The 115,343-nt window shown below is 69.1% G+C and carries 105 protein-coding genes (2 of these 105 running past the window's edge); 62 read left to right on the top strand and 43 right to left on the bottom strand.

The annotated features are described in order from the left end of the window. From gap to FDZ84_RS02345, 9 genes are all read left to right on the top strand, one after another. Positions 1–606, top strand: the 3' portion of a protein-coding gene (gap, locus tag FDZ84_RS02385; protein WP_168584517.1) for a type I glyceraldehyde-3-phosphate dehydrogenase. It extends 405 nt beyond the left edge of the window; 606 of the gene's 1,011 nt are visible here — the last part of the coding sequence; the start codon falls outside the window, past its left edge; it ends in the stop codon at positions 604–606. Positions 607–942: 336 nt separating this feature from the next. Then, a complete protein-coding gene (gene pgk / locus FDZ84_RS02380) occupies positions 943–2,145 on the top strand; it encodes a phosphoglycerate kinase (protein ID WP_246868740.1) in 1,203 nt (400 codons plus the stop codon). Positions 2,146–2,147: 2 nt separating this feature from the next. Next, positions 2,148–2,933 carry a triose-phosphate isomerase gene (gene tpiA / locus FDZ84_RS02375; protein ID WP_168584515.1) on the top strand — a complete coding sequence of 262 codons (786 nt, stop codon included), beginning with the start codon at positions 2,148–2,150 and terminating at the stop codon, positions 2,931–2,933. 202 nt (positions 2,934–3,135) lie between these two features. Next, positions 3,136–3,369, top strand: a complete 234-nt coding sequence (gene secG / locus FDZ84_RS02370; protein WP_010310736.1) for a preprotein translocase subunit SecG — start codon at positions 3,136–3,138, stop codon at positions 3,367–3,369. Positions 3,370–3,424: 55 nt separating this feature from the next. Then, on the top strand, positions 3,425–3,769 hold the full coding sequence (locus FDZ84_RS02365; RefSeq protein ID WP_168584514.1) for an RNA polymerase-binding protein RbpA: 345 nt from the start codon (positions 3,425–3,427) through the stop codon (positions 3,767–3,769). Positions 3,770–3,942: 173 nt separating this feature from the next. Then, complete coding sequence (rraA, locus tag FDZ84_RS02360) at positions 3,943–4,416, top strand: ribonuclease E activity regulator RraA (RefSeq protein WP_168584513.1); 474 nt, start codon at positions 3,943–3,945, stop codon at positions 4,414–4,416. 505 nt (positions 4,417–4,921) lie between these two features. Then, on the top strand, positions 4,922–5,782 hold the full coding sequence (locus tag FDZ84_RS02355) for an oxaloacetate decarboxylase (RefSeq protein WP_168584512.1): 861 nt from the start codon (positions 4,922–4,924) through the stop codon (positions 5,780–5,782). A gap of 90 nt (positions 5,783–5,872) precedes the next feature. After that, positions 5,873–6,859, top strand: coding sequence for a bile acid:sodium symporter family protein (locus tag FDZ84_RS02350; RefSeq protein ID WP_168584511.1), 987 nt, complete (start codon positions 5,873–5,875; stop codon positions 6,857–6,859). Between the two features lie 39 nt (positions 6,860–6,898). Then, complete coding sequence (locus FDZ84_RS02345; RefSeq protein WP_168584510.1) at positions 6,899–7,126, top strand: hypothetical protein; 228 nt, start codon at positions 6,899–6,901, stop codon at positions 7,124–7,126. Between the two features lie 38 nt (positions 7,127–7,164). Here the strand turns inward: FDZ84_RS02345 and FDZ84_RS02340 are convergent, their stop codons facing one another. The 7 genes from FDZ84_RS02340 to tkt form a co-directional block, all read right to left on the bottom strand. Continuing rightward, positions 7,165–8,379: a glycoside hydrolase family 10 protein gene (locus FDZ84_RS02340; RefSeq protein ID WP_168584509.1), complete on the bottom strand. Its 1,215-nt coding sequence runs from the start codon at positions 8,377–8,379 to the stop codon at positions 7,165–7,167. A gap of 201 nt (positions 8,380–8,580) precedes the next feature. Then, positions 8,581–9,345, bottom strand: a complete 765-nt coding sequence (gene pgl / locus FDZ84_RS02335; protein WP_168584508.1) for a 6-phosphogluconolactonase — start codon at positions 9,343–9,345, stop codon at positions 8,581–8,583. Next, positions 9,342–10,307 (bottom strand): glucose-6-phosphate dehydrogenase assembly protein OpcA, encoded by a 966-nt coding sequence (opcA, locus tag FDZ84_RS02330; RefSeq protein ID WP_168584507.1) that lies wholly within the window; start codon positions 10,305–10,307, stop codon positions 9,342–9,344. The genes pgl and opcA overlap by 4 nt, the downstream gene beginning before the upstream one ends. Further along, entirely contained in the window at positions 10,304–11,839 is a 1,536-nt protein-coding gene (gene zwf / locus FDZ84_RS02325) for a glucose-6-phosphate dehydrogenase (protein WP_168584506.1), read from the bottom strand. The genes opcA and zwf overlap by 4 nt, the downstream gene beginning before the upstream one ends. After that, complete coding sequence (locus FDZ84_RS02320; RefSeq protein ID WP_168584505.1) at positions 11,836–13,470, bottom strand: glucose-6-phosphate isomerase; 1,635 nt, start codon at positions 13,468–13,470, stop codon at positions 11,836–11,838. Before FDZ84_RS02320 ends, zwf begins: the two co-directional genes overlap by 4 nt. Before the next feature lie 165 nt (positions 13,471–13,635). After that, positions 13,636–14,742 carry a transaldolase gene (tal, locus tag FDZ84_RS02315; RefSeq protein WP_168584504.1) on the bottom strand — a complete coding sequence of 369 codons (1,107 nt, stop codon included), beginning with the start codon at positions 14,740–14,742 and terminating at the stop codon, positions 13,636–13,638. 242 nt (positions 14,743–14,984) lie between these two features. Further along, positions 14,985–17,072, bottom strand: a complete 2,088-nt coding sequence (gene tkt / locus FDZ84_RS02310) for a transketolase (RefSeq protein WP_210435398.1) — start codon at positions 17,070–17,072, stop codon at positions 14,985–14,987. Between the two features lie 499 nt (positions 17,073–17,571). Here tkt and FDZ84_RS02305 point away from each other — a divergent pair, with 499 nt between their 5' ends. After that, on the top strand, positions 17,572–18,507 hold the full coding sequence (locus FDZ84_RS02305; RefSeq protein ID WP_168584503.1) for a heme o synthase: 936 nt from the start codon (positions 17,572–17,574) through the stop codon (positions 18,505–18,507). A 361-nt stretch (positions 18,508–18,868) separates the two neighbouring features. Then, positions 18,869–19,072 (top strand): hypothetical protein, encoded by a 204-nt coding sequence (locus FDZ84_RS02300; RefSeq protein WP_168584502.1) that lies wholly within the window; start codon positions 18,869–18,871, stop codon positions 19,070–19,072. A gap of 425 nt (positions 19,073–19,497) precedes the next feature. Here the strand turns inward: FDZ84_RS02300 and FDZ84_RS02295 are convergent, their stop codons facing one another. The 6 genes from FDZ84_RS02295 to FDZ84_RS02270 form a co-directional block, all read right to left on the bottom strand. Next, on the bottom strand, positions 19,498–20,727 hold the full coding sequence (locus tag FDZ84_RS02295; protein ID WP_168584501.1) for a cytochrome P450: 1,230 nt from the start codon (positions 20,725–20,727) through the stop codon (positions 19,498–19,500). 60 nt (positions 20,728–20,787) lie between these two features. Next, positions 20,788–23,253 (bottom strand): SDR family NAD(P)-dependent oxidoreductase, encoded by a 2,466-nt coding sequence (locus FDZ84_RS02290; RefSeq protein WP_246869113.1) that lies wholly within the window; start codon positions 23,251–23,253, stop codon positions 20,788–20,790. Positions 23,254–23,273: 20 nt separating this feature from the next. Beyond that, on the bottom strand, positions 23,274–25,382 hold the full coding sequence (locus FDZ84_RS02285; protein ID WP_371812758.1) for a beta-ketoacyl synthase N-terminal-like domain-containing protein: 2,109 nt from the start codon (positions 25,380–25,382) through the stop codon (positions 23,274–23,276). A 202-nt stretch (positions 25,383–25,584) separates the two neighbouring features. Next, positions 25,585–25,851, bottom strand: a complete 267-nt coding sequence (locus FDZ84_RS02280; protein ID WP_168584498.1) for a phosphopantetheine-binding protein — start codon at positions 25,849–25,851, stop codon at positions 25,585–25,587. After that, positions 25,848–26,807 carry an acyltransferase domain-containing protein gene (locus FDZ84_RS02275; RefSeq protein ID WP_168584497.1) on the bottom strand — a complete coding sequence of 320 codons (960 nt, stop codon included), beginning with the start codon at positions 26,805–26,807 and terminating at the stop codon, positions 25,848–25,850. Before FDZ84_RS02275 ends, FDZ84_RS02280 begins: the two co-directional genes overlap by 4 nt. A gap of 456 nt (positions 26,808–27,263) precedes the next feature. Then, positions 27,264–28,232, bottom strand: coding sequence for a quinone oxidoreductase (locus FDZ84_RS02270; protein ID WP_168584496.1), 969 nt, complete (start codon positions 28,230–28,232; stop codon positions 27,264–27,266). Between the two features lie 174 nt (positions 28,233–28,406). Here FDZ84_RS02270 and FDZ84_RS02265 point away from each other — a divergent pair, with 174 nt between their 5' ends. Continuing rightward, positions 28,407–28,727 (top strand): hypothetical protein, encoded by a 321-nt coding sequence (locus FDZ84_RS02265; RefSeq protein ID WP_168584495.1) that lies wholly within the window; start codon positions 28,407–28,409, stop codon positions 28,725–28,727. A gap of 113 nt (positions 28,728–28,840) precedes the next feature. Further along, positions 28,841–29,335: a GbsR/MarR family transcriptional regulator gene (locus FDZ84_RS02260; RefSeq protein WP_168584494.1), complete on the top strand. Its 495-nt coding sequence runs from the start codon at positions 28,841–28,843 to the stop codon at positions 29,333–29,335. Positions 29,336–29,437: 102 nt separating this feature from the next. On the opposite strand, the gene FDZ84_RS02255 is transcribed toward FDZ84_RS02260, so the two are convergent. The 4 genes from FDZ84_RS02255 to mptB all read right to left on the bottom strand — a co-directional run bounded on the left by FDZ84_RS02255 (position 29,438) and on the right by mptB (position 33,797). Then, positions 29,438–30,400: a heme A synthase gene (locus FDZ84_RS02255; protein WP_246868739.1), complete on the bottom strand. Its 963-nt coding sequence runs from the start codon at positions 30,398–30,400 to the stop codon at positions 29,438–29,440. Positions 30,401–30,475: 75 nt separating this feature from the next. After that, entirely contained in the window at positions 30,476–31,192 is a 717-nt protein-coding gene (locus tag FDZ84_RS02250; RefSeq protein WP_246869111.1) for an ABC transporter permease, read from the bottom strand. Positions 31,193–31,281: 89 nt separating this feature from the next. Beyond that, entirely contained in the window at positions 31,282–32,217 is a 936-nt protein-coding gene (locus tag FDZ84_RS02245; protein WP_168584492.1) for an ABC transporter ATP-binding protein, read from the bottom strand. Between the two features lie 11 nt (positions 32,218–32,228). Further along, positions 32,229–33,797 carry a polyprenol phosphomannose-dependent alpha 1,6 mannosyltransferase MptB gene (mptB, locus tag FDZ84_RS02240; RefSeq protein ID WP_168584491.1) on the bottom strand — a complete coding sequence of 523 codons (1,569 nt, stop codon included), beginning with the start codon at positions 33,795–33,797 and terminating at the stop codon, positions 32,229–32,231. 121 nt (positions 33,798–33,918) lie between these two features. On the opposite strand from mptB, the gene FDZ84_RS02235 reads away from it, so the two are divergent. From FDZ84_RS02235 to FDZ84_RS02200, 8 genes are all read left to right on the top strand, one after another. Further along, entirely contained in the window at positions 33,919–34,716 is a 798-nt protein-coding gene (locus FDZ84_RS02235) for a metalloregulator ArsR/SmtB family transcription factor (RefSeq protein ID WP_168584490.1), read from the top strand. Further along, positions 34,713–36,176, top strand: coding sequence for a Fe-S cluster assembly protein SufB (gene sufB / locus FDZ84_RS02230; RefSeq protein ID WP_168584489.1), 1,464 nt, complete (start codon positions 34,713–34,715; stop codon positions 36,174–36,176). The genes FDZ84_RS02235 and sufB overlap by 4 nt, the downstream gene beginning before the upstream one ends. 1 nt (position 36,177) lies before the next feature. Further along, positions 36,178–37,377: a Fe-S cluster assembly protein SufD gene (sufD, locus tag FDZ84_RS02225; protein ID WP_246868738.1), complete on the top strand. Its 1,200-nt coding sequence runs from the start codon at positions 36,178–36,180 to the stop codon at positions 37,375–37,377. 38 nt (positions 37,378–37,415) lie between these two features. Beyond that, entirely contained in the window at positions 37,416–38,189 is a 774-nt protein-coding gene (sufC, locus tag FDZ84_RS02220; RefSeq protein WP_168584488.1) for a Fe-S cluster assembly ATPase SufC, read from the top strand. After that, complete coding sequence (locus FDZ84_RS02215) at positions 38,186–39,493, top strand: cysteine desulfurase (protein WP_168584487.1); 1,308 nt, start codon at positions 38,186–38,188, stop codon at positions 39,491–39,493. Before sufC ends, FDZ84_RS02215 begins: the two co-directional genes overlap by 4 nt. A gap of 24 nt (positions 39,494–39,517) precedes the next feature. After that, entirely contained in the window at positions 39,518–39,976 is a 459-nt protein-coding gene (gene sufU / locus FDZ84_RS02210) for a Fe-S cluster assembly sulfur transfer protein SufU (RefSeq protein ID WP_168584486.1), read from the top strand. A 79-nt stretch (positions 39,977–40,055) separates the two neighbouring features. Continuing rightward, the gene (locus FDZ84_RS02205) at positions 40,056–40,463 is read left to right on the top strand and encodes a metal-sulfur cluster assembly factor (protein ID WP_168584485.1); all 408 of its coding nucleotides are present in this window, start codon (positions 40,056–40,058) and stop codon (positions 40,461–40,463) included. A 737-nt stretch (positions 40,464–41,200) separates the two neighbouring features. Beyond that, positions 41,201–42,553 carry an HNH endonuclease signature motif containing protein gene (locus FDZ84_RS02200; protein WP_168584484.1) on the top strand — a complete coding sequence of 451 codons (1,353 nt, stop codon included), beginning with the start codon at positions 41,201–41,203 and terminating at the stop codon, positions 42,551–42,553. 31 nt (positions 42,554–42,584) lie between these two features. Here the strand turns inward: FDZ84_RS02200 and FDZ84_RS02195 are convergent, their stop codons facing one another. Both FDZ84_RS02195 and FDZ84_RS02190 read right to left on the bottom strand, forming a co-directional pair. Then, positions 42,585–44,339, bottom strand: a complete 1,755-nt coding sequence (locus tag FDZ84_RS02195) for a GGDEF domain-containing protein (RefSeq protein ID WP_168584483.1) — start codon at positions 44,337–44,339, stop codon at positions 42,585–42,587. Positions 44,340–44,539: 200 nt separating this feature from the next. Continuing rightward, positions 44,540–45,739, bottom strand: a complete 1,200-nt coding sequence (locus FDZ84_RS02190; RefSeq protein WP_210435397.1) for a lycopene cyclase family protein — start codon at positions 45,737–45,739, stop codon at positions 44,540–44,542. 114 nt (positions 45,740–45,853) lie between these two features. On the opposite strand from FDZ84_RS02190, the gene FDZ84_RS02185 reads away from it, so the two are divergent. The 4 genes from FDZ84_RS02185 (at position 45,854) to FDZ84_RS02170 (ending at position 50,580) form a co-directional block, all read left to right on the top strand. After that, on the top strand, positions 45,854–47,425 hold the full coding sequence (locus FDZ84_RS02185) for a deoxyguanosinetriphosphate triphosphohydrolase family protein (protein ID WP_168584482.1): 1,572 nt from the start codon (positions 45,854–45,856) through the stop codon (positions 47,423–47,425). Positions 47,426–47,666: 241 nt separating this feature from the next. Further along, positions 47,667–49,295 (top strand): ABC-F family ATP-binding cassette domain-containing protein, encoded by a 1,629-nt coding sequence (locus FDZ84_RS02180; protein ID WP_168584481.1) that lies wholly within the window; start codon positions 47,667–47,669, stop codon positions 49,293–49,295. Between the two features lie 188 nt (positions 49,296–49,483). After that, on the top strand, positions 49,484–49,693 hold the full coding sequence (locus FDZ84_RS02175) for a helix-turn-helix domain-containing protein (protein ID WP_010310662.1): 210 nt from the start codon (positions 49,484–49,486) through the stop codon (positions 49,691–49,693). A gap of 65 nt (positions 49,694–49,758) precedes the next feature. After that, positions 49,759–50,580: an enoyl-CoA hydratase/isomerase family protein gene (locus FDZ84_RS02170; RefSeq protein ID WP_168584480.1), complete on the top strand. Its 822-nt coding sequence runs from the start codon at positions 49,759–49,761 to the stop codon at positions 50,578–50,580. A gap of 1 nt (position 50,581) precedes the next feature. Here the strand turns inward: FDZ84_RS02170 and FDZ84_RS02165 are convergent, their stop codons facing one another. Further along, on the bottom strand, positions 50,582–51,316 hold the full coding sequence (locus FDZ84_RS02165) for a sugar isomerase domain-containing protein (RefSeq protein WP_168584479.1): 735 nt from the start codon (positions 51,314–51,316) through the stop codon (positions 50,582–50,584). A gap of 153 nt (positions 51,317–51,469) precedes the next feature. On the opposite strand from FDZ84_RS02165, the gene FDZ84_RS02160 reads away from it, so the two are divergent. Both FDZ84_RS02160 and FDZ84_RS02155 read left to right on the top strand, forming a co-directional pair. Continuing rightward, positions 51,470–52,096 (top strand): TetR/AcrR family transcriptional regulator, encoded by a 627-nt coding sequence (locus FDZ84_RS02160; protein ID WP_168584478.1) that lies wholly within the window; start codon positions 51,470–51,472, stop codon positions 52,094–52,096. 74 nt (positions 52,097–52,170) lie between these two features. Beyond that, complete coding sequence (locus FDZ84_RS02155; protein WP_246868737.1) at positions 52,171–52,908, top strand: Imm1 family immunity protein; 738 nt, start codon at positions 52,171–52,173, stop codon at positions 52,906–52,908. 18 nt (positions 52,909–52,926) lie between these two features. Here the strand turns inward: FDZ84_RS02155 and FDZ84_RS02150 are convergent, their stop codons facing one another. Continuing rightward, positions 52,927–53,754, bottom strand: a complete 828-nt coding sequence (locus tag FDZ84_RS02150; RefSeq protein WP_168584477.1) for a M55 family metallopeptidase — start codon at positions 53,752–53,754, stop codon at positions 52,927–52,929. Between the two features lie 169 nt (positions 53,755–53,923). Between FDZ84_RS02150 and FDZ84_RS02145 the strand changes: the two genes are divergently transcribed. From FDZ84_RS02145 to FDZ84_RS02130, 4 genes are all read left to right on the top strand, one after another. Further along, entirely contained in the window at positions 53,924–55,714 is a 1,791-nt protein-coding gene (locus FDZ84_RS02145; protein WP_168584476.1) for an ABC transporter substrate-binding protein, read from the top strand. 63 nt (positions 55,715–55,777) lie between these two features. Then, positions 55,778–56,755: an ABC transporter permease gene (locus FDZ84_RS02140; protein WP_168589735.1), complete on the top strand. Its 978-nt coding sequence runs from the start codon at positions 55,778–55,780 to the stop codon at positions 56,753–56,755. Next, positions 56,752–57,648, top strand: coding sequence for an ABC transporter permease (locus tag FDZ84_RS02135; protein WP_168584475.1), 897 nt, complete (start codon positions 56,752–56,754; stop codon positions 57,646–57,648). The genes FDZ84_RS02140 and FDZ84_RS02135 overlap by 4 nt, the downstream gene beginning before the upstream one ends. After that, positions 57,645–59,243, top strand: a complete 1,599-nt coding sequence (locus FDZ84_RS02130) for an ABC transporter ATP-binding protein (protein WP_168584474.1) — start codon at positions 57,645–57,647, stop codon at positions 59,241–59,243. Before FDZ84_RS02135 ends, FDZ84_RS02130 begins: the two co-directional genes overlap by 4 nt. Before the next feature lie 3 nt (positions 59,244–59,246). On the opposite strand, the gene FDZ84_RS02125 is transcribed toward FDZ84_RS02130, so the two are convergent. Then, on the bottom strand, positions 59,247–59,567 hold the full coding sequence (locus tag FDZ84_RS02125) for a type II toxin-antitoxin system PemK/MazF family toxin (RefSeq protein ID WP_168584473.1): 321 nt from the start codon (positions 59,565–59,567) through the stop codon (positions 59,247–59,249). Beyond that, positions 59,564–59,788, bottom strand: a complete 225-nt coding sequence (locus FDZ84_RS02120) for a hypothetical protein (RefSeq protein WP_246868736.1) — start codon at positions 59,786–59,788, stop codon at positions 59,564–59,566. The genes FDZ84_RS02125 and FDZ84_RS02120 overlap by 4 nt, the downstream gene beginning before the upstream one ends. A gap of 83 nt (positions 59,789–59,871) precedes the next feature. Here FDZ84_RS02120 and FDZ84_RS02115 point away from each other — a divergent pair, with 83 nt between their 5' ends. Further along, positions 59,872–60,195 (top strand): antibiotic biosynthesis monooxygenase, encoded by a 324-nt coding sequence (locus FDZ84_RS02115; RefSeq protein ID WP_168584472.1) that lies wholly within the window; start codon positions 59,872–59,874, stop codon positions 60,193–60,195. 19 nt (positions 60,196–60,214) lie between these two features. Here the strand turns inward: FDZ84_RS02115 and FDZ84_RS02110 are convergent, their stop codons facing one another. Continuing rightward, entirely contained in the window at positions 60,215–60,844 is a 630-nt protein-coding gene (locus FDZ84_RS02110) for a uridine kinase (protein WP_168584471.1), read from the bottom strand. A gap of 126 nt (positions 60,845–60,970) precedes the next feature. Then, positions 60,971–61,903, bottom strand: coding sequence for an LD-carboxypeptidase (locus FDZ84_RS02105; protein ID WP_168584470.1), 933 nt, complete (start codon positions 61,901–61,903; stop codon positions 60,971–60,973). A gap of 371 nt (positions 61,904–62,274) precedes the next feature. Between FDZ84_RS02105 and FDZ84_RS02100 the strand changes: the two genes are divergently transcribed. From FDZ84_RS02100 to FDZ84_RS02090, 3 genes are all read left to right on the top strand, one after another. After that, a complete protein-coding gene (locus FDZ84_RS02100) occupies positions 62,275–62,841 on the top strand; it encodes a DUF3090 domain-containing protein (RefSeq protein ID WP_168584469.1) in 567 nt (188 codons plus the stop codon). 5 nt (positions 62,842–62,846) lie between these two features. Further along, entirely contained in the window at positions 62,847–63,641 is a 795-nt protein-coding gene (locus FDZ84_RS02095) for an SCO1664 family protein (RefSeq protein WP_168584468.1), read from the top strand. 68 nt (positions 63,642–63,709) lie between these two features. Further along, positions 63,710–64,630 carry an MBL fold metallo-hydrolase gene (locus FDZ84_RS02090; RefSeq protein WP_246868735.1) on the top strand — a complete coding sequence of 307 codons (921 nt, stop codon included), beginning with the start codon at positions 63,710–63,712 and terminating at the stop codon, positions 64,628–64,630. Positions 64,631–64,722: 92 nt separating this feature from the next. Here FDZ84_RS02090 and FDZ84_RS02085 read toward each other — a convergent pair whose 3' ends face one another. Beyond that, positions 64,723–65,961, bottom strand: coding sequence for a serine hydrolase (locus FDZ84_RS02085; RefSeq protein WP_168584466.1), 1,239 nt, complete (start codon positions 65,959–65,961; stop codon positions 64,723–64,725). Between the two features lie 118 nt (positions 65,962–66,079). On the opposite strand from FDZ84_RS02085, the gene FDZ84_RS02080 reads away from it, so the two are divergent. Beyond that, positions 66,080–67,480: an ATP-binding protein gene (locus FDZ84_RS02080; protein WP_168584465.1), complete on the top strand. Its 1,401-nt coding sequence runs from the start codon at positions 66,080–66,082 to the stop codon at positions 67,478–67,480. Next, positions 67,480–69,438 (top strand): VWA domain-containing protein, encoded by a 1,959-nt coding sequence (locus FDZ84_RS02075; RefSeq protein WP_168584464.1) that lies wholly within the window; start codon positions 67,480–67,482, stop codon positions 69,436–69,438. Before FDZ84_RS02080 ends, FDZ84_RS02075 begins: the two co-directional genes overlap by 1 nt. Positions 69,439–69,513: 75 nt before the next feature. Here FDZ84_RS02075 and FDZ84_RS38480 read toward each other — a convergent pair whose 3' ends face one another. Both FDZ84_RS38480 and FDZ84_RS39910 read right to left on the bottom strand, forming a co-directional pair. After that, the gene (locus FDZ84_RS38480; protein ID WP_246868734.1) at positions 69,514–69,654 is read right to left on the bottom strand and encodes a hypothetical protein; all 141 of its coding nucleotides are present in this window, start codon (positions 69,652–69,654) and stop codon (positions 69,514–69,516) included. Positions 69,655–69,665: 11 nt separating this feature from the next. Then, the gene (locus tag FDZ84_RS39910; RefSeq protein WP_256413651.1) at positions 69,666–69,797 is read right to left on the bottom strand and encodes a hypothetical protein; all 132 of its coding nucleotides are present in this window, start codon (positions 69,795–69,797) and stop codon (positions 69,666–69,668) included. Between the two features lie 147 nt (positions 69,798–69,944). On the opposite strand from FDZ84_RS39910, the gene FDZ84_RS02065 reads away from it, so the two are divergent. The 3 genes from FDZ84_RS02065 to FDZ84_RS37605 are packed head-to-tail and all read left to right on the top strand — an operon-like array spanning position 69,945 to position 71,292. Beyond that, entirely contained in the window at positions 69,945–70,793 is an 849-nt protein-coding gene (locus FDZ84_RS02065; RefSeq protein WP_168584463.1) for a helix-turn-helix transcriptional regulator, read from the top strand. A gap of 13 nt (positions 70,794–70,806) precedes the next feature. Continuing rightward, positions 70,807–71,073: a DUF397 domain-containing protein gene (locus FDZ84_RS02060; protein ID WP_168584462.1), complete on the top strand. Its 267-nt coding sequence runs from the start codon at positions 70,807–70,809 to the stop codon at positions 71,071–71,073. A gap of 3 nt (positions 71,074–71,076) precedes the next feature. Beyond that, complete coding sequence (locus FDZ84_RS37605) at positions 71,077–71,292, top strand: hypothetical protein (protein WP_210435396.1); 216 nt, start codon at positions 71,077–71,079, stop codon at positions 71,290–71,292. A 56-nt stretch (positions 71,293–71,348) separates the two neighbouring features. Here the strand turns inward: FDZ84_RS37605 and FDZ84_RS02050 are convergent, their stop codons facing one another. Genes FDZ84_RS02050 through FDZ84_RS02040 form a run of 3 tightly spaced genes read right to left on the bottom strand, consistent with a single transcriptional unit; the run spans position 71,349 to position 74,219 of the window. Beyond that, on the bottom strand, positions 71,349–72,248 hold the full coding sequence (locus FDZ84_RS02050) for a glycine betaine ABC transporter substrate-binding protein (protein WP_168584461.1): 900 nt from the start codon (positions 72,246–72,248) through the stop codon (positions 71,349–71,351). Positions 72,249–72,274: 26 nt separating this feature from the next. Next, positions 72,275–73,171 carry a proline/glycine betaine ABC transporter permease gene (locus FDZ84_RS02045; protein WP_168589733.1) on the bottom strand — a complete coding sequence of 299 codons (897 nt, stop codon included), beginning with the start codon at positions 73,169–73,171 and terminating at the stop codon, positions 72,275–72,277. Then, positions 73,164–74,219: a glycine betaine/L-proline ABC transporter ATP-binding protein gene (locus FDZ84_RS02040; protein ID WP_168589732.1), complete on the bottom strand. Its 1,056-nt coding sequence runs from the start codon at positions 74,217–74,219 to the stop codon at positions 73,164–73,166. The genes FDZ84_RS02045 and FDZ84_RS02040 overlap by 8 nt, the downstream gene beginning before the upstream one ends. 553 nt (positions 74,220–74,772) lie before the next feature. On the opposite strand from FDZ84_RS02040, the gene mshC reads away from it, so the two are divergent. Further along, positions 74,773–76,008: a cysteine--1-D-myo-inosityl 2-amino-2-deoxy-alpha-D-glucopyranoside ligase gene (gene mshC, locus FDZ84_RS02035; RefSeq protein WP_168584460.1), complete on the top strand. Its 1,236-nt coding sequence runs from the start codon at positions 74,773–74,775 to the stop codon at positions 76,006–76,008. Between the two features lie 86 nt (positions 76,009–76,094). Here mshC and FDZ84_RS02030 read toward each other — a convergent pair whose 3' ends face one another. Continuing rightward, positions 76,095–76,982, bottom strand: a complete 888-nt coding sequence (locus FDZ84_RS02030; RefSeq protein ID WP_168584459.1) for a PAC2 family protein — start codon at positions 76,980–76,982, stop codon at positions 76,095–76,097. 312 nt (positions 76,983–77,294) lie between these two features. On the opposite strand from FDZ84_RS02030, the gene FDZ84_RS02025 reads away from it, so the two are divergent. The 5 genes from FDZ84_RS02025 (at position 77,295) to hisG (ending at position 85,485) form a co-directional block, all read left to right on the top strand. Beyond that, complete coding sequence (locus FDZ84_RS02025) at positions 77,295–79,664, top strand: lysylphosphatidylglycerol synthase domain-containing protein (protein WP_168584458.1); 2,370 nt, start codon at positions 77,295–77,297, stop codon at positions 79,662–79,664. 61 nt (positions 79,665–79,725) lie between these two features. Next, entirely contained in the window at positions 79,726–83,271 is a 3,546-nt protein-coding gene (gene metH / locus FDZ84_RS02020; RefSeq protein ID WP_168584457.1) for a methionine synthase, read from the top strand. Between the two features lie 102 nt (positions 83,272–83,373). After that, positions 83,374–84,063: an HAD family phosphatase gene (locus FDZ84_RS02015; protein ID WP_256413649.1), complete on the top strand. Its 690-nt coding sequence runs from the start codon at positions 83,374–83,376 to the stop codon at positions 84,061–84,063. Positions 84,064–84,337: 274 nt separating this feature from the next. Then, positions 84,338–84,601: a phosphoribosyl-ATP diphosphatase gene (locus FDZ84_RS02010; protein ID WP_168584456.1), complete on the top strand. Its 264-nt coding sequence runs from the start codon at positions 84,338–84,340 to the stop codon at positions 84,599–84,601. A gap of 35 nt (positions 84,602–84,636) precedes the next feature. Beyond that, complete coding sequence (gene hisG, locus FDZ84_RS02005; RefSeq protein WP_168584455.1) at positions 84,637–85,485, top strand: ATP phosphoribosyltransferase; 849 nt, start codon at positions 84,637–84,639, stop codon at positions 85,483–85,485. A 258-nt stretch (positions 85,486–85,743) separates the two neighbouring features. On the opposite strand, the gene FDZ84_RS02000 is transcribed toward hisG, so the two are convergent. Then, on the bottom strand, positions 85,744–86,634 hold the full coding sequence (locus tag FDZ84_RS02000) for a RecB family exonuclease (RefSeq protein ID WP_168584454.1): 891 nt from the start codon (positions 86,632–86,634) through the stop codon (positions 85,744–85,746). Between the two features lie 89 nt (positions 86,635–86,723). On the opposite strand from FDZ84_RS02000, the gene FDZ84_RS01995 reads away from it, so the two are divergent. Further along, positions 86,724–87,863 carry a site-2 protease family protein gene (locus FDZ84_RS01995; RefSeq protein WP_168584453.1) on the top strand — a complete coding sequence of 380 codons (1,140 nt, stop codon included), beginning with the start codon at positions 86,724–86,726 and terminating at the stop codon, positions 87,861–87,863. A gap of 133 nt (positions 87,864–87,996) precedes the next feature. Beyond that, a complete protein-coding gene (locus FDZ84_RS01990; RefSeq protein WP_246868733.1) occupies positions 87,997–88,830 on the top strand; it encodes a tRNA (adenine-N1)-methyltransferase in 834 nt (277 codons plus the stop codon). A 69-nt stretch (positions 88,831–88,899) separates the two neighbouring features. Here FDZ84_RS01990 and FDZ84_RS38475 read toward each other — a convergent pair whose 3' ends face one another. Both FDZ84_RS38475 and FDZ84_RS01980 read right to left on the bottom strand, forming a co-directional pair. Further along, positions 88,900–89,652 carry a hypothetical protein gene (locus FDZ84_RS38475; RefSeq protein WP_168584451.1) on the bottom strand — a complete coding sequence of 251 codons (753 nt, stop codon included), beginning with the start codon at positions 89,650–89,652 and terminating at the stop codon, positions 88,900–88,902. A gap of 37 nt (positions 89,653–89,689) precedes the next feature. Further along, positions 89,690–90,340, bottom strand: coding sequence for a hypothetical protein (locus tag FDZ84_RS01980; RefSeq protein ID WP_168584450.1), 651 nt, complete (start codon positions 90,338–90,340; stop codon positions 89,690–89,692). A 523-nt stretch (positions 90,341–90,863) separates the two neighbouring features. On the opposite strand from FDZ84_RS01980, the gene arc reads away from it, so the two are divergent. The 6 genes from arc to prcA all read left to right on the top strand — a co-directional run bounded on the left by arc (position 90,864) and on the right by prcA (position 97,732). Continuing rightward, entirely contained in the window at positions 90,864–92,651 is a 1,788-nt protein-coding gene (gene arc / locus FDZ84_RS01975; RefSeq protein ID WP_168589730.1) for a proteasome ATPase, read from the top strand. 255 nt (positions 92,652–92,906) lie between these two features. Next, on the top strand, positions 92,907–93,857 hold the full coding sequence (locus FDZ84_RS01970) for an aldo/keto reductase (RefSeq protein WP_168584449.1): 951 nt from the start codon (positions 92,907–92,909) through the stop codon (positions 93,855–93,857). A 218-nt stretch (positions 93,858–94,075) separates the two neighbouring features. Further along, positions 94,076–95,575: a depupylase/deamidase Dop gene (gene dop, locus FDZ84_RS01965; RefSeq protein ID WP_168584448.1), complete on the top strand. Its 1,500-nt coding sequence runs from the start codon at positions 94,076–94,078 to the stop codon at positions 95,573–95,575. A 161-nt stretch (positions 95,576–95,736) separates the two neighbouring features. Further along, positions 95,737–95,928, top strand: coding sequence for a ubiquitin-like protein Pup (locus FDZ84_RS01960; protein WP_010310552.1), 192 nt, complete (start codon positions 95,737–95,739; stop codon positions 95,926–95,928). Positions 95,929–96,067: 139 nt separating this feature from the next. Beyond that, on the top strand, positions 96,068–96,913 hold the full coding sequence (gene prcB / locus FDZ84_RS01955; RefSeq protein ID WP_168584447.1) for a proteasome subunit beta: 846 nt from the start codon (positions 96,068–96,070) through the stop codon (positions 96,911–96,913). Positions 96,914–96,970: 57 nt separating this feature from the next. Beyond that, positions 96,971–97,732: a proteasome subunit alpha gene (gene prcA / locus FDZ84_RS01950; RefSeq protein WP_168584446.1), complete on the top strand. Its 762-nt coding sequence runs from the start codon at positions 96,971–96,973 to the stop codon at positions 97,730–97,732. A 139-nt stretch (positions 97,733–97,871) separates the two neighbouring features. On the opposite strand, the gene FDZ84_RS01945 is transcribed toward prcA, so the two are convergent. Both FDZ84_RS01945 and FDZ84_RS01940 read right to left on the bottom strand, forming a co-directional pair. Next, positions 97,872–98,084: a DUF397 domain-containing protein gene (locus FDZ84_RS01945; protein ID WP_168584445.1), complete on the bottom strand. Its 213-nt coding sequence runs from the start codon at positions 98,082–98,084 to the stop codon at positions 97,872–97,874. A 20-nt stretch (positions 98,085–98,104) separates the two neighbouring features. Beyond that, positions 98,105–98,962: a helix-turn-helix transcriptional regulator gene (locus tag FDZ84_RS01940; protein ID WP_168584444.1), complete on the bottom strand. Its 858-nt coding sequence runs from the start codon at positions 98,960–98,962 to the stop codon at positions 98,105–98,107. Positions 98,963–99,133: 171 nt separating this feature from the next. On the opposite strand from FDZ84_RS01940, the gene FDZ84_RS01935 reads away from it, so the two are divergent. Together FDZ84_RS01935 and FDZ84_RS01930 are read left to right on the top strand one after the other, a co-directional pair. Then, complete coding sequence (locus FDZ84_RS01935; protein WP_168584443.1) at positions 99,134–99,346, top strand: zinc finger protein; 213 nt, start codon at positions 99,134–99,136, stop codon at positions 99,344–99,346. A 43-nt stretch (positions 99,347–99,389) separates the two neighbouring features. Beyond that, complete coding sequence (locus FDZ84_RS01930) at positions 99,390–99,680, top strand: hypothetical protein (RefSeq protein ID WP_168584442.1); 291 nt, start codon at positions 99,390–99,392, stop codon at positions 99,678–99,680. A gap of 294 nt (positions 99,681–99,974) precedes the next feature. Here the strand turns inward: FDZ84_RS01930 and FDZ84_RS01925 are convergent, their stop codons facing one another. Both FDZ84_RS01925 and FDZ84_RS01920 read right to left on the bottom strand, forming a co-directional pair. Then, positions 99,975–100,511, bottom strand: coding sequence for a DUF3558 domain-containing protein (locus FDZ84_RS01925; RefSeq protein WP_168584441.1), 537 nt, complete (start codon positions 100,509–100,511; stop codon positions 99,975–99,977). After that, positions 100,508–100,921 carry a hypothetical protein gene (locus FDZ84_RS01920; protein ID WP_168584440.1) on the bottom strand — a complete coding sequence of 138 codons (414 nt, stop codon included), beginning with the start codon at positions 100,919–100,921 and terminating at the stop codon, positions 100,508–100,510. The genes FDZ84_RS01925 and FDZ84_RS01920 overlap by 4 nt, the downstream gene beginning before the upstream one ends. 650 nt (positions 100,922–101,571) lie before the next feature. Between FDZ84_RS01920 and FDZ84_RS37595 the strand changes: the two genes are divergently transcribed. The 3 genes from FDZ84_RS37595 (at position 101,572) to drmB (ending at position 106,580) form a co-directional block, all read left to right on the top strand. Further along, a complete protein-coding gene (locus FDZ84_RS37595) occupies positions 101,572–102,126 on the top strand; it encodes a hypothetical protein (RefSeq protein WP_210435395.1) in 555 nt (184 codons plus the stop codon). A gap of 126 nt (positions 102,127–102,252) precedes the next feature. After that, positions 102,253–104,709 carry a DISARM system helicase DrmA gene (gene drmA / locus FDZ84_RS01915; RefSeq protein WP_210435394.1) on the top strand — a complete coding sequence of 819 codons (2,457 nt, stop codon included), beginning with the start codon at positions 102,253–102,255 and terminating at the stop codon, positions 104,707–104,709. Next, on the top strand, positions 104,706–106,580 hold the full coding sequence (gene drmB / locus FDZ84_RS01910) for a DUF1998 domain-containing protein (RefSeq protein ID WP_210435393.1): 1,875 nt from the start codon (positions 104,706–104,708) through the stop codon (positions 106,578–106,580). The genes drmA and drmB overlap by 4 nt, the downstream gene beginning before the upstream one ends. Here the strand turns inward: drmB and FDZ84_RS01905 are convergent. The 3 genes from FDZ84_RS01905 to FDZ84_RS01895 all read right to left on the bottom strand — a co-directional run bounded on the left by FDZ84_RS01905 (position 106,552) and on the right by FDZ84_RS01895 (position 109,987). Further along, positions 106,552–107,631 carry a hypothetical protein gene (locus FDZ84_RS01905; protein ID WP_210435392.1) on the bottom strand — a complete coding sequence of 360 codons (1,080 nt, stop codon included), beginning with the start codon at positions 107,629–107,631 and terminating at the stop codon, positions 106,552–106,554. The genes drmB and FDZ84_RS01905 overlap by 29 nt on opposite strands. Positions 107,632–107,663: 32 nt before the next feature. Next, a complete protein-coding gene (locus FDZ84_RS01900) occupies positions 107,664–108,182 on the bottom strand; it encodes a DUF4365 domain-containing protein (RefSeq protein WP_246869109.1) in 519 nt (172 codons plus the stop codon). Positions 108,183–108,508: 326 nt separating this feature from the next. After that, entirely contained in the window at positions 108,509–109,987 is a 1,479-nt protein-coding gene (locus tag FDZ84_RS01895) for a bifunctional phosphatase PAP2/diacylglycerol kinase family protein (protein WP_168584437.1), read from the bottom strand. 194 nt (positions 109,988–110,181) lie between these two features. Between FDZ84_RS01895 and pafA the strand changes: the two genes are divergently transcribed. Then, positions 110,182–111,540 carry a Pup--protein ligase gene (gene pafA / locus FDZ84_RS01890; protein ID WP_168584436.1) on the top strand — a complete coding sequence of 453 codons (1,359 nt, stop codon included), beginning with the start codon at positions 110,182–110,184 and terminating at the stop codon, positions 111,538–111,540. 26 nt (positions 111,541–111,566) lie between these two features. On the opposite strand, the gene FDZ84_RS01885 is transcribed toward pafA, so the two are convergent. After that, entirely contained in the window at positions 111,567–113,204 is a 1,638-nt protein-coding gene (locus FDZ84_RS01885) for an SMI1/KNR4 family protein (RefSeq protein WP_168584435.1), read from the bottom strand. A 341-nt stretch (positions 113,205–113,545) separates the two neighbouring features. On the opposite strand from FDZ84_RS01885, the gene FDZ84_RS01880 reads away from it, so the two are divergent. Continuing rightward, complete coding sequence (locus FDZ84_RS01880; protein WP_168584434.1) at positions 113,546–114,541, top strand: YafY family protein; 996 nt, start codon at positions 113,546–113,548, stop codon at positions 114,539–114,541. Continuing rightward, positions 114,538–115,343 carry the 5' portion of a YafY family protein gene (locus tag FDZ84_RS01875; RefSeq protein WP_168584433.1) on the top strand. 166 nt of this gene lie beyond the right edge of the window, so only the first 806 of its 972 coding nucleotides appear in the window; the start codon lies at positions 114,538–114,540; its stop codon lies beyond the right edge, outside the window. The genes FDZ84_RS01880 and FDZ84_RS01875 overlap by 4 nt, the downstream gene beginning before the upstream one ends.

The raw sequence follows: 115,343 nt of genomic DNA, 5'->3' as shown, positions 1-115,343 counted from the left end.
GTCAACGACGACAAGTACGACGGCTCGCAGACCATCATCTCCAACGCCTCCTGCACCACCAACTGCCTCGCCCCGATGGTGAAGGTGCTCAACGACACCTTCGGAATCGAGCAGGGCCTGATGACCACCGTCCACGCCTACACCGCGGACCAGAACCTGCAGGACGGCCCGCACAAGGACCTGCGTCGCGCCCGCGCCGCCGCGGTCAACGTGGTGCCGACCAGCACCGGTGCGGCCAAGGCCATCGGCCTGGTGCTGCCGGAGCTCAACGGCAAGCTGGACGGCTACGCGATGCGCGTGCCGGTGCCGACCGGTTCGGTCACCGACCTGACCGCGACCGTGCGACAGGACGTCTCGGCCGACTCGGTCAACGAGGCGTTCAAGACGGCTGCCGCCGACGGCAAGCTCAAGGGCATCCTCAAGTACAACGAGGACCCGATCGTCTCCAGCGACATCGTCACCGACCCGCACTCGACGATCTTCGACGCACCGCTGACCAAGGTCATTGGCAACCAGGTCAAGATCGTCGGCTGGTACGACAACGAGTGGGGCTACTCCAACCGCCTCGCCGACCTCGTCGACCTGGTCGCCAAGAAGCTGGCTTGATCGTGTTCCAGACGCAACTTGCGTGACGGTGCGGGTAGCGGAACCTCAGAAGCTTTCTCGACTGCGGGATCCCAGACTTGAGTATGACCAATACGCGGCGTCTGGGCTGTCCTCGCGAGAAAGCTTCTGAGAACCCGCGGCGGTGCAAGTTGCGAGGGTGGGCCAAGCGGCTGCGCCGCTTGCGGCGGCTTTCGACGATGCTGCTTCGAGCGTCGCGGCGGCGGTTTACCGCTGGAAGCGGCTTCGCCGCTTGGAAACCAGTCTTTTCGGACCCGCACGAGCCGTTGGAACAATCCGGCTCGTGCGGGTCTTCCCGTAGCTATGCGAGGAGCAGACGTGAAGAACCTCGACGATCTGCTGTCCGAGGGCGTTCGGGGTCGGCGTGTTCTGGTGCGCGCCGACCTGAACGTGCCGCTGGACGGCGAGAAGATCACCGACGACGGCCGGGTGCGCGCCTCCCTGCCGACCGTCCGGAAGTTGACCGAGGCCGGTGCCCAGGTGGTGCTCACCGCGCACCTCGGGCGCCCGAAGGGCGAGCCGGACCCCAAGTTCTCCCTGGCCCCGGTCGCGCGGCGGCTCGGCGAGCTGCTCGGGGCCGACGTCGCGCTGGCCACCGACCTGGTGGGCGACTCGGCGAAGTCCGTGGTCGCGGGCCTGACCGACGGGTCGGTCGCGCTGCTGGAGAACGTCCGTTTCGATGCCCGCGAGACCAGCAAGGACGACGCCGAGCGCGGCGCGCTGGCCGATGAGCTGGCCGCACTGGTCGGCCCGGACGCCGCCTTCGTCTCCGACGGCTTCGGCGTGGTGCACCGCAAGCAGGCGTCGGTCTACGACGTCGCCAAGCGGCTGCCCGCCTACGCCGGTGGCCTGGTGCTCGCCGAGGTCGAGGTGCTGCGCACCCTGACCGGCGACGCCAAGCGCCCGTACGTCGTGGTGCTCGGCGGCTCGAAGGTCTCCGACAAGCTCGCCGTCATCAAGGCGCTGCTGCCGAAGGTCGACAAGCTGCTCATCGGCGGCGGCATGGCATACACGTTCCTGGCCGCGCAGGGCCACAACGTCGGCAACTCGCTGCTGCAGGAGGACCAGATCGAGTCCACCAAGCAGCTGCTCGCCGACCACGGCGACAAGCTGGTTCTGCCGGTGGACGTGGTGGCCGCCGACCGCTTCGCCGCGGATGCCGAGAAGCAGGTCGTGGCCGCCGACGCGATCCCGGCCGACTGGATGGGCCTGGACATCGGGCCGCGCAGCGTCGAGCTGTTCGCCGGGATCCTCCGCGACACCGCCACGGTGTTCTGGAACGGCCCGGCCGGGGTGTTCGAGTTCCCGGCGTTCGCCGACGGCACCCGTGGTGTCGCGCAGGCCATCGTGGACTCCGATGCGTTCAGCGTCGTCGGCGGCGGCGACTCGGCCGCCGCGGTGCGAACCCTCGGACTGCCCGAGGACGGCTTCTCGCACATCTCCACCGGCGGCGGCGCGTCGCTGGAATACCTGGAAGGCAAGGAACTGCCCGGAGTGGCCGTCCTGGAAGGTGAGCGCTGAACATGGCCAGGCAGCCACTGATCGCCGGCAACTGGAAGATGAACCTGAACCACCTGGAGGCGATCGCCCTGGTGCAGAAGGTCGCCTTCGCGTTGCCGGAGAAGTACTTCGCCAAGGTCGAGGTGGCGGTGCTCCCGCCGTTCACCGACATCCGCAGCGTGCAGACCCTCATCGACGGCGACAGGCTGCTGCTCAAGCACGGCGCGCAGGACATCTCCGAGCACGAGTCCGGGGCCTACACCGGTGACGTGTCCGGGCCGATGCTGGCCAAGCTGGGTTGCAGCTACGTGGTGGTCGGCCACTCGGAGCGCCGCGAGTACCACGGCGAGACCGACGAACTGGTCGGCAAGAAGGTGCGCGCCACCCTCAAGCACGGCATGTCGCCGATCCTGTGCGTCGGCGAGCAGCTGGAGGTGCGCGAGTCCGGCGGCCACGTCGAGCATTGCGCCACGCAGCTGATCAACGCGCTCAAGGGCCTCAAGGCCGAGCAGGTGCGCCAGGTCGTGGTGGCCTACGAGCCGGTGTGGGCGATCGGCACCGGCAAGGTCGCCACCGCCGCGGACGCGCAGGAGGTCTGCGGATCGCTGCGGGCGGCGTTGGCGGAGAAGTACGGCAAGGAGATCGCCGACGAGGTCCGGGTGCTCTACGGCGGCTCGGTGAAGTCGAGCAACATCGGCGACCTGATCGGCCAGGCGGACGTGGACGGCGCACTGGTCGGTGGCGCGAGCCTCAACGGCGACGAGTTCGCCAAGCTCTCCGCGATGGCGGCCGGCGGCCCGCTGCCGTGACGGGTTTGCCGCAATTTCAATGGAAATCGAAGCTCTGATTTCCATTGAAATTGCGGTCCCACGGCCACTTCCCACCCCCCTCGGGATCCGCCAGACGGAGCAGTGTGAGACGGTCCTGGCAGCAAAATGGGTGGACAGTGGTCAACTCGCTGTTGGTGGCCCGGTACGCTTGGTTGCGGACCGCTGTGCGAACGAGGACGTGATGACTCTTTTCCTGCAGATCATGTTGATCGTGACGAGTGTGCTGCTGGTGCTGCTGGTGCTGCTGCACCGGGCCAAGGGCGGCGGTCTCTCCTCGCTGTTCGGCGGCGGTATGCAGTCCAACCTGGCCGGTTCCAGTGTGGCGGAGAAGAACCTCGACCGGATGACGTTGTTCGTCATGGCGCTGTGGGTCATCTCCATCATCGGGGTCGGCCTGTTGATCAAGATCGGTTGATCGACCCGGCTCCCAGCCGGTCGACGACCTCGGGCCGCTTGGTGGGTGAGGATGGATGACTGGTGGTAACGCCATTCGCGGCACTCGTGTGGGCTCGGGCCCCGCGGTAGGCGAGTCGGAGCGGGGAGAAGCCGCGCCGCGCAAACGGGTCGACTACTGGTGCGCCAACGGGCACCACAGCCGGCCGTCGTTCGCGATGGACGCCGAGGTGCCGGAGCAATGGGACTGCCCGCGCTGCGGACTGCCGGCGGGCTTGGACCAGGAAAATCCGCCCGAGGCGCGGCGAAACGAGCCGTACAAGAGCCACCTGGCGTACGTGAAGGAGCGGCGCAGCGATGCCGACGGGATGGCCATCCTGGAGGAAGCGCTGATCAAGCTCCGCGAACGCAAGGGCCGCTGAATCAACTGACCGGGCCGGGTGGGCGAGAAATCGCCCGCCCGGCCCGGTTGCTGTTCGGGGTCAGTCGACGTCGATCTCACCGCCGACGGGGTGTGGCGTTCATCGCGGCGCGGGCGAGGTCCGGCTACTGGTGGGTACGCTCGCCGTCCACGTAGCGGTGACCGGGAGGACTCATGGCTCAGGCGACGGCTGATCTGGCGGACCGGGAAGGCCCGGAGGTGCGCAGCTGCGACGTGCAGTTCCGCAACTTCGGCGGGCGCGCGGCGTTCGAAGGCCGGATCCGCACGGTCACCTGCTTCCAGGACAACGCCCTGCTCAAGAAGGTCCTGTCCGAACCGGGCGACGGCCAGGTGCTGGTGATCGACGGCCGCGGCTCGTTGCACACCGCGCTGATCGGCGACGTGATCGCCGGGATCGGCCGATCCAGCGGTTGGAGCGGGGTCATCATCAACGGCGCGGTGCGAGACTCGGCGGTGCTGGCCGGGATGGACTTCGGCGTCAAGGCGTTGGGCACCAACCCACGCAAGAGCACCAAGACCGGTGAGGGCACCGTCGACGAGGTGGTCGAGCTCGGCGGAGTCCGGTTCGTCGCCGGCGAGTACGTGGTGGCCGATCAGGACGGCGTCGTAGTTATCACCGAGCCGTAGCGCCTGCCGGGGGCGCGAGTCGGGACGGTCGGGGCGATCGCGGCGGCTGGGCGCTAAGTCCGCTCCGACCGGTTGATGACGGTGTGTCACGCGATGCCCGATTGGGTTAGTTGGCGTAAATCGGCGCCGCGTCGCGCGTGGCGTCGCGGGCTACCAGGTCTGCGTGGCCCGGTGTCCCAGGCGCGCGGTGCCCTCGTCGGGTTCACCCGTCGATTTATCGCATCGTTATTTCGGCGAGGTTCGCGCGTTACGATCATTCCCGAAATTTGTTCCGGAAAATGATTTGGCATCGGTTGCCTGCTCCCATCGGGCTAATGTCCGGTTGCACCCATTTGTGATTTGTTTTCCAGCGTTCCGTTATAATAATCTCCGTAGCGAGATGGCGGGGGCGTCTGAGCTGGGAAGGGGAAGCAATACTGCACCGGACGCGGGTCTTTCGCACCGGTCTTCCGGCTGCTCCCGTCGTCCGCCGCAGAATGTTTCAGGGATACAAACGGGAGAAGAGTTGAACTACGGAACCGCGCTTCGCGGGGAAATCCTGTCCGACCAGATCACTCCGCTAATCGGTGTCTACGACATGTTCTCGGCCTCGATTTCCGCCAAGCACTATTCCGGGATGTTCATTTCCGGTTTCGGCTTCGCCGCTTCGCATTACGGATTGCCCGACATCGGATTCATCGCGTGGCCGGACATCGTCGGTTTCGTGCAGCGCCTGCGGCTCGCCTTCCCGCGGCAGCACCTCCTGGTCGACATCGACGACGGTTACGTCGACCCCGAGGTGGCCTGCCACGTGATCGAGCAACTGGAACTGATCGGCGCCTCCGGCGTGATCCTTGAGGACCAGAAGCGGCCCCGCCGGTGCGGCCACGTCGACGGCAAGCAGGTGCTCCCGCTGGAGGAGTACCTCGACAAGCTCGAACTCGTCCTCGCCACCAGGCGTGACCTCGTGGTGGTCGCCCGCACCGACGCCACCGAGGAGAAGGAGATCCTGCGGCGCGCCGAGGCCCTCTCCGAGACCGACGCGGACGTGCTGCTGGTGGACGGGGTGCGCAGCATCGAGTGGATCGAGAAGGTCCGCAAGGTCATCGGCGACAAGCCGTTGCTGTTCAACCAGATCGCGGGCGGGAAGTCGCCGCGCCTGTCGCTGCCGGAATTGCAGGACCTCGGGGTCGACGTCGCGATCTACAGCACCCCGTGCCTGTTCGCCGCGCAGCAGGCGATCGACGAGGCGCTCAGCGAACTGCGCCGGCAGGACGGGCGGTTGCCGGAGGTGCGGGACGGCCGGGGCGGCATCGCGGCCGCGCAGGGCCTGTTGGAGCAGAACATCAGCCGGCATCACTCGAAGCCCGTCCCGCTGGGCGTGTGATCGGGAGGTGGACATCCGCGTCCACCGGCCGGCCGCGGCATCCGGCGCGGCCGGCCGGTGGTCGCTCACGACTGGAGAGGTGAACTCTCGATGACCAGGATTCTCGCCCGAGTACGCCCGGATCCGTATGTGGTCGCACTGCTGCTGGTGGCGATGACAGCCGTGCTGGTGCCCGTTCGCGGCGAGCCGGCCCTCGTCCTGGACCAGGCGGTCAAGCTGGCGATCGGGTTCCTGTTCTTCCTTTACGGGGCCCGGTTGTCGACCGCCGCGGCCTGGGACGGGCTGCGGAACTGGAAGCTGCACGGGGCCGCCTTGACGACCACGTTCGTCCTCTTCCCGCTGCTCGGCATGGCCGCTTCGGTGCTGGTGCCTGCGGTGCTGCCGCACTCGCTGTACCTCGGGGTGCTGTTCCTGTGCCTGCTGCCGTCGACGGTGCAGTCGGCGATCACCTTTACCTCGTTGGCGGGCGGGAACGTGGCCGCGGCGATCTGCGGATCGTCGTTCTCCAACCTGCTCGGCGTGCTGTTCACCCCGTTGCTGGTGGGGCTGCTGATGACCAGCGGCACCGGCGGTTTCACCGTGCAGGGGGTGCGCGACATCGTCCTGCTGCTGCTCGTGCCCTTCTGCATCGGACAGGTGCTGCGGCCCTTGGCCGGGGAGTGGATCCGCCGCCGCGCCAAGGTGCTCGGGTTCCTGGACCGTGGCGTCATCCTTGCCGTGGTGTACCTGGCGTTCAGCGAGGGAACGGTTTCCGGTGTCTGGCAGCAGCTCAGCCCGGCGGGATTCGGCGTGCTCATCGTCGTCGGCGGCGCGCTGCTCGCCGCGGCGCTCGTCGGGACCGCGCTGCTCGCGCGGTGGTTCGGGTTCTCCCGCGGCGACCGGATCGTGCTGGTCTTCTGCGGTTCCAACAAGAGCCTGGCCAGCGGGCTGCCGATGGCCTCGGTGCTGTTCGGGAGCGCGGAGCTGGGGTTGATGGTGCTGCCGCTGATGGTCTACCACCAGATGCAGCTGATCGGGTGCGCCTGGCTGGCCCGCCGCTTCGCCAAGCAGGCGGCCGAACCCGTCGTCGTCGGCTGACGCCTCGACCGAGATCGTTTACTGGAAAGGAGTTCTGCAATGCGGGTTTTCGGCCGTACGGCCGGTCTCACGACGATGTCCGGGGTCCTGCTGGCCGCCGCTGCCGGGACGGCGCACGCCGGGCCCAGCAGCGACGGGCACAGCGACACGAGGGGCGTCGCGCTCGTCCAGTTCAGCAACAACGGCGACAGCCTGATCGAAGTCGACCGGACGCTCAACTTCAACTCCGGCGATGGCAGCGCCGGATCCGACAACGACAACGACTGACCGACCGTCCACACCGGACTCGCGTCCGGTGTGGACCGCTAATGGTCCGCGTAGTGCTCGCGAACCACCCGGGCCATGGCCTCGGCGGCGTTGGTGTTCAGGGACTTGGCGCTGAAGTAGATGTCGCCTCTGACGCCGCGGTGCCTGCTGTTGAGGCTCAGGTGAGCGGAAAGCTCCCCGGGATCGGTCCATCCCTCGTTGCCGACCCGGTACGCCGCCTGGCCGATGTAGAGGTCCACGCCGGTGCCCGAGACGGTCTTGGACCACCACGGGATCAGGGCGGCGTAGTCGGCGGCCGGGTGGCCGATCTGCCAGTAGACCTGCGGGGCGATGTAGTCGACCCAGCCCTCGCGCACCCACTTACGGGTGTCGGCGTAGATCGCCGAATACGACTCCAGGCCCTTGGTGTCCGAGCCAGCCGGGTCGCTGGCGGCGTTGCGCCAGATCCCGAACGGGCTGACGCCGAACGCCGCGTCCGGCTTGGCCTGGTGCACCCGGGCGTCCAGGCCGGACACCAGCTGGTCGACGTTGTGCCGCCGCCAGTCCGCGATGTCGGCGAAGCCCTTGCCGTGCTCGGCGAAGGTCCTCTCGTCCGGGATCTGCTGGCCCTTGACCGGGTACGGGTAGAAGTAGTCGTCGAGGTGCACGCCGTCGACGTCGTAGTTCTCGACCGCGTTCATGATCGCGTCGGTCACGAACGCCCGGGCCTGCGGCACACCGGGGTCGTAGTACAGCTTGCCGCCGTAGGCGAACGTCCACTCCGGGTGCTTGCGCGCCGGGTGTTCCGGGACGAGGGCCTGCGGATCGTCCGTCATGCTGATCCGGTACGGGTTGAACCAGGCGTGGAACTGCAGGCCCCGCTTGTGCGTCTCGTCGATCACGAACCGCAGCGGGTCGTAACCCGGGTCCTGGCCCTGCCGGCCGGTCAACCAGTGCGACCACGGCTCGAGCGGCGACGGCCAGAACGCGTCGGCCGTCGGTCGCACCTGGACGAACACGGCGTTGAGCCTGTTCGCGACGGCCTGGTCGAGCAGCTTGCGGTACTCGTCCTGCTGCGCAGCGGCGGATAGCCCCGGCTTGCTCGGCCAGTCGATGTTCTTGACACCCGCGATCCACATCCCGCGCATCGCGGTGCTCGGCGCCTTCGCCGCGGCCCCGGTGGTGCCGAGGACCCCGAGGAGGATCGCCACCAATCCCAGCGCCAAGCCCAACACGTCCGCCCGGAGCCGACGCAATCCCTGAGTGCGGGTCATCCCAGCTCGCCTTCGCCACTGATCGACAACTGCGCGCCAAAGGGTACGGCCAAAGCCCTTCCCGCGCTGCAGTGGCGAGGAATTACCACGTCACCTGAGCAGGGCTGCGGATCGCTACGAGCGGTAAGCGGGACGCCGTGAGTGTTTTTGGGTGCTATGGCACCCACAAACGCTCACGGGTGCTCTTCACCCTTGGCGGGATCAGCCTCTGGTGGGGATGGCCGATGCTGCGGTCGGGTCGAGGAGCCAGAGGGTCCGGTCCCGGCCGTGGGCTCCCGCCGCCGGGATGTCCACCGGCTTCGCGCCGCCCAGCGCCGCCGCCACCGGCTCCGCCTTCGCCGAGCCCGTGGTCATCAGCCACACCTCGGACGCCGCCTTGATCGCCGGGAGCGTCAGGGAGATCCGCGTCGGCGGCGGCTTCGGGCAGTCGTGCACGCCCACCACCGTCCGCTCGGATTCCTGCACGTACGGCGTTTCCGGGAACAGCGACGCCGTGTGCCCCTCTTCGCCGACGCCGAGCAGCAACACGTCGAAGTGGGGCACCGCGATGTCGGTCGCCCGCGAGGCCGTGGTCGCCAGCACCTCCGCGTAGTGCGCCGCCGCCGCGTCGGCGTCCGGCCCGAACTTGCCGTCCGACGGGGCCATCGGGTGCACCCGTTCCGGGGTCACCGGCACGTGGTCCAGCAGGGCGTGGCGGGCCTGGGTCTCGTTGCGGTCCGGGTCGCCGTCCGGCAGGAACCGCTCGTCGCCCCAGTACACGTCCACGTTCGCCCAGTCCACCGCGTCGCGGGCGGGGGAACCGTTGACCTGTTCGAGCACGCCGATGCCCGTGCGGCCGCCGGTGAGCACCACCGACGCCACGCCGTGCGCGGCCTGCGCGTCGACGATCCTGGTGATCAGCCGGGCCGCCGCAGCGGCCGCGAGCAGCTCACCGGTGGCGTGCACGACCACTTCCGGCCGGGTCATGAACCGGCCTCTGCCGACTCGGTCTCCGCCGCCGGTTCTTCCGCGCCGCGGACGATCGCGTCCAGGCCCTGCAGGGTGGCCTCGTAGATCTCGTCCGCGTCGAGGCGGCGCAGCTCCTCGGTGAGGCAGTCGCGCACCTCGCGGCGCTGCAACGACACCCGCCGGTCCGGCTGGCCCGGCTGGGTCAGCGTCCCGACCTTGCCGTCCGGGCGGACGATCTCCACGTTGCCCGACGGCCGCTCCAGCACCGCTGCGACGATGCCCGGCCCGCGCGGGTGCTCCAGCCGGCGCACCGGGATTCCCAGGTAGCTGGCCAGCCACGCGGCCAGCAGGTCGGTCGACGGCGAGTCCGCCGCGCCGGTGACCGTGGCGGCCGTGACGGCATCGTGCGGCGGCAGGTCCATCGCCGCCGCCAGCATCGCGCGCCACGAGGTCAGCCTGGTCCAGGCCAGATCCGTGTCACCGTCCGAATAGGACTTCACGCGCTTGTGCAGCGAGGCGATCGGGTCCGCTTCGGCGGCCGCGTCGGTGATCCGGCGGTGCGACAGCGCGCCGATCGGGTCCTTCGCGGGGAACTCCGGGGATTCCGTGGGCCACCACGCCACGACCGGCGCGTCCGGCAGCAGCAGCGGCACCACCGAGCCGGCGCCCTCGTCGGCCAGCGGCCCGTACAACCGCAGCACGATGACCTCCGAGGCCCCCGCGTCGCCGCCGATGCGGATCTGGGCGTCCAGCCGCGGCGCGGCCTGCCGCGCCCCGCTGGCCACCACGATCACCCGGCACGGGTGCTCCCGGCTGGCGTCGTTGGCGGCCTGGATGGCCTTCTCCACCTCGGTGCCGTCGCCGGTGACGATCACCAGCGTCAGCACCCGGCCCAGCGCGACGGCACCGCCGGTCTCGCGCAGTTCCACCAGCTTCTTGTTGACCTGCGAAGTGGTGGTGGACGGGAGATCGATGATCACGGTCGCCTCCAGACGCGTCCGGTTCGGGCCAGCATCGCATCCGCCGACGGCGGGCCCCACGTCCCGGCCTTGTACGGCTCGGGCTTGCCGTTGGCTGCCCAGTGGTCCAGCACGGGGTCGAGGATCCGCCAGGACAGCTCGACCTCCTCGTTGACCGGGAACAGCGACGGCTCGCCCAGCAGCACGTCCAGGATGAGCCGCTCGTAGGCCTCCGGCGAGGACTCGGTGAACGCGTGCCCGTAACCAAAGTCCATGGTCACGTCGCGCACCTCCATCGAGGTGCCCGGCACCTTCGCGCCGAAGCGCATCGTGATGCCCTCGTCCGGCTGCACCCGGATCACCAGGGCGTTCTGCCCGAGCTCCTCGGTCATCGTGCTGTCGAACGGCAGGTGCGGGGCGCGCTTGAACACCACCGCGATCTCGGTGACCCGGCGGCCCAGCCGCTTGCCGCTGCGCAGGTAGAACGGCACCCCGGCCCACCGCCGGCTTGCCACCTCCAGGGTGATCGCCGCGTAGGTCTCGGTGATCGAGTCGGACGCGAAACCGCCCTCCTCGTGCAGGCCCGGCACCAGCGAACCGCCCTGCCACCCGCCGGTGTACTGGCCGCGGGCGGTGGTCTGGTCGAACGGGCCGACCGGCTTGGTCGCCGACAGCACCTTGATCTTCTCCGCGCGCAGGTCCTGCGGGGAGAACGAGACCGGCTCCTCCATCGCGGTGAACGCCAGCAGCTGCAGCAGGTGGTTCTGGATCACGTCGCGGGCCGCGCCGATGCCGTCGTAGTAGCCGGCCCGCCCGCCCAGGCCGATGTCCTCGGCCATGGTGATCTGCACGTGGTCCACGTAGTGCGCGTTCCAGATCGGCTCGAACAGCTGGTTCGCGAAGCGCAGCGCCAGGATGTTCTGCACCGTCTCCTTGCCGAGGTAGTGGTCGATGCGGAACACCGACTCCTCGGGGAACACCTCGTTGACGATGCCGTTGAGCTGCTGCGCGCTCTCCAGGTCGTGGCCGAACGGCTTCTCGATGACCACCCGCCGCCAGCTGTCGCCGGACTGGTCGGTCAGCCCCGAGCGGGACAGCTGCTTGAGCACCGTCGGGAACGCCGAGGGCGGCACCGACAGGTAGAAGGCGTGGTTGCCGCCGGTGCCGCGTTCGGCGTCGAGCTGCTTGACCGTCTCGGCGAGCCGGTCGAAGGCGCCGTCGTCGTCGAACGAGCCCGGCACGAACCGGATGCCCTCAGCCAGCCGGTCCCAGACGTTCTGGTGGAACGGCGTCCGCGCGTGCTCCCGGACCGCGTCGTAGACGACCTGGCCGAAGTCCTGGTCGGCCCAGTCGCGGCGGGCGAAGCCGGTCAGCGCGAAGCCCGGCGGCAGCAGGCTCCGGTTGGCCAGGTCGTAGATCGCCGGCATCAGCTTCTTGCGGGACAGGTCACCGGTCACTCCGAAGATCGTCAAGCCGCAGGGACCGGCGATTCGCGGCAGCCGCTTGTCCCGCGGATCGCGCAGCGGGTTGTGCCACTGTTCGCTTCGAGTCACGCCTGGTCCTCCAAGGAGCGCAGGGCTTGCACGGCCTTGACCAGCTCGACGAGCCCGGCCGCCCGGTCGGTGAGGTGTAGTCGCAGCACCGGCCGGTTGCGGTCGGCGAGCACCTGGCCGTCGCCGAGCGCCTGGGCGCGCTGCAGCCCGGCCAGCGTGTACGGCCGGTCCGGGACCTCCAGGTCCTCTTCGGCCGCGCCGGTGATCTGCAGGAACACGCCGTTCTGGTGGCCGCCCTTGTGGTACTGGCCGGTGGAGTGCAGGAACCTCGGTCCCCAGCCGAAGGTCGTCTGCAGCCCGGTGCGGCGCGCCAGCTCGGGCCGCAGCACTGCGGTCGAGGCGTCGTCGAGGCGGTCCAGGTACGCCTGGACGGCGAGGTAACCGCCCTTCGGCGCGGTGGCCAGGAAGGCCCGCAGCGCCTCGGTCACGTTGCCGACGCCTGCGGTCAGCCAGTCGCCGGAGGGGTGCACCTCGATCGCGCCGTCGACCAGCGCCGGGGTCGCGGCCGGGCCGCCGGCCGGGCCGTCCAGCAGCGCCCGCGCGGCCTTCTTCGCGGCCTCCACGTCCGGCTGGTCGAAGGGGTTGATGCCCAGCAGCCGACCGGCCACCGCGGTGGCGAATTCCCACAGCAGGAACATGCCGCCCAGCGGGCCGGCGGTGCTGATCTGCGCGCCGTCGACGGCCGGCCCGACGGCCACGGTCGTCGCGTCGGCACCGGCGTCGGCGAAGCCGGGGGCGTCAATGTTCTCGACGACGACGGGCAGCAGGCCTGTGCCGTTCTTACCGGTGGACTCGGCGATCAGCTGCTCGACCCAGTCGCCGAAGCCCGCGATGCCCGAGCCGGTGTCGGCGAAGACGACCTTCTCGGACCCCTTGGCATGCGCCGCACCCAGCGCCGCGCCCAGCCGCAACGCCGGGTTGCCGGTGTCATCGGCGCTCAGCCGCCGGAACGCGGCAGCGGCGGCGTCCAGCAGCGCCGCGACGTCGGCACCGGCCAGCCCGGCGGGCACCAGCCCGAAGGCGGTCAGCGCCGAGTAGCGGCCGCCCACGTGCGGGTCGGCGGTGAAGACCTTGCGGTAGCCCGCCTCGCGAGCCGCCGACTCCATCGGCGAACCGGGGTCGGTGACCACGATGATGCGGGTCACAGGATCGATTCCGTTTTGCGTGAAAGCCCGCTCGAAGATCCCGCGATGGCTGTCGGTCTCGACGGTGGTCCCGGACTTCGAGGAGACGACCAGCACGGTGCGGTCGAGGTCACCGGCCAGCGCGTCCGCGACCTGCCCGGGGTCGGTGGTGTCCAGCACGACCAGCGGCACGCCGGCGGTCGCGGTGATCACCTCCGGAGCCAGCGACGAGCCACCCATCCCGGCCAGCACGATGCGGTCCAGGCCCTCGGCGTGCAGTTCGGCGCGCAGCGCGTCGATCTCGGCGAGCAGCGGACGCGAGCTCTCGTGCAGCGTCGTCCAGGACAGCCGGATGGATGCCTCGCTCTCGGCGTCCGGACCCCACAGCGTGGAGTCCTGGGCGGCGAGCTTGCCGGCAACCTCATCGGCGGCCAGGCGCTCGACCAGCGGTCGGGCCTCGGCCGCTAGCGCAACATCGGGAATGTCGACGGAGGTTTCGGTTCCCATGTAGTTCCTTCAGCGCTCGATCCAGTTGGGCTCGAACCCTAGTTCGATCCGGGGAATCCTGGGTTCGATCTTGGAAGCCAACTTCGTGCGACCACAGTGTCGCCGATCCAGGCCGGTGCGGCAGGTGCGCACCGGCCCGGATTTCCCGGAGACTTCGGCTGTTGTTTACTTCGCCTGGTCCAGTTGCCGGCCCACGGTCTCCAGCAGTTCGGTCCAGGACTTCTCGAACTTCTCGACGCCCTCGCTCTCCAGCACCGCGAACACGTCGTCGAGGTCGATGCCGATCTTGGCGAGGTCGTCGAAGACCTGCTGCGAGGCGGCGGCCGTGCCGGTGACCGTGTCGCCGCGCACGTCGGCGTGGTCCGCGGTGGCCCTCAGGGTCGCCTCCGGCATGGTGTTCACCGTGTTCGGCGCGACCAGCTCGTCCACGTAGCGCGTGTCGGAGTAGGCCGGGTCCTTCACGCCGGTGGACGCCCACAGCGGACGCTGCGCCTTCGCGCCCGCGGCCGCCAGCGCCTTCCAGCGCTCGGTGCCGAAGACCTCCTCGTAGGCCGCGTAGGCCAGCCGCGCGTTGGCGATCGCCGCCTTGCCGCGCAGCTCCTCACCACCGGCGAACTTCTCCAGCCGCTTGTCGATCTCGGTGTCCACCCGGGACACGAAGAACGATGCGACCGAGGAGATCTGGGCGACGTCGTGACCGCCTGCCTTGGCCTGCTCCAGGCCGGCCAGGAAGGCGTCCATCACGTCGCGGTAGCGCTGCACCGAGAAGATCAGCGTGACGTTGACGCTGATGCCCTCGGCGAGCACGCGGGTGATCGCGGGCAGGCCCTCCACGGTGGCCGGGATCTTGACCATCAGGTTCGGCCGGTCCACGGCCTTCCACAGGTCCACGGCCTCGGCCACGGTGCGCTCGGTGTCGTGCGCCAGCCGCGGGTCGACCTCCAGCGAGACCCGGCCGTCGACGCCGCCGGTGGACTCGTAGACGTTGCGGAAGATGTCCGCCGCGTCCCGCACGTCGGCGGTGGTCAGCTCGCGCACCGTGTCATCGACGCTCGCGCCGCGGGCCGCCAGCTCGCGCACCTTCTCGGTGTAGTCGGCGGCGTTGGACAGCGCGTTGGCGAAGATCGTCGGGTTGCTCGTGACGCCGACGACCGCCTGGTCGGTGATCAGCTCGGCGAGGTTGCCCGAGGAGATCCGCTGCCGGGACAGATCGTCCAGCCAGATCGAAACCCCGGCCTCGCGCAGCGCCTTGAGGTTCGGGTTGGTGGTCAAAGGAATTCCTCCGCTCACGCCTGCTGGGCGTTGCTCAGGGCCTTCAGGTAATCGTGATCTTGTTTTGAAGCGGCGTCAGCCGCTTAGCCCACGCTCGCAGGACGACCACCCGCGGGTTCTCAGACGCTTCCTGGCGAGGACAGCCCCTCCGCCGCGTATCGGACCATACATAAGGAGGGGCTCCCACAGTCCAGGGAGCGTCTGAGGTTCCGCTGGGTGACCACCTACGCAAAACTAGTTTGTCAAGCCTTTTCCAGGCTGCGTCGGGCCGCCGCGACAACCGCGTCGACGGTGATGCCGAACTCGTTGTAAAGGGTCTTGTAGTCGGCCGAGGCGCCGAAGTGCTCGATGGACACCGACTCGCCGGCGTCCTTGACGAACCGGTACCACGGCATGGCGATGCCGGCCTCCACCGAGACGCGGGCCTTGACCGCGCCCGGCAGCACCGACTCGCGGTAGGCCTCGTCCTGCGCGTCGAACCACTCGACGCACGGCATCGACACCACGCGGGTGGCAACGCCGTCGGCCTCCAGGATCTTCCTGGCCTCGACGGCCAGCTGGACCTCGGAACCAGTGCCGATCAGCACGAGCTCGGGCTTGCCGTTGCCGGCCTCGGCCAGCACGTAGCCGCCCTTGGCGACGCCGTCGGCGTCCACGCCCTCCAGCGTCGGCACGCCCTGGCGGGTCAGCGCCAGGCCGGCGGGGCCGCTCGGGTCCTCCAGGATCGCCTTCCACGAGGCCGCGGTCTCGTTGGCGTCGGCCGGGCGGACCAGCGAGAAGCCGGGGATCGCGCGCAGCGAGGCGACGTGCTCGACCGGCTGGTGCGTCGGGCCGTCCTCGCCCAGGCCGATCGAGTCGTGCGTCCACACGAAGATGACCGGGGTCTTCATCAGCGCGGCCAGCCGGACGGCCGGGCGCATGTAGTCGCTGAACACCAGGAAGGTGCCGCCGTAGGGGCGGGTGCCGCCGTGCAGCGCGATGCCGTTGAGGATCGCGCCCATCGCGTGCTCGCGGATGCCGAAGTGCAGCGTCCGGCCGTACGGGTCGGCGTTCCAGGTGCTGGTGGAGATCGACTCCGGGCCGAACGAGTCGGCGCCCTTCATCGTGGTGTTGTTGCTCTCCGCCAGGTCGGCCGAGCCGCCCCACAACTCGGGCAGCACGTCGGCCAGCGCGTTGAGGACCTCACCGGAGGCCTTACGGGTGGCGACACCCTTGCCGTCGGCCTCCCAGGTCGGCAGCTTCTCCTGCCAGCCGGCGGGCAGCTCGCGGGTGGTCAGCCGGTCCAGCAGCGCCTTGCGCTCCGGGTTGGCCGCCGCCCACTCGTCGAAGGCGACCTGCCACTGGGCGCGCGCGGCCTTGCCCCGGGCGCCGGCCTCGCGGGCGTGGGCCAGCACGTCGGCGTCCACCTGGAAGGACTGCTCCGGGTCGAAGCCCAGCGCCTGCTTGACCCCGGCGACCTCGTCGGCACCCAGCGCGGCGCCGTGCGCCTTGCCGGTGTTCATCTTGGTCGGGGCCGGGTAGCCGATCACCGTGCGCAGCACGATCAGGGTCGGGCGGGCGGTCTCGGCCTTGGCCGACTCGATGGCCTCCAGCAGGCCCTTGACGTCCTCGCCGCCGTGCACCACGAGGACCTGCCAGCCGTAGGACTCGTACCGCTTGGCGGTGTCCTCGGACAGCGCGATGCGGGTGTCGTCCTCGATGGAGATCTCGTTCGCGTCGTAGATCACCGTCAGGTTGCCCAGCTGCTGGGTCCCGGCCAGCGACGACGCCTCGGAGGTGATGCCCTCCTCGATGTCGCCGTCGGAGGCGATCACGTAGATGTGGTGGTCGAACGGGCTCTCACCCGCGGCGGCCGCCGGGTCGTACAGGCCGCGCTCGCGGCGGGCGGCCATCGCCATCCCGACCGCGGTGGCCAGGCCCTGGCCCAGCGGGCCGGTGGTGGTCTCCACGCCGTCGGTGTGCCCGTACTCGGGGTGGCCCGGCGTCTTCGAGCCCCACTTGCGCAGCGACTTCAGATCGTCGAGCTCCAGGCCGTAGCCGGCCAGGAACAGCTGCACATACAGCGTCAGGCTCGAGTGCCCGGCCGACAGCACGAACCGGTCGCGGCCGATCCAGTCCGGGTCGCTGGGGTCGTGCCGCATGACGCGCTGGAACAGCGCGTAGGCGGCGGGCGCCAGGCTCATCGCGGTGCCCGGGTGGCCGCTACCGCAGTTCTCCACCGCGTCGGCGGCCAGCACGCGGGCGGTGTCCACCGCGCGCTGGTCCAGTTCGGTCCAGCCTTCGGGCAGGTGCTTGGTGGTCAAACGGGCAAGGTCGTCGGTGACGGACACGGACGCAGCTCCAAGTTTCCTTCGGCGGTTTTCCCTACAACGCGGTGAATGCGGTCGCTGCTGGACCGATTCGAACCGCGGTTATCCCTCGTCCGACGGGCAGCCTAGTCGTGTCCGATCAGCCACGTGCCGACCCGTCTGCATTGGTGTTCCCCGCCGATCGGAAGCCGGGAGCGGCGGCGCCCGACACTGCGCCTGGAAAACCACGGTTGCCCCATCCGGGTGACACCGGAGGCTCGGCTACTGCCTGCCGGTGCCCTGCGATTTCGCGTTGCAGGGCGACCCGTTCGGCGATCGTGGCGGGAACCCGGCCAGGATAGCGGCGAAGGGGCGTGACCAGGGCCACCAGCCCCGGCGCGGGGCCCCGGCGACGACCCGCGCGAGGCCGCGTTCAGTAGCGCGCCTACTATTCATGTTCGGTCCAATTCGGCGCGGTCCGGGTTGTGCCAGGTCGTCCGAAACGCCTTAGGAGTGCCATGCCGCCGGTGAGCGCAGCGTCGTGACCACCGTCGTCGACGTCCCCCGGACACGGCACGCTCGGCGGCCCGCTGAGCTGCTGAAAGCCTATGCGGGGCTGATCAAACCGCGAGTCATCGAGCTGCTGCTGGTGACCACCATCCCGGCGATGCTGCTGGCCGCGCGGGGCATCCCGTCGCCGTGGCTGGTGCTCGCCACGCTGATCGGCGGCACCATGGCGGCGGGCAGCGCGAACGCGCTGAACTGCGTCGCCGACGCCGATATCGACCAGGTGATGAAACGCACCCGGGCCCGCCCGCTGGTGCGGCACACGGTGACCACCCGGCACGCCCTGGTCTTCGGCATCGTGCTCGGCGCCGGGTCCTTCGGCTGGCTGTGGGCGACGACGAACCTGCTGGCCGCGTCGCTGGCCGTCGGCACGATCCTGTTCTACGTCTTCGTCTACACGCTGGTGCTCAAGCGGCGCACCGCGCAGAACATCGTCTGGGGCGGCGCCGCGGGCTGCATGCCGGTGGTGATCGGCTGGGCCGGGGTGACCGGCCGGGTGGACTGGCCGGCGCTGGTGATGTTCGGCGTGATCTTCTTCTGGACGCCGCCGCACACCTGGTCGCTGGCGATGAAGTACAAGGACGACTACGAGCGCGCCGGCGTCCCGATGCTGCCGGTGGTGGCGCAGCCGACGTACGTGTCGCGGCAGATCGTGGTGTTCACCTGGCTGATGGTGGCGTGGACGCTCCTGCTGGTCCCGGCGACCGGCTGGCTCTATGCGGCGTTCGCGGTCCTCGCCGGGGCGTGGTTCCTGTTCCTCGCGCACCGGCTGCACGCCGCTACCAAGCGCGGCGAGAAGACCCAGCCGATGAAGCTGTTCCACATGTCCAACACGTACTTGATGATCGTGTGCGTGGCCCTCGCCGTGGACTCCGCGCTGAGCCTGCCCGTCCTGGGCTGGCCCTCCTGAGGCAGGGCGTGTGCAAGGTTGATCTGAGGGTCGTCGCCTTCTGACGGCAAAACGATGCGGGCCGCGGTCCCACCGGGGAAGGCCGGCATGCCCCCGAACACACGTGGTGGCTGCGATGAACTCCCGTGGCGACGTTCTCGGCCTCCACCGCGGTGGAGGCCAGCTGGCTGCTCCCGGTCAAAGGCGACCGGTCTGGCCTACACCAACAGCTGAAAACCCGGCCCTGGACCCGAGTCCGCCTCGGCGGATACAACCCCGCAAGTTCCATTGAAGTCGAACCTTCGATTTCAATGGAACTTGCGGAACGTCGGCGTGTCGCACCCCGACACGCCGACGCCTGTGGAGAACCTCCGCAATTTCAATGGAAATCGTGGGCGGGCGCGGGCGCGGGCACGCCGGGACCCGCAGCCCCGCAGCCTGGAAGATCCTTGTTCTGGAAGAAAACCTGCGAACAGAACTGCTCGGGGCCCGGCAGGCCATCCGTATACGGCGCTGGCGCCGCCCGGACTGCAAAGCCGCCGGTATCGAAACGGTCGACTACCTGACCGCCCTGCCATCCACCTGATCACCCTGCCACGCACCTCCGCTAGCTCGCCGCTAGCCCCGCTGAGCCGGCAAAACTGGTTCAAGGGCATTGGGCACAACAAATCGCCTTCACCTGGTGCGTGACATGGCCTTCGACGAAGACCACCACCACCGCACCACCACCGGGCACCCGCAACGCACCCCAAAACCTCGCGGTAGCCAGCATCCGGCCCGCGCTCCGCGCCGGCAACCACAAACCAGTACGACTCCCGGACCTACTACCCGAAACGACTAAAACCGGACAGGTCAACCTTGCACGCGCCCTGCCCTCCTGAGGGCACGTGTAGGCCGGGCTATTGAGCGGCGAAATCATCACCAGGCTTCGCCGTAGCCGCGGCCCCCGGCCGACGACCGCATTTCGATATCGATCGAGTGCGGCGAACGAAAATCAAGGCTGGGGAGTAATCAAACTGCAGATCTACGCAGGGTCTGTACCTCGAGTCGGCTGAACTTTCGGACCACCGAGCGATTTTGCCGGTGGGGTGAGCTCACCAAGCTTAGCCGTTCAATCCGCTGGGCGAGTTCCCGGAAGGCGATTTCGCCAGTTGTTAGCGCTAGATCAGCTCCAACACAGCGATGTGTCCCTAGTCCGAAGGAAACGACATCGTTTTGGTCTGATTCACCGGACACGAAGCGGTCTGCGACAAAATTGTTGGGATTCGCGAAGCGGCGGGGATCTCGTCCGAGAGCACCAAAGCACACGAGTAGTAGCGTATCGCGAGGGATATGTACCCCGCCCAGCTCGGTGTCTTCGGCTGCAACCCTCGCTCCGTACTGGATCGGTGGGTCGTGGCGAACGACTTCGAGGACGAACGATTTCAGCAGGGTGTCGTCCGTGTGTAACCGGTGCAGTAGCGCATTGTCTTTGGCCAGTTGCAGTAGTCCGCTGCCGAGGAGTGAGACGGTGGTTACGGTACCTGCGCCGAGTATGAATATGAGATTGCTTATCAGGTCTTGCTCGTCTGCTGCCTTCCAATGTTGGGCAAGCGATCCGACCAAATTGGTCTCATCGTCCGCGTAAAATTCAAGTAGTTTTTCTCGAATGTATGAAAAAATCTGCGGAGTAACATCGTCTGCGCTCTCGAGCCTGCTGTCCGGCGGGTGCAACTCGTTGCGCTCCAGGAACATGTCGAGCCACTCCGCCAGCTGCCGCATATCGCGATGAGGAATGCCGAGGAGTTCGCCGATTACCGTATTGGGGATGTTGACGAACGACTGAGTGGCATCAACGCTGCCTGTGTTGGCGATGAGTGGGGCAACGTGTGCTGCGGCGTGCCGTCCAATCATCCGGCGCATCTGTTCGACTCGTTTGGGGCTGAAAAAACGGTAGACGAGCCGACGAACTGGCTGACTTTCCGGCGGATTCAGAAAGAGTAAGCTCCTATACAATGCCGCGGCTGACGCATGATTTCTCCAGCCGGACCAGAAACGATCGGCATAGCTGCGATCGGGAACCCGGAACAATCGATGGTTCAACAGGACATCTGAGCTTTCCTGGTAGCCCGTCACTAAGGCATGTTGACTTCCGATGGCGGCGACTGGAGCCTGTTCCAGCAGTCTGCTGTAGAGGGGGTACGGGTTCGATCGCCCGCCAGGAGTGAACAGGCTGAGAAGAGTGTCTTGCGGGGTTGTCACGGTGCCAACCTCCGAGGAGCATCAGGGCGTTTCAACGTCATGTAGGCCGATGTCCGGGCTTCAGCGCGGTTTTTTGTGATCGGGCCCGTGTGCGGCAATGGGCTCTCGTGCGGGCTTACGCGGGCTCGGCAATGACGTATTCGCCGCGGACCGTCCTCTGACCTCGAGGTCGGTGATCGTGAGGAGTGTTCGGTGGGTGTCCGGTTCGGTGGCTGTGGCGTGGACGAGCCCGTCCTTGTGCTCGGCGCGGAGTTGGATGTTGTTCATCGCTGGCTCCGACAACTCGAGGTCGGTGGCGGTGGTGTGCAGTCTGAGCTCCCTGATCGAACATGGCGTGGCGTAGCGGTTCGGCCGTGCGGTAACGCAGGCGGCTTGCAGTAACGCGTCGGCCAGCAGCCAGGGAATTCGGTGGCTGGTGAAGAATTCGCCGTCGTCGCCTCGGGGCAGGCGCAGCTCCCACCGCGCCGTGGTCGAGTGTGGGGTAGGGCGCACGTCGCGGAGTTGGTCGAAGATCCCGGACAACGACGCTGGCACGGGACCTCGTTCCAGAACTGCTGTTACGTGTTTCTCGTCTGCCTGAGTGGATGGGGCGAGGGCGCCGATGGGGACCAAGGCTTCGAAGTGCTGAAGGTGCCGGTTGCTGTTTCCGAGGCGAAGCCGGGAACCGATACTCACCCGGACGACTCCGCAGTCGTACCCGGTTGATGCGAATGACGCGGTGAGCCAGTAGTCCACCATCTGCGGGTGCAAGGCGATCGGGGCGTGAAAGCGGACATTCTGGATGGTGCGGACAGGTGCTGCGCCGGTGAAGTACTCGGCGGCCTCCACGGCGAGTTCTAGTGCCAATGCGCCGGGCAGTATGGCCCGGGACCGGTGGACGTGTCCTCCGAGGTGGGTGTGCCCAGCAAGATCGAGTTTCCAAACGGCGCCATGTGCATCCACTCGTGCCGGGACGCCGAGATAAGGCCGCCTGTCCGAAGCATCCATCAGGTCAGGAAACTGCGAGTGCAGCATTTCCAGTTCCGCGTCCCCAAGCGGTGTGGAAACCGCTGCTCGGCCGGGATGAACAGATTCCAGTTCGGCGTTGAATAGACGTTGTCCTTCGTCATTGCTGAGCAGGCCAAGCTGCCCCGTTCTTTCCGTGTACTCGGTGAAGCCGCTGCGCGGCCCGAGACCTGATTCGCCCCACAGACTCCAACTGATGGAGCGCTCGGATTTTCGGGACAGTGCCGTCTCGTATCGGGCGGCGGCGTTGAGGACATCGTTGGCTGGACCGTAGTCGCTTTCCCCCGGCAGGCCGAACGCTCCTGCGACGGAGCTGAAGTTGCACCACAAGCGGGGTGCAGGGTCAGTAAAAGCGGATTTGAGGTTGTGATATCCCGTGACCTTTGTGTTTCGCACTCTCCGGAATGTCTCCAGATCCTTGGCTGCCAAGCGGCGTGCGCCGCTGATTCCTGCTCCGTTGACGAGCAGGTCCACCTCGGGCGTTGTCCGGCGGATCGTTGCGGCAGCGTGCCGCACAGCGGCGTCATCAGTGATATCGCAACCGAGGTAGTGCACCCGTGTCGGGCCGCTTCGGAGTCGCATGGCGGCGATGTTCGACAGCGCTTCTTGTGCCTTGCGGCAGCGATCGTAGGTGCGTCTCAGTTCTGCGATGTGCACGTAGGGATCCTCGGCGCGACGTTTCCGGACGTACTCCGCGCAGCTGGAGTCACCTATCTCGCGAGCTCGTTCAGTCATTGTTCGCTGCTTGGTGCTCCCGAGCAGCCAGACCACAGACGGTGGTGTGCGCATACCCTCGATGCAACGCGCGGTGATGCCGCGCGCCCCTCCGACGGCGACAACGACCGGACCTTCGAGCGGCCATTCCAGCGAAGTGACATCCTCCTGTCCGAGACCGGTTTCCGGGACCGGAAGCAATCGTTCTTCCATGCGTGTGCCCGTTGACGACTGGCCGAGGTAATACGCGACAGGCAGGCCTCGGACACAGCCAGACTCACGACGCAACTGCTGCAAGGCCGCCGGCAGCTTGACCTCATCGGTGACAACCGCATGGACGCGGGTCCGTGGCAGCTCCCATGCCATGGCTTTGACCAAACCAGTCAGCAGCGCACCGTGCGGGTGGGGCGTTCCTTCCCGCATGGGATCGAGGACGAGTACGGCCAGCGACGAGTCCGGCACGTTTAGGTAGGCCAGTTGTTTGGCTGCGAGAAAAGCCGCTTCTTGCAAAGCGAGCAGCCGCGGGTCGGGCGCCGCTGGCCACGCGGCTGCGCGGACGGACGTGACGATGCGGATGTGAGCCCGTATCTGGTCCCCAGCAGCCACCAACCGGGCCATAGCGTCCTCGTCCCAGGTGGCTGCCTCGGGCGGAACGAGTACGGTGCGTCGCTCAGCGGGTTCCGACAGCTCAGCCGCGATATCGGCATTGTCGGTGAGTACCAACGCACCGCGCGGCAGGGGATCGCGTTCTGGGATCCGCAAAAAGCCCGGGCGCGGCACGAGTTGGAGGGAGTACAGCTGCGGCATCACGTTATGCCTCCTGTGGTTCAGCCGCCTTCAGGACCGGGCAATACGCTGACACTTGGTGCTGCGGCGCCCCCAAATCGTTGCGGCTGCTCACCTTCGAGCACGGCTCGCAGTACTGCGACGAGCCCATCTGCGGCGAGGTAACTAGGTTGCTGCGACCAGTCGCGCGCGGTGCGTTCAGCGCGGAAGTCAGTGTGCACTCGTGCGTGCACTCGCCAGCCGCGCTCCCGAGCGGTCTCCGGTCGCGCGAGAGCGATCGCGAAGGCTCCCTCAGCGATCTCGTGCGGTGAAATGCCGAGAGATTGGGCGGCCTGCTCAATGCAGCCAGCGTTCCATGCCAACACAAGAGCGAGGTCGACCTCGCCGCGCCGCAGATAGCAACTTGCCGTGTGCAGCGCCGCGAGGCCGGAAGCCAGCCCAGCGTCGACCATCATCGTGGGGCCGTGGAAGTCGCGGCGGTTGGCCACCCAGCCGAGCGCCGCGGACGACATCCGTCCTACGAGACTGTAGGGGCCGACGGGTCTCGTTTTCGCGGCGTGCTCCCGCAAGTATGCGTCCGCTGCCTCCTGCGCTGCTGTTTCGTCCAGCGAACGGACGAGGCTGCTTCCCAAACAACGGACCGCGGAATCGGCGGCCGACTGGCTTGGGCCGTAACGCGCACCGAAGATACCGATGCGTTCTTCCAGCCCTTCCCAGAGGTGGTCCTTCCCCGCATCTCCGAGGCGGCTCACCAGTTCGATCGCCAACAACTGGCTCATATCCAATTGAGCCGCGATTTGGGGAATGATCAAGGACTGTTTGAACGACGGGATCGGGTAGGGGGATTCGAAACGGCGTTCCTGGCTGGGTGCGTCTCCGCGGGAGAGCCGTGCCGCGACGGCAGAGTCGTCGGCGCGTCCCGGCACCAAGGCGGTCCAGCTGACGAGTGCCAGCTCGTCGCACAGCGATGGCGGAGAGGAAGAAACATCGTGGGGGCCTGACCCCAATGAGCGCAGGAGTTGGTAACCGTTGATACCCCCGAGCCCACATGCGAAGACTCCTGCGAACGGCGGCTCTCCGCTCGTCGCGGTGGGCATGAGCGGTTCAGGGGCCGAAGGGATCCGCACCGGAAGTGCGAGAGCGTGCTCGGGCAACGTCTTGTGGTTGGGCTGTCGGGGAACTGTCGATCGGTGCAGCCCCATGGCGGCCTGGATCAGAGAAACAATGCCGCAGGGCATTCCCGTATGGCCGAGCAGCGGCTTGTTGGAGGTCACCCAAGGTGTGCCGTCAGGATGCGCGGCGGCAATGGAGTGCAGTTCAGTGGTGTCGCCGGCTCTGGTAGCGGTGCCATGTCCGACGATCCACGCCACCTGCGCACCGGGCACGTTGTTGACGCTGCGAGCCCGGATCATGGCCCGGGTCTGCCCTTCCTGGCTCGGCGCGAATATCGCCTTGCTCTTGCCATCGGAAGCCCCACCGAACCCTGCGAGGAGCGTGAGCACGGTGTCGTTATCCCGCAATGCATCGCTGAGTCGTTTAAGTACCACAACGGCCGCGCCTTCTGAGAACAAGGTGCCGTCTGCTTCAGCGTCGAATGCTCGCGCCCGCCCAGAAGTCGACAGTGCTCCCATTTCGGAGAAGTAGACTTGGCGCAGGGGTCCGTGCGAACTCATACCGCCGCAGAAAGCGATGTCAACGGAACCATCGAGAAGATGTTTGACACCCAGGTCCACAGCATACAGGCCGGATGGGCAGATATTGTCGACTACGAGTATCGGAGTGTCCTCCGGGAGAATTCCATGCACCGCTCGCTCGGCCTGTTTGTGTGGAAGGAACTTCCCGTGCGGCGAGGCCGCGCACGGGTCCGCCTCCTGCAGGAGTTGCCGGATCTCGTTCCGAGCTTCAGGGCGGCCAGCGGGCAGACGTTCCACCATGCCGTCGAGGACCATGTCGGCGGCGAGGGCCGCGTCCAGTTCGTGATTGGCTTCGGTAGATGCGGCGAGGAAGAGCGCGGACCGTGAATGCGGTGCCGGCTCCGTCGTCGTACTGAGGCATTGCGTGAGACAACGACGGAGCCAGGACACTTGAAGATCGCCGCGTTCAAACGAGGCTTGCCCATCAATCGAGCCGGTCGCCGATGTGGCGGCCACTTCCCCGAACCTGAGGTCGTAAGCAGCGCGACCAGGCTCATCCGGACCCGCTGATGACAGCGCCTCGTAGCTTCGGCATCTGTCCGGGAATCCAAACGCCGGTGGGCCGTCCTGCGCCCGCCGCCAAAGATCCTCGATTCCTTCGCAGCCGGGAACTACCACGCCCGCCCCGACCAAGCAGACCGGCTCCATGGACATAGGTTCAGGCCTTCTCGCTCACGGAGTCGGCATGGCGCAGCATATCGGCTACCGAACGGGGCGTGAGAGCCGCCGGAGCGGAACATTCCGGCAACGCCGTCAGTTCCCAACGTTCCGCAGCACGATGCAGAACGAGCCTATGCTGCAGAGAGTCCATACCGAATTCCGCTTCCAGGTCTACCTCCGGCGTGACCACCTCCAAGGGGAGTTCCAGAACCGTGGCGTACATCGAGCGCAACTCTTCTACCAAGGTGTCGTATTCCGGAATCAATGTTCCTCCTGTGATAGGACCAGATCGGTTCTCATACTGCGGACATCGGTGTCCGCCAAGCGTTTACTGAACGGCGCCCAGACGTACACGGTCTCGCCCAATATCTCGGCGACCAGCCTGGATAGCGTGTCTTTGAGGCCACACTCGACGAACCGTTGAATTCCCGCCGCGCTCAGGTCAGTCGTCGCCTGCGCGAAGTCCAGCGGTGCCACCATTTGGAGCGCGGCGATGCGGGCTAGATCGTCGGATGGCAAGACTTTTCTCCCGAGGATCGTCGAGTGCACGGCTGTCCGCAGTCGCTCTTGCCGAATCCCGCCGACCTCCGCCAAGTACTGCTCGGACGCAGCACCAAGACATGGGTGGTGCTGGGGATACGGCCCGGTGCGCAGAAGCGTTGCCGAGATCCCACGCGCTTGGGCGAGATGCAGCAGCCGTTGGATCTCCTCGGCTGGCCCGGAGAGGATGCCCTGCGTCGGACTGTTCACCGCCGCCACCACGACACCGTCGCGTTGACGTGCGAGTACTTCCGCTTCCTCAGGGGAAACCATGAACGCCGCAGTAGCTGCCGTGGGCTGGGCATGAGCCTGCAGAACAACGGCCCGCTCGCACAGCAGGCGAGCACCATCCTCGACGGTGAACCCTCCGGCCGCGACCAGGGCTGTGATCTCACCCAAGCTGTGTCCCACGAAAATTTCAGCGGACAGACCACACTCCTCCACGAGAATTCGCCAGCAGCAGAGTTGGGCGTGGTAGGTGCGCAACTCGACCACGTGCGGCCACCCGTCATGGGTAGGATCTTGGGCCGTGACGGAAAAGACGGACGGCCACCGGTAGGTGGCGCAGACCCCATCGATCTCTTCGGCGAGTTCCGCGGCGATGCACTGTCCTCGCGAATAATGCGCGAAAGGATCCGTGAAATAGGACCCTGCGCCGGGAAACATTAGGGCGGTTTTCATTACCGTCTTTCCATGTGCCATGTCCGCCTATGAGTAGCCTTTGTGCCTAATGTTCCTTAGATTTTTCAACCGCCCACGTCGCGCTAGTTCGCGCTATCGTTTCGATATGGTAGCCAGTAGGTAGCGCAGCGGGTGTCGTAGGTTGCGGGGCTTGGTGACCGTGATGGCATTTGCCAATTTTGGTTGTGACATCTCCACTATCAGTAAGGCTGACGTCGGGCGGCAAGGTTGTTGCCCGTCCGTCCATCTCGCGTTGCCCGTTTGTGCCCTGGTTCGACGAGTACCGGTGCTGCTGCTCGACCCGGCCAAGCGGGACGCCGGTCATGGGCGGAGTCCGTGCAGGGCAGCACAAGATCATCGAACGGACGCTGCGCGGCCCGCTGGACGGCCTGCCTCGCCCCCAGGTTTCAAACGGTCGTAGCGACACCAGGATAAGATCTTGGCAGCGTCGAAAAATCACGGCAGGAGCAGGAGTTTTCCGGTGGTGCGGCGGCCTTCCAGGTCCTCGTGCGCGCGGCGGGCGTCCGGCAGCGGGTAGGTGCCGCCGATGCGGATCTTGAGGGTGCCGCTGGCGATCCAGCCGAACAGCTCGTTGGCCCGCGAGTCCAGCTCGTCGCGGGTCAGGATGTGGTGCGCGAGGCTCGGGCGGGTCAGGAACACCGATCCCGCCGCGTTCAGCCGCTGCGGGTCGACTGGCGGCACCGGGCCGCTGGACGCGCCGAACAGCGCGAGCATGCCGCGCGGCCGCAGGCTGGCCAGGCTCGCGTCGAAGGTGGTCTTGCCGACGCCGTCGTAGACCACGTCCACGCCGCGCCCGTCGGTGAGGTCCTTGACCTCCTCGGCCACGTCCTCCTCGGTGTAGCGGATGATCTCGTCGGCGCCCGCCTCCCGTGCCAGCTCCTCCTTCTCCGGCGTGGACACGGTGCCGATCACGTTCGCGCCGCGCGACTTGACCAGCTGGGTCAGCAGCAGGCCCATGCCGCCGGCCGCGGCGTGCACCAGGGCGGTCTCGCCGGTGCGCACCGGGTAGGTCGAGGTGATCAGGTAGTGCGCGGTCAGTCCCTGCAGAAGCGCGGCCGCCGCCGTCTGGTCGTCCACCCCGTCCGGCACCCGCACCGCCTTGTCGGCGGGCACCAGCGCCCGCTCGGCGTAGCTGCCCGGGACCATCGCCCAGGCGATGCGGTCGCCGACGCCGAAGCCGGTCACGCCGGGGCCGACCGCGACGACCTTGCCCGCACCCTCCGAGCCGGGCGTGAACGGCAGCTTCATCGAGTAGATCCCGCTGCGCTGGTAGGTGTCGATGAAGTTGACCCCGGCCGCGGCGACCTCGACCAGCAACTGGCCGGGCCCCGGGTCGGGCAGTTCGGCTTCGCTGTACTCCAGGACCTCGGGTCCGCCGTTCGCCGCCACGCGAATCGCGCGCATGCTCTCTCCTCCGCCTGTCGTCGTTCGACGGGTGCAACTCCGCACCTCGGTCCGATCTTCCCCCGGAAGCACCCGACAGCCGAAATGATGCCCGTCGCACCGCCCGCTGGTCGCGCGGGTGCCGTGCGCAACGAACCTGTCGCCCGGTGGTGAATCGTGTTTAGGATTCCGGGCATGACGGCTGCCGAGAAGGACACCGAACAGGCCACCGCACCTTCGCCGAAGGCGATCGCCGTGGCGACGGCGTTCGTCGCCGCGCACGGCGGGTCCGCGCGGGCGGTGGTGGAGAACCTGGGGCGGACGGGTGCCCGGATCGTGCTGATCGGCGAGGACGGCCTGATGGGCGATGTGATGGTGCCCGACGTGGCCGCGGGGGAGGCCCTCGTCGAGGCCGTCGACGGGCTGTCGCCGCACGAATGGGACGGCGAGACGGTCGCGGCGCTGAAGATCGGGCCCGCGCACCGGCGGAAGATGGCCGGTCCCCGGGCGCGGTGACGCCGCGCGTCTCGCGCTGGATGTCCGACACGCGTTTGAATTGCTGCTTGGTCGAATCCTTCGCCGTGGTTTATGTTTTCAGCGGAGACTAAACTCGATCATTTGGAGTCGTCGTGTCCGACTACTTGCAGCGCACCGACCGGCCCGCCATGTCGGAGTGGATCGAGCAGATGGCGGCGCACTTCGAGGCCACCGAGGGCATGCCGCTGATCGCCGGCCGGATCCTGGCGTTCCTGCTGGTCTGCGACCCGCCGGAGCGCACCGCCGCGGAGCTGTCCCACGCGCTGGCCGCGAGCACCGGATCGATCAGCACCAACGTGCGGCTGCTGATGCGGCTCGGGGTGATCTCCAAGACGACCCGGCAGGGCCGCGAGGCGGCGCTGTACCAGGTGGAGGAGGACCGCTGGCCGGCGCTCGTGCGCCAGCGCATGGAGCGGGTCACCGCGCTGGAAGAGCTCACCGCGCAGGGCCTGCGGATGTTCAGCGGCCAGGGCGAACGGGCCCGCCGCCTGCGCACGGTCAACGAGTTCTACCGGTGGCTGTCCGGCGAGATGCCGGAGCTGTGGCGCCGCTGGGAACGCGAAGGCAAACCCAAGCTGCGCTTCTGACCGGCACCGCGCTGGGGGATGCCCGGCATCGGTCGATCGGTTTGATGCCGGTTCGAGCGAGCCGGAGCGGGTGGCGGGCATCCTCGGCTGAGTCCGGCCGGTTCAGGCGGCGACGGATTCCTTGGCGGTGGCCTCGGGCGTCGGCTCCGGCAGCGGGCCGCGGTAACGGGATTCGCACCAGAGCATCGCGGTGACGATGATCACCAGCGTCGCCGCCAGCACATGCAGAACCACCATCGCCTCGGGAACGCCGAGGTAGTACTGCACGGAGCCGATCCCGCCCTGCACCAGCACGAGCACGCACGCCGCGCCGTAGGTCTTCAGCAGCGCCTTGGTCGGGCGGGCGCTGCGCAGCCACACGCCGAACACCGCGAGCAGCAGCACGTACGCCATCACCAGCAGGCCATGGGTCTGCACCATCGTCGGCACCGGGAGGTTCAGCCGCGGGGTGTCCGGGTCGCCGGCGTGCGGCCCGGAAGCGGTGACCAGGGTGCCGAGGACCAGCACGGCCGCGGTGACCACGACCAGGGCGGCCAGCAGCTTGCGCATCGGCGGCGGCACCACGCCGACCGGCTCGCGGTCGCCCTCGGTGGTCGCCTTGACCAGGATCGTGGCCAGCCAGATGAGCACCGCCGAGGCCATGAAGTGCATCGACACGCTCCACCACGCCAGGTTGACGCGCACCGTCATGCCGCCGATGATCGCCTGCGCGAGCACGCCCAGCGGCATGATCAGCGCCAGCCGGACCAGCCGCTTCCGGTAGGGCAGGCACCGCCACGCGGCCAGGAGGCAGGCCAGCGCGATGAACCCGATCACGCCGGTCAGCAGCCGGTTGCCGAACTCGATCACCTGGTGGAGGGTCGCGACCTCGGGGTGCTCGACGGGCACCATGCTGCCCGGGAAGCACTGCGGCCAGGTGGGGCAGCCGAGCCCGGAACCGGTCACCCGGACGATCACGCCGGTCACCGAGATCAGCGCCTGCGTCACCAGCACCGCGATGGCCAGACCGCGCACAACGCGCGGCGACGGGCGGGAGATCCGGGAAGTCATCGAGGCCGTGGGCACGCACTCGATGGTAGGACGCCGCCGAAACCGCCCATCCGCAGGGCAGTCCGGATCAGCTCAGACGGGTGGTCCGGATCAGGTCAGACGGGTGGTCCGGATCGCCACCGCGCCGCACACCGCGCCCCACGCCACCAGCACCGCGACCGGCTGCACGCCGGGCAGGGCGCCGTTGACCAGCACCGCGTCCAAGGCCTCCGCGAGGGCACCGGACGGCAGGAAGCCGGCGACCGCACCGACCGGGCCGGGCAGCTCGCTCGCGGGCAGCGCCAACCCACCGGCGAGCAGCAGCACGAACCAGATCGCGTTGGCCAGCGCGAGCACGATCTCGGCCCGCAACGAGCCGCCGGCCAGCACCCCGGCCGCGCCGAAGGCGAGCGTGCCCAGCACCAGCAGCGGGATGGCGGGCAGCAGCCCGGCGAGCGCGGGCGACCAGCCCAGCAGCGCCGCGGCGACGCCCAGCACGACCGCCTGCAGCGCGACGACCAGCAGCGTCGCCAGGACGCGGCCGGACACCAGCGTCCAGCGCGGCAGCGCCGTCGCGGACAGCCGCTTGAGCACGCCGTAGCGGCGGTCGAAGCCGAGCGCGATGGCCTGCCCGGTGAACGCCGTGGACATCACCGCCAACGCCAGGATCCGCGGCATCACCGAGTTCACCCGCGGCTCCGGCAGGGTGCCGATGTGCAGCGTGCTCAGCCCGATCAGCAGCGCCAGCGGGATGATCAGCGTCAGCAGCGCCTGCTCGCCGTGCCGGATGATCAGCAGCGCCTCGACCCTGGTCTGCGCGGCCAGCATCCGGCCCGCGCTGCCGCGGCCGGGCTTCGGCGCGAAGGTGCCGGGCGGGAACTGGGCGCCGAGCTGGGCGGGAGCGTTGGTCTCGGCGTTCACGATCGCAGCTCCCGTCCGGTCAATTCGAGGAACACGTCCTCCAGGCTGCGGCGGCTGACCCGGAGTTCCTGCGCGAGCACGCCGTGCTGCGCGCACCAGGCGGTCACGGTCGACACCACCTGCGGGTCGACCACGCCGCGCACCACGTAGTCGCCGGGGCGCAGCTCGGTGGCCTCGCAGCCCTCCGGCAGCGCGGCCAGCAGCAGCTTCAGGTCCAGCCCGGGCTGGGAGCGGAACCGGAGTTCCTGCCTGCCGTCCTCGGGTTCGGTGAGCTCCGCGGTGGTGCCGTCGGCGACCGCGCGGCCGTGGTCGACGATCACCACCCGGTCGGCCAGCGCCTCGGCCTCGTCCATCAGGTGGGTCGTCAGCAGCACGCTCACCCCGTCGCGGCGCAGCGCGCCGACCAGGTCCCAGACCAGTCGCCGTGCCTGCGGGTCCAGCCCTGCGGTGGGCTCGTCGAGGAACACCAGCTCGGGGCGGCCGACCAGGGCGCAGGCCAGCGACAGGCGCTGCTGCTGGCCGCCGGAGAGCCGCTTGTAGGGGGTGCGGCGGGCGCCGTCCAGGCCGAGCACGTCCAGCAGCCACGCCGGGTCCAGTGGGTCGGCGGCGCAGGAGGCGATCAGGTTCAGCATCTCGTCGGCGCGCACGCCCGGGTAGGCGCCGCCGCCCTGCGGCATGACGCCGATCCGCGGCCGCAACGCCTCGGACTGCGTGCGCGGGTCCAGCCCGAGCACGCGCACTTCGCCGTCGTCCGGGCGTTGGAAGCCCTCGCAGATCTCGACGGTGGTGGTCTTGCCCGCGCCGTTGGGCCCGAGCAGCGCCAGGACGCTGCCGCGCGGCAGGCACAGGTCGAGTCCGGCAACGGCGACGGTGTCGCCGAAGCGCTTTTTCAGCCCCCGCAACAGGACGGCCGGGCTGTCGGCGTTGCTCACGACATCCAAGCCTATTGCGTGACCGGCCGGACACCGCCGCGGGTCGGCAGCAGGCCGGGGACCTTGCCGCGCACCAGCCAGAGCGTGATCGCGAAGGCGATCGCGGCGGCGATCACCGCGAACGGGATCTGGTAGGCGCGCAGCACGAAACCCGCCCCGGTCGGCGGCACCAGCAGCGACACCGCGGCGCAGATCGCGGTCGCGGTGATGCGGAACCGGTTGCTGTTGGTGGACAGCGCCAGCGGCACCACCGACCACAGCAGGTACCAGGGCCACAGCACCGGCACGGCCAGCGCGAGCGTGAGGAACGTGATGCCCATCGCGGCCAGCGGTTCGATGCGGCCGCGGAAGGACAGCCACAGCATCCGCAGGCACATCGCGGCGACGATCAGGTATCCGATGATCTTGGTGATGACCAGCATCGCGTCGGTCTGGTTGCCCAGCCCCAGCAGGGTGCTCAGGCCGCCGCCGGTCATGCCGAACGCGGTCAGCGGCGCCATGAACGTCTTGACCCGGTTGGGCACGTCGAAGGTGTCGATCCAGCCGAGCCCCCAGCCGCTGGCCACCGTGATGACCGTCATGGTGGCCAGGAACACCGCCGCCAGCAGCGCCGCGAACCGCACCAGGTCGCGGAACCGGCCGCCGCGCCGCAGCACCAGGTAGATCCCGAAGAAGCCGAGCGCGATCCAGCCGGGCGGCTTGATCGCCCCGGCGATGGTCAGCAGCACGCCGGCGGCGATGGTGCCCGGCACGGTCTGGTAGCGCAGCCCCAGCTCGATGGCGGCCAGCATGATGCCGACCATCAGCGCCTCGTTGTGCATGCCGCTGACCACGTGGAACAGCACGATCGGGTTGGCCGCACCGAGCCACAGCGCTGCTGCCGGGTGCACCCCGCAGCGGCGCGCCAGCCGGGGGATCGCCCAGATCGCCAGGGCCAGCCCGCACAGCATCACCGCGCGCCACACCAGCACCCCGAACACCACGTTGTCGCCGACGATCCGGGAGATCACCTGGCCGAACATCAGGAACAGCGGCCCGTACGGCGACGGGGTGTCGCGCCAGATGTTGGGCACGTTGGCGGTGAACGGGTGGTCGACGCCCAGCGCGGCGGCCGAGCCCAGCACGTACGGGTTGAAGCCGCGGGCGGCCACCTCGCTCTGCGCGAGGTAGCTGTACATGTCGGTGCTGAACAGCGGCGGGGCCAGAGCCAGCGGCAGTGCCCACATCGCCAGCGTGCGGGCCAGCTGGGTGACCGACAGCATCCGGCCGCGGCCCGGCCAGCAGAGCTTTCCCAGCCACAGCCAGGCGATCACGATCATCAGCATGCCCAGCCAGCAGCTGGCCATCGCGACGGTCGGGATCCGGACGGGCAGACCGATCAGGCGGGCGCCGGACAGCGGGTTGTCCACCGGGGCGGCCCCGGCGCCGATCGCGCCTACCGCGAGCATCAGCGAGCCGGTGGTTCCGAACCGGCGGACGACGTCGAGCTGCCGCCGCTCGGTGCGGTCCAGGGGCTTCGGCTCCGCAGGGCCCGGGGTGGGACCTGCGGGCGCTGGGTCTTTCGATTCGACTGCCGCCACGACGACGAAGGGTAATCGCGTGAGTCAGCTCACGCGGGCGCCCCGCGCTCTGGTGCCCCGAGACGAAATAGGTAACATTTGTGTTGTGAAAAACGTCGGGACGTCTGCGCCTGCCCCAGAGATGGGCACCGTGGCAGGCATCGAGGGCCACGCGGCCCAGCACGGTGCTGCCTCGTACGGCGACGGACGCACCCGGCACGCGGTTGCGCGGTTGCTGCTGGAACGGGGGCCGATCACCGCTGCGGCGGTGGCCGACGAACTCGGGCTGAGCCCCACCGCGGTGCGCCGGCACCTCGACGTGCTGGTCGCCGAGGGCGAGGCCTACACCCGGGAAGCCTCCCCGCGGGGCCGTCGCGGTCGTGGCCGACCCGCAAAGCTGTTCCTGCTCACTGAGGTGGGCCGGGCGCGGTTCGGGCACGCCTACGACGACCTGGCGGTGGCGGCGCTGCGGTTCATCGCCGAGCACGAAGGGGAGCAAGCGGTCCGCGAGTTCGCCGACCGGCGGATCGCCGCACTGGTGGCCAACCACCGGGAGGTGCTGGCGGCCGCGACCGACCCGGCGAAGCGCGCGGAGGTTCTCGCCGACGCGCTCACCAGGGAGGGCTACGCTGCCTCGACGCGAAGCGTCGGCAGCGGCGAGCAGCTCTGCCAACACCACTGCCCGGTGGCGCACGTCGCTGCGGACTTCCCGCAGTTGTGCGAGGCCGAGACGGCGGCGTTCGCCGAAGTCCTCGGCACCCATGTGCAGCGGCTGGCCACCATCGCGAATGGTGACGCGGCCTGCACCACGCACGTACCAACCGCGCGGTTCGCGGATCCGGGTGGAGACACCTCGGACACCGTCCAGACCTCTGCCGACCCGGTCCCGAAGGGCCGGCAGAACACCGCCCCGATTCCTGATGGAGGGGAGTCCGTATGACTGCCGCTGCGGAGCAGCGCACACCCACCACGGCGTCCACCGGCAACGGCCAGCTCAGCCAGGACGAAATCCTGGCCAGCGTCGGCAGCTACGAGTACGGCTGGGCCGACTCGGACGTCGCGGGCGCCGGTGCGCGTCGTGGCCTCAACGAGGATGTCGTCCGCGACATCTCGGCCAAGAAGGACGAGCCCGAGTGGATGCTGGAGGCCCGGCTCAAGGCGCTGCGATTGTTCGACCGCAAGCCGATGCCGAACTGGGGCGCCGACCTGTCGGGGATCGACTTCGACAACATCAAGTACTTCGTCCGCTCCACCGAGCAGCAGGCCCAGACCTGGGAAGACCTGCCCGAGGACATCAAGAGCACCTACGACAAGCTGGGCATCCCGGAGGCCGAGAAGCAGCGCCTCGTCGCGGGTGTGGCCGCCCAGTACGAGTCCGAGGTCGTCTACCACAAGATCCGCGAGGACCTTGAGGAGCAGGGCGTCATCTTCCTGGACACCGACACCGGCCTCAAGGAACACCCGGAGCTGTTCAAGGAGTACTTCGGCTCGGTCATCCCGGCCGGCGACAACAAGTTCTCCGCGCTGAACACCTCGGTGTGGTCGGGCGGCTCGTTCATCTACGTGCCGCCGGGCGTGCACGTGGACATCCCGCTGCAGGCCTATTTCCGGATCAACACCGAGAACATGGGCCAGTTCGAGCGGACCCTGATCATCGTCGACGAGGGTGCCTATGTGCACTACGTCGAGGGCTGCACGGCGCCGATCTACTCCAGCGACTCGCTGCACTCCGCGGTCGTGGAGATCGTCGTCAAGAAGGGCGGCCGCTGCCGCTACACGACGATCCAGAACTGGTCGACCAACGTCTACAACCTGGTCACCAAGCGCGCCAAGGCCGAAGAGGGCGCCACCATGGAGTGGGTCGACGGCAACCTCGGCTCCAAGGTGACCATGAAGTACCCGTCGGTGTTCCTGATGGGTGAGCACGCCAAGGGCGAGGTGCTCTCGGTGGCTTTCGCCGGCGAGGGCCAGCACCAGGACGCGGGCGCGAAGATGGAGCACCTGGCGCCGCACACCTCCTCGACGATCGTGTCCAAGTCGATCGCCCGGGGCGGCGGCCGCACCTCTTACCGCGGCCTGGTCAAGGTCGCGAAGCGGGCGCACCACTCGTCGTCCAACGTCAAGTGCGACGCGCTGCTGGTGGACACCATCAGCCGCTCCGACACCTACCCGTACGTGGACGTCCGCGTCGACGACGTGTCGATGGGCCACGAGGCGACCGTGTCCAAGGTCAGCGACGACCAGCTGTTCTACCTGATGCAGCGGGGCCTGACCGAGGACGAGGCGATGGCGATGATCGTGCGCGGCTTCGTCGAGCCGATCGCCCGCGAGCTGCCGATGGAATACGCGCTGGAACTGAACCGCCTGATCGAGCTGCAGATGGAAGGGGCCGTCGGCTGAGATGAGCACCACCAAGACGGACTCGCAGCCCTTGGCTGCCCAAAACGGCCTCACCGAGCACTCGCACGGGGGCGGCACGGGCATCCCGCAGTCCTCCCGCGGGTCGCGCTTCACGTCCTACGACGTCGAGGCCTTCGAGGTGCCCGGCGGCCGCGAGGAGGACTGGCGCTTCACGCCGATGAAGCGGCTCAAGGGCCTGCACGACGGCACCGCCACCGCCACCGGCAACATCAAGGTCGAGGTCACCGGCGACGGCGCGACCGTGGAGACCGTGGGCCGCGATGACGCGCGGATCGGCAACGGGGGCATCCCGTCCGACCGCGTCGCCGCGCAGGCCTGGAGCTCCTTCACCGAGGCCACCGTCGTCACGGTCCCGAAGGACACCAAGCCCGAGGACCCGATCACCATCACGGTGCACGGCCCGGGTGCGGGCCAGGTGGCCTTCGGGCACCTGCAGGTCCGCGCAGAGCAGTTCGCCGAGGCCGTCGTGGTGATCGACTACCGCGGCTCCGGCACGCTGGGCGACAACGTCGAGTTCGTCGCCGGTGACGGCGCGCAGCTGCGCGTCGTGTCCGTGCACGACTGGGCCGACGACGCCACGCAGGTCAGCTCCGAGCACGCCTGCCTGGGCCGCGACGCGGTGTTCCGGCACCTCGCCGTCACCCTCGGCGGCGACCTGGTGCGGGTCAACACCACCATCACCTACGGCGACAAGGGCGGCGACGCCGAGCTGCTCGGCCTGTACTTCGCCGACGCCGGCCAGCACCTGGAGCACCGGATGCTGGTGGACCACGCGGTGCCGAACTGCCGCAGCAACGTGCTCTACAAGGGCGCGCTGCAGGGCGACTCGGCGCACTCGGTGTGGATCGGCGACGTGCTGATCCGGGCCGCGGCCGAGGGCACCGACACCTACGAGCTCAACCGCAACCTGGTGCTGACCGAGGGCGCGCGGGCCGACTCGGTGCCGAACCTGGAGATCGAGACCGGCGAGATCGAAGGCGCCGGGCACGCCAGCGCCACCGGCCGGTTCGACGACGAGCAGCTGTTCTACCTGCAGGCCCGGGGCATCCCGCAGGACCAGGCCCGGCGCCTGGTGGTGCGCGGATTCTTCGGCGAGCTGCTGCAGAAGATCACCGTGCCCGAGGTCCGGGAGCGGCTGGAAGCCGCGATCGAGGAAGAACTCGCCGTCGTCGGCGCCTGACTACCAGCTTTCGCACACACCAGGAGAACGAAGAAGAAATGGCCACCCTGGAGATCAAGGACCTGCACGGCTCGGTCCTCACCGAGGAAGGCGCCAAGCCGATCCTCAACGGCGTCAACCTGACCGTCGGCTCGGGCGAGATCCACGCCATCATGGGCCCCAACGGCTCCGGCAAGTCGACGCTGGCCTACGCCATCGCCGGGCACCCGAAGTACCGGATCGACTCCGGTTCGGTGCTGCTGGACGGCGAGGACGTGCTGGAGATGAGCGTCGACGAGCGGGCCCGCGCCGGTCTGTTCCTCGCCATGCAGTACCCGGTCGAGGTGCCGGGCGTGTCGATGTCGAACTTCCTGCGCACCGCGGCGACCGCGGTCCGCGGCGAGGCCCCGCAGATCCGCAAGTGGGTCAAGGAAGTCAAGCAGGCCATGTCGGACCTCGACATCGACCCGTCGTTCGCCGAGCGCAGCGTCAACGAGGGCTTCTCCGGTGGTGAGAAGAAGCGGCACGAGATTTTGCAGCTGGACCTGCTGGACCCGAAGTTCGCGATCCTCGACGAGACCGACTCCGGCCTCGACGTCGACGCGCTGCGGGTGGTTTCCGAAGGCGTCAACGCCTACCACGCCAAGGGCGGCAAGGGTGTCCTGCTGATCACCCACTACACCCGGATCCTCAAGCACATCACCCCCGACTGCGTGCACGTCTTCGCCGAAGGCAAGGTCGTAGAGTCCGGCGGTGCCGAGCTCGCCGACGAGCTGGAGGAGAAGGGCTACGTGCGCTTCACCGGCAAGAAGGAGGCAGCCGTCCAGTCATGACCGTTCAGCCTCCTCGCACCGAGGGTGCGAGCACCCCGAGCACGCCCCTGGACGTGGCGGCGATCCGGGCGGACTTCCCGATCCTGGGTCGCACGATCCGCGACGGCCGCCGCCTGGTCTACCTGGACTCCGGGGCTACCTCGCAACGCCCGCGCCAGGTGCTCGACGCGGAGCGCTCCTTCCTGGAGAACTCAAACGCGGCCGTGCACCGCGGCGCGCACCAGCTCGCCGAGGAGGCCACGGACGCGTACGAGGGCGCGCGGGACCGAATCGCCCGCTTCACCGGGGTCGACGCCGACGAGGTGGTGTTCACCAAGAACGCCACCGAGGGCATCAACCTGGTCGCCTACGCCATGAGCAACGCCGCCACGTCCGGGGCGGAGGCCGGGCGCTTCCGCCTCGGGCCGGGCGACGAGGTCGTGGTGACCGAGATGGAGCACCACGCGAACCTGGTCCCGTGGCAGCAGTTGTGCGAACGCACCGGCGCCACGCTGCGCTGGTTCGGGGTCACCGACGAGGGCCGCCTCGATCTGTCCGATGTGGACGGTTTGATCACCGAGCGGGCCAAGGTGGTGGCCTTCACCCACCAGTCCAACGTGCTGGGCACGGTGAACCCGACGGAGCAGCTGGTCTCCCGGGCGCACCAGGTCGGTGCGCTGGTGGTGCTGGACGCCTGCCAGTCGGTGCCGCACGCTCCGGTGGACTTCAAGGCGCTGGGCGTGGACTTCGCGGTGTTCTCCGGGCACAAGATGCTCGGCCCCTCCGGGGTCGGCGTGCTCTACGGGCGCCGCGAACTGCTGGCCGCGATGCCGCCTTTCATCAGCGGCGGCTCGATGATCGAACTCGTGCACATGGAACGCTCCACGTTCGCCGCGCCGCCGCAGCGGTTCGAGGCGGGCGTGCCGATGACGTCGCAGGTCGTGGGCCTGGGCGCGGCCGTCGACTACCTGACGGCGATCGGCATGGACCGCGTCGCCGGGCACGAGCGGCAGCTCACCGAGTTCGCGCTGCGGGAGCTGTCGACGATCGACGGGGTGCGCATCATCGGGCCCACCAGCACCGAGCACCGCGGCGGCGCTGTGTCGTTCGTGATCGACGGCGTGCACCCGCACGACGCCGGTCAGGTGCTGGACGACCAGGGCGTCGAGGTCCGCGTCGGACACCACTGCGCATGGCCGCTGCACCGCCGGATGGGAATCCCGGCGACCGTGCGGGCGTCGTTCTACTTGTACAACGAACTGGACGAGGTCAAGGCGTTGGTGGACGCGGTGCGCGAGGCGCAGCGCTTCTTCGGGGTGGCTTGATCGGGGACTGCAGGAGAACTCTTCATGCAGCTTGAGCAGATGTACCAGGAGATCATCCTGGACCACTACCGCAAACCGCACCGCCACGGCCTGCGGGAACCCTTCGACGCCGAGTCGTTCCAGGTGAACCCCACCTGCGGCGACGAGGTCATCCTGCGGGTGCGGTTGGCGGGCACGGACACCGACGCGATCGTCGACGACGTCTCCTACGCGGGGCAGGGCTGTTCGATCAGCCAGGCCTCCGTGTCGGTGCTCACCGACCTGGTCGTCGGCAAGCCGCTGCGGGAGGCGCTGACCACCGAGGCCGCGTTCAGCGAGCTGATGCACGGCCGCGGCAAAGTCGAACCGGACGAGGACGTGCTGGAGGACGGCGTCGCGTTCGCGGGAGTGGCGAAGTACCCGATGCGCGTGAAGTGTGCGCTGCTGGGTTGGATGGCTTTCAAGGACGCGGTATCGCGCGTAGTTGTCGAGGAAGCGTCATGAGTTTCCTCGAAAATCTCTTCCGCGCTCGTGTGAGCCGAGCGGGTGCGGGTGTGCCGCAAGACACTGTCGAGGAGGCGTCATGATCGACGAAGCCCCGGTTCAGGAAACTGACGTGGCCCGCAGCGCCGAGGCGCTGCCCGAGCAAGCCGCGCCGGCCGCCGAGGTGGCGGCGCTGGAGGACGTCGAGGAAGCCCTCCGCGACGTCGTCGACCCCGAGCTGGGGATCAACGTCGTCGACCTCGGGCTGGTCTATGACATCCGGGTCGAGCAGGACAACAGCGCCACCGTGGACATGACGTTGACCTCGGCGGCTTGCCCGTTGACCGACGTCATCGAGGACCAGGCACGGGCCGCGTTGACGACCGGGCCCGGTGGTGGGTTGGTCAACGACTTCCGGATCAACTGGGTGTGGATGCCGCCTTGGGGGCCGGAGAAGATCACCGAGGAAGGGCGCGAGCAGCTGCGGGCTCTCGGGTTCACCGTTTGAGGCTTGGTTTTTTGGGGAGGGCACCCAGGTTTCCCGGGTGCCTTTTCTTTTGGGGGGCTGGGGCGGCGCCGGGGCGCCGGGGCGCCTTGGGCCTTGTGTCGTGGCTTGGTGAGCTGGTTGGGCTTGGTGGCTTGGTGGCTTGGTGGGGCTGATTGGGCTGATTGGGCTTGGTGGGGGTTGGGCAGCTGGTTTGGCAAGCTTTTGGGCCGGTGTTGGGGTTCGCTGGGCTTTTGGGGCTTGGTTCGGGGTTGCGGCCTTTGGGGGTTCTGTTGTGGGTGGCCATCCCCGTGTCGGTGGAGTGTGGGGGCTGCGGGCCGGAGGTCAAGCCCGGCCTTCGGCCGCCCCTTCGGGGGTGAACGGCTTGACATCCGTCCCGCAGCCCCTGTTTCGGCTTTGTGTCACGGGGATGGCCAGGAGCGGTCTGGCGGGGTGAGGCTTTGCGTTGCGGGGTGGCGGAGTACCGGGGGTGGGAGTGGTGGTGATCGCTGCATTCCGAGGTGGCCCGTGCGCGTTTTTCGTTGCTATAGCGCATGAAATCGCTCACGAGGCTCTTGCTGGTGGTGTGGTGGTGGGTGGGTGTCGCCTTCGGCGTGCCCTGGTTTTCGGTGCTGTGTCGTGGTTTCCGGTGTTTTCGCTTCCTCGGCTTGGGTTTTTGGGTTTCTGGTCGGGTGTTTCACCTGATCAAGCGATCATAAAAGGCGTGCGAACTGGTGTGCTAATGCGGGAGAATACTTGGTATGACACCGCTGTTGAACACCCAGGATCCGGCCGTCGGCACCGCTGGTGCCCGGTCGGCGGTGTCGTGCACGGATGCCGAACTCGCCGCCCGTATCCGTGAACTGGAGGAGGGGATGCGGGTGTTGATGATGGAGCAGTTGCAGTGCATCGCCGAAGCCGACCACCGGGGTGTGTATGCCGAGTTGGGGTTCCGGTCGGCGCAGGTGTGGTTGCAGGGGCTGCTCAACATCGATGCGCGTGATGCGCAAACCCGCGTCAAGGTCGCCCGCAATGTTGAAGACCGGCAGAGCTTGTATGGCGAGGTCATGCCCGCCGACCTACCCGAGACCGCCGCGGCACTGGCAGAGGGTGCGATCGGGTTGGAGCACGCGCGGGTGATCGTGGACGGGGTCCGTCGCCTGCCGGAGTATGCCCGCTGCCACCAGATCGGTGAGGTCGAATCGACCCTCGTCGGGTATGCGCGGATGATGACGCCTCGTGAGCTGGAGAAACTCGCCGAGCGCATCCGCTATCTGCTGGACCAGGACGGCGCCTACGACGACGAGGAAGACCAGCACAAGTCACGGGAGCTGCACTACACGGTTGCCCGGGACGGGATGACGGTCATCAAAGCCCGCCTCGACCGCGAGGCCGGCGCGAAGTTCACAGCGCTGATGCAGCCCCTGGCCGCTCCCCGTCCGGAGGTGGAGGGGGAGAAGGACCCGCGCACGGTGGGGCAGCGCAACGCCGACGGGTTCGCCGCGATCCTGGACCTGGCGCTGGATCATGACGGGGTTCCACGCACGGGTGGGCAGCGCCCGCACCTGACCATCTCCATCGATTTCGAGGATTTGAAGAAGGGGATCGGGTTCGTCGCCGCCGAGACCGGTATGCCCGGGACCCTCAACACCGAACGGACCATCACCGCCGAGAACGCCCGACGGATCGCCTGCGATGCCGAGGTGTTGCCGATGGTCCCCGACGGGGACGGGCTCCCGCTGGACGTGGGCCGGGCGAAGCGGACCGCGCCCGCCCAGATCCGCGCGGCGTTGCTGCAGCGGGACGGGGTGTGCGCGTTCCCGGGGTGCGACCGGCCGCCGGGAACCCCGGAAGCACACCACCTCGCCCACTGGGCCGACGGTGGAACCACCGAGCTGAGCAACATGGTGATGCTCTGCGGTCACCACCACCGGACCCTGCACAACCAGCGATGGGAAATCACCATGCGCGGTGGGCGACCCGCGTTCATCCCACCACCCACAGTGGACCCCAAACGAACACCACGACCAGGCGGCAGGGCACTACCCACCCAACACCGCGAATACCTCCGGGACCTCATCCCCACCCAGCGAGGCTCGGCGGGCGAACCATGACGGCCTGGTACGGGCGGTCGACCAGCGGCAATTACCAGGCTGGGCCCGGCAGTTCCGGGTCGTGCGTCGGGAAAACCGGCGGCACCTCCGGTTGCTCGCCGCGGAGCACCTCGATGCGGTCCGAGCCCGGCCGCGACATGACCCAGCTCGAACCGGTCAGCGACTTGGCGCGCTGCTTCAGCGGCGCGAGTTTGCTGGAGACCTCGTCGTAGGAGTCGACCGTTGTCGGCGTGCACACCAGTGTTGCCAGCGACAGGCTCACGGCGAGGTGATCCGCCGAACGCGGCGGGTCGAGCACCAGCTCGGCCAGCGGCACCAGGTCGTCGAGGTCGGCCACCAGCAGGAAGTCGTCGCCGCCGACGTGGCCGACCTGCACCGAGCTCAGCGCCGTCGCCGTGTCGGTGAGGCTGCGTCCGATCGCGCGGATCAGGTCGTCGCCGGCGGAGAACCCGGCCGTGTCGTTGACCCTCTTGAAGCTGTCGATGTCCAGCCAGCTCACCGCGAAGATCTCGCCGGCGGCGATCCGGCGGGCCACGTCGCGGGCTATCGCCTCGCTGCCCGGCAGGCGGGTCAGCGGGTTCAGCGCCGCCGCCTCCTCCACCTTCAGCTCCGCCATGCCGCGGATCAGGTCGCCGGCCCGCACCGCGCCCAGGCAGCGGCCGGACTCGTCCACCACGACCGCGTCGTCGTACATCCGGTACTGGTCCGAGCGGGTCACCAGGCTCAGCGCTTCCATCGCCGTCGTCGCCGTGTTGACCACCCGCGGCTCATCGGCCAGCCTCGACGCGGGGCGCTTGGCGTGCAGCGCGTGCCCGTACGGGCCGGTCACCGCCAGCAGGAACCGGTTGCGGTCGATGGTCCACGCCGGCCGGTTCTCGTGGTCGACCAACACGACGCCGCTGATCTCCGGGTGATCGGCCAGCACGCTGCGCACCTTGTCCGCCGTCGCGTCGATCGGCAGCATCGTCGCCGGGGACAGGAACTCCGTCACCCGGGGACCCGTGGCGAGCGTGCTGATCGATGGGCCGTGCGGGTCGGTCACCTCAGCCGCCACACCTGGCACGCTGCTCGCCGTCGGAGGCCGGCGGGCCACCGGGGCGAGCAGGTTCCCCTGCACCAGGCGGATTCCGTTGCGGCGCAGCGCGGTCAGCTGGCGCTCGTTCTCCACGCCCTCGGCAACCAGTTGGCTCTCGGTCGACTCGCACAGGTGGCGGACCGCCTCCACCACCGCGACCCGGGCCGGCCTGTCCGGCAGCCCGGCGACCACGGCGCGGTCCAGCTTCACCATCGCGGGCCCGATGTCGGCGATCAGGGTCAGCGGCACATCACCTTCGCCCACGCCGTCGAGGGCGACCTGGAAACCGTCGCCGCGCAACTTGTCCACCCCGGCGAGGAGCTGGTCGGGGTCCAGCCTGGTGAACGGCGGGCCGATCTCCAGCGTCACCTCCTGCTCGCGGCGGCCGATCTCGCGGAGCTTCTCGCGCACCGCGTCGAGCCGGGTGAGGTCGTGGATGACCGTGCCGCCGAAGATGTTCAGGTGCAGGGGGAGTAGCGACTCGTGCTCCGCCATCGAGGTCAGCGCGGCGGTCGCCAGTGACACGTCCAGCTCGGTCAGCCGCCGCTGCCGGGCCGCCTCCCGGAACAGGTCCTGGACGTGCGCGCGCGTCGGCCGGGCCAACGCCTCGACCGCGACGATGGCACCGGTCTTGATGTTGATCAACGGCTGGAACGCGAAGCGCACTTCGTCAACCAACGCGAGCACGGAGTCGATCTTGCCCGGACTCATGCCGCTCCATCGACGGTGTTCACGACCTGTTCACCGACATCTCAGTTCCTCATCCTCGGCGGAGGACCGCCGCTCTCACCGGAGCCCAACCTAGCTCGACCGACCGGGGCGGGACATCGCCTTGTGGGCGGGCCTGTGTCCAGTGACACAGCGAAACGGAAGCGTTCCGTTACGATCTGCAGGGTTTGTCGGTTCTGGTGTCAATCGCCGCCGAGGCCGTGCCGGGCCGGCGGGTGCCCCACCGAGAGACCGCCGAGCACCAGCCGCCGCCGGATCCGCCACGGCGCGTTGCGGAACAGCGCTGACATCGCGGCCGCCGTCCCGGCCGGGCTGCCTTCCGGGGCCAGGAACGCCGTCCGGTGCGGCTCGTTCAGCCGGAAGAACGCCTCGAAGAACTCCGGCACCAGGTCCGGGGGCAGGGAAAGCAGGGCGTGCAGCGCCCGGTGCCGCAGCACGTGCGCGGCCACCGCGCTCGGTGGCCACTGGATCGACCAGCTCGCCCGGGCCGCGGCCGCCGGGCCGGACGGGAGCGCGGCGCTGATCGCCGCCGCCAGCCACGGCGCGCGTTGCAGGGACGCCGCCACGCTGAAACCGGTCGCCGGGTGCATGAAGCCCGCCGCCGCGCCGAAGGGGATCACCCGGCCAGGCCGGGGCAACGGGTCGTCCACCGGGAACCGCACCCGCTCCTCGTCGATCCGCCCCTGCGCATCCACCCCGGCCGCGGCGAACCGCCCGGCCAGCCTCCGGCGCAGCAACGCCAGCGGCAGCGCCGGGCGGCGCGCCAGCGAGGTCTCCTCGAGCAGCACCCGGTTCGGCCCGAGGTGGATCGCGTAGAGGAACGTGGGCCAGCCGCCGCGGGTTTGCGGAGCCTGCCGCCAGTCCATGAACACACCCGCATCCGGGTCGCAGAAGGGCTCCGCCGTTGCGGCGTCGACCACCCAGCCCACCGCGGACTGCTGGGCCGCGGTGTGCGGCGGGCGACCGCCGGAGAGGGACCGTGCGGCGCCGGTCGCGTCGACCACGACGGCCGCCGCGATTCGCCGACCGTCCTTCAGCACCACGGTCGAACCGGTCGGCCCGTGTTCGGCGGCCGTCGCGCGCCCCGTCACCTCGACGACGTCGGCGCGCCAGAAATGCTTCCACAACGCCGTGTTGTCCAGCACCGCGTACGGCCGCTGCCATTCGTGCCGGTCGGTGCCGTGCACCGCCATGCGCGGCATCACCGACGCCAGTGCCGCCGACGGCACCGACGGGGGCAGTTCGTCGCGCCAGGTCCCGTAGGTGTGTGGCCAGACGCGACGCGGGGCCGGGTCGACCAGCGTCACCTGCAGGCCCGTATCGCTGCAGGCGGCCGCCGCCGCACGACCCGCCGGTCCGCCGCCCACCACAACGACATCCACTGCAGCATCAGATCACGTCGGACGCGGGGTCCGCTGCCAGGGCGGCGGGTGTCTGAGGTCCCGCTACCCGCGCCGCTACGCAAGCCACCTGCGTGCACCCATTAACGTGAGGCCATGCAGGATGTGCAGACAACCCGGACCGGGCGGCGCAGCGGACGCTCCGGAGTTCGTAACGGCCCTGGTGATCTCGCCGCGAGCCCGTTCCGCGCGGACCGCGACCGGGTGTCCAGCTCCGCGTTCTTCGCCCGCCTCGGCGGCGTGACGCAGGTCGTCAGCCCCAGCGGTTCCGGGCTGCTGCTGCACAACCGGCTGACCCACAGCCTCAAGGTCGCGCAGGTCGCGCGGGCGATCGCCGAGCGGCTGGTGGCCGACCCGGACAACGTGGCGCGGCTGGACCGCCTCGGCGGCTGCGACCTGGACGTGGTCGAGGCCGCCGGGCTCGGCCACGACCTCGGCCACCCGCCGTTCGGGCACCTCGGCGAGAGCGTGCTGGACCGGCTGGCCCGCCAGCGGTTCTCGTTGCCGGACGGGTTCGAGGGCAATGCCCAGACCTACCGCGTCGTCACCCGCATCGACGTGCGCGGCGTCGGGGTCGACGGTCTGGACCTGACCGCGGCGGTGCGGGCCGCGCTGCTGAAGTACCCGTGGACGCGGCTGTCCCGCCCGCAACCGCATCCCCGGCACCTGGCTTCGCCACCGCGCGGCGCGTCCGAACCGGAGGACCAGCCGGGCACCGGGTCGGCCAAGTTCTCCTGCTACAGCACCGAACTCGCCGACATGATCGACGCCCGCGCGGCTTTCCGCGGGCGGCTCGAGGACTGGCAGCAGACCGTCGAGGCGTCGATCATGGACACCGCCGACGACATCGCCTACGCGATCCACGACTTGGAAGATTTCCACCGTGTCGGGATCCTGCAGCACACCAGCGTCTCGCACGAGCTGACCGAGTGGCTCGGGCACGCCGTGGAGTTCGCCAGCCGCTCCGACGCCGGCCTGGCCGGCGACGGCATGCGCCCCGGCTGCTCGCTGGAGCGGCTGCGCCGCCGGCTGCACGCCAAGGACGGCTGGATCGCCGACGACGAGGCGTTCGTCAGCGCGGTCAAGAAGGTCGTCGCGAACCTCGTCAACAAGCTGCTGGAGGTGCCCTTCGACCGCTCCCAGCTCGCCGAGCAGTCCATCGCGGCCTTCTCGGGGGAGTGGACCCAGCGCCTGGTGGAGGGCATCCAGGTCGAGGCGCACCCGAACACGCGGTCCGGGCACGTCGCGCTGGCGGTCGAGCAGTGGCACGAGGTGCAGGTGTTGAAGTTCGTGCACCGCCGGTTCGTGCTGCAGCGCCCCGACCTCGCGCTGCACCAGCGCGGCCAGGACCGGCTGCTGAGCAAGCTCGTCGAGGCGCTGGACAACTGGCTGATCGACCGCAGCGAGGCCGCCCGGCTGCCGCACCGGCTGCGCGACCTGTTCGACCGGGCCCGCGCCGAGTTCGCGCAGTTGCTCGGCGACGACCCGGAGCTGCTGTTGGTGCCGGGCGCCGCGGAGCCGGCCGACGCCGAGCGCCTGGAGCGGATGGCGCGCGGCCGGGCCGTGATCGATTTCGTCGCCTCGCTGACCGATGACCAGTCGGCCGCGCTGCTGGAGGCCCTGTCGGGCCGGACCACCCAGTTGTGGAGCGACACGTTCGTGCTGTGACGGGGGCTGTTCGGGTGTGACCGATGTGATGCGGTCTGCGATCAGATCGGTGGACACCGCCCGATACAATGTGTTCGTGGTTAGCAAGCGTTTCGTGGTTCGCGTTCCCCGCGCCACCCCATCGCTGGTCCGCCCGGTCGTCGTCTAGCGACCGCGCCGCTCAGCAGTGCCCACGCCCACCCGGCGCCGACCGGTGGGCGCGTTCGTGGAACCGCTTGACCACTATCCTTCGGAGCTTCCTTTGATTTCTGCCACCGGCCTGGAACTGCGCGCCGGCTCCCGCATCCTGCTCTCCGACGCGACCCTGCGCGTCCAGCCCGGCGACCGGATCGGCCTGGTCGGCCGCAACGGCGCGGGCAAGACCACCACGCTGCGCGTGCTCGCCGGCGAGGGTCAGCCCTACGCCGGCGACGTGGTCCGCCGCGGCGAGCTCGGCTACCTCCCGCAGGACCCGCGCGAGGGCGACCTCACCGTGACCGCCAAGGACCGGGTGCTGTCCGCGCGGGGCCTGGACCAGCTGATCCGCGACATGGAGAAGGCCCAGACCGCGATGGCCGAGCTGGTCGACGAGCGGGAGCGGGACAAGGCGATCGCCCGCTACGGCAGGCTCGAAGAGCGCTTCGCCGCGCGCGGCGGTTACGCCGCCGAGAGCGAGGCCGGGCGGATCTGCAGCAACCTCGGGCTGCCCGACCGGGTGCTCAACCAGCCGCTGAGCACGCTCTCCGGTGGTCAGCGCCGCCGCGTCGAGCTCGCCCGGATCCTGTTCGCCGCGTCCGAGGCCGGGCCCGGCGGCGGGTCGGCCACCACGCTGCTGCTCGACGAGCCGACGAACCACCTCGACGCCGACTCGATCAACTGGCTGCGCGACTTCCTCAAGAACCACGACGGCGGTCTGGTGGTCATCAGCCACGACGTGGATCTGCTGGCCGCCGTGGTCAACAAGGTGTGGTTCCTCGACGCCATCCGCGGCGAGGCGGACGTGTACAACATGGACTGGGACCGCTACCAGGACGCCCGTGCCGCCGACGAGAAGCGCCGCCGCCGCGAGCGCGCCAACGCCGAGAAGAAGGCGTCGGCCCTGATGGCGCAGGCCGACAAGATGCGGGCCAAGGCGACCAAGGCGGTCGCCGCCCAGAACATGGCCCGCCGGGCCGAGAAGCTGCTGGCCGAGGCGGAGACCGAGCAGGCCCAGGAGAAGGTCGCCAGGATCCGCTTCCCGGAACCGGCCGCGTGCGGGCGCACCCCGCTGACCGCCGACGGCCTGTCGAAGTCCTACGGTTCGCTGGAGATCTTCACCGGCGTGGACCTCGCCGTCGACCGCGGTGCCAAGGTCGTCGTGCTCGGCCTCAACGGTGCGGGCAAGACCACCCTGCTGCGGCTGCTGGGAGGCGTGGAGGAACCCGACGTGGGCGGGGTCGTGCCTGGTCACGGCCTGCGCATCGGGTACTTCGCGCAGGAGCACGAAACGCTGGACCACGACGCCACGGTGTGGGAGAACATCCGCAGCGCGGCACCGGACACCCCCGAGCAGCAGCTGCGCACCCTGCTCGGCGCGTTCCTGTTCCAGGGTGAGCAGTTGCAGCAACCCGCCGGCACCCTCTCCGGCGGTGAGAAGACCCGGCTCGCGCTGGCGGGCCTGGTTTCCAGCGCGGCGAATGTGCTGCTCCTGGACGAGCCGACCAACAACCTCGACCCGGCCAGCCGCGAGCAGGTGCTCGACGCGCTGCGCAGCTTCACCGGGGCGGTGGTGCTGGTCACGCACGATCCCGGCGCGGTGCAGGCCCTCGAACCGGAACGGGTCATCCTGCTGCCCGATGGAACGGAAGATCACTGGTCAGACGACTACCTGGACCTCGTCCAGCTGGCGTAACGATGGTTGCGCTCGCGGCGCGCACTACTGCGGATGGATTAGTGCGTTCCGGTGATCGCCGGGCGCACATCTCGACCATTGGCCGATCTTTTTTCCATGATCGCCTGGCGTTCCTGCGTTTCCTGTTCGATCATTGCGCTGACAGGGGTCGCGAGGCCCGACCTGCTCAGAGGGAAGGCGGGGACACCGTGGCTGAGCTGAAGAAAGGCGCGCGCATCACGGGTAGTGCGCGGGACAAGCTTGCCAGTGACCTGAGAAAGAAGTACGAGAAGGGGGCGAGCATCCGCGCTCTGGCCGAGGCAACCGGCCGGTCGTATGGGTTCGTGCACCGCGTCCTGAGCGAATCAGGCGTGCAGTTGCGGGGCCGCGGGGGCGCGACGCGCTCGAAGAAGAAGTGAGCACGGCGACCAGCGGTCGCCGGATTTCGGCATAACGCGACTCCAGCGATCTGCTCAGATCTGCAATGGAGGTCCGCTTGGCGGAGTCGATAGTGGACGTCGGCCTGTTGGATCGTGGCGGTGTGGGGCTCACGATCCACGGCCGGCGTGCCACGATCACCTTGAACCGCCCGGACAAGCTCAACGCGCAGACACCGCATACCTGGCAGGCGTTGCGGGAGATCGGGCGGTGTCTCGCCGCGGAGATCCGGGTCGTGGTGGTGCGCGGCGCGGGCCGGTCGTTTTCGGTCGGCCTTGATCGTCGGCTGTTCGGATTCGCCGACGTCGACGGGGAGCCTGGGCTGGCCGCGCTGGCCCAGCGCCCCACCGAACAGGCCGATGCCGAGGTTGCCGGCTTCCAACAGGGGTTCAGCTGGCTTCGCGAACCCGACCGGGTAACCATCGCGGCCGTGCAGGGGCACGCCATCGGCGCCGGTTTCCAGCTGGCGCTGGCGTGCGACCTGCGCGTGCTCGCCACCGATGCGCGGCTGCGCATGGCGGAGACCGGGCTGGGACTCGTGCCGGATCTTGGCGGTACGTTGCCCCTGGTCAGGACCGTCGGTTACGCAAAGGCAGTGGAGATCTGCCTGACCGGGCGAGAAATTCAGGCGGAAGAGGCCGTGCGGCTCGGTCTGGCGAACTCGGTCGTCGAGCCCGATCTGCTCGACGACGCGGTGGACCGGCTCGCCGAAGCCGTCACGCAACCGCCGGTCGGCGCGGTCCGCGAGACGCTGGCGCTGCTGGTCCAGGCCGACGAGGCCGTCGACCCGGAGCAGCAGCTCGCGGCCGAGCGCGCCGCCCAGCTGCGCCGCATCGCGGAGTTGGCCGGGCATTTCGGCGCGGAGTAGATCAGCGCAGGCCCGGCACCCGTCCCCCGTAGTGCGCGAGGTTCGCCGCGTTCGCCTCGTCGCCGCCGACCGTGTTGGAGCTGCGCCAGACCGGCAGGTCGACGCCTGCCGCCGCGGCGAGGTCGTACATCTGCACCAGCAGCATGTTCCACAGGAACGCGTTGGCCATCGAAGACAGCGGCGCCGTCACCGGTGCTGCCGCCGGGTAGCTCGCATCGCCCCCGCGCACCAGCGTGTCCAGCACGATCCCGGCTTCTTCGGCCAGCGTCGTGCCCGCGCGCTTCGGGGCTTCGGCGCTCGCCGCCGGCGAGGTGATCGCGACGACTGCCGAGCCGGCCGCGCGGGCGAGCTTGGCCAACTCCACCGGGTACGGGTTCACCCCGGAGTTGGAGAACACCACCAGCGCGTCCGTGCCGCCGCGGAAGCCGGCCCCGGTGAGCACCTCTTCGGCCAGGCCGCTGCGGCGTTCGGTCTTGGTGCTGGCCACCGCGCCGTGCAGGGGCAGCAGGTCTGGGTGGTACAGCGGCCGGACTGCGGCCAGCCCGCCGGCCCGGTAGAAGGACTCCATCACCCCGGCCAGCGAGTGGCCCGCGCCGGCGGTGAACACCAGGCCGTCCGCCTGGATGGCGGCGAAGAGCCGGTCGGCGGCGGTTCGCAGGGTCTCGGTGTTGTGCGCGCCGATCTTTCGCAGGTGTTCCAGCGTCTGCTCGGCGTGGACCAGGCCGGTTTCCGGCATGTTTGCGCTCCCGTGGCGAGGCGATCGCGGACATGAGGTCCATACCAATAACGGGGGTATCGGTCAAGGCGCGCGGCGTGCCCCTGCCCACCACTGGTGTGGTGCGCGGGATACGCTGTTGATCAGCAAGCAAGATCGGACCGCGGGGGATGCATGCCGCAACGAGGCAACCGCCGGGAACTGCTCGCCGACGCCGCCATCGAGGTGCTGGCGCGCGAAGGAGGCCGCGGGCTCACGCACCGCGCCATCGACCGCGAGGCCGAGGTTCCAGAGGGCACCACCAAGAACTACTACCCGACGCGCAGCGCGGTGTTCCTGGCCGTCGCGCGTTATCTCGCCGCCCAGCACACCGCTGCGCTGCGCGAGCTGCGCAGCCAGATTCCCGCGGACGTCACCGGCGCGGAGATCGCCGCGCTGTACGCGGCGATGCTGCGGCGGATGTCCACGAGCGCGAGGTCGCAGTTCCTGGCGCTGTTCGAGCTGCACCTGGAAGCGGTGCGCAACCCCGAGGTGCGGGAGGCGCTCGGCGACATCACCGAGGCCAATGTGGACACCGCGGTGCAGTTGCACGCCGCGGTGGGGCGCCAGATGAGCCGCCGCGGCGCGGGATTGCTGGACGCGGGCATGCTCGGCGTGGCGCTGTCGGTGCTCAGCCTGCCCGACGACCTGGTCGAGGAGTTCGGGCTCGACGACGCGGACGGACTGGCGCGGGCGTTATTGTCGCTGGGCTCGGGTCGGGACGAACCGACGCTCGGGGTGCTGCGGGACTGCGCCGGCTGAGCGAGGGCGGTCGGCCACCCGGTGGCGCTGCGATACCGCTGGATGACGCACGGTAGCCTCTGGAAGGGTCGGCCATGATCGAAGTGGATGCGGGGAGCATGTCGAATCCAGCGCAAGACGAGCCCGGCCCGCTCGAACCTCCTGCGGTCGTGTTCGCCCGCCTCACCGACGTCCCGGTGGACGCCCTGGACAAGCTGATCGAGGCGACGCACGAGGTCTACGACGACCTCAACAAGGTGCTCGGCCACCCCTACTGGGGAGACCTGGTGTTCCACCAGGGCGCGGCGATCAAGGCGCTGAAGGAGGCGCGGATCTGCCTGGAAGGCCTGCGCGCCGAGGCGATCGGGGCCCGCAACACCGAACTGGGGATCACGGTCGCGACCGCGGTCGCCGACGGCGAGCGGTACTACGCACAGACCGAGGACGACAAGGCCGAGCTGGTGGACAAGGTGCTGCGGCCGCAGCGGCCCGGCGCCGGCCACCTCTACGTGTGGGACCGCCCGCACGAGGATCCCGAGGCGGCCGGGCCGTACCAGCAGATCCGGATCGTCACCGACGTGGCGGCCGAGGTCGGCGTCCTGAACTTCACCGCGGAGTCCGAGGACGGCGAACTCCAGTCCTGGCACACGCTCAACCCGGCGCCGTCGGCGGAGGCGCCGGCGCTGCCGTTCGACGCGGGCAGCACGCTGAAGTTCCCGCGCGACGCCGTCCTGCCGTTCCGAGATCTCCGCGCCGCACTGGACGAATTCACCCGAACCGGTCGGCGGCCGGAGGCCGTGCACTGGCAGACCGCGCGCTGGGGAGACCTGTAGAAGAACCAGTTTTTGTAGTCAGCCGTAGATGCCTTGGATTGCGCGGGCCGCGATGGTCGCCACGATCTTGAATGCCTTCATCGCCTCGGTCATGTTCGGCGCGTCGAACCCGACCCGCCGCACGTCCAGTTGCTCGACGGTCGGGATCACCTCGGCCGCAGCGGCCAGGTGTGCGGCGTCGAACTCCACCTCGATGCGGTGCGGCCGGACCACGCCCTCGGTCCGCCCGGCCAGCGCGAGGCTTTCGGTGGCTGCGGCGCGGATGTCGGCCGCGGTGCGGGCTGGTGGGCGGCAGATCGCCGCGTAGCGGCTCACGCATTCCTTGACCGCGACGGTCTTCGCGGCGGGTGCGTAGCCGGCGGCCTCGGAGCAGGCCCGGTCGTCGCCGGTCACCAGCAGGACCGGCACCCCGTACTCGGCGGCCAGCGCCGCGTTGAGGCCGCCCTCCCCGGCCGGGGCGCCGTCGAGCCACACCCTGGTGATGGAGTTCTCCAGGTAGGTGTGGGAGAGGACGCCTTCCTCGCCCGCGCCCGCGTGGTAGCCGAGGAACACCACACCGTCGACATCCGAATCGATGCCCTGCATCATGGACAGCGGCTTGTGCCGCCCGGTCAGCAGCACGGCCCGCTGGTCGAGGTCCTCCAGCAGCAGGTTCCGCTGTGCGGAGTGCGCCTCGTTGACCAGCACGTCGGTGGCGCTGCCCGCGCAGAGCCCTTCGACGCACGCGTTGACGTCGCCGGTGAACAGGCGGCGGAAGCGCTGCCACTGCTCGGTCCCCGGCACCACGTCGTCGGTCCAGGTGACGCCGGTGACGCCTTCCATGTCCGCTGAGAGCAAGATCCGCACGGCGGCAAATCTATGCCGCGCAACCAGGCTTCCAGGCGGCGACGCGCCGATTGGGTAACGGTTCGATTCCCCTGCGTGACGCGGCCCGGAGACGACTTTCGGTTAACCATTGACGAACAGTGCCTGAAAGTGGTTCCTTCTTCTCATTCGCCGCAAAGGAGGGGGCACCGTGAGCAGACGATTCGCCGTGCTCTGGGCCGTGCTGCTGGTCGGATTGCTGGCACCGATGCCGGCCACGGCGCAGGGAGACGGCGCGCGCCAGGACGGGGCGACGCTCCGGATCGGGCTGCAGCAGCAGATCGACTCGCTGAACCCGTTCCTGGGTTACACGGTGCCCTCCAGCGACATCTTCCGGTCCATCTACCCGACGCTCACGACCTACAGCCCGGACGACTTCTCGGTGATGCCGGAGCTCGCCGAGAGCTGGCAGTCCTCCCCGGACAGGCTCACCTGGACCTTCCGGATCCGCCCCGGCGTCAAGTGGTCCGACGGGCAACCGGTGACCGCCCACGACGCGGCCTACACGTTCAAGCGGATGATGACCGATCCGGCCGCGAGCACCGCCAACGGCAACGTCGTGGAGAACTTCGAGGCCGTCACCGCCCCGGACGACAGCACGCTGGTGATCCGCACCAAGACGCCGCAGGCCACGATGCTGGCGATCGACGCGCCGATCGTGCCCGAGCACGTGTGGTCGAAGGTCGCCGACGTCGCGACCTTCGCCAACGACCAGATGCCGGTCGTCGGAAGCGGGCCGTTCACGCTCACCGGCTACCGCGCCGAGCAGGACGTCACGCTGACCGCCAACCCCGAGTTCTGGCGCGGTGCGCCGAAGATCGCCGGGTTGCGGTTCATCCAGTTCAAGAACAGCGACGCCGCGGTGCAGGCGCTGCGCAAGGGTGACGTCGACGTCGTCCAGAAGCTCACCCCCGCGCAGTTCGACGCGCTCGCCGGGCAGCGCGGCATCCAGCAGGTCAGGGGCCAGGGGCGGCGGTTCTTCGAACTGTCGCTCAACCCGGGCGCGGCCAACAGCGAGAACCAGCCGATCGGTACCGGCCACCCGGCGCTGAAGGACGTGCGGGTGCGGCAGGCCATCGACCAGGCGATCGACCGGAAGGTCCTGGTGGACCGGGTGCTCGGCGGCTACGGCCAGGAGGGCGGCGGGTACCTGCCGCCGATCTTCTCCGACTACCAGTGGACTCCGCCGCAGCCGCGGACCTTCGACCCGGCGGCGGCCAACCGGAAGCTCGACGAGGCGGGTTACGCCCGCGGCGCGGACGGCATCCGCCGGACCCCGCAGGGTGAGCCGCTGAACTTCAACCTCGTGCTGCACGGTTCCCGCTCGGAGGACACCCAGGTCGGCGAGTTCGTCAAGCGGTGGCTGGCCGGTCTGGGCATCGGCGTGGAACTGCAGCCGGTTTCGGACAACCAGCTCAACGACCGCACCACCAGCGCCGACTACGACATGGTCATCAGCGGCTGGGCGGCCAACCCGGACCCGGATTACGTGCTGCGGCTGCAGACCTGCGCGTCCCGGCCGGGTCCCAACGGCGGCGGCAACCCGGACACGTTCCTGTGCGACCAGCAGTACGACGACCTCTACCACCGGCAGCTCGGCGAGTTCGACCAGGCGAAGCGGGTCGATCTGGTCAAGCAGGCGCAGGCCCGGTTCTACGACCAGGCCGCCGGTCTGATCCTGTGGTACCAGAATTCGCTGGAGGCCTACCGCGCCGACCGCTACAGCGGGTTCAGCCTGCAGCCGAAGAGCGACGGCGTGATCGTGGCGCAGCAGGGCTACTGGGGCTACTACGGCGCGCAGCCCACCGACAAGGCGCTGAACGGCTCGGGCACCGATTACACCGGTGTCGCCTGGGTGCTCGGCGGGGTCGTGGTGCTGGTCGGCGTCGTGGTGGCGCTCGTGGTGGTCCGCCGCCGCGCGACCGCCGACACCAGGGAGTGAGCCGTGTCCGAAGCACTCGTCACCGTCGCCGAACCGCCACCGCCGACCGGCAGTGGCCGCCGGATGGCCCGCTACCTGGGCGGCAAGCTCGGCGGCGGCCTGGTGAGCCTGTTCATGGTGGCGGTGCTGGGGTTCTTCCTGTTCCGGGTGATGCCCGGCGACCCGGTGCGCACCATGACCCACGGCGCGCCGGTGACCGCGCAGCAGATCGCGGTGCTCCGGGAGCGGCTCGGCCTGGACCAGCCGCTCTGGAAGCAGTTCCTGGACTTCCTCGGCAACCTGCTGCGCGGTGACCTCGGCACGTCCTACACCTACAGCCGCCCGGTGGGCGAGCTGATCCTCGACCGCATCGGCCCGACCGTCCTGCTGGTGGGCACCGCGACCGCGATCGCCGTGCTGCTGGGGCTGTGGATGGGCAGCCGCGCGGCGTGGCGGCACGGCGAGGCCTTCGACAAGACGTCGACCTCGATCGCCCTGACGCTGTGGTCGGTGCCGACGTTCTGGCTCGGGCTGATCGTGCTGATGGCCTTCGGCGTCGGGGTCGGGCCGATCCCGGGCCTGTTCCCGGTCGGCGGGATCTCCTCGCCGGACACGCCGCCGGAGCTGCTGCCGCAGGTCCTCGACGTTGCCCACCACCTGGTGCTGCCGACGCTGACCATGGTGGCGGTGATCTACGCCGAGTACCTGATGGTGATGCGCTCGTCGCTGCTGGAGGAGATGGGCGAGGACTACCTGACGACGGCGCGCGCCAAGGGCCTGCGCGAGGACCTGGTGCGGCGCCGGCACGCGGTGCCCAACGCGCTGCTGCCCACCGTCACGCTGATCTTCCTGCGGCTGGGGCTGGTGGTGGCGGGTGCGATCACGGTGGAGGCGGTGTTCTCCTGGCCGGGCCTGGGGCTGCTGACCTACGAGGCGCTGCGGGTGCCGGACCTGCCGTTGCTGCAAGGCATTTTCATCGTCCTTGCCGGGAGCGTGGTGGTGATGAACGTGTTGGCGGATTTGGTCTACCGGGTGCTCGATCCGAGGGTGCGGGAATCATGACGGCCACCGCAGGGCAGATCATCTGGGCCCGCCGCAAGGCCCGGGCGGCCGAGGCGTGGCGCGTCTTCCGCGCGGACCGGGCCGGGCTGGTGGGTCTCGTGCTGCTGGTCGTGGTCGGCGCGTTGGCGTTGTTCGCGCCGCTGCTCACCGACGCCAGCGGCCTGGACGTCACGCGGGCGCCCGGCATGCCGCTGCAGGCGCCGAGCAGCGAATTCTGGCTCGGCACCGACGAATCCGGTCGTTCGGTGCTGCTGCTGACCTGGTGGGGCGCGCGGGTGTCGCTGGTCGTCGGGCTTTTCGCGGCGGTGCTGTCGGTCCTGATCGGCACCGTGGTGGGGGTGCTCGCGGCCCACTTCGGCGGCTGGACCTCCCGGGTGCTGCTGCGCTTCACCGACTTCTTCCTGGTCCTGCCGTCCCTGGTGCTGGCCATCGCGTTGTCCACGGTGCTCGCCCGCGGGCTTCCGACGATCGTGCTGGCGATCGGGGTGACGGCCTGGCCGGCCACCGCGCGGATGGTGCGGGCCCAGACGCTGACCGTCGAGGCCCGCCCCTACATCGAGCGGGCGTGGGCCCTGGGCGCCGGGCACGGCCACATCATCGGCCGCCACGTGCTGCCCGCGGTGCTGCCGCTGGTGTTCGCCAACACCACGCTGTCGGTGGCCAGCGCGATCATCGCCGAGTCGACGCTTTCGTTCCTGGGGCTCGGCGACCCGAGCCGCGTGTCGTGGGGTTCGATGCTGAAGTCCGCGATGGACACCGGCGCGGTCACCGGCGGTGCGTGGTGGTACTTGCTGCCGCCGGGCTTGGGAATCGTGGTGGTGGTGCTCAGCTTCACGTTGTGTGGGCGGGCGCTGGAGACGGTGTTCAATCCGAGGCTGCGGGGGCGACGGTGACTCCGATTCTGCAAATGCGGGACGTGGCGGTGGCCTACCGGGGCGCTTCGGAGGCCGCGCCGGGAATGGTCGCGGTGCGGGGCGTGAGCCTGACCCTCGCCGAGGGGGAAACCCTGGGCCTGGCAGGGGAATCCGGTTGCGGCAAGACGACGCTGGCGATGTCCGTGCTGCGGCTGCTGCCGAGCTCGGCGCGCATCGACGGCGAGATCCTGCTGGACGGCAAGGACGTTCGCGAGATGACGTTCGGGCAGCTGCGCGCGGTGCGCTGGGCGAGCGCGTCGGTGGTTTTCCAGGGCGCGATGCACGCGTTGAACCCGGTGCGCACCATCGGCGACCAGATCGCGGAGCCGATCAGGCTGCACGGCCGGGCGAACGGCGACCTGCGCGAGCGGGTCGCGGAGCTGCTCGCGCAGGTGGAGCTCCCCGCGGAGCGGGCCGGTGCTTACCCGCACGAGCTCTCCGGCGGGCAGAAGCAGCGGGTGATGATCGCGATGGCCCTGGCCTGCGAGCCGCGGCTGGTGATCGCCGACGAACCCACGACCGCGCTGGACGTGGTGGTGCAGGCCCAGATCCTGGAGCTGATGGGGCGGCTGGTCGCGGAGCGCGGCATCGCGCTGATGATGATCAGCCACGACCTGTCGGTGCTGTCGGCCAGCTGCGCCCGGCTCGCGGTGATGTACCAGGGCCAGGTCGTCGAGCACGGTCCGTCGCGGCAGGTGATGACCGCGCCGCAGCACGCGCACAGCAAGGCGCTGGCCAGCGCGTTCCCGACAGTCGGTGACCCGCGGTTCCGGTTCGCCGAAGGGGTGCCGAGCGGATCGGCGCTGCTGTCCGCCGAGTCGGTGTCGGTCGACTTCACCAGCCGCTCCGGGCAGACCGTGCAAGCAGTGCGCGGGGTGGACCTCGCGGTCAACGAGAACGAGATCGTCGCGCTGGTCGGGCAGTCCGGCTCCGGCAAGACGACGTTGGCCCGGACGATGCTGGGGCTGCAGCAGCCGACCGGCGGTGCGGTGCGCTTCGACGGCGTGCCGCTGCCGACCAGCAGCGCGGGGCTGCGCGAGTACCGCAAGCAGGTGCAGTTGGTGCTGCAGGACCCGACCGGGGCGCTCAACCCCCGGCACACCGTTTATGAAGCGGTGGCGGAGGGTTTGCGCATCCACGGCATCACCGACGACGAGCGGGGAAGGGTCGCGGCGGCGCTCGAGGCGGCGGAGCTGCGGCCAGCGGAGAAGTTCTTCGGCCGCCTGCCGCAAGAGCTGTCGGGCGGTCAGCGGCAACGCGTGGTGATCGCCGGTGCGCTCGTGCTGGAACCGCGGGTGCTGATCGCCGACGAACCGGTGGCGTCGCTGGATGCGACGGTGCGCGGCGAGATCTTGGCGCTGCTGCTGCGATTGCGGGCCGAACGCGGCCTGTCAACCCTGGTGATCACCCACGACCTCGGCCTGGCCTGGAACATCGCCGACCGGGTGGCGGTGATGTACCGGGGCGACCTCGTCGAAGCCGGCCCGGTGGAACAGGTCCTGCTGGACCCCCAGCACGACTACACCAAGACGCTCCTTGCCGCCGTTCCGTCGGTGGAGCGCCGCGTGGCGTAGGGGTCAGATCAGGCCGAATCGCAGAAGCAAGGCCCGGTCGAGTTCCGCGAGTTCGCCGGCGTCGAGCGAGCCCTTGAAGTCGCCCAGCCGATCCGGTGACACCGAGTAGATCTGGTCGGTGAGGATCCGGCTCTTGGTACCGTTCAATTCGATCTCGGGCCGGTAGACTGCGGCGCCCGCCCGGGTCGAGGTGAGCGCGACCGCGATAGTGCTGGTGGAGAAGCGGCAGGACTGGATGATTACGGCGTACCGCCTGCCTTGCTGCTCGTGTCCGCGCGCTCCGGGGAACGCCTTGATCTCGTACACGGCTCCCCGGAAGATCACTCGGTGACTCCCATGAACCGCTGTATCGCCAGCATTTCGGCCTGGTCGTCGGGATCTTCCTTGAGCCGTTCGGCGTCCTTCTCGGCCTGCTCCAGCAAAATTTCCTTGTAGGTGCGCAGAAGCGCATAGCGGACCGCCTCGGATCGGCTCCGCGTGTCGCCGGTTAACGCCTTCAGCGCGGTCTCCATGGCTTCATCGGTGCGAACGTTCAGCGTGCCCATCTGCCTACTGTAACACAGTTTGTGATACGTGGAGCCGTGTGCTCGGCCGGGAATTGTCGGTCCAGTGGGGCAGGATGCCGTCCATGGCTACGACGATCGAGCCGGACGCTCCGGTTACGACCTTGATCAACGTTTTCACCGTTGCGGCCGCGCGGCAGCGGGAACTGGTGGAGCTGCTGGACACCGCTACGGAGAAGGTGATGCGGCATTTGCCGGGGTTCGTGTCGGCCAACATCCACGCCAGCCTCGATGGCGCGCACGTCGCGAACTACGCCCAGTGGCGTAGCGAGGAAGACTTCAGGGCGATGCTCGCCAACCCGGCCGCGCAGGAGCACATGCAGGCCGCGGCCGCCATCGCCACGTACGAGCCGGCGCTCTACCGGGTCGAATCCAGCCATCACCTCTGATCCGGCCGCTACCGCCGGTTCATTCCAGGCTGTCGATCACGGCGGGTCGGCCCGGTCGGTCGACGCGGACCACGTAGTCGGCGAGGCGTTCCGGGGCGACTTCTTCGGCGTATCGCCGGAACGCGGGCAGGGTCCAGTGGTCGGGAGCGGGGGTTCGCCGTTCCAGGGCGGCTTCCGGTAGCCAGAGCTGCACCGCGAAGTCGAAGGCCAGGCCCGCGCCGAGCAGCAGCGGTCCGTCCACAATGGCCACTCCTCGCTCCGGGAGGGTGGTGCGGGGGAGGCGGGGCGAGCGGTCTGCCTCGGCGTCCCAGAAGGCCGGTAGGACCTGGCCGCTTCCGCTGGAGGACAACGGGTTCAGCACTTCCCGGGTCAGGGCCTTGAAGTCGAACCAGCTCTCGTAGAACGAATCCGGGTCGTCGTGCCCGTGCTCCAGCCGCAGCGAAGCGGGGCGCAGGTAGTCCGCGGTGCGCACTCGGACCACCTCGCGCCCCAGCGATCGCAGTGGTTCGACGAGGGCGTCGGCGAAATCGCCGGTATCGGCGGCTGGCGCGCCGTCCACAGCTACCCGCGCCCAAGGTCCTCGCAGCCCGTCGATGCGCTCCACCACCTCCGCGACCAGTAGTTCGGGGGAGATGGGGCGGACGCGCATGGGACCGAACGTATCAAGCGGCGCCGACGGCGTGTCCTCACCGGCGCGCAACCGCCAGTGGTGCTCGGTGGCCCGGTACGGCAACCGGGCGAAGGCGTGCCAGCACTACGCCCGGCGGAAGGCCAACTAGCGCAGCGCCGGTTGGAGGATCGAGAGGCGCTGCGCGTCGGTGTCGAGTTCGGCGGCCACGCCGAGCGGGATCGTGCGCTGCGCGTCGCAGTGGCCGAAGCCGAGCTCCCACATGATCGGCACGCCGAGGCCGCTCAGCAGGTCCGACATCACCGCGCGCACCTCCTCCAGCGGCCCGCATTCGGTCCAGGAACCGAGCGCGATCCCGGCGGCGTGGTCGAACCAGCCCGCGCGCAGCAACTGCGTGACGAACCGGTCCAGCCGGTACGGGTCCTCCGTGACGTCCTCGAGCATGGCGATCCCGCGCTCCGGTGGGGTCGGTGCGTCCGGCGCGCCAAGGGCGCCCGCGACGATGCTCAGGTTGCCGCCGTAGGTGATGCCCCGTGCGCGCCCATGCACGAGCGCGCCCGCGCTGGAACGCGTCAGGATCGTGACCGACTCGGGCTGGAACAGCGTGCGGCGCAGGTGCTCCCGCGCCGCGGGATCCTCGACGAACGCCTTCGTGGCCAGCATCGGCCCGAACACCGTGACCACGCCGAGCTGGGTGGCGAACGCGTCGTGCAGGGCGGTGATGTCGCTGGAGCCGGTGAACACCTTCGGCCCGGCCGCGGCCATCTCGGTCCAGTCCAGGTGGTCGAGGATCCGCATGCTGCCGTAGCCGCCGCGCACGCAGAACACCGCGGTGACGTCCGGGTCGCACCACGCCTCCTGCAGGTCGGCGGCGCGGTCGGCGTCGGTGCCCGCCAGGTAGTCCAGGTGCGGATGGCGGTCCCGGACGTGCTTGCCGACCCGCGCGTTCAGGCCCCACGAGCGCAGCTGCGCCAGCCCGGCGTCGAGCAGGTGCTCGGGCACCGGCCCGGCGGGGGCGACGAGTGCCACGGTGTCCCCGCTGCGCAGCCTGTGCGGGCGACGTAGTTCGCGCATGCTCATGACTGGTCCGCCTCTCCGCGATCCACAGTGGTGGTTGCGTCCAGCTCAATCTCCCGTTGCGTGGTTTCTTGTGGCTGGCTTGCGTCACGGTCCCCTGGGGTGCGGTTGAGGAGGACTGAGGTTGACACAGGGCTACTCATGCCTGCTCCATCCCGCGATCTTGACCACCGCGCGTGAGAGTATCCGCACCCGGCATGACGCGCTGGAGTTCGCCGATGGCGAACATTGGTGAAACCGGTGGTCGAAAGGGGCGCTCAGCGAGTAAACCGGCGGATGACCCGGTGGAAACCGCGCCGGTTCGAAACGGTGATGAACAAAACGGGGGCCAGCCGCGTACGGCCAGCGCTCGGTAGCCTAGTGTCAGAGGTGCCATGGCTCGTGTCATCCACGTCTTCCGTCAACCCGACCGATTCGTCGCCGGAACGGTCGGTGAACCCGGTGAGCGCACCTTCTACCTGCAGGCGTCCGAGGACGTCCGCACGGTGAGCGTGCAGCTAGAGAAGCAGCAGGTGTCGGTGCTGGCCGAACGCATCGGCGCGCTGCTGGAGGAAGTGCAGCGGCGGTTCAACACCGACCTACCCACCCAGACCCCCGACGACCTGGTCGACACCGATCCGCTGGCGGCGCCGGTGGACGAGGAGTTCCGGGTCGGCACGATGGGGCTGGGCTGGGACGCCGAGACCGAAGCGGTGGTCGTCGAGCTGCTCGCGGTCACCGAGGAGGAGATCGACGAGTCGGTGGTCCTCGACGACACCGAGGAGGGCCCCGACGCGCTGCGGGTGTTCCTCAGCCCCGCGCATGCCCGGGCGTTCGCCGAGCGCGCCGAGCGCGTCATCAACGCCGGCCGGAAGCCGTGCCCGCTGTGCGCCGAACCGCTGGACCCGGCCGGTCATATCTGCCCGCGGCAGAATGGCTACCGCCGTTCGGAAGAGGTCTGACCGGCGTGCGCGCCGGTGATCCCGCGGTCCGCGAACTGCTCCTGCACGGCCGGTTGGACGTGCAGGGGCGGCTGGTGGAGGCGTCCAACGCGACGCTGTTCTGCGGGATCGAGGCCGACGGCGTCTCGGCCGAGTGCGTCTACAAGCCGGTGCGCGGGGAGCGGCCGCTGTGGGACTTCCCGGACGGCACGCTCGCCGGTCGCGAGGTCGCGTCCTACCTGCTGTCCGACGCCACCGGCTGGGGGCTGATCCCGCCGACGTTGTTGCGCGACGGCCCGTTCGGGCCGGGCATGGTGCAGCTGTGGGTGGAAACCGAAGAGGATTCGCAGCTGGTCGACATCGTCGCCCCGGGCGAGGTGCCGGACGGTTGGCTGCCGGTGCTGCGCGCACAGGACCACCGCGGTGACCCGGTGGTGCTGGCGCACGCCGACCACGAGCAGCTGCGGCTGTTAGCGGTGCTCGACATCGTGATCAACAACGCCGACCGCAAGGGCGGGCACGTCCTGCACGCGCCGGACGGCCAGGTGCTGGGCGTCGATCACGGCGTGAGCCTGAACACCGACGACAAGCTGCGCACCGTGCTCTGGGGCTGGATCGGCCGGCCGCTGCCGGCCGACGTCGTCGACCGGCTCAGCGAGCTGCGCGCCCTGATGGAGGGACCGCTGGCTGCTGAGCTGGCAGAACACGTGACGCCGAAGGAAGTCCAGGCGGTCAACGCGCGCATCGAGCGGCTGCTGGAGGACGGGACGTTCCCCGCTCCTTCCGGGGAATGGCCGGCCATCCCCTGGCCCGCGTTCTGAAGCCGCGGGTGCGGACCGGCTGCCGGGCGGGGCAATCTGGTCGGGTGCGAACCCGGTACCAGCAGCCGATGATCCAGCCCTCCTACGCCGACCGCCTGTGTGCGCCGCGGCCCCGCTTCAGCGACGTGATGCGGCTGATGTGGACCGGCGGATTCCGCGGGCGGGTGGAGGACTCCAACCGGATCCCGGTGCTGCGCACCGGGCTGCCGCCGGTCACGGCGCAGGACACCGCGGTCACCTGGGTCGGCCACGCGACCTACGTGGTGCGGATGGCCGGGGCCACGGTGCTCACCGATCCCGTTTGGTCGTCCCGGATTCCCGGCGTGCCGCGCCGGCTGACGCCGCCGGGTGTCTCCTTCGGCGAGTTGCCGCCCGTCGACGCGGTCGTGATCAGCCACAACCACTACGACCACTTGGATGCGCCCACCGTGCTGCGGCTGCCGCGCGACACCCCGGTGCTAGTGCCCGCCGGGGTGGGCCGCTGGTTCCGGCGCCGCGGCTTCACCGAGGTCGTCGAGCTGGACTGGTGGCAGTCCGCGGAGGTCGCCGGGCTGACGTTCGACTTCGCGCCCGCGCAACACTGGAGCCGCCGCGGCCCGCGGGACACCTGCCGCAGCCTATGGGGCAGCTGGGTGATCTCCGGCCCGGAGCACCGGGTCTACCACGCCGGGGACACCGGCTACGGCCCGCACTTCGCCGAGATCGGGCAGCGGTATCCGGGCATCGACGTGGCGATGGTGCCGATCGGCGCGTACGCGCCGCGGTGGTTCATGAAGCCGGTGCACATGAACCCGGAGGAGGCGGTGCGGGCGGTGGCGGACCTGGGCGCGAGGTACGCGGCGACGATGCACTGGGCGACATTCGTGCTGACCCGGGAACCGGTCGTCGAACCGCTGACCCGCGTCCGCAAGGCCTGGCGCGACACCGGCCGCGACCCGGAGCAGCTCTGGGACCTCGCCATCGGCGAATCCCGTCTGCTGAGCCCGTGAGCGCTTTTGGGTGCCATAGCACCTGCAAGTACTCACGGCTGATCCCCGTGAGCGCTTTTGGGTGCCATAGCACCTGAAAGTACTCACGGCGATCAGTCCACTAGGGACTGGTAGACGAGTTGGTGCAGTTGGGGGCGGATCGGGTGGGTGCTCGACGGCATCAGCTGGGTCAGGAACAGCACCGTCAGGTCCTCGGCCGGGTCCACCCAGAACGCGGTGCTGGCCAGGCCGCCCCAGGAGAACTCGCCCCGGGAGCTGATCACCTTCGCCGCCAGCGGGTCGTCGAGCACCGCGAAGCCCAGCCCGAAGCCCTTGCCCGCGTTGGCCACCTCGGAGAACGACCCGAGCGCCAGGGTTTCCAGGTCCGCGCCGCCGGGCAGGTGGTTGCGGGTCATGTACCGCACCGTGCGGCTGCCGAGCAGGCGTGTGCCGTCGAGTTCGCCCTCGCGGCGCAGCATCTGCGTGAACCGGTGGTAGTCGTGCGCGGAGGAGAACAGCCCGCCGCCGCCCGAGAGGGCCTTGGGTAGCTCGAACGCCGCCGCGTGCAGTTCCGCGTGCTTCGGGTGCGGGCGGGCCTTGCCCTGCGGGTCGGCCGCGTAGAGGGTGGCGAGCCGGTCGGCGTTGGCGCGGTCCACCGCGAAGCCGGTGTCGGTCATCCCCAGCGGCTCGAAGATGCGGGTGCGGAAGAACTCGTCCAGCGTCTGCCCGGACGCCACCTCCACGATCCGGCCCAGCACGTCGGTGGCCACCGAGTAGTTCCAGGCCGTGCCCGGGTCGAACAGCAGCGGCATGCTCGCCCACTCGTCGCAGCAGCCCGCCAAGTCGAGGTCGGCGGCCATGTCGAAGTCGAACCCGGCGCGGCGGTAGAGCTCGTCGACCGGGTTCAGGTAGTGGAAGGCGTACGTGAGGCCGGAGGTGTGCGTCAGCAGGTGCCAGATCCGCATGTCCTCGCCTGCCGGGCGGGTCTGCGGGGCGTGGGCGGTCCCGCCGCGGTAAACCCGCAGGTCGGCGAACGATGGGATGAAGTCGGCGACCGGGTCGGTGAGCTCGAAGGCGCCCTCCTCGTGCAGCATCATGATCGCCACCGAGGTGACCGGCTTGGTCATGGAGTAGATCCGGAACAGCGTGTCGGTCTGCACCGGGGAGCCGCTGGCGATGTCGCGCATGCCGTGCGTCGACAGGTGCGCGATCTTGCCGTGCCGGGACACCAGCGCCAGCCAGCCCGGCAGCTTGCCGGCCTCCACATACTTCGCGAAGTGCTCGTCGATCCGGTTCAGCCGGGCGGCGTCGAAACCGGCTTCGCCGGGGTCGACCTCGATTTCCAGGCCCACTTGATCCTCCTGCGCGTGCCATCGCGGGTTACTTGGTGTTTCTACTCCACCGCGCCCACATACGAAATCCTTTCTGCTATGGCAGCGCTTGTCGGTTCCTGCCGGTAGCGTCGGGGGCGTGACGACCCCGACTCAACCCGAAGGGCTGCCCCGCACGGTAGGGGAGCTGCGGTCCAGCGGCCACGCCCCGTGTAGCGTCAAGGCCGAGCTGCGCGCCAACCTGCTGACCGCGCTGCGCTCCGGCCGGGCGCTGTGGCCCGGCATCGTCGGATTCGACCAGACCGTGCTGCCGCAGCTGGAACGCGCCCTGATCGCCGGGCACGACGTCGTGCTGCTCGGGGAGCGCGGCCAGGGCAAGACGCGGCTGCTGCGCAGCCTCGTCGAACTGCTGGACGAGTGGACGCCGGTGATCGAGGGCTCGGAACTCGGCGAACACCCGCTGCAGCCGATCACGCCGGCCTCCCGCCGTCGCGCCGTGGAGCTCGGCGACGACCTGCCGGTGGCCTGGCGGCACCGCAGCGAGCGGTACGTGGAGAAGCTGGCCACCCCGGACACCTCGGTCGGCGACCTGGTCGGCGACGTGGACCCGGTGAAGGTCGCCGAGGGCCGCTCGCTGGGCGACCCGGAGACGATCCACTTCGGACTCGTGCCCCGCGCGCACCGCGGCATCGTCACCGTCAACGAGCTGCCCGACCTGGCCGAGCGGATCCAGGTGGCGCTGCTGAACGTGATGGAGGAGCGGGACATCCAGATCCGCGGCTACAGCCTGCGGCTGCCGCTGGACGTGCTACTGGTCGCCACCGCCAACCCCGAGGACTACACGAACCGGGGCCGGATCATCACGCCGCTGAAGGACCGCTTCGGCGCGGAGATCCGCACCCACTATCCGCTGGACGTCGACGACGAGGTGTCGTTGGTGCGCCAGGAGGCGGACCTGCCGGCCGAGGTCGGCGACCACTTGCTGGAGGTGCTCGCCCGCTTCGTCGGCCACCTGCGCGAATCCGCCGCGGTCGACCAGCGCTCCGGGGTGTCGGCCCGGTTCGCCATCGCCGCCGCCGAGACCGTCTCGGCCGCCGCGCTGCACCGGTCCGCAGTGACCGGCGAGCACCCGGCGGTGGCGCGGCCGGTCGACCTGGCGGCGGTGCCCGCCGTGCTGCGCGGCAAGATCGAGTTCGAGGCGGGCGAGGAGGGCCGCGAGGACGAGCTGCTGGGCTACCTGCTGCGGCGCTCCGTGGCCGACACCGCCCGCGGCCTGTTCGCCGGGCTGGACCTGCAGTCGCTGGCCCGGGCCGTCGTCGACGGGCACCCGGTGGCCACCGGTGAGCGCGTCGCGGGGCGCGACGTCCTCACCGCGCTGCCGGAGCTGCCGGTGTTGCACCAGGTCGCCGAGCGGCTCGGGGTGCGCGCCGGGGACCCGCCGGGGCGCATCGCCAGCGCCGTCGAGCTGGCGCTGGAGTCGCTGTACCTGGCGAAGCGGCTCGGCAAGGACGCCGATGACGACCGGTCGGTGTACAGCTGATGAGCCGCCGGTTCCGGTACAACGCGTGGCACGGCGGGGCGGATCCCCTGACGCCGCCGGTGGATCTGCGCGCGGCACTGGACCAGATCGGCCGCGATGTCATGGAAGGCGCTTCGCCGCGCTCCGCGCTGGAGGAGCTGCTGCGCACCGGCACCCGCGACGCCGCCGGTCTCGACGAGCTCACCCGGCGGTTGTGGCAGCGGCGCAGCGAGATGCAGCGGCGGCACCGGCTCGACGGGACGATCTCCGAGGTCCGCCGGCTGCTGGACCGCGCGCTGGAGCAGGAGCGGCTGGCGCTTGCGGCCGACACCAGCGAGGACGCGCGGTTCCGCGAGCTGCAGCTGGACGCGCTGCCGCCGGACGTCGCGGGTCAGGTCTCGGAGCTGGCGAACTACGACTGGCGGTCGTCGGATGCGCGGGAGACCTTCGAGGAGATCCGGCAGATGCTGGGCACCGAGTTCCTCGAACAGCGCTTCCAGGGCATGAAGCAGGCGATGCAGCAGGTCACGCCCGAGGACGTCGAGCGGGTGCGGCAAATGCTCGACGACCTCTCGGTGCTGCTGGCCGCGCACGCCCGCGGGGACTCCGGCATCCAGCAGAAGTTCGAGCAGTTCATGGCCACCCACGGCGAGTTCTTCCCGGAGAACCCGCGCAACGTCGACGAGCTCATCGACGCGCTGGCGGCCCGCTCGGCGGCCGCGCAGCGGCTGCTGAACTCCATGAGCGAGCAGCAGCGCGCCGAGTTGATGTCGCTGTCCCAGCAGGCCTTCGGCGACCCGCGCATCGCCCAGGCGTTGCAGCGGCTCGACAGGCAGCTGCAGGGGTTGCGGCCCGGCGAGGACTGGACGGGCCGGGCGCGGTTCCGCGGCGACCAGCCGATGGGGCTGGCCGAGGCAACGGCGGCGATGGCCGAGCTCGGTGAGCTGGACCGGCTGGCGGAGCAGCTCGGGCAGGCCTATCCGGGCGCGAGCCTGGAGGACATCGACCTGGAGGCGCTGGAGCGGCAGCTCGGCCCGCAGGCCGTCGTCGATGCGCAGCGGCTGTCGGAGATCGAGCAGCAGTTGCGGCAGCAGGGACTGCTGCAACGGGCACCCGATGGCAGCTTGCGGCTGTCGCCGCGCGCCCTGCGCCGGCTCGGGGAGACCGCGCTGCGCTCGGTGATCTCGCAGCTCCGGTCGCGGCGCGGCGAGCGCGATACCGACCGCGCGGGCGCGGCGGGGGAGCTGACCGGCACCACGCGGCCGTGGACCTACGGCGACGCGGAGCCGTGGGACGCCGTCCGTACGGTGCGCAACGCCCTGCTGCGGCGCGCGGCGGAGGGGCCGGATTCGGCGCAGCTGGACATCTCGGACCTGGAGGTGGCCGAGACCGAGCAGCGTTCGCGCGCGGCGGTGGTGCTCTGCGTGGACACGTCGTGGTCGATGGTGCAGGACGGCCGCTGGGTGCCGATGAAGCGCACCGCCCTCGCGCTGCACCACCTGGTCGCGACCCGGTACCGCTCGGACGCGCTGCAACTGGTGACCTTCGGACGCTATGCGTCCACTGTGGACGTCGGTGAACTCGCTGCGCTGGAAGGGGTTTGGGAGCAGGGCACGAACCTGCACCACGCGCTGTTGCTCGCGGGCCGCCACCTGCGCCGCCACCCGGACGCCCAGCCGGTCGTGCTGGTGGTGACCGACGGCGAGCCCACCGCCCACCTCGAACCCGACGGCGAGGCGGTGTTCCAGTACCCGCCGACGCGGCACACCCTGCAGGTCACCCTGTCCGAAGTGGACGCCCTGCGCCGCCTGGGCGCCACGCTGAGCGTCTTCATGCTCGGCGAGGACCCCCGCCTGGAGGCTTTCGTGGACATCGTGGCCCGCCGCGGCGGCGGCCGGGTCCTGGCACCCACCCCGGACGGCCTCGGCGCGGCGGTCGTCGGCGACTACCTCCGCACCAAGCGCCGCCGGGGTGCATGACGGCGATTTCGCGCGAAATCGCCACTTCCCGTGAGGGGCAGGTGTCGATTTCGCGCGAAATCGCCATCCCAGGAGCTAGGGGTAGACGAGGCGGACCTCGGCGGTGTGGGCGAACGTCTCGGCGGCGCGGGTGGGGGAGCAGAAGGAGCCACGGCCGCGACCATCGATGCTGACGACCTCGGCGCGGTCGCCGAAGGCGAGTCCCCAGGCGAGCACCCGGCCCTCGGTCAGTTCCCACTCGTCGTCATCCCGCTCGAGCTCGCACAGCGCGAAAAGCTTGGGGGCGCGCTGGATTCCTCGCGCACGAGCGCGTATTCCTCGGGCTCGGGCGCCCAGATGTCGGGTTCGGTGTTGTTCATCAGACCTCCCTGGGGCTCGTGAAATCGATCACTTACGACAGTAGCTAGAAATCTAGGTGTGTCCATTACCGAACTGGGTGGTGTCGACGTTGACCCTTGTCGTGCAGGGCAGACTGTGCGGTGGTCCCGAGAGGTGTGGAGGTACGAGTGGCTGGACGAGGTGACCCGTCGGCGCTGCGCTGGTTGATCGGCGTCGAGCTGGCGAGGTACCGGAAACGCGCCGGACAAACGCTGGCCAATGCGGCGAAGGCGATCGGGTGCTCGACAAGCCTGGTCGGCCACTTTGAGAAGGGCATGTACTTCCCGCAACCAGAACAGATCGCGGGCCTGCTGGAGTTCTACGGCGCCCCGGCTTGGGAGGTTGACCGGCTGACGTCGTTGTGCGGCCGAGCGGATCAACGTTCGTGGCTCGCGCCATGGATCGACGTGATCCCGGATTGGCTGAGCACCTTCGTCGGGCTGGAAGGCTTGGCCGAATCAGAATTTGCGTACCAGCCGATGGTTCTTCCGGGGCTGGTACAGACGGAGGACTACGCTCAGGCACTCACTTCCGCATCTGGGTTCGTAGGCCAGAACCATAACGAGCGTTTCGTTTCCTTCCGCATTGCACGTGCTCGACGTCTGACCGAATCTGAGCCGCTGAAGCTTCACGTCGTCGTCGGAGAATCAGCGCTGCGTTTGGCCGTTGGAACACCAGAGTGCCGCTTGGCTCAGTACGAGCACTTGATCGAACTGGCGCAACGACCGAGTATCACCTTCCAGGTGCTTCGACCTGAGTGTGGTCCGCACGATGCGGGCGGTACAGGTCAGTTCTTGGTGCTCACGTTCGCTGAAGCGCGACCAGTCGCATACCTCGAACACCTGGATGGAGCAATCTACGTCCAAGATCCCGATGACGTGCGGACCTATACACTGGTTGCGGAAAGCCTGCAACACGTCGCGCTTGAACCAGCCAAATCGGTGGAATTCGTGAAAGCGTTGATGTCCGAGACGTAACCGGAGGGACACCGTGTCTGCCCCAGTCTGGAGAAAGTCGAGCTACAGCGCGAACAACGGAGTCTGTGTCGAGGTTGCGTTCGCGACCGCCGATGCAGCTGACTGGCGGAAGTCCAGTTACAGCGCTAACAACGGCGAATGCGTCGAGGTCGCCTTGGCTGACGAGGTTGTCGGGGCTCGGGACTCGAAGAATCCTGGTGGGCCGGAGATTTGGTTCGGTGGGGCTCGGTGGGGGAGCTTCGTCGCCGCCGTCAGGGCCGGGCGGTTCGACCTCGCGTGACCGATGATCCGCTCCGCGGTGAAGTTGCGGCCCTATGGCAGTAGTGGCGATTTCGCGCGAAATCGCCACTCGCCACGCCTGGAAGGTGGCGATTTCGCGCGAAATCGCCCGATCCACCTGCCGCGCGCGATCAAGGCGCACTACGACCGGGCCATCGCCGCGGGCCGGGGCGGGGACAACTGGACCCGCCTGATCGACGGAATCCGGAATCCCCGGTAGCAGCAACGCGAAAGGCCGGTGGTCACGCCCACCGGCCTTTCGCTCGCGGTTTTTGCTCAGGGGGTGAAGAAGTTGGCCACCACGGCCTGGTTCTCCGACACCCACTTCCGTGCGGCGTCGTCCTCCTTGCCCTTCTCGGCGCTGTTGATCGCGTTCTCCAGCGACGCGAGCTGGGCGTCGTCCAGCTTGAACTTCTTCACCATGTCGGTGACCTCGGGGAAGTCCTGGCTGAAGTTCTTGCGGCCGATCGCGTGGACTTGCTCCGCCTTGCCCATCGCGCCCAGCGGGTCCTGCAGGTCCTTGATCGGGTACCGGGCGTACGCCCAGTGCGGGTGCCACAGCGTGACCACGATCGGCTTCTGATCCTTGGTCGCCTTCTCCAGGGAGGCCAGCATCGCGGTCGTCGACGAGGTCTGCAGGGTGTACTCGCCGCCGAGCCCGTAGGCCGGGATCGCGCTGTCCTTGGTGATGCGGGTAAGCCCGGCGCCCGGGTCGATGCCGGTGATCACGCCGTTGAACTCCGGGCCCCTGCCCTTGAGGTCGGCGATCGAGTTCACGTCCGTCATGTACTTGGGCACCGCTATGGTCAGCGTCGCCTGGTCGTACCAGACGTTGAGGTCCTCCAGCTGCGGGCCGTACTGCTTCCAGTAGTCGGCGTGCGTCTGGGGCAGCCAACCGTCCAGGAACAGGTCGATGTTGCCCTGCGCGAGCCCGGCGTACATCGGGCCGGCCTCCAGCTCCTGGGTGTTGACCTTGTAGCCCTTCTGCTCCAGCAACACCTTGTAGAGGTGGGTGACCGCGATGTCCTCGTCCCACGCGATGAAGCCGATGTTGATCGCCTTCGCCTGCTGGCCGGTCTGCGCCGAGCGACCGCCGCATCCCGCGGCCACCGCCACCAGGGCGACCAGTGCGGCGAGGAGAGCGAGAAGGCGTCTTGATCTTCTTCCGGTGAACATTCCTGCCCTGCCTTTCTGCGAAAACCTCATCCGGTCGGGGCCGCCTTGCGCTCCGCCCGCGCGACCGGCGAGCGGTCCGACAGCACGGCGGTGATCCGGTCCAGGTAGACCGCGAGGATCACCACCGACAGGCCGGCCTCGAAGCCGAGGCTGAGCTGGACCCGGGTGACCGCCTGGTAGATGTCGGTGCCCAGGCCCTGGGCACCGACCATGCCGGCGATGACCACCATCGACAGCGACAGCATGATCACCTGGTTGATGCCCGCCATGATCGACGGCATCGCCAGCGGGAGCTGGATGCCGGTGAGGATCTTGCGCTCGGGGGCGCCGAATGCCTCACCTGCCTCGACGACCTCCTTGTCCACCTGCCGGATGCCCAGTTCGGTGAGCCGGACTCCCGGTGGCAGCGCGAAGACCACGGTCGCGATCACACCCGGCGTCGTCCCGATGTTGAAGAACAGGATTGCCGGGATCAGGTAGACGAAGGCCGGCATGGTCTGCATCAGGTCCAGCACCGGCCGCACGACCATGCTGACCCGCGCGTTGCGCGCCGCCCAGATTCCCAGCGGGATGCCGATCAGCACCGCGATGACGCTGGCCACCAGCACCAGCGACAGGGTCTGCATCGCGGCGGTGAACTCCCGCATGCTCGCGATCAACCCGAAGCCGATCAGGCTGAACAGCGCGAACCGCCAGCTGCGCAGCCACAGCGCCAGCGCCGTGAACACCAGCACCATGACCAGATCGGGCAGGAAGGTCAACGCGTAGTTCAGGCCCGTAACGGCCCCTTCCACCACCAGGATGATGAAGTCGAACACCGGGCCGATGTTGTTGTTCAGCCAGTTGACCAGGCCGGTGAACATGTCACCGATGGGGATCCGCGGCAGCTCGAACTGGGCGGCGGAGAGGAACGCATTAGACATCGGAAGCACTCGCCTCCTCGATCTCGGAGGGTTCGCCGTCGCCGGCCGCCGGAACCTCGCGGCACAGCGCCTTGAACACTGCTGTCGGCGTGACCACGCCGAGCACCCGCTGCTGCTTGTCGACCACGGGGACCGGCACCGCGCGGGCGCTCATCCGGGCGAACAGGTCCGCCATCGGCGTGTCGGCGGGCACCGGATCCTCCCCGGGAGGGGCCGTGGCCTGCGGCTCGACGATGGACGCCGCGGTGAGCACCCGGCTGCGGTCGACGTCCTTGACGAAGGTGGCGACGTAGTCGTCGGCCGGCTCGTTGAGGATCTGCTCGGCGGTGCCGATCTGCACGATCCGCCCCGCCCGCATCATCGCGATGCGGTCGCCGAGCCGCATCGCCTCGTTGAGGTCGTGGGTGATGAAGATGATGGTCTTGCCGAGCTTCGCGTTCAGGTTCAGCAGCTGGTCCTGCATCTCCCGCTTGATCAGCGGGTCCAGCGCGCTGAACGCCTCGTCCATCAGCAGCACGTCGGTCTGGGCGGCCAAGGCGCGGGCGAGTCCGACGCGTTGCCGCATGCCGCCGGAGAGCTGCTGGGGGTAGCGCTCCTCCCATCCCTCCAGGCCGACCAGGCTCAGCGCCTCGCGCGCCTGCTCGTCGGTCTCGGACTTGCTCGCGCCCCGGATCTGCTGGGCGTAGCCGGCGTTGTCCAGCACCGTGCGGTGCGGGAACAGGGCGAAGTGCTGGAACACCATGCTCATCTTCTGTTGGCGCATCGCGCGTAACGCCGGGGCGGACATCCCGGTGATGTCGTCGCCGTCGACGAGCACCTTGCCGGAGGTGGGCGTGAGCAGCCCGTTGAGCATGCGGATCAGCGTCGACTTGCCGGAGCCGGACAGCCCCATCACGACGAAGGTCTCGCCCTCTCCGACTTCGAACGACGCGTCCACCACCGCGGCGGTGGCGCCCACCGCTTTGATCTCTTCCTGGTCGGCTCCCGCCTCCAGGCGGCGAACCAGCTCCGTCGGCTGTGGGCCGAAGATTTTGTAGAGCCGCTCCACGCGTACCGATGTCACCGATCGCCTCCACCTGCTTCGCCGGGCCCGGATGGCGTCACCCGGGTGCCGGGGTCTGCGCGAATTGTCGGTTCTCCGCCCATCAACTCACCGTGTCTCGGATTCGCGTTCGCGTCCTTTCGTTTGGGCCTTGATCATACTTAGAGCGATGTCCATGTCCAGCCATTCGAGTGAAGATCCGATTGCGTTACGACCGCCTGTTTTGACTTTTTAGCCCGGTTAGCTGAGCCGTTGTCGAGCCTCTGACGTGCGAATATTCGACTTCTAAAGGGAATGATCCCACCTCGGCACCGGCGTTGCGAAGTGGCGAATTCGGATGATCGGAATGGGTGGCTATGTGTTGTTTCGTCCGATTTTCCCGATCGGCTAACTGATCTTTTGCCGGGCCTGGATCCGGTTAGTCGTTAACCTAAATATTATTTAGTTCGACGAGATTTTTTCCGCTCGGCGGGTAGTCGGGGTCTCGCTGGTCTTCCCACTATGTGATACGGCGCCCGTCCGGGGCGTCCACTCGCCTCGGACGTTTAAGGTCGGATGCATGCAACCCTGGTCATCGGTTCCCGTGCCTCAGGTGCCGGGCACACCCAGCCCACTGCACCTCTTCGACACCGCCGCCGGTGAGGTCAGGCCTACCGAACCCGGGCCCGTCGCGAGGATGTACGTCTGCGGCATCACGCCGTACGACGCGACCCATCTCGGCCACGCCGCGACGTACCTGGCGTTCGACCTGGTTCACCGGGTTTGGCTGGACAACGGTCACCAGGTGCACTATGTGCAGAACGTCACCGACATCGACGACCCGCTGCTGGAGCGCGCCGAGCGCGACCGAGAGGACTGGATCGTGCTCGCGATGCGCGAGACCGCGCTGTTCCGCGAGGACATGGAGGCGCTGCGGGTGGTGCCGCCGGCCGACTTCGTCGGCGCGGTCGAGTCCATCCCGGAGATCGTCGAGGCGGTCGGCAAGCTGCTGGCCTCGGGTGCGGCCTACCGGGTCGACGGCGAGCACCCCGACATCTACTTCCGGCACCGGGCCTCCGGCAACTTCGGCTACGAGTCCAACTACGACGAAGCGACCATGCGTGCCTTCTTCGCCGAGCGCGGCGGAGACCCCGACCGGCCCGGCAAGGAGCACCCGCTGGACGCGCTGGTGTGGCGGATGGCCCGTGACGGCGAACCGTCCTGGGAGTCCGAGCTCGGCGCCGGCCGGCCGGGCTGGCACCTGGAATGTTCGGTGATCGCGCTGAACCGGCTCGGCCTAGGCTTCGACGTCCAGGGTGGCGGCTCGGACCTGATCTTCCCGCATCACGAGTTCAGCGCCGCGCACGCCGAGTCGCTGACCGGCGAGTTCCCGTTCGCCAAGCACTACGTGCACGCCGGGATGATCGGCCTGAACGGCGAGAAGATGTCGAAGTCCAAGGGCAACCTGGTGTTCGTGTCCCGGCTGCGCGGCGACCGGGTGGACCCGATGGCCATCCGGCTGGCGCTGCTGGACGGGCACTACCGCACCGACCGGTCGTGGACGGAGGACGCGCTGATCAACGGCTCCGCGCGGCTGGCCCGATGGCGGGAGGCCGTCGCGCTGGATGCGGCTCCGGCGGCGGAGCCGGCCGTCGCACGGCTGCGTGAGCGGCTGTCCGACGACCTGGACACCCAGCAGGCGCTGCGCGCGATCGACGCCTGGGCCGACGAGGCGCTGACCTCCGGGGGCTCCGACCGGGGCGCGCCGCAGCAGATCCGTACCGCCGTCGACGCCCTCCTCGGCGCCGAGCTGTGAAACCGTGAGGGACACCCGTGTCCGATTGGCTCGGCTGTCCAATTACGGCCGCGGGTGCCCCTCGCGCTTCACGTGATCGCGTTCGGTCAGCCGGGGCCGGGGCCCAACGGGCCCTTGCCGCCGGGTCCGCCGGGGCCGCGGCGGCGCAGGTAGCGCTCGAACTCCGCCGCGATCGCGTCGCCGCTGGCCTCGGTCAGCTTGACCTCGGCGTCCCCGCGCTCCTCCAGCGCGCGGACGTAGTTGCGGACGTCCTCGTCCTCCTCCGCCATCTCGCTGACGGTCTGCTCCCACTCCTCGGCCTGCTCCGGCAGGTTGCCCAGCGGTACCTCGACGTCGAGCGCGTCCTCGACCCGGTGCAGCAGCGCCAGCGTCGCCTTCGGCGACGGCGGCTGCGAGACGTAGTGCGGTACCGCCGCCCAGAACGAGATCGCCGGGATCCCGGCCTGCACGCAGGCGTCCTGGAAGACCCCGACGATCCCGGTCGGGCCCTCGTAGCGGGAGCGCTCCAGGCCGTACCGAGCCGCCGAGTCGGTGTCGTAGGCCGCACCGCTGACCGGCACCGGCCGGGTGTGCGGAGCGTCCGCGAGCAGTGCTCCGAGGGTGACCACGGTGCGCGCCCCGATCCGCTCGATCTGCTCCACGAGTTCGGCGGAGAACGCCCGCCAGCGCATGTTCGGCTCAATGCCGTGCACCAGCACCACGTCGTGATCGCAGCCCGGCGGGCGGCAGACCGTCAGCCGGGTGGTCGGCCAGGAGACCTGGCGGGTGATGCCGTCCACCAGCTTCACCGTCGGGCGGGTGACCTGGAAGTCGTAGTACGGGTCCGGGTCGATCTCGCTCAACGGTGTCGCGTCCCAGATGAGCTGGAGGTGCTCGATCGCGGAGCTGGCGGCGTCGCCGGCATCGTTCCAGCCCTCAAAACCAGCTATGACGACGGGGTTCGCAAGCTGGGGAAGGTTTTGCTTCTCGCTCACGCGAACCTCCCTACGAAGCTACGGCGCGATCGCGGCGGTTGGGTAAGCCCGCCGCTCCAGCCTTCGAAAGCGCTGACCAAGATCGGATCGGTCAGTTGGGGCAGTTCGGCGCGCGGTTGTTCGGTGTTGTGTGCGTCGCGATCGGTCACGGCGCCAGCCTACGACGCCACGCCGACGCGAGCGCCCGACATCCCTGCACCGCTCGTGACCGGCCGGGCACCACCGGTTGCCGGTTTGACGTGAGGTTTCGCGGGCAAGACCCTTTACCCAAGTCACCGTGGGTGTCAGCGGAGAGGGAACCCCATCCAGCAAGTGGACAGCACCGGATCGTCACCGAGCGAGGGGACTGGGATATCCCCGAAGTCCCGGCTGCGGTTGTCGATCGGCCGCCGCCCCGCGGACCTCGCCAAGCTGCTCGTCGCCGGCGGGCTGCTCACGCTGAGCGTGCTGCTGGTGCTGGTGCCCGCCAACCCCGTCGAGGTCGCGATCTACCAGCAGCTCGAGCGGATCCCGGCGATCTCCGATCCGGTGTGGGTGGTGCTGGTCTGGCTCGGGGGCTGGGCCGGGATCGCCGGGGTGACCGCGGTGGCGATGTACTTCGGCTGGATCCGGGTGGCGCTGCTGTGCGCGGGATCGGGCGCGCTGACCTGGGGCCTCGCCCAGATCATGCACCAGGTGCTGCCCGCCCGGGCGGTGCCGGCGCCGGTCTTCGAGCCGCCGGGCGGATTCCCGTTCCCCTCCAGCGAAGTGGCCATCGTGACGGTGCTGGCCGTGGTCGCCGCGCCCTACCTGGGCGGGCCCGCGCGGCGGGTCGGCTGGGGGCTCACCGTGCTGGTCGGCGTGGCCGTGGTCCACCTGGGTCTCCAGCTGCCGCTGGACACGGTGGGTGGCGCGCTGCTGGGCTGGGGCGTCGGGATGCTCTGCCACCTCGTCTGGGGCGCGCCCGGCCGGAAGGTCTCCGAGAAGGTGATCTTCGGCGAGCTGGAGCTGGCCGGGCTGAAACCGGTCTCGATCATCGCGTTGCGGCACCGGCTGCTGGTGCCGCGCGAGTTCGCGGTGCGGACCGGGGACGGGCGGACGCTGCGGGTGAAGGTGGTGCGGCGGATGAGCCGCCGCGCCGGACCCTGGTACAAGATCAAACGGCTGCTCACGCTGCTCGACGTCCAGGACGAGCCGCGGCTGTCGACCCCGCACCACGAGGTGGAGCACGAGGCCTACGTGACGCTGCTGGCCGAGCGGGCCGGGGTGCGCACCCCGCAGGTCGTGCTGGCTTGCGACGTCAAGCACGCGCCCGCGCTGCTGGTGGTCGGGCAGGTGCGCGGACGCCGGTTGTCGGAGATGCGGGGCGACGACATCGACGACGAGCTGCTGGCGGCGATCTGGGCGCAGCTCGCGGCCCTGGCCGGGGCCCGCATCGCCCACCACGACCTGCGCGCGAAGAACATCCTGGTGGACGACGAGAACCGGCCCTGGCTGCTGAGCTTCACGTTCAGCCACGCGGGCGCGGAAGAGGCGCGCTGCGCCCAGGACCTGGCCGAGGCGATGCTCTCGCTGGCGACGGTGGCCGGCACCGAGCGCACGGTGTCCACCGCGATCCGCGCGCTGCCCGCCGAGCAGCTCGCGGCGGCACTGCGGAACCTGGTCCCGCTGGCGCTGCCCCGGCGGATCAGGAACCAGGCGCCGCACGGCCGCTTCCTGCTGCCCGAACTGCGCGAAGCCCTGGCCGACGGGTTGGGCCTGCCGATCCCGGGGTTCCGCTCGCCGGTCCGCCCGATCACCGTGATCGGCATGCTGCTCATCGCCGCAGCCGTCTACCTGCTGCTCCCGGAGCTGTCCAGCATGGGCGCGGTGCTCACGGCGGTGCAGCACGCGAACTGGGTCTGGTTGGGCGTGGCGGTTGCGACCGGATTCCTGGCGATCCTGGCGTCGTCGGTCTCCGTGCAGGGCTCCAGCCGGGTTCCGCTGCCGTTCTGGCAGACCCTTCTCGTGCAGGTGGCGGCCGCGTTCACCGGGCGCACCACGCCCAGTGGCGCCGGGTTCTTCGGCATCAACGTGGTGTACATGGAGCGGCTCGGGCTGCGGCGGCGGGTGGCGGTCGGGGTGACGCTGCTCAACCAGGCGGGCACCGGGGCGGTGGCGTTCGTCGTGGCCGTGTTCGGGGTGTTCGCGGTCGGCTTGTCCGGGACGTTCACCAACCTCTCGTTCCCGACCGGCTGGCCGGTGGCGGTCGCCGCGGTCGCGGTGCTGGTGGTCGCCGCGGTCGTGGTGGCCTCGCCCTTCGGCCGCCGCCGGATCGCCGCACCGTCGGTGGAGGTCGGGCGCGAACTGCTGGAGACGCTGCGCCACCCGGTGCGCGCGCTCCAGCTGTTCGGCGGCGCGCTGGGCTACCTGGTGGTCTCGGGCCTGGGCCTGGCGGCGTCGCTGGCCGCGCTGCACCCGGACTTCTCGTGGGTGGCGGTGACGCTCGTGTTCATCATCGGCAACACCCTCGGCCACCTGGTGCCCTCGCCTGGCGGCCTCGGCGCCGTCGAGGCGGTGCTGCTCGCGGGCCTCGGCGCCATCGGGGTACCGGCGACCGCGGCGATCACGGCGGTGCTCATCTCCCGCCTGCTCACCTACTGGCTGCCCGTGCTCCCCGGCATACTCGTGTTCCGCTACCTGCAACACCGCGGCGTGATTTGAGTGCCGGGCCGGGTACCACAGTGTGGGAATCCGGTTGGCCGCCGCTCGTACGCTGGTTGGTATGCCGCATTCTCCCTGGTCACCCCTGCTGGAGGCGCTGGAGCGCCGAGTCCTCGTCGCCGACGGCGCGATGGGCACCATGCTGCAGGAGGTGCCGCTGGGCCTCGACGACTTCGCGGGGCTGGAGGGGTGCAACGAGATTCTCAACGCGACCCGCCCGGACGTGGTGCGCGACGTGCACCGCGGGTACCTGGCGGCCGGGGCGGACGCGGTCGAGACCAACACCTTCGGCGCGAACCTGGCCAACCTCGGCGAGTACGGCATCGCCGACCGCATCCGCGAGCTGGCCGAGCGCGGCGCGCAGCTGGCGCGGGAGTGCGCCGACGAGTTCGCCACCGCCGGACAGCCCCGGTTCGTGCTGGGCGCGATGGGGCCGGGCACCAAGCTGCCGACGCTGGGGCACGTGGGCTTCGAGGCGCTGCGCGACGCCTACGAGGAGCAGACCCTCGGCATGCTCGACGGCGGGATCGACGCGGTCCTCGTGGAGACCTCGCAGGACCTGTTGCAGACCAAGGCGTCGGTGCTGGCAGCCAAGCGCGGCATGGCGCGGGCCGGGCGGCGGGTGCCGATCATCGCGCAGGTGACGGTGGAGACCACCGGCACGATGCTGCTGGGCACCGAGATCACCGCCGCGCTGACCGCGCTGGAGCCGCTGGGCATCGACCTGATCGGGATGAACTGCGCCACCGGGCCGGCGGAGATGAGCGAGCACCTGCGGCAGCTGGCCAAGCACTCGCGCGTGCCGCTGTCGGTGATGCCCAACGCCGGGCTTCCCGAGCTCGGGCCGAGCGGAGCGGTGTACCCGCTGACCCCGGAGGAGCTGGCCGAGGCGCTCGCCGAGTTCGTCGCGAACTTCGGCGCCCGCCTGGTCGGCGGCTGTTGCGGCACGACCGGCGAGCACATCCGGCAGGTCGTCGAGGCGGTGCGGGAACTGGACCCGCCGCCGCGCGAGCCGCGGCCCGAGCCGGGCGTCAGCTCGCTGTACCAGGCGGTGCCGTTCGACCAGGACGCGTCGGTGCTGGTGATCGGCGAGCGCACGAACGCCAACGGCTCCAAGGCTTTCCGCGAGGCGATGCTGGCCGGTGACTACGACGACTGCGTCGAGATCGCCAAGGCCCAGACCCGCGACGGCGCGCACCTGATCGACCTCTGCGTGGACTACGTGGGCCGCGACGGGACCGCCGACATGGCCGAGCTGGCCGCGCGGCTGGCCACCGCCTCGACGCTGCCGGTGATGCTGGACTCCACCGAGCCGCCGGTGCTGCGCGCCGGACTGGAACGGCTCGGCGGCCGGTGCGTGGTCAACTCTGTCAACTACGAGGACGGCGACGGCCCGGGCTCCCGCTACCGGCGGGTCATGGAGCTGGTCCGCGAGCACGGCGCGGCGGTCGTGGTGATGTGCATCGACGAGGACGGGCAGGCCCGCACGAAGGACTGGAAGCTGCGGGTCGCCAACCGGATCATCGACGACCTGACCGGCAACTGGGGGCTGGCCGAGTCGGACATCATCGTCGACACCTTGACCTTCCCGGTCTCCACCGGCCAGGAGGAGGTGCGCCGCGACGGCATCGAGACCATCGAGGCGATCCGCGAGCTCAAGCGCACGCGCCCGGAAGTCCGCACCACGCTGGGGATTTCGAACGTCTCCTTCGGACTGAACGCGGCGGCCCGGCAGGTGCTGAACTCGGTGTTCCTCAACGAGTGCCGGGAAGCGGGGCTGGACACCGCGATCGTGCACGCCTCGAAGATCCTGCCGATGAACAAGATCCCGGACGAGCAGCGGCAGGTCGCGCTCGACCTGGTCTACGACCGGCGCCGCGACGGCTACGACCCGTTGCAGCGGCTGATGGAGCTTTTCGAGGGCCAGACCGCGAAGTCCAGCCGGGCCTCGCGCGCCGAGGAACTCGCGGCGCTGCCGCTGTTCGAACGGCTGGAGCGGCGGATCGTCGACGGCGAGCGCAACGGGCTCGAAGCGGATCTGGACGCGGCGATGGCGGCGAAGCCGCCGCTGGAGATCATCAACGAGAACCTGCTGGCCGGCATGAAGGTCGTGGGCGAGTTGTTCGGTTCCGGGCAGATGCAGCTGCCGTTCGTGCTGCAGTCCGCCGAGGTCATGAAGGCCGCGGTCGCCTACCTGGAGCCGCACATGGAGAAGGACTCCGCCGCGGGCAAGGGAACCCTGGTGCTGGCCACGGTCAAGGGCGACGTGCACGACATCGGCAAGAACCTGGTCGACATCATCGTGTCCAACAACGGGTACAACGTGGTCAACCTGGGCATCAAGCAGCCGATCGGCACCATCCTGGACAGCGCGCGGCAGCACGACGCGGACGCCATCGGCATGTCCGGGCTGCTGGTGAAGTCCACGGTGATCATGAAGGAGAACCTGGCGGAGATCAACGCCAGGGGAGTGGCCGAGGCGTTCCCGGTGCTGCTCGGCGGCGCGGCGCTGACCCGGTCCTATGTGGAGAGCGACCTCGACGAGCTGTACGAGGGCGAGGTGCGTTACGCCCGCGACGCCTTCGAGGGCCTGCGGCTGATGGACTCCATCATGGCCCGCAAGCGCGGCGGCGTGGTGGCCCCGGACCCGGCCGAGGAGGCGAAGAAGGCCGAGCGCAAGGCCCGCCGGGAACGGTCGCTGCGGATCGCCGAGAAGCGCAAGGCAGCGGTGGCGGAGCCCGCGCCGGTGAGCCGCTCGGACGTGGCCGCCGACGTTCCGGTGCCGACGCCGCCGTTCTGGGGACGGCGCGAGGTGCGCGGCGTGCCGGTCGGCGAGTACGCCGCCTACCTGGACGAGCGGGCCACGTTCTTCGGCCAGTGGGGGCTGCGCGGCGCGAAAGGCGGTCCGTCCTACGAAGAACTGGTCGAGTCCGAGGGGCGCCCCCGGCTGCGGTACTGGATGGACGCGCTCGCCACCGAGGGGATCCTGCAGCACGCGGCGGTGGTCTACGGCTACTTCCCGTGCGTGTCCGAGGGCGACGACCTGGTCGTGCTGGACAAGGACGAGGCGGACGCGCCGGAGCGCTGCCGCTTCACCTTCCCCCGGCAGGCCCGCGACCGGCACCTGTGCCTCGCGGACTTCTTCCGCTCGCGGGAGCGCGCCGAGGAGTCCGGGCAGGTGGACGTGCTGCCGTTGCAGCTGGTCACGATGGGCCAGCCGATCGCGGATCACGCCAACGAGCTGTTCGCCCGCAACGCCTACCGCGACTACCTGGAGATCCACGGCCTCGGGGTGCAGCTCACCGAGGCGCTGGCGGAGTACTGGCACCGCCGCGTCCGCCAGGAACTGCTGTTCGCCTCCGGCGCCCCGGTGGCGGCGGAAGATCCGTCCACAGTGGAGGAATTCTTCCGGCTCGGCTACCGCGGCGCGCGCTTCTCCCTGGGCTACGGCGCCTGCCCGAACCTGGAGGACCGGGCCAAGATCGTCGATTTGCTGCAACCGGAACGGATCGGCGTGACCCTCTCCGAGGAGTTCCAGCTGCACCCGGAGCAGTCCACCGACGCGATCGTCGCCCACCACCCGGAAGCCAAGTACTTCAACACCTGATCCGACGAGGGATTGGACACTTTCGCTGGGGACGGCCGGGCCCGGATGCTCTACTGGAGGCGGCCCTGGTCCCAAACCTCCTCCCGGAACGGAGAATCCCGAGTGACCCGCGACGCCGGTCAGACCTCGCCCGCCGCAGTGCTGTTCGACATGGACGGCACGCTCGTCGACTCCGAGAAGTTGTGGACCATCGCGCTGGACGACTACGCAAGGCATCGCGGGGGCGCGCTCACCGACGCCACCAGGGAGGCGATGGTCGGCTCCAACATGGCGCGCAGCATGCGGATGTTGCTGGCCGATGCCGGGATCCCGGACACGGACGCCGAGGTAGACGCGGCGGCCGAGTGGGTCACGGCCCGCATGGAAGAGCTGTTCGAGCGGGGCCTGCCGTGGCGGCCGGGCGCGCAGGAGGCGCTGCGCGAGGCCCGCGAGCTGGGCATCCCCACCGCGCTCGTGACCTCCACGATCCGGTCCCTGACCGAGCTCGCGCTGGAGACCCTCGGCCGCGGCTCGTTCGACCTGACGGTCTGCGGCGACGAGGTGGACGGCAAGAACAAGCCCGACCCCGAGCCGTACCTGAAGGCCGCGCGGCTGCTCGGCGTGGACCCCGCGGACTGCGTCGCGATCGAGGACTCGCCGACCGGCGTGGCCTCGGCGGAAGCCGCCGGCTGCCTGGTGATCGCCATCCCGTGCGAGGTGCCGCTGCAGCCCGGCCCGCACCGGGTGCTGCGCGACTCGCTGGCGGACGTGGACTTCGCCGCCCTAGGCGAGCTGTTCGTGCGAGCGGCGTGATGATCGAAGTCCCGATCGTCCTGGTCGGCTACGGTCCGGTCGGACGCGAGTACGCCGGACTCATCCGTTTCGACGAGACCGCGCGGCGGGCCGGGCGGTCGGTGCAGCCCCGGAGGCGCCGCGCTGGCCATGATCAAGGACACGCTCGGCGCGGCGCTGGAGGCGACCACCGGGTTCCGGTGAGTTGGCCACCAGATGACGTGTCGTGATGGAACCCGTAAACGACCGGGTCCGCCGTCGAGGCCGGCGACCCGGGATGCAAGGATCGTGCACTGTGAAGACCTTCGACGAGTTGTTCGCCGAACTGCAAGAACGGGCCCGCACCCGACCGGCGGGCTCGGCGACGGTAGCCGCGCTCGACGCCGGGGTGCACGCCCAGGGCAAGAAGGTCATCGAAGAGGCCGGCGAGGTATGGATCGCCGCCGAGCACGAATCGGACGAACAGCTCGCCGAGGAGATCTCGCAGCTGCTGTACCGGCTGCAGGTCATCATGCTGGGGCGCGGACTGTCCCTTGAGGACGTGTACCGCTACCTGTGAACCCGACCCAGGAATAACCGAGGAGATCGAGGCCCATGCTGCGTGTGGCTGTGCCCAACAAGGGCACGCTGGCCGGTCCCGCATCCGAGATGCTCGCGGAAGCCGGGTACCGGCAGCGCCATGAGCAGCGGGACCTGACCGTCCTGGACACCGTCAACGAGGTCGAGTTCTTCTTCCTGCGCCCCAAGGACATCGCGATCTACGTCGGCTCCGGCGAGCTCGACCTGGGGCTCACCGGCCGCGACCTGGCCCGCGACTCCGGCGCGCCGGTCGAGGAGCGGCTCGCGCTCGGCTTCGGCGGCTCCAAGTTCCGCTACGCCGCCCCGGCTGGCCCGCACGAGTGGACCGTCGCGGACCTGCAGGGCAAGCGGATCGCCACCTCCTACCCGAAGCTCGTCGCCGACGACCTCGCGCAACACGGCGTGACGGCCGACGTCATCCGGCTCGACGGCGCGGTGGAGATCTCCATCCAGCTCGGCGTCGCGGACGCCATCGCCGACGTCGTCGGCTCCGGACGAACGCTGCGCCAGCACGGCCTAGTGGCCTTCGGCGACCAGATCTGCAACTCCGAGGCGGTAGTCATCCAGCGGCGCGGCTCGGACGAGGAGCAGGCGAAGAACCAGCTCATCGCCCGGCTGCAGGGCGTGGTGTTCGCCCAGCAGTACGTGATGCTGGACTACAACTGCCCGCGCGAGCTGCTCGACGACGCGACCAAGGTGACCCCGGGCCTGGAGTCGCCGACCATGTCGCCGCTGGCCGACGACCGCTGGGTGGCGGTGCGCGCGATGGTCTCCCGCAAGGAGGCCCCGGCAATCATGGACCGCCTCGCGGCCGTCGGTGCCAAGGCGATCCTGTCGTCCGACATCCGCGCCTGCCGCCTTTAAGAGCCTGTTGGTGAATGGTCTGGGTGGGTGGTCGCAGCGGAACCTGAGAGGTTCCCTGGACTGCGGGTGCCCCTCCTGATGTATGTCCAATACGCGGCGGAGGGGCCGTCCTCGCAAGAAAACCTCGCAGAACCCGCCGATGGTCGTCTTGGCAAGGTGAATGCAAGCGGCTACGCCGCTTCCAAGGCGCGGACGGCATTCACCAAAAGGATCTAAGAGCCCCCAGGCTCGTTCTGCGGCCCGGGTCCCGGGGACCGGTCAGTCGGTGCGGTCGAGGACGGATTCGGGGCCCGGGTCAGGCTCCGGCCAGCCCGGGTAGGGCGGCGGGGTGCCGCCGAAGGCCGGGCACAGCGGCTTGTGGTCGCAGTAGTCGCACAGGCGGCTCGGATTCGGCCGGAAGTCGCCGGTCTTGCCCGCCCGCAGGATCGCCTGCCAGATCGCCTCCAGGGTGCGCTCGAAGCGGCGCAGCTCCGTCTCGTCCGGCGTGTACGCCAACCGCTGCTTGCTGGCCAGGTACATCAGCAGCAGCTGGCGCGGGATCTCGCCGCGGGTGCGCCACAGCACCAGGGCGTAGAACTTCATCTGGAACATCGCCTTGGCCTCGCCGATCTCCCGCGGCGCGGCACCGGTCTTGTAGTCGACCAGCCGGATCTCACCGGTCGGGGCCACGTCGACCCGGTCGATGAACCCGCGCAGCAGCACCCCGGAAGCCAGCTCGGTCTCCACCCGCAACTCGCAGGCCTCCGGCTCCAGCCGCTGCGGGTCCTCCAGCTCGAAGTAGGCGTCCAGCAGCGCGTTCGCCGACTCCAACCAGCCCGCCAGCTCCGGGTCGCCGGGCCCGTCGAACAGCTCGCCCAGCTCGGACTGCTGCGCGAGCAGCTCCTCCCAGGCTGGCTGCAGCAGCGCCCGCGCCCGCGCCGGGTCGCGCTCGGCCGTCGGCAGCCCGAACAGCCGCTCCAGCACCGAGTGCACCACCGTGCCGCGCACCTGCGCCTTGGTCGGCGTTTCCGGCAACCGGTCCACGGCGCGGAACCGGTACAGCAGGGGGCACTGCTTGAAGTCGCTCGCGCGGGACGGGGACAGCGCAGGACGCCTGGTCCCGCCGTCCTGGAGCGTTCCGTCTGTTGCCGCCTGCGCCGATTCCGCCATGGCCCGAAACCCTAAACGAGCGGACCGACACGCGATCACCCCCCGCACGGATCACAACCGCCTCACGCGTGACGCACTACCCTGCCTGCATGCCGTCGACCGCATCCCCGCCTGCCCGGCCCAAACCGAACGACGGCGGCCTGCTGCTGTGCCGCGTCGCCGGAGTGCCGGTGCTGCTTTCGCCGTCGTGGTGGCTCGGGGCGGCGCTGATCGTGCTGCTGTACACGCCGCTGGTGGGCCGGATCCTGCCGGACGCGGGCATCTGGGAGAGCGCGGTGCTGGCGGCGGTGTTCACCGTGCTGCTCGCGGTTTCGGTGCTGCTGCACGAACTCGGGCACTGCATCGTCGCGCTGCGCCTGGGGCTGCCGGTGCGGCGTGTCCGGCTGTTCCTGCTCGGCGGCCTGTCGGAGATATCCCGGACGCCGCCTAAGCCGGCCCAGGAGGGCCTGATCGCCGCGGCCGGGCCGGCGGTGTCGATGGTGCTGGCGGTGGCCACCGGCATCGGCTGGTTCGCCCTGGTGCCAGGCGGCGCGATCTGGTTGCTGGTGGCGCAGACCTGCGTGGCGAACCTGGCCGTGGCCGTGTTCAACCTGCTGCCGGGGCTGCCGCTGGACGGCGGCCGGATGCTGCGGGCGCTGACCTGGCAGATCACCGGGAAGCGTGGAGCGGGCACCACGGCGGGCGTGATCGGTGCGGGAGCGGTCGCCGCGGCCCTGATCGCCTGGGCGCTGGCCGGGCTGCTCGACGACGCCCAGGACCAGTGGCTGCGGCTGGGCGTCTGCGTGCTGATGGCGTGGTTCGTGGTGGCCGGGGCCAGCGCCGAGCACGCCGCCGAGCAGCGCAAGAGCTGGCCGGTGGGGCTGGAGCTACGCGAACTGGTGCGGCCGGTCCTGCAGCTCCCGGCGGAGAGCCCGGTGGGCGATGCGCTGCTGGCGGCGGCGGGCCGGGGAGTGGTGCTGGTGCGCGCCGACGGCATCGCGGTCGGCCTGCTCGACCAGACCGCGGCGGAGCGGCTGGCGACCCACGCGCCCAACGAACCGGCCGAGCGAGCCGCCGAACCGGTGGACCCGGACACCATCCTGCTCGACAGCGAAACCCCGGACGCGATCCTGGAGCGCGTCCAGTCGGTGCTGGCCTGGCAGTTCCTGGTGGTCGACGGCGAAGGCAGGCCGAGCGGAGTGCTGCGCCGCGAGGACCTGCGCAGCGCCTTGCGCTCCCGTCGCGGGTGACGGCGGGGTCTTCTCGCTTTCGCCATGCCCGCCACCCGCACCGCCGGGCAAGCCGCCGGGCAAGCCGCCCCGGATACTCCTTGGCCCTTCTGCGACGATGGTGTGCTGTACCAGCGTGGAGAGTAGGCAGCAGTTGAGCAGCACCGCCAGCGGTGAGTTCCAGCCCGGCGACCGGGTCCAGTTGACCGACCCGAAGGGCCGCAAGTACACGGTCGTCCTGGAGCGGGGAGGGGAGTACCACACGCACCGCGGTGCGCTCGCGCACGACGCCCTGATCGGCAAGCCGGAGGGCTCGGTGGTGGCCTCGGCGGGCGGCACGTCGTTCCTGGCGCTGCGCCCGCTGCTGGCCGACTACGTGCTGTCCATGCCGCGCGGCGCCCAGGTCATCTATCCCAAGGACGCGGCGCAGATCTTGATGTGGGGCGACATCCGGCCGGGCGCGCGGGTGCTGGAGGCAGGTGCCGGATCTGGCGCGCTGAGCTGCTCCCTGCTGCGCGCGGTCGGCCCGGAGGGCAGCGTCACGTCGTTCGAGGTGCGCGAGGACCACGCGGAGCACGCGGAGCGCAACGTGCGGCGGTTCTTCGGCGAGAAGCCGGACAACTGGACGCTGCAGCTGGGCGACGTGCAGGAGTACGACGGCGAACCGGTCGACCGGGTGGTGCTCGACATGCTCGCGCCGTGGGAGGTCCTGGAAACCGTCCACGGCAAGCTGCGCCCAGGCGGGGTGCTGATCGTCTACGTCGCCACGACGACCCAGCTATCCCGGATCACGGAGGCGATCCGCGAGCAGCAGAACTGGACGGAGCCCCAGGCCTGGGAAACCCTCCTGCGCCCGTGGCACGTGGTGGGCATGGCGGTCCGCCCCGAGCACCGGATGGTCGCCCACACGGCGTTCCTCCTGACCGCCCGCCGCCTGGCCGATGGCGTGACCCCACCCCGGGTGCAGCGCCGCCCGAGCAAGGGCTGACGTGAAGCGGCCCGCCGCGATCCGGTTCCAGGGATCGGGGCGGGCCGCTACCGATTGATCAGGTATGGATCAGCAGAGCTTCCAGGAACCGTCTTCGACGACCAGCTTGAACTCCTCATCGATCGGCTGGTTGGGGATCATGTCGGCCACGTTCTGACCCATGATCTCGACGTCGGCGGTGATGCTCACGTTGCCGGTGATCTTGGCCGTGGCGGTGTTGTCGCCGTTGTCCTTGACCTCGCCCAGCTGCATCTCGATCTTCATGCCGTCGATCAGCTTCTGGATGTCGGAGTCGGTGACGCCGAATTCCTTGAGCTCGTCGAACTCGCCACTCTTGCCTTCGAAGGTGTCCAGCATCTTCTGGAAGTCTTCCTGGTCCTTCTTGCAGGCCAGCGGCTGCAGACCGGCGAAGTCCTTGGAGTTGATCATGTCGACGCCCTGCTGGGCGACCTTCCGGGGGTCGCCGGGGCCCCCGGTGAAGACCACGACCAGGATGATCACCAGGCCGATGACGAGCAGACCGCCGACGCCGCCGAGGATCCAGGGGAGCGGGGATTTCTTCTTCGGGGCGTCGAAGCCCGGCTGGCCGACCCCTGCGCCCTGCGGCGGGTACGGGGGCTGCTGGCCGTAGCCCTGCTGCGGCTGCGGCCCGCTCTGCGGGTACGCGCCGCCCGGCTGCCCGTAGCCCTGCTGGGGCTGGCCGCCGCTGGGCGGGTAGGCGCCGCCGGGCTGCTGCGGCTGGCCACCGCTGGGCGGGTACTGGCCGCCGGGCTGCTGCCCCCAGCCGCCCTGTCCGGGTGGCTGCTGCGGTGGGTACGTCATGGGTCCTCCCCCGTTTTGAAATTCTCAGATTGCGGGCTCACTGGTCGAGTTGGCAGACCTTCCAGGTGCCGTCCTCCACGATCAGGCCCATCGTCTGGTCCACAGTTGTGGACGATCCGTCGGCCTCGTAGGTTCCGGTCAACTTTGCGGTGGCCTGGTCGCCACGCTCGGTGACGTTGCCCAGCTTGATGTTGAACTTCCACTGCTTGAGCTGGCCCATGTCGTTGTCCAGCTGGGCCTTGTTGGACTGGCAGAACAAGCTGCTGACGCCGGCGAAGTCACCGGCGTTGACCTTGTTCACGACCTCCTGGGCCACCGGGCGGGCCTCGCCGGGGCCGCTGCCCAGCCAGAAGAACACCCCGACGCCGATCCCGGCGACTACGACCAGCGCCCCGACCAGGCCGAGGATCAGCGGCAGCTTCGACTTCTGCTGCTGCGGCGGCTCGACGTCGGCGAAGCCGCCCGGTTCCTGGAGCCAGGAACCGGGGCCGAACTCGCTGCCCCATTGCGGGGCCATGGGAGCCTGCTGCGGCTGTTCCTGCCCCTGCTGGCCCCAGCCGGTGTGCTGATTGCCGTACCAGGCGGGCTGCTGCTGCGGGGTTCCCGGCGGGCCCTGCTGCGGGAATCCGTTGCCCACGGGTTGCTGGCCCCACCCGCCCGGTTGAGGCTGTTGTGGCGGATAGGTCATGAACTCCTCCCCCGGAGTGGTGTTGAGTCTCGCGGCCGCGGTGTGCGCGCGGCGGCCGTAAGTAGATCAGAGCCCGCGGCGCAAGGTGCACGGAGTGGACTTTTGGCATCCAAACGTCACGGAGCGTTCTTCTCCGGCGTGAGTGGTATCCGAGCGCAGTTGTTCCAAATGATGGGAGAAGTGCTGCGTGTGCCAATGTGCGGACCGCCGCAATGCCACCCGGTTGCCGGATCGGTTAACCCGGATGTCCGCCGACCGCCGCGATCCGCGTGGCGCCACGGAAAACCGGTGCTCGAGGGGCCGAGCGACCCGGCGCGGAACGTATCGAACGGACCATGATCGTCAACGCAACGTGTCCGCCCGGCCGGGGAATCGCCCGACCCACGGGTACCAACCTGGCCCACCTCGTGGGTATTCGCGGATTTTTGTGGCACGCTGGGCGATCCGGCAGGCATCAACGACGCCGCCGTCGTCGGTGATCGCCGGTACCGTGGTGGTACGAGCACGGGAGGAGGGTGCCGACATGCAGCACGACCGTCCCGGCAGCCGACCTGAGGAGGGCGGCGAGCAGTACAGCGCTGGCTCCGAACTCCGCAGCCAGATTCGTCTCCTCGAGGACGAGGTTGCGCTGCTGCGCCGCAGGCTCAACGAGTCTCCCCAACAGGTCCGGTTGCTGGAAAAGCGGCTGGCCGAGGCATCCGAGAGAGTGAGTCAGCTCACCGAACGGAACGCCAAGCTCACCGAGACCCTGAAGGAAGCGCGGGGCCAGCTGATGGCGCTGCGCGACGAAGTCGACCGGCTCGCCCAGCCCCCCAGCGGCTACGGCGTGTATCTGCACCGCTACGAGGACAGCACGGTCGACGTGTTCACGTCTGGTCGCAAGATGCGGGTGGCGGTGTCGCCCAACGTCGAGACGGAGGAACTGAGACTGGGCCAGTCAGTGCGCCTCAACGAGGCCCTGACGGTGGTGGAGGCTGGTGCGTTCGAGCAAACCGGTGAGGTCTGCACCTTCCGGGAGCTCATGTCCAGCGGTGCCGGGGAGAGCCCCCGGGCGCTGGTGCTGGGCCACACCGACGAGGAACGCGTGGTGTGGGTCACCGAACCACTGGCCGCGTCCGGCCTGAAGGCGGGCGATTCGGTGCTGGTCGACAGCAAGGCGGGCTACGCCTACGACGTCGTGCCGAAGGCCGAGGTCGAAGACCTCGTGCTGGAGGAGGTGCCCGACGTCGGGTACCAGGACATCGGCGGTCTCGCCGGCCAGATCGAGCAGATCCGGGACGCGGTGGAGCTGCCGTTCCTGCACTCCGACCTCTACATCGAGTACCAGCTGCGGCCGCCGAAGGGCGTGTTGCTGTACGGCCCGCCGGGCTGCGGCAAGACGCTGATCGCCAAGGCCGTCGCCAACTCGCTGGCGAAGCAGGTCGCCGCCGCGCGCGGGGACGACGACGGTCAGGCCAAGTCCTACTTCCTGAACATCAAGGGCCCCGAACTGCTCAACAAGTTCGTCGGCGAGACCGAGCGGCACATCCGCCTGATCTTCCAGCGGGCTCGCGAGAAGGCCTCCGAGGGCACCCCGGTGATCGTGTTCTTCGACGAGATGGACTCGATCTTCCGGACCCGCGGCAGCGGGGTTTCCTCCGACGTGGAAACCACCATCGTGCCGCAGCTGCTCAGCGAGATCGACGGTGTCGAGGGGCTGGAGAACGTCATCGTCATCGGCGCCTCCAACCGTGAGGACATGATCGACCCGGCGATCCTGCGCCCGGGCCGGCTGGACGTGAAGATCAAGATCGAGCGCCCGGACGCCGAGTCCGCCAAGGACATCTTCTCCAAGTACCTGACCAAGACACTGCCGATCCACGAGGAGGACCTCAAGGAGTTCGGCGGCGACAAGGGCGCGTGCGTGGAGGCGATGATCCAGACCACGGTCGAGCGGATGTACGCCGAGACCGAGGAGAACCGGTTCCTGGAGGTCACCTACGCCAACGGCGACAAGGAAGTCCTGTACTTCAAGGACTTCAACTCGGGCGCGATGATCCAGAACATCGTGGACCGGGCGAAGAAGGCGGCCATCAAGTCGGTGCTGGAGACCCGCCAGCCGGGTCTGCGCGTGCAGCACCTGCAGGACGCCATCATCGACGAGTTCGCCGAGAACGAGGACCTGCCCAACACCACCAACCCGGATGACTGGGCCCGCATCTCCGGCAAGAAGGGCGAGCGGATCGTGTACATCCGCACCCTGGTCAGCGGGAAGAACCAGGAGTCCGGGCGGGCCATCGACACGGCCACCAACACGGGCCAGTACCTGTAAGAGCCTTTTGGTGAATGGTCTGGGTGGGTGGTCGCTTAGCGGAACCTGAGCGGTTCCCTGGACTGCGGGTGCCCCTCCTGATGTATGTCCAATACGCGGCGGAGGGGCCGTCCTCGCCAGGAAACCTCTCAGAACCCGCCGATGGTCGTCTTGGCAAAGTGAATGCAAGCGGTAAGGAAGCAGCCGGGGCCGCCATCCTCGCGCGGGTGGCAGCCCCGAGCTGTGCGGCGCGGTGACAGCGGTTACTTTCCAGGCATGATCCCAGCCCAACAACCCGTACAGCGCCTAGGACTCGGCCTCGCCGCGCTCGGCAGGCCCGCCTACATCAACGTCGGGCGCGCCGATGTGCTGCCCGTGCAGCGCACCGCGCAGGCGATGCGGGAACGCACCCGAACGGTGCTCGACGCCGCGTACGCCAACGGGATCCGCTGGGTGGACACGGCCCGCTCCTACGGCAGCGCCGAGCAGTTCCTCGCGGACTGGCTGCGCGAACGCGGCCACCAGGACGTCACGGTGTCCAGCAAGTGGGGCTACGCCTACGTCGCGCAGTGGCGCATCGAAACCGAGGTGCACGAGGTGAAAGAGCACTCGGTGGAACGCCTGCGCACCCAGTGGGCGGAGACCCGGACGCTGCTCGGCGACCGGATCGACCTGTACCAGGTGCATTCGCTGACCACCGGCAGCCCGCTGTTCGAGGACCTGGTGCTGCAGCACGAGCTGGCCCGGATCCGGGACGCCGGGGTGCTGCTGGGCTTCTCCACCAGCGGCGCGGCGCAGGGCGACACCATCGAACGCGCCTGGGAGATCGAGGTCGGCGGGCGGCAGCTGTTCGGTGCCGTGCAGTCCACCTGGAACACCCTGGAGCCGTCCGTGGGCCGGTACCTCGCCGAGGCGCACACGGGGGGCTGGCGGGTGCTGGTGAAGGAAACCCTGGCCAACGGGCGGCTCGCGGTGGACCCGCCACCGGCGCTGGCCAAGATCGCGGACCGGCACGGCGTGGGGCCCGACGCCATCGCGCTCGCGCACGTCCTGCGCCAACCCTGGGTCGGCGTGGTGCTGATGGGCGCGGCCAGCGTCGAGCAACTCGAGTCGAACCTGGCGGCGTGCCGGGTGGAACTGACCGATCGGGACATCGACGCGCTCCGGCCGCTGGCCCGCGACGCCGCGACCTACTGGGGCGAACGAGCCGACCTACCCTGGCACTAGGGCGTTCCCCCGGGTGGGTCCGCAATTTCAATGGAAATCGAACCTTCGATTTCAATGGAAATTGCGGGGATCCGGGTCGTTGAACCACTCTCCCCGATCGTCGCATCCACCCTTCGAGGCACACGCGTTACGCCGAATCGGGTCACGGTTCGGACCCGTCCGATACCTGTGGCGTGCGGCACTCCGCTTGGTCGGTGATACCCCGTACGCTGCGTGGTATGCGGCGGATCATGGGAACCGAGGTCGAGTACGGCATCGTCGTGCCGGGCGACTCCAGCGCCAACCCGGTGCTGACCTCCACGCACATCGTGCTGGCCTACGCGGCGGCGGCCGACATCCCGCGGGCGCGGCGCGCGCGCTGGGACTACGAGGTCGAGTCGCCGCTGCGCGACGCCCGCGGGTTCGACCTCAGCGCCGCGGTGCAGCAGACCAACGGCTCGGACGGCGATGACCTCGGCGCGGCCAACGTCATCCTCACCAACGGCGCGCGGCTGTACGTCGACCACGCGCACCCGGAGTATTCGGCACCGGAGGTGACCAACCCGCGGGACGCGGTCATCTGGGACAAGGCCGGCGAACGCGTCATGGAGGAGGCGGCGATGCGGGCGGCCAGCGTGCCCGGCACCGCGCCGATCCAGCTGTACAAGAACAACGTCGACGGCAAGGGCGCCAGCTACGGCACCCACGAGAACTACCTGATGTCGCGCAGCACCCCGTTCACCTCCGTGATCGGCGGCCTGACCCCGTTCTTCGCCTCCCGCCAGGTAATCTGCGGGTCGGGCCGGCTCGGCATCGGGCAGGCGGGCGAGAAGGCCGGGTTCCAGCTCTCCCAGCGCTCCGACTACATCGAGGTCGAGGTCGGCCTGGAGACCACCCTCAAGCGCGGCATCATCAACACCCGCGACGAGCCGCACGCCGACGCCGACAAGTACCGGCGGCTGCACGTCATCATCGGCGACGCGAACCTCGCGGAAACCTCGACCTACCTCAAGCTCGGCGCCTCCGCGCTGGTGCTGGACATGATCGAGTCCGGGCAGCGCTTCGACGACCTGAAGCTGGCCGACCCGGTGCAGGCCGTGCACCTGATCAGCCACGACCCGACCCTGAAGCAGACCGTCGAGCTCACCGACGGGCGCCGGTTCACCGGCCTGGACCTGCAGCGCGCCTATCACGAGCGCGCCGCCCGGCACCTCGACGAGCGCGGCGCCGAGCGGACGGCCCGCGACGTGCTGCAGACCTGGGGCGAGGTCCTGGACCTCCTCGGCGGTGACCCGATGGACTGCGCCGACCGGCTGGACTGGCCCGCCAAGCTGCGGCTGATGGAGAGCTACCGGACCCGCGACGGCCTGGGCTGGGCGTCGCCGCGGCTGCACATGATCGACCTGCAGTACTCCGACGTGCGGCTGGACAAGGGCCTGTACAACCGGCTGGTCGCCCGCGGCTCGATGAAGCGCCTGGTCAGCGAAGATGAGGTGCGGGACGCGGTCACCGCGCCGCCGGAGGACACCCGCGCCTACTTCCGCGGCCGGTGCCTGGAGCGCTACCCGGCCGAGGTGGCCGCGGCGTCCTGGGACTCGGTGATCTTCGACCTGGGCCGGGAATCCCTGGTGCGCATCCCGACGTTGGAACCGCTGCGCGGCACCAAGGCCCACGTCGGCGCGCTGCTGGAGGCCGCGGCCAGCGCCGAGGAGCTGGTCGACTCCCTGACCAAGGGGTGAGACTCCGGGAAAACCACGTTTTCGCACCCGTCAGGCCGGTGCGTTGATCGGAATACCGCCCGGCTGGGCGTGGGCTAACGGGTGTCGGATGGGTAGTGTTCACAGCAGGGGGTCCCTGCTGTGGGGACAACACCCGAAAATGCAACCACCGGGAGGGCAAGATGTCCCAGGAGAAGGTGCAGCGGCACGGCGGCGGCGAAGGCGACGAAGAGCAGGGCCCGGAGGCCGCCGGTCAGGAACGTCGCGAGAAACTCGGCGAGGACGTCGATGCCATCCTGGACGAGATCGACGACGTCCTGGAGGAGAACGCCGAGGACTTCGTCCGCGCCTACGTGCAGAAGGGCGGCCAGTAGTCCGCGGGTCCGATCCGACGCCGTCCGCACGGGCCGCTCCGGGCCGGCCCCTCCGGCCCGGCGTCGCCCGCTGCGCGCCGGGTCATGATTAGAGTGCTACCGAAGTCGCAAGCCCTTCGATCGGGAGACGATGTCGCTGATGGAACCGAGCTCGGCCCAGTTCCCGGGTCAGGCCCTGCCCGCCGCCTACCTCACGCCGGGGTCTTCCTCGTTCACCGACTTCCTCCGCGCCACCGCGCCCGAACTGCTGCCCGGCGGCCGGGCGGTGCCGGAGGGGACGGTGCAGGCCCCGCACGGCACCACGATCGTCGCGGTGGCCTTCCGCGGCGGCGTGCTGCTCGCCGGTGACCGGCGAGCCACCATGGGCAACCTGATCGCCCAGCGGGACATGGAGAAGCTGTTCGTCACCGACGCGTATTCGGCGGTGGGCATCGCCGGTACCGCCGGTGTGGCTCAGGAACTCGTCAAGCTGTACGCGGTCGAACTGGAGCACTACGAGAAGCTCGAAGGCATCCCGCTTTCGCTGGACGGCAAGGCGAACAAGCTGGCCACCCAGCTGCGCGGCAACCTGGCGGCCGCGATGCAGGGCCTGGCGGTGGTGCCGCTGTTCGTCGGCTACGACACCGAGGCCGAGGACCCCGACCGCGCCGGCCGGATCGTCTCCTACGACGTCGTCGGCGGCCGGTACGACGAGGTCGGCGGCTACCACGCGGTCGGTTCGGGTTCGCTGTTCGCGAAATCGGCGCTGAAGAAGCGCTTCGACCCGGACGCCGACCTGGACACCGCGGTGCGCTCCGCGGTGGAGGCGCTCTACGACGCGGCCGACGACGACACCGCCACCGGCGGTCCGGACGTGTCCCGGCGCATCTACCCGTCGGTCATCACGATCACCGGCGCGGACGGCGCCGTGCGGATGCCCGAGGAGCGGACCTCCGAGATCGCCACCGAGGTGGTCAACGGCCGGTTGGAGAACCCCGGCGGCTGACCCAGGCCAGATCCAACCCGCCTGCAGCGAGCTGATTCGAACCAGGAGTGCACAGCTGTGACGATGCCGTTCTACACCTCCCCCGAGCAGTTGATGCGGGAGCGCTCTGAGCTGGCCCGCAAGGGCATCGCGCGGGGCCGCAGCGTGGTGGTGCTGAAGTACGCCGGTGGCGTGCTGTTCGTCGCCGAGAACCCGTCGCCGACGCTGCACAAGGTCGCCGAGATCTACGACCGCATCGGATTCGCGGCGGTGGGCCGCTACAGCGAGTTCGAGGCGCTGCGGGTGGCCGGCGTGCGCATCGCCGACGTCCGCGGGTACTCCTACGACCGCCGGGACGTCACCGGCCGGTCGCTGGCCAACACCTACGCCCAGCACCTGGGGGCGATCTTCACCGAGCAGATCAAGCCGTTCGAGGTGGAGATCTGCGTGGCCGAGGTCGGTTTCACCGCCGAAACCGACCAGCTGTACCGGTTGACCTACGACGGGTCCATCGTGGACGAGCCGCAGTACGTAGTGATGGGCGGCCAGGCCGACGCGATCGCCAGCACGCTCAAGGATTCCTTCAGCGACGGGCTGGAGCTGGCCGCCGCTGCCGAGCTCGCGATCCGCGCGCTGTCCTCCGGCGGGGAGAGCTCGCGGGAGCTGGGCGTCAAGCAGCTGGAGGTCGCCGTGCTCGACCGCGCCCGGCCGAACCGGACGTTCCGCCGGATCACCGGTGCGGCGCTGGAAGCGCTGCTGCCCAAGCCGGAAGAGGCTTCGGACGCTGAGTCCGACGGCGGCGACACCACTTCCGGCGACGGGGCCGAGAACGACAAGTAACCCGATCGTGCCCAGGTGCAGGGCACCTTTCGCCAAGCGGCAAGCACCTGGAAGATGCCCTCTTCCCGCCCCTGGCACCCTGTTCTGAACCGAGGGCTCCGTCCGATCGAGATCGGGCGGAGCCCTCGGTCAGATTCGGTCAGCTCAGGTCGTGTTTACCGGTCTGCACGTCGCGCAGGAAGGCCGACCACGCCGAGGTCGTGAAGGGGAGAACTGGGCTGGCGTCGCCGAGCTTGCTGTCCTTGACACCGGCGGCCCCTGGGACGTGCGCCACCATGACACAAGCAGCTCCACCACCGTTGCTCCGGCTGCTCTTTCGCCACTGCGCCTGGGTGAAGTCGGGGGTGAACATGACGTGCTCCCTTGTTGTGCCTACAACTCGCGGGCGAGCCGGTTGAGGAAGGCGATCGACTCCTTCTGGCTCAACGCCTTGGCCCGCAGCGCGCTGTAGTTCAGGTTATACGTCTCGACTTCGGTCGGGTCCTCCAAATAGAGGCAACCTGTCAGGTAATCGGCGTATGCCACGTCCGGGTCGTCGTGGTCGGGGAAGGACAGCAGGATGAACGGCGCGCCGAGCGCGGGTATCGCGCCGGCACTGAACGGCAGCACCTGAACCGCCACGTTCGGCAACTTGGCGCTGGTCACGAGATGCCTGAGCTGCTCGCGCATCACCTCGGGGCCGCCGACGAGCTGGCGCAGCGCCGATTCGTGGATGACCGTCCGCAGCGTCAGCGGATCCGCCTCGCGCAGCCGCGCCTGCCGCTGCGCGCGCAGATCGGCGCGCTCCTTCATGACGACCTCATCGGCCGTCGGTATCCACGCCCGGATGAGCTCGGTGGCGTAGCACTCGGTCTGCAGCAGGCCGGGAATCAGCTCCGCGGCGAACTCCCGTACCTCGGTCGCCTCGGACTCCAGCCCGACGTATTCCTCGAAGTTCGACGCCAGCGTGTCCTGCCCATACCGCTGCCACCAGCCCTTCTGCCTGGCCTGCAAGGCGAGCGCGACATACTGGTCGCGTTCGGCTTCGGGGACGCCATAAACCGTGGCCAAGGCAATGACTTCGGCAGGGCCGGCGCCCTTCTCGGCGTTCTCGAAACGACTGAGCTTCGCCTTCGACCAGTCCAGTGCCGCCACCACATCGTCCTGGCGCAGCCCGGCTTCCGCGCGCCAACGCCGGATTCCCCGGGTGAGCTTGCGCAGCCGCACCGTCGGACTGACCCGCTCTTCCATCGTGTCCTCCTCGTATCCCGATCGCTGTGTCGATCATGACAGAGGCTGAAACTTCCGCGCATTCGCTCATTCGTGTGCAAAATCGGCTGATCAGGTTTTCGTAGTTGCAAATGTGGAAGTTTCACGAGATCTTCGTTCACGTTCTGATCTTGGGCGGTGAAGGGAAAACCCGTGAACGAGTACCTGACCTACATCTGGCGTCCGGTGGCCGGCGGGCGTCACGCATTTCCCATCGCGGCGAAGAAAACCCCGGCTGGCGAGCGGGTCGCGGCCTACTGCGGTGCGGAGGCCGACTCGGCCGAACTACACGACCGCACCGAGGTGGACTGGATCCGCGAGGACTCCTGCATGAAGTGCTGGCGGATCATCGCCGACCGCAACTGACCGGCTACGTCGCCCGTTCGCCCTTCGCAATCAAGGAGATTCCATGTTCTGGCTGCAGCTGAGCACGCTCGTGCTGATCAACCTGCTCATCGTCGCGCTGATCGCCAGCTCCTCCACACTGCGGTCCCCGCTGTTCACCCGAGTTCAGTATGTGGGAGCGGATGAAGGCGCCTACAACGTCTGGGATCTCATCGCTCAGGTCGAAGCCGAACGCGATGCCGAACGCGAAGCCGAACAGGATTGCCTGGTGGAGCGACCATATCGGCCTGAGCCACCTCGTTTCCCGCAATTTGACCCCGACGAACCCACGGGACGGCATCACCTACGCCCCTAGCGGTACAGCCTTCACGAGTGCGGGCTCCGGTAAGAAGCCGGAAGTTCCGCTCCCCAAACGGCTCCCCCGAGCCGGGCCGGTGCGACTGCCTTCCCCGACGCGCCGCATCGGCCCACCTCCGGTGGCCGGGCGCACCGAACCCCTCCCACCCGCGCCCGGCCACCGTCGACTCACCAGGACAGTGGCCTCACTGCCTGTCTTCGAACTCCGGTGCGGCCGGTGCTGGGGGACGTTGTCGCAGGTCAGGTGTCGTGAGTGCGAAAACCGGCTCTTACCGGTTTTCGCACTCACGACTCACTTCGGGAACCTGGAAGCGGTCTGGTTGGCGATCTTCTCCGCTTCGGCGCACGCATCGACGGAATCCTGCATGGCGCCGCTGACCATGTAAATCGCGACGCCTCCGCCGGCGTCGACAAGGACGGTGCAGCCCCCGGTGCCGCTCACCCCAGCCTCAGCGGCCAGGGCGCCGGTGCGACCACCAAAGGTTTTGTCGTTGTAGAAGTCCCAACTTCCGTTTTCCCGGTATGAAGCCACGGTCTCGTCAGCGTTCTTCTGCAAGGTGAGAGACATTTCTTTGCCTTCCCACCTGCAGCCTGGCTCGAAGCTCAGGGGCGAGAAGGTCTCGCTTTGGGTAGGAAGGCCCCAGGACGTCAGCTCGTCTGCTTTGAAAAACGTGCATGGGTCGAAACTCGCCAGCGCGCGCTCTGGAGCAGGAGAGGTGGACGTCTTTTGCGTGTCGCCGTCGCTGCGGTTCCCGTTAGAGCACGCCGCAAGCCCAACCAGGGCTAGGCCGGCGGCACCTGCGATCAGTGACCGGGAGAACACACTCACTGCATACCTCGCCTCAAGTCGTCGGCGTTCTGTTCGTCGGTGGCACGATAGTCCCTGGCAGCTGCCCGGAAAGCGTCGGCTTGCTTCTTCAACTCGGCCTGCATCTGCCGGATCAACGCGAACGCCCCAGCCTGCGGGTCGTTCGCTTTGTCCTCGAAACGTTTAGCCAACTGCTGGCCGTCCGGGTAGTTGCCCAGCCCCTCAACGCGGGCGATTGCTCGCGCCTCGTCAAACAGGGTCCTCAACCCGTTGCTCTCGTCTTCGCAGCGTTTGGCGGCTTTCTCGGCCGCTTCGGGGTCCAGGGTGAGTTTCCCGGCACCCACCTGCTGGTTGATCCACTGTGTCTGCGCCGCGATGGCCCGCAGGCCTTCCTGCGCTCCGGTGAAGGCGATGTCCGCCGCCTCTGTCATCCCAGCCCCCTCTGGACTCTGCGATCTTCCCCCCGAGAATGATCAACACTTTAGCGTGACACTGTCCTGACTGAGACGGCTTCGACGAACTCGCTCACGTCGAAAATCACCCGGTCTTTCACCGGGTAAACCCCCACTTCGGCAAGGATTGGTCACAAATCGTGAACAATCAGGTGCCTACGCTGTTGGCAGATCGCGCAGCTCTCGCGGGTACCGATCGGTCTTCTTCAACCGGGTCCTGACGTTCCGGCCCCCAAACCGCTGTCGGCCCTGTTCGCTACGGTACGTCGCGTGGATGAACTGCCCGTGCTCGAAGCACCGACCGAAGCGGAGATCCGCGACGAACTGCAGCGGCTCGTCGTGGCCGATCTGCACGGCCCGCTCGGCGGCGAGGACGAGGAGTTCCTCAGCGGCGAGAACCCCATTGACCGGTACCCGTTGGGGCGGCTGGCGCCGAAGAACCAGACGATCGACCCGAATATCCAGGAAGATCTGGCCGAAGCCGACGGCGCCGACACCTCGGACCCCGACCCGGAGCCCAGCTCGCCGAACGTGCCGAGCCTCAATCCATCGGCGATGGGCTTCACCGCGCGCGTGCTGGCCGACGTCGTCCAGCTTCGGTCACCGCGAGGTGGGCGCGATACGAGCAGGTGCGCTCCGAGCGCGAGGACACCGCTGGACGCCTGGTGTGGAAGCGCGTTCAAGCGGGCGGAACGGTGCCGGTGCCGCTCGTCGCCGAGGGCGACTTCGAACCCACCGCGCCGGACCCGGATCAACCGGATGTCGTGGTACGCGGCCGGATCAGACGCGTCGAAGGCAACTGGTTGGTGTCGTTGTTCCTGGAAAATCAGCAGAGTCAACCCGACAAGAAACGGCATGCCCCGTCGTGGGTCTTCCAGGTCGAGCTGGCGGCCGAAAGCCCGACCGGTGCGGCCGCATTCCTGCCCCGGCCCGACCGAGACCAGGGCAGCGATGCCGACGACCGGGCGGAGCAACGCCGGCTCGCCATGGCCTACCGATTCCATCCGGAGTTCGCGACCGGCAGTGGCACCGCGGTGCACGCCACCATCTCCGGGGACAACCCAATGCGGGCAACGAAGATCCGCACCCGCAGCATGCCGGAATACGAGATTCCCCGACCGATGTCCCGCGCCCGGATACCGACCCTGACCTTCCCGAGCTTGCCGATCTCGAACTGGGCATGAACCGGCTCGCCGAGCTCGCCGAAGCCGGTGCCGGGCAGCTCACGGCAGTCCTTGAACCGCTGGTCAGCGGGTACCGGTCATGGATCAAGCGCAATCTGGCGGCCATCGAGGAAACCGACCAGCACCTTGACGATTTCGCCGAAACCGCACGCGACAACCTCGCCGTGGCAGGCGCGGCTGCCGATCGCATCGAGGCTGGCATCAGGTCGCTACACGACGACACCGCACGGCGGGCGTGCGCCTTCGCCAACCGCGCGATGCATCTCCAGCGGCTACATACCCAGATCGCAGCTAAACGGCGGGTCGAACCGAGCCGGGGTCTCGCCGACATCGCCGCTGAGGTCACCGCCGGCCGACACACCGCGCTGGCGGCCATTCCAGCTCGCGTTCGTCCTGCTGAACCTGCCGGCCCTGGCCAACCCGCAACACCCAGAACGCTCCGGCACCAGGGAACAGTCCATCGCCGACCTGCTGTGGTTCCCGACCGGTGGTGGTAAGACCGAGGCGTACCTCGGGCTGACCGCGTTCACCATCGCGGTCCGCAGGCTTCAGCCCAGCTACGGTGACCTCGATGCGCACGGCGGTGTCGCCGTCCTGATGCGCTACACACTGCGGCTGCTGACGATTCAGCAGTTCGAACGTGCCACCACGTTGATCTGTGCCGCCGAAAAGCTCCGGCGCGAGGAACCGGGAACCTGGGGAGAAAAGCCCTTCCGCATCGGCCTTTGGGTCGGTGCCCGGGTCACCCCCAACAAGACGGACAAAGCCGAGACCTGGCTCAAGGAACTCAAGCGCCAGCGTGGCCGGACCGGGCGTGGCCAGGGCTCGCCGCATCAGCTCACCAGCTGCCCCTGGTGCGGCAGTGCCATCGAGCCGGGGCGCGACATCAGTGTGGACGTCAAGACCTACCGCCGGACCCGGGTGATCTGCCCGGACGTCTTCTGTCCATTCGGGACAGTGCTGTCGGTCGAAGGCTTGCCGATTCTGGTGGTGGATGAGGAGATCTACCGGCACCCGCCGGCTCTCCTGATCGGCACCGTGGACAAGTTCGCCCAGCTACCGTGGCAGGGCGAGACGGCCACTCTGTTCGGCGCGGTCAGCAAGCGGTGCGAACGGCACGGCTACGTCACCGAGGACATCGCGGCGACCGACTGGGAGAGCACCCGGCATCCAGCGACGAACGACGCCCCGGCGGCACGGACCGTCGGCTGTGCCAGGCTCCGTCCGCCGGAGTTGATTATTCAGGACGAGTTGCACCTGATCACCGGGCCATTGGGTTCCCTGGTCGGGCTCTACGAGAGCGCCGTCGACCGCCTGGCGAGTTGGCGCGACCCTGAGACAGGTCGCATGGTGCGGCCGAAGGTTGTCGCCAGTACCGCCACGGTTCGACGCGCCAACCGGCAGATCAGTTCGCTGTTCGACCGGCAAACTCAGGTGTTCCCGCCCGCCGGGCTGACCGCCGCCGACAACTTCTTCGCCCGTCAACGGGACACCGCCAAGCAGCCAGGACGGCGGTATGTTGGGATCTGCGCGCATGGCACCCGTATCAAGTCCACCATGATCCGCGTTTACGTGTCGGTTCTCGGCGCCGCCCAGCGGCTGCACGACAAGTACGGACGCAACCCGATTACCGACCCGTATATGACCTTGGTCGGCTACTTCAACAGCCTTCGCGACCTCGGTGGGATGCGCCGGCTCGCCGACGACGACGTCAGCAGCCGCCTCAAGCGAGCGGACGCCCGGGGGCTGGCCAAACGATTCGACCTGGAAATAAGGGAGCTGACCTCACGGCTGTCGTCCGACGAGATCAGGCCCCTGCTGGACCGGCTGTCGGTTGCCTTTCCGCGCAGGCGTGACACGCCCCGCCCGATCGACCTGCTGCTGGCGACGAACATGATCGCGGTCGGTGTCGACGTGTCCCGGCTCGGCGTGATGGTGGTGTGCAACCAGCCCAAGTCCACCGCCGAATACATCCAGGCGACCAGCCGTGTAGGCCGTGCCGCGCCCGGACTCGTGTTCACGGTGTACAACTGGGCGCGCCCACGGGACCTGTCGCACTACGAAGGTTTCGAGCACTTCCACGCCACCGCCTACCGCCACGTCGAAGCGCTATCGGTCACACCGTTCGCAGAACGAGCCGTGGACCGCGGGCTGACCGGCGTGCTGGTGTCCCTGGTCCGCGGACGCAACCTGGCATACAACGGCAACCTGCGCGCCCAGGATTTCGACCGCGATTCCGAGGTGGCCGACCACATCGTCGGCTACCTCAAACGCAGGGCCAAGGACGCCAGCCGGGAACGGGCGATCGGGCAGCGAGTGGAAACTGAACTCGAGGACCGGCTGCGCCATTGGAATCAGCAGCGCTTGACCTCGGGCCGTCGGCTCGCATACTCGAAACCGCCGAAGGCCGACGACATCGCGGGACTTCTGCACCATCCCTCCGAGGGGACGTGGTGGAAGACAACCTGCCCCAACTCGCTGCGCGACGTCGAGCCCGCGATTCCGTTGCTACTGCGACCAACCGACACGGACACCGCCGAACCACCGTTCCGGCCGCCGTCGAACGACGAGGAGTACCAGTGACCGAGGTGGGGACCGACCGGGAGATCCGGGTCGGGGCGCTTCGCCCGAATCAGCTGCTGCACACCTATGGTGTGGGCGCGATGGCCGACCTGCCCAATCTGTCCGTGGTGATGCTCGGGCTCGACTACTGGAACCTTGAACGATCCCGGACCGTACCGGAGGAGCGCCTCCTCGCCGCCGTTCGCGCCAAGCTCGGCAACCAAGTCGATACGTTGCGGCTCCCGCCCTACCTGCCGGAAACCTGGGACCCCTTCGCCGAATGGACGCGAGTGGGCGTTCCGGTCGGGCTCTTTCCGGGCTGGCTCCGGTGCACGAACTGTGGCCGGCTCGGGCGGGTAGGAGACGGGCTCTTTTATCGCCTGGACAACGTGGTCCGGCCCGAGCAGACCCGCTTCGTTCACGACTGCCGAGGAAAGGGATACGGCCGCCCGGTCGCGGTCCCGGCCCGTTTCGTGCTGGCCTGCGAGGACGGACATCTCGACGACTTCCCATGGTTGTATTTCGTGCATCGTGGAGGGGAACCCGGGCCGGGGCATTCACTGAAGATGAGCGAAACCGGCAGCACCGGTGAGGCCGCTGATGTGTTCGTCACGTGCGACCAAGACGGGTGCGCGAGCCGCCCCATGTCGGAGGCATTCGGGGAGGCCGCCGAGCAGAACCTGCCGGCCTGTCGAGGACGTCACCCGCATCTCGGGACATTCAGTGAATGCGCACGGCAAACCCGCACACTGGTGTTGGGCGCGACGAACAGCTGGTTTCCCATGCAGCTGCGTGCGATCACGTTGCCGCGCGCCAAGAACCCGATCGATCATCTCGTGGCGGAGTACGCCGAACAGCTGCAGTTGCTCGCCGCGCTCGATGCGGCAACGGCGAAGCGGCTGATGCCCACGCAGACCTGCTGGCCGCAGCTGGAGCCCTACGGCCCCGACGCTGTCTGGCAGGCACTCAAGCGGCACGCGGACACCGACGGCTCGGCCGAGGACGCAGTTGAAGACCTTCGGACACCGGAGTGGAAGGCGTTCACCGACGCCGAGACCGTCAATCTTCCGGATTTCACCACCAAGCACGAGGGTGTGCCGCAGACGGCCAGGAAATGGCTGGACAGAGTCGTACTGGTGCCACGGCTGCGCGAGGTGGCGGCGCTCTACGGGTTCACCCGCATCGATGCGCCGGAGTGGGACGTGCAGGACACGCCTAGCGATCGGTCTGCACCTCTGTCCAGCGCAGATCCGAGCTGGGTTCCGTGTGCGGAGATGCGTGGCGAGGGGATCTTCCTGCGATTCAACGAGGAACGAGTAGCGACGTGGGAACGGAACTCGGAGGCGCTGAAACGCGAGCGCACCGTGTTGATCCCCGCATTCAAGAAGTGGTGCCAACAGCGCCGACTTCCCGATAACGACTGGCCCGGACTTCGCTACGTTCTGCTGCACACGGTAGCCCATGTGCTTATTCGTGAGCTCGCACTGGAATCCGGATACAGCGCGGCCGGCATCGGTGAACGGATCTACGCGACCGACGGGCCCGCTCCGATGGCGGGCATCCTGCTCTACACCGCCGCACCGGACAGCGAGGGAACGTTGGGCGGCTTGGTGTCGCTCGGTAGCAAGGAAAGGCTTGGTCAGCTGATAGAACGTGCACTCGACGCGGCGACGCGGTGCAGTTCAGACCCGTTGTGCTCAGAGCATGATCCGACAACGCACGGCCGGTTGCACGGTGCGGCCTGCCATGCGTGTCTGTTCGCTTCAGAAACCAGCTGTGAGCGGGGAAATCACTTCCTGGACCGGGCCCTGCTCGTCGACACGCTCGCGCACTCTGGGCTCGCGTTCTTCACCGGCGCAGCGGTCAGTCCTCGAGCACCTCGAACTCGGTGACCGCGCTCAGCTCTGGCTGCCTTCCGGAGGTTTTCACCAGACCAACCGCGCGCACCCGCTTCCTGCCCGGATGGGACTCGTGAGCCAGTTCGTAGTACCGGTTGGGCAGGACAACAAGGACCCGCTCCGTTGATCGGCCCTGCGGCGTCGTCAGCACCCCGGCTATCACGACCACGCCCTGTTTGTCCGGTCGGTAGCTGCGAAGTTCGACGACCCGTCCCTCGATCTGAGCCTCTCGGTGCGCAGGCAAATCCCTCAGGTACTGGCCGGCCTTCTTGATGCGGCTGATCGACTCGGTGTCGAAGTGAAGATCTGGGGTGGGCCGTTCCATCGGCAGCGTCGCGGCCCAGGCGAACTTGATCTCGAACGCGCTGTTCCCGAGCGCACCTATACTGCTCAACGCCTCGCATAGATTGGCTGACACACCACTGGCGATATGCTCGGCGAACGGCCTTGAGCCGTCGGGCAGGTCGGTGTCTGCGGCTGCTCTGTGCGCCGAATTCATGGCCAGGTGGAGATGGTCCAGGACTCTCCGCGATGGCGAGCCGGCCGGGCTGCCAGCACCCGTCAGCGGTGTTTCAACGCGGAAAATGTAGCTACCAGGAGCCGTCTGCCCTAGCCGGACGCCGCCGATGAAATCCCACGCTTCCGGCGGTTTCTGGCTGGGCAGCACGGCCATCGGCTCAGGTAGGTGTGCCGACGCCGCGGCGGATAGGAAAAGGTCGTGAACTCCCTTGACTGCCTGATAACCGTGATGCAGCGGAGTCGTACCACTGGGCGAGTCCGGCATGGTACGGATGTACTGGACGTCAACCTGAACCGACAGTAAGTCTTGCAACACGTCGGCGGGTTCGCGCTGCTCGACGTCCGCCACCGTGGCGAGCAGTTCTATCATCCGCCGCGGGTAGTCGCGGAACGTGTTGTTGGGCGGAGCTAGGACGTCGGTCTCGTTCCCCGCGGGGCCGTGTGTCCAGATCGTCGCTTGGTTGTAGTGGTCGGCTTCGTACCAACCTGATGCCCGTAGATAGGTGGCGATGTCCTCGGGTTTCACTGCGACGAGCAGATCTGCGTCCGGGTAGGAAGTCATCGGCGAACCTCCTCGTCATCCTTGCCCTCGATGAGGTCGCGCAGTGAATCCACGGTGAGCAGATTGGTCGCGGGCACGTCCACCGACACGGTTGCCTGGACCGACGGATCCACCAAGTCCCGTCCCTGCAAGTGAACCCAGTAGGCGGCGTGGCTCAAGATGAGCTGTCCTTCCCCACCCACCGCGTACTGAGTCGCGTCCGCGGGGACGATCACCAGGAAAAGGTACCGGCGTAGCGGAAGCGCCGAGTCGGCGAGATCGTTGAAGTGGTTCGCCTGCATCCGGTATTTCCAGACACCGTCACGCCAGGTGGCTTGCGACCGGGACCAGGACTTCACCTGGACATCTATCTTCGGATGCCTGCGGCCTACGAGTCGGCCCTTATGGCCGAGCGTGAAGTCTTCGCCCGTCACGTCCGGATACGGTCTCGAAACCGTTAATCCCGCAGCCGTTGCCAGCACCGCGACGAACGCCTCGCCGAAGACGCCTTGGTGCTGGTTCGGATCCAACGCCATGCTCACCACTTCACCTGACTGCACTGATCACTCAGGCCATTTGATCTTAATCATTACAACAGGTCATCTGTTTTGCCCGAAAGTCATCCGAATGGCTTACTTCTTTCGGTAGCGGTGTGCCACAGGTATCGGGAGCTGTCTGGTGCGTGTACAGGGCGCCGAGCACGTGCTTCTCGGCTGCCAGTAGGTCGTGGGCACAGCCGCGCTCGGAGATCCGGAGCGGGCACCCAGTCGGTGTCATGACCGCTTGGATGTTGCCGCCGTGCTGGTCCGCCGACCGCAAGATCGGCCTAGCGCTCGCGCGCCGCGAGTAGTACCGACGCCGGTCAGTCCACTGTGTTCGGACGGTAGATGTTCAGGGCGTTCTCGTGCGTGGTGAAGGAGAATCGCCGGCCCGGCCGGTGCACCTCGCCGTCGGTCGCCAGCGCGACCGGCGTTCCCCGCACCACGACGTCCATCCGGGACACCTGGCGCTCGACGTAGGTGCGGCTGCGGTGCAGTGCCCCCGTCATCGCCGCGAGCGCGAAGCGCAGCCGGGAGAACCGCCGGTCGGCGCGGACCATGCGCACGTCCAGCGTCCCGTTGTCCAGGCCGGGGCGCCAGGCCGGCGCGAAACCCCGTGGCGCGTACGTGCCGTTGCCGACGAACAGCACCCACACCCGGTGGCGTTCGCCGTCGATCTGCACGTCCAGCGGGCGGGACTCGTGGAGCACCCGGATCAGGGCCATCGCAGCGGCCGGCCACTTGCCCCAGCGCGGTTCCCACTTCTCGCGGAAGCGCACCATGTCCGGATAACCGCCGAGGCTGGCGGTGTTGACGAAGCGGCAGGCGGGGACGTCGTCGATGGCGACCGCGCCGAGGTCGACGGTGGCCCCTGAGCCGGTGGAGACCGATTCGGCGACCGCCGCCGGGTCGCCCACCCCGATGTCGCGGGCGAAGTGGTTGAGCGTGCCCGCGGAGACCACCGCCAGCGGCAGGCCGTGCTCGGACGCCACCGTCGCCACTGCGGCCACGGTGCCGTCGCCGCCGGCCACACCCAGGGCGCGGACGGAATCGCCGCCGCGGGCGAGCTGCTCGCGCAGCCCGTCGACCAGGTCGGCATCCGGCCCCGGGTGCACGACCACGGCCTTCGGCCACTGCTCGCCGACCCACTGCTCCGGGGCGGGCTGGCCGTTTCCGGAGCCGGGGTTGACCAGCGCCAGCATCCCGTCCCCGTCTTCGAGCGCGGGGAGCCCGGCCGGGTGGCTGCCGGCGGCGGGGGTGTCCGGTCGTACCGGCCACCACCGCCTGGTCGCCCACGCCACGCCCGCCCCGAGCGCGGCGCCGCACACGACGTCGGTCGGCCAGTGCACGCCGGTGTGCACGCGGGAGTACGCGACCGCTGCCGCCACCGGGGCGATGGCAGCTCCGGTCACCGGGGACTCCATCGCGGCCGCCGTGGCGAATGCGGCGGCCGACGCCGCGTGTCCGGACGGGAACGACGACGACGTGGGCGGGTCGTTGAGCCGGCGGTGCTGCGACATCAGCTCGGCGGCGGGGCGCCGCCGCGGGAACAGCGGCTTGCCGATCAGGTTGGTCGTCGCGCTCGCGCCCGCGATGGCCACCACGCCGCGCAGCGCCGCCCTCCGGGGAGCGCCCTTGCGGCAGGCCAGCACCGCCGCGATGCTCAGCCAGAGCACGCTGTGGTTCGCAGCCGTGCTGAGCGTCTTGAGCCGACGATCGGCGACTGAGGCGGGCAACCGGGCACTGCGGCGTGCGAGTTCGCCGTCGACCGCGTTGATGGTGTGACGCAACCTCCCGCGCATCCCTGCGATGCTACCTGCGAATTCGGTCGAGATCGCCGCAACGCGTGAGCCTTCCGACGCCGGGTGCGACGGTCGGAATCCCCTGGTTACCAGGGTGACCAGGAGTGACATCTCGCTGGGCGAACGTTTTCGACCTGCAACGAGGCCCGAACGGCGGACCGCCGAAAAGCGGGGTTTGCGCCTAGTGTGGAACCATGCAGCGGCGGATCTTCGGCATCGAAACCGAGTTCGGGGTCACCTGCACGTTCCACGGGCAGCGGCGACTGTCCCCGGACGAGGTGGCCAGGTACCTGTTCCGGCGGGTCGTGTCGTGGGGAAGGTCGTCGAACGTCTTCCTGCGCAACGGGGCCCGGCTCTACCTCGACGTGGGCTCGCACCCGGAGTACGCCACGGCGGAATGCGACGACCTCGTCCAACTCGTCACCCACGACAAGTCCGGCGAGCGGATCCTGGAGGACCTGCTCATCGACGCCGAACGCCGACTGTCCGACGAGGGCATCGGCGGAGACATCTTCCTGTTCAAGAACAACACCGACTCGGCGGGCAACTCCTACGGCTGCCACGAGAACTACCTGGTCGGCCGGTCCGGGGAGTTCTCCCGGATCGCCGACGTGCTGTTGCCGTTCCTGGTGACCCGCCAGCTCATCTGCGGCGCCGGGAAGGTGCTGCAGACGCCGCGCGGCGCGGTGTACTGCCTGTCGCAGCGCGCCGAGCACATCTGGGAGGGCGTCTCCAGCGCGACGACCCGTTCGCGGCCGATCATCAACACCCGCGACGAGCCGCACGCCGACGCCGAGCGGTACCGCCGGCTGCACGTCATCGTCGGCGACTCCAACATGTCCGAGGTGACCACGCTGCTCAAGGTCGGCTCGGCGAACCTGGTGCTGGAGATGATCGAGCAGGGCGTGCAATTCCGGGACTTCAGCCTGGACAACCCGATCCGCGCGATCCGCGAGATCAGCCACGACCTCACCGGGCGGCGCACGGTCCGGCTGGCCGGCGGCCGGGAGGCGTCCGCGCTGGACATCCAGCGGGAGTACTTCGGCCGGGCGGTCGACCACGTGGCGCGGCGCGGGTCGGACCCGATGACCGAGCGGATCCTTGAGCTGTGGGGTCGCGCGCTGGACGCGATCGAGCAGCAGGACTTCTCGCTGATCGACCGGGAGATCGACTGGGCGATCAAGCACCGGCTGCTGGAGCGGTACCGCGGCAGGCACGGGCTGGAGCTGTCCAGCCCGCGCATCGCCCAGCTCGACCTCGCCTACCACGACATCCGCCGGGGCCGCGGGCTGTTCGACATGCTGCAGCGCAAGGACCTGGTGGACCGGGCGACCGAGGACGGCGAGATCGAGGCGGCCAAGGACACCCCGCCGCAGAGCACCCGGGCCAAGCTGCGCGGTGACTTCATCGCCGCCGCGCAGGCCGCGGGCCGGGACTTCACGGTGGACTGGGTCCACCTGAAGCTCAACGACCAGGCCCAGCGGACCGTCCTGTGCAAGGACCCGTTCCGGGCGGTGGACGAGCGGGTGGAACGCCTGATCAGTTCCCTTTAACGGTCGATGCCGGAAAGATCAACTTGTCACTCCCACGGCTTCTTGATCCGGCGCCACAACGGGGTGCGCGATCCCTTCGGCGGGGTGTAGCGGCCCCGCGTGTAGCGCACGTCGGGGGAGTCGCCGGCGAGGGTTCCGGCCCACTGGGCGGCCTTGCGCAGCGTCGGGGCTGCGTCGAGCCCGGCGGCGGCCAGGCCGACCGGGTGGGTCGTCGCCGCCCACAGCTCCTCCCACTGCGCCGCGCTCAGGTTGAGGTAGAGCAGGCCGTCCAGGTCGCCCAGCACCGCGAGGTCGCGCACCTCGGCGGCGGCCAGGTCAAGCCCGTACAGCCGCGGGCAGGTGCGCAGCGGGGCGAGGTCGACCGGTTCGCCGGTGGCCAGCTTCAGCAGCCGCAGCGTCGGGTGTTCGGCCAGCGGGGCGAGGTCGATGCGGTCCAGGTCGGCGGTCAGCACCTCCACCGGCGCGGAGCGCAGCGGGGAGAGGTCCGCGGTCGGGCAGTTGGCCAGCTCCACTTCCCACAGCGACGGCGCTTTCCGCACCGGGGTGAGGTCGACCAGGCGCGAGTTGGCGACGACCAGCCGCTGGATGCCCGGGTGGATTTCCCGCAGCGGAGCGGAGTCGCCCTCGATGCGCAGTTCCCGGTCCGGGGCCATCGCGTCATCCCTGAGGAACAGCCGGAGGCGCCCCTTCTTGTACTGGTAGGAGAAGTTCTCCAGCGCCTCTACGTGGCGCCGCAGCAGGCTCGTCACCGAATCGGCGACGTAGACCGGGCCGTCGTGGTCGTGCAGGCCGATGCGGATCACCTGGCCGGGGTGGCCGTTGGGGCCGGGATCCATGTCCACCGCGAGGAACTCGCCGCCGGTGTCGTGCGCGAATGGAATCCAGCCGGGCAGGTGCTGCGCGCGGCGCACCGCGCCTGCGGGATGGGTGTCGTAGCGGACTTCCCGCAGCAGCACCCGGTCCCAGTCCCGCATGACCCGCCAGCGGTTCTCTGGGCGGTCCTTGTCGCTCAAGACGGCGAGGCCCTTCAATTCCAACCAGTGGAACCCGTCGAGCAGGCCGACCCGGTGGTCGCCGTCGGCCCGGCCGTATAGCGCGCGGAGGTCGTCCGGCAGCGGCACCGGGAGGTGCCCTTCGATGAACTCGCGCTCGGCCGCTTCCAGCGGTCCCGGCAGCTTCTCCTGGAAACCGGCGATCTCCGCGCGCCGCCGCAGGTAGCGCTCCAGCAGCTGCAACGCTTCCTGCGGGTCGCCGGCCTGCACCGCCCGGGTGGGGCCGGGCTGGAACGCCGCGGGTTCGGCGGGTAAGGCGTCGGGCCGCAGGAGGTAGGTGAAGCCCGCCCGGTCGGTGCGCGGCGAGCGGCGCAGTGATTCGCTGGTGACCGCCTCGAACCTGCCGGTCGGGTGGACGACGAGCTCGATGGTGAGCCGGTCCGCGGCCCGTTCCAGCTCGTGCACCAGGCACATCTCGTAGTGCAGGTCGGTGGAGGAGCCGGTGCTGTCGAGCGACCGCGACTCGTACACGGGCCCGCGGTGACCGGATCCCGTGCCGTCGGCGAATCCCTCCAGCACGGCGCGCCGCCAATCCTTCGGCGCGGCCGCGGCGATCTTCACGGCCATCTCGCGCAGCACGGCTAGGGTTTCGGGATCGTGCTCGGTCGTCACGGACCAGATCCGCCTTCCGGTCGGCATGGTGGGCTCGTTTTCATACCGCACCAGCCGGGAGCCGCCCGTCACGCCCCGACCTGGGCGGGATCACCGCAGTGGTTGACCGACGGGTCGGGTGAGGATTTCGTGCAAGACGCGATCTGGCATGCGGTCAGCCTAAAGCTATGAACATTCTTCATCTTCGCGGACACGTTCAGTGCCGGCCGAAACGGTGAGGTTCCGGGGCGGCGGAAAACCGCCGGGGGTCGGCGCGCCACCGTGACTCCATCCCGCACCACTAGGCATGATGTGCACCGACCCAAACACATGATCGAATACAGCGGAGCTAGAGTTTCGAAGTGGCCACTGTGCGCGCTGAACGCTTGGTGAACCTGGTGCTGTGTCTCCTGTCGACCCGCCAGTACCTCACCGCGGAGCGGATTAGGGCGATCGTGCCGGGCTATGCCGGCGCGCCCACCGGCGAGGCCTTCTTCCGGACCTTCGAACGTGACAAGGCCGAGCTGCGCGACCTGGGGATCCCGCTGGAGACCGGGCGGAACTCCGCCTTCGACTCCGCCGACGGGTACCGCATCGCCCGCCGCGACTACGAGCTCGGCGACATCGACCTGGAGCCAGACGAAGCGGCCGCCGTCGCCCTCGCGGTGCGGCTGTGGGACTCCCCGGAGTTCACCTCGGCGGCCCGCGGCGCCCTGCTGAAGCTGCGCGCCGCCGGGGTCGACGTCGACGAGCGCTCCTCGGCGGCGGTCGAGCCGAAGGTGCGCACCAGCGAACCCGCCTTCGCGTCGCTGCTGGCGGCGGTGCAGGCCGGGCGCGTGGTGGAGTTCGACTACCGGCGCCCGAGCAGCCCGGACGTGCACCGCCGCACGGTCGAACCGTGGGGCGTGGTGTCCTGGCGGGGCCGCTGGTACCTGGTCGGGCACGACCGCGACCGGCAGGCGCCGCGCTGCTTCCGGCTGTCCCGGATCCTGGGGCAGGCCAAGACGGTGGGCCCGGCCGGTCAGGTGCAGCGGCCGCCGGACACCGACCTGCTGCGGCTGGTGGCCGGCGAGCAGCGCGAGCCCCCGCCCAGCACGCTGGCGCGGATGTGGGTCGCGGCCGGTCGTGCGCAGGGGTTGCGGCGCCGGGCGACCGTCGTCGAGCAGATGGAGCTCGGCGGCGATCCGGGTGACGTGCTGGAGCTGGACCTGCTCTTCCCCGAGTCGGCGGCGAGCTGGCTCGCCGGGTACGGGCCGGATGTCGCGGTGCTGGAGCCGGACACGCTGCGCAAGACGGTGCACGAGATCCACCTGGACGTCGTCGACCAGGAACGCGGGTTCGACCAGGAGGGCCGATGACGAGCGCGACCGCGCGGTTGCCGAGGCTGCTGGCGCTGGTGCCGTACCTGCTGAGCCGCCCGGGCATCCCGATCGCCGACGCCGCGGGCGACTTCGGCGTCACCGAGCAGCAGCTGCGCAAGGACCTGGAGCTGCTGTGGATGTGCGGGCTGCCGGGTTACGGGCCCGGCGACCTGATCGACCTGTCCTTCGAGAGCGACTCGATCACCGTCACCTACGACGCGGGCATGCGGCGCCCGCTGCGGCTCACCGCCTCCGAGGCCACGGCACTGCTGGTGGCGTTGCGGGCGCTGGCCGACACCCCGGGCATCGCCGACACCGACGCCGTGCAGCGCACCCTGGCGAAGGTGGAGGACGCCGTCGGGCAGGCCCGCCCGGCGGGCGTGGTGGTCGGCCTGGAGGGCCGGGAAGGCGCGGTGCGGCCGGGAGTGCGCTCGGCGGTGCAGGACGCTACGACCCGCCGCCGCGCGCTGCGGATGCGCTACTACACCGCCTCCCGTGACGACATCAGCGAGCGGATCGTGGATCCGATGCGGCTGCTGCTCATCGACGGGCGCAGTTACCTGGAGGCATGGTGCCGCAGCGCGGCCGGGGTACGGATGTTCCGGCTGGACCGCATCGACGACGTCCAGGTGCTGGACGAGGTCGCGCAGCCGCCGTCGGAGGCCGAACCGACCGATCTGTCGGCGGGGCTGTTCCGGCCGGCCCCGGACCAGCTCGTTGCCGAGCTGGAGCTGGAGCCCGACGCGCGCTGGGTGGCCGAGTACTACCCGGTGGACGAGCTGGTCGAGCTGCCGCGGGG

Source organism: Saccharopolyspora sp. ASAGF58, assembly GCF_012277335.1.
Classification (GTDB): domain Bacteria; phylum Actinomycetota; class Actinomycetes; order Mycobacteriales; family Pseudonocardiaceae; genus Saccharopolyspora; species Saccharopolyspora hattusasensis.
The sequence above is the reverse complement of the archived record's forward strand: the minus strand, read 5'-3'. Positions and strand labels throughout refer to the sequence as shown.

Coding starts and splice junctions, on each gene's coding strand:
- FDZ84_RS02320 (WP_168584505.1), bottom strand. CDS start 13,470: ATGGGAACCGAAACCTCCGTCGACATTCCCGATGTTGCGCTAGCGGCC.
- FDZ84_RS02115 (WP_168584472.1), top strand. CDS start 59,872: ATGGCTACGACGATCGAGCCGGACGCTCCGGTTACGACCTTGATCAAC.
- pafA (WP_168584436.1), top strand. CDS start 110,182: ATGCAGCGGCGGATCTTCGGCATCGAAACCGAGTTCGGGGTCACCTGC.
- FDZ84_RS01960 (WP_010310552.1), top strand. CDS start 95,737: ATGTCCCAGGAGAAGGTGCAGCGGCACGGCGGCGGCGAAGGCGACGAA.
- FDZ84_RS01900 (WP_246869109.1), bottom strand. CDS start 108,182: ATGGCGTTGGATCCGAACCAGCACCAAGGCGTCTTCGGCGAGGCGTTC.
- FDZ84_RS02090 (WP_246868735.1), top strand. CDS start 63,710: ATGATCCAGCCCTCCTACGCCGACCGCCTGTGTGCGCCGCGGCCCCGC.
- mshC (WP_168584460.1), top strand. CDS start 74,773: ATGCAACCCTGGTCATCGGTTCCCGTGCCTCAGGTGCCGGGCACACCC.
- FDZ84_RS02140 (WP_168589735.1), top strand. CDS start 55,778: ATGGCCCGCTACCTGGGCGGCAAGCTCGGCGGCGGCCTGGTGAGCCTG.
- FDZ84_RS39910 (WP_256413651.1), bottom strand. CDS start 69,797: ATGAACAACACCGAACCCGACATCTGGGCGCCCGAGCCCGAGGAATAC.
- rraA (WP_168584513.1), top strand. CDS start 3,943: ATGGCTCAGGCGACGGCTGATCTGGCGGACCGGGAAGGCCCGGAGGTG.
- arc (WP_168589730.1), top strand. CDS start 90,864: ATGCAGCACGACCGTCCCGGCAGCCGACCTGAGGAGGGCGGCGAGCAG.
- FDZ84_RS02110 (WP_168584471.1), bottom strand. CDS start 60,844: ATGCGCGTCCGCCCCATCTCCCCCGAACTACTGGTCGCGGAGGTGGTG.
- FDZ84_RS02195 (WP_168584483.1), bottom strand. CDS start 44,339: ATGAGTCCGGGCAAGATCGACTCCGTGCTCGCGTTGGTTGACGAAGTG.
- FDZ84_RS02340 (WP_168584509.1), bottom strand. CDS start 8,379: ATGACCCGCACTCAGGGATTGCGTCGGCTCCGGGCGGACGTGTTGGGC.
- FDZ84_RS02345 (WP_168584510.1), top strand. CDS start 6,899: ATGCGGGTTTTCGGCCGTACGGCCGGTCTCACGACGATGTCCGGGGTC.
- FDZ84_RS37605 (WP_210435396.1), top strand. CDS start 71,077: ATGATCCGCTCCGCGGTGAAGTTGCGGCCCTATGGCAGTAGTGGCGAT.
- FDZ84_RS02275 (WP_168584497.1), bottom strand. CDS start 26,807: ATGAAAACCGCCCTAATGTTTCCCGGCGCAGGGTCCTATTTCACGGAT.
- FDZ84_RS01980 (WP_168584450.1), bottom strand. CDS start 90,340: ATGACCTATCCGCCACAACAGCCTCAACCGGGCGGGTGGGGCCAGCAA.
- FDZ84_RS02075 (WP_168584464.1), top strand. CDS start 67,480: ATGAGCCGCCGGTTCCGGTACAACGCGTGGCACGGCGGGGCGGATCCC.
- secG (WP_010310736.1), top strand. CDS start 3,136: ATGACTCTTTTCCTGCAGATCATGTTGATCGTGACGAGTGTGCTGCTG.
- hisG (WP_168584455.1), top strand. CDS start 84,637: ATGCTGCGTGTGGCTGTGCCCAACAAGGGCACGCTGGCCGGTCCCGCA.
- tpiA (WP_168584515.1), top strand. CDS start 2,148: ATGGCCAGGCAGCCACTGATCGCCGGCAACTGGAAGATGAACCTGAAC.
- FDZ84_RS02185 (WP_168584482.1), top strand. CDS start 45,854: ATGCAGGATGTGCAGACAACCCGGACCGGGCGGCGCAGCGGACGCTCC.
- FDZ84_RS02235 (WP_168584490.1), top strand. CDS start 33,919: ATGGGCACCGTGGCAGGCATCGAGGGCCACGCGGCCCAGCACGGTGCT.
- FDZ84_RS02100 (WP_168584469.1), top strand. CDS start 62,275: ATGGCTCGTGTCATCCACGTCTTCCGTCAACCCGACCGATTCGTCGCC.
- FDZ84_RS02135 (WP_168584475.1), top strand. CDS start 56,752: ATGACGGCCACCGCAGGGCAGATCATCTGGGCCCGCCGCAAGGCCCGG.
- dop (WP_168584448.1), top strand. CDS start 94,076: ATGCGGCGGATCATGGGAACCGAGGTCGAGTACGGCATCGTCGTGCCG.
- FDZ84_RS02300 (WP_168584502.1), top strand. CDS start 18,869: ATGGAAATCGTGGGCGGGCGCGGGCGCGGGCACGCCGGGACCCGCAGC.
- metH (WP_168584457.1), top strand. CDS start 79,726: ATGCCGCATTCTCCCTGGTCACCCCTGCTGGAGGCGCTGGAGCGCCGA.
- FDZ84_RS01945 (WP_168584445.1), bottom strand. CDS start 98,084: ATGTTCACCCCCGACTTCACCCAGGCGCAGTGGCGAAAGAGCAGCCGG.
- FDZ84_RS02000 (WP_168584454.1), bottom strand. CDS start 86,634: ATGGCGGAATCGGCGCAGGCGGCAACAGACGGAACGCTCCAGGACGGC.
- FDZ84_RS01970 (WP_168584449.1), top strand. CDS start 92,907: ATGATCCCAGCCCAACAACCCGTACAGCGCCTAGGACTCGGCCTCGCC.
- sufC (WP_168584488.1), top strand. CDS start 37,416: ATGGCCACCCTGGAGATCAAGGACCTGCACGGCTCGGTCCTCACCGAG.
- FDZ84_RS02215 (WP_168584487.1), top strand. CDS start 38,186: ATGACCGTTCAGCCTCCTCGCACCGAGGGTGCGAGCACCCCGAGCACG.
- FDZ84_RS02250 (WP_246869111.1), bottom strand. CDS start 31,192: ATGCTGGCCGCGCAGACCAGGGTCGAGGCGCTGCTGATCATCCGGCAC.
- FDZ84_RS01995 (WP_168584453.1), top strand. CDS start 86,724: ATGCCGTCGACCGCATCCCCGCCTGCCCGGCCCAAACCGAACGACGGC.
- FDZ84_RS02270 (WP_168584496.1), bottom strand. CDS start 28,232: ATGCGCGCGATTCGCGTGGCGGCGAACGGCGGACCCGAGGTCCTGGAG.
- FDZ84_RS02265 (WP_168584495.1), top strand. CDS start 28,407: ATGACGGCTGCCGAGAAGGACACCGAACAGGCCACCGCACCTTCGCCG.
- FDZ84_RS02165 (WP_168584479.1), bottom strand. CDS start 51,316: ATGCCGGAAACCGGCCTGGTCCACGCCGAGCAGACGCTGGAACACCTG.
- FDZ84_RS01940 (WP_168584444.1), bottom strand. CDS start 98,962: ATGGAAGAGCGGGTCAGTCCGACGGTGCGGCTGCGCAAGCTCACCCGG.
- FDZ84_RS02045 (WP_168589733.1), bottom strand. CDS start 73,171: ATGTCTAATGCGTTCCTCTCCGCCGCCCAGTTCGAGCTGCCGCGGATC.
- FDZ84_RS02350 (WP_168584511.1), top strand. CDS start 5,873: ATGACCAGGATTCTCGCCCGAGTACGCCCGGATCCGTATGTGGTCGCA.
- FDZ84_RS02170 (WP_168584480.1), top strand. CDS start 49,759: ATGGAGGTCCGCTTGGCGGAGTCGATAGTGGACGTCGGCCTGTTGGAT.
- FDZ84_RS02155 (WP_246868737.1), top strand. CDS start 52,171: ATGATCGAAGTGGATGCGGGGAGCATGTCGAATCCAGCGCAAGACGAG.
- FDZ84_RS02160 (WP_168584478.1), top strand. CDS start 51,470: ATGCCGCAACGAGGCAACCGCCGGGAACTGCTCGCCGACGCCGCCATC.
- FDZ84_RS01930 (WP_168584442.1), top strand. CDS start 99,390: ATGTTCTGGCTGCAGCTGAGCACGCTCGTGCTGATCAACCTGCTCATC.
- FDZ84_RS02365 (WP_168584514.1), top strand. CDS start 3,425: ATGACTGGTGGTAACGCCATTCGCGGCACTCGTGTGGGCTCGGGCCCC.
- FDZ84_RS38475 (WP_168584451.1), bottom strand. CDS start 89,652: ATGACGTACCCACCGCAGCAGCCACCCGGACAGGGCGGCTGGGGGCAG.
- sufU (WP_168584486.1), top strand. CDS start 39,518: ATGCAGCTTGAGCAGATGTACCAGGAGATCATCCTGGACCACTACCGC.
- FDZ84_RS02050 (WP_168584461.1), bottom strand. CDS start 72,248: ATGTTCACCGGAAGAAGATCAAGACGCCTTCTCGCTCTCCTCGCCGCA.
- FDZ84_RS02120 (WP_246868736.1), bottom strand. CDS start 59,788: ATGGGCACGCTGAACGTTCGCACCGATGAAGCCATGGAGACCGCGCTG.
- FDZ84_RS02290 (WP_246869113.1), bottom strand. CDS start 23,253: ATGCCGCAGCTGTACTCCCTCCAACTCGTGCCGCGCCCGGGCTTTTTG.
- FDZ84_RS01920 (WP_168584440.1), bottom strand. CDS start 100,921: ATGACAGAGGCGGCGGACATCGCCTTCACCGGAGCGCAGGAAGGCCTG.
- sufB (WP_168584489.1), top strand. CDS start 34,713: ATGACTGCCGCTGCGGAGCAGCGCACACCCACCACGGCGTCCACCGGC.
- pgl (WP_168584508.1), bottom strand. CDS start 9,345: ATGACCCGGCCGGAAGTGGTCGTGCACGCCACCGGTGAGCTGCTCGCG.
- FDZ84_RS02205 (WP_168584485.1), top strand. CDS start 40,056: ATGATCGACGAAGCCCCGGTTCAGGAAACTGACGTGGCCCGCAGCGCC.
- FDZ84_RS02105 (WP_168584470.1), bottom strand. CDS start 61,903: ATGAGCATGCGCGAACTACGTCGCCCGCACAGGCTGCGCAGCGGGGAC.
- FDZ84_RS01895 (WP_168584437.1), bottom strand. CDS start 109,987: ATGCGCGGGAGGTTGCGTCACACCATCAACGCGGTCGACGGCGAACTC.
- prcB (WP_168584447.1), top strand. CDS start 96,068: ATGGAACCGAGCTCGGCCCAGTTCCCGGGTCAGGCCCTGCCCGCCGCC.
- sufD (WP_246868738.1), top strand. CDS start 36,178: ATGAGCACCACCAAGACGGACTCGCAGCCCTTGGCTGCCCAAAACGGC.
- FDZ84_RS02200 (WP_168584484.1), top strand. CDS start 41,201: ATGACACCGCTGTTGAACACCCAGGATCCGGCCGTCGGCACCGCTGGT.